The 115,343-nt window shown below is 51.3% G+C and carries 92 protein-coding genes, 5 pseudogenes and 1 riboswitch (1 of these 98 running past the window's edge); of the genes and pseudogenes, 52 read left to right on the top strand and 45 right to left on the bottom strand.

Annotated features, from left to right (window positions below; genetic code table 11):
- Together AC5JO6_RS01945 and AC5JO6_RS01940 are read left to right on the top strand one after the other, a co-directional pair.
- Window positions 1-11, top strand: the end of a protein-coding gene (locus AC5JO6_RS01945; protein WP_496079349.1) for an MBL fold metallo-hydrolase. The gene continues 712 nt to the left of window position 1, outside the view; the window shows 11 of its 723 coding nt (coding positions 713-723); its start codon lies off the left edge, out of view; the stop codon is at window positions 9-11.
- A 251-nt stretch (window positions 12-262) separates the two neighbouring features.
- Window positions 263-703 (top strand): hypothetical protein, encoded by a 441-nt coding sequence (locus AC5JO6_RS01940; RefSeq protein ID WP_496079348.1) that lies wholly within the window; start codon window positions 263-265, stop codon window positions 701-703.
- A gap of 139 nt (window positions 704-842) precedes the next feature.
- Here AC5JO6_RS01940 and AC5JO6_RS01935 read toward each other — a convergent pair whose 3' ends face one another.
- Window positions 843-1,673 carry a sulfurtransferase gene (locus AC5JO6_RS01935; protein WP_496079347.1) on the bottom strand — a complete coding sequence of 277 codons (831 nt, stop codon included), beginning with the start codon at window positions 1,671-1,673 and terminating at the stop codon, window positions 843-845.
- Between the two features lie 134 nt (window positions 1,674-1,807).
- On the opposite strand from AC5JO6_RS01935, the gene AC5JO6_RS01930 reads away from it, so the two are divergent.
- The 4 genes from AC5JO6_RS01930 to AC5JO6_RS01915 all read left to right on the top strand — a co-directional run bounded on the left by AC5JO6_RS01930 (window position 1,808) and on the right by AC5JO6_RS01915 (window position 5,712).
- On the top strand, window positions 1,808-2,650 hold the full coding sequence (locus tag AC5JO6_RS01930; protein WP_496079346.1) for a M48 family metalloprotease: 843 nt from the start codon (window positions 1,808-1,810) through the stop codon (window positions 2,648-2,650).
- Window positions 2,651-2,836: 186 nt separating this feature from the next.
- The gene (locus AC5JO6_RS01925) at window positions 2,837-3,202 is read left to right on the top strand and encodes a hypothetical protein (RefSeq protein ID WP_496079345.1); all 366 of its coding nucleotides are present in this window, start codon (window positions 2,837-2,839) and stop codon (window positions 3,200-3,202) included.
- A 63-nt stretch (window positions 3,203-3,265) separates the two neighbouring features.
- On the top strand, window positions 3,266-5,104 hold the full coding sequence (locus tag AC5JO6_RS01920) for an ABC transporter ATP-binding protein (RefSeq protein ID WP_496079344.1): 1,839 nt from the start codon (window positions 3,266-3,268) through the stop codon (window positions 5,102-5,104).
- Between the two features lie 197 nt (window positions 5,105-5,301).
- Window positions 5,302-5,712: a GFA family protein gene (locus AC5JO6_RS01915; RefSeq protein WP_496079343.1), complete on the top strand. Its 411-nt coding sequence runs from the start codon at window positions 5,302-5,304 to the stop codon at window positions 5,710-5,712.
- Window positions 5,713-5,775: 63 nt separating this feature from the next.
- Here the strand turns inward: AC5JO6_RS01915 and AC5JO6_RS01910 are convergent, their stop codons facing one another.
- Complete coding sequence (locus AC5JO6_RS01910) at window positions 5,776-6,633, bottom strand: EamA family transporter (protein ID WP_496079342.1); 858 nt, start codon at window positions 6,631-6,633, stop codon at window positions 5,776-5,778.
- Window positions 6,634-6,731: 98 nt separating this feature from the next.
- Here AC5JO6_RS01910 and AC5JO6_RS01905 point away from each other — a divergent pair, with 98 nt between their 5' ends.
- Entirely contained in the window at window positions 6,732-7,223 is a 492-nt protein-coding gene (locus AC5JO6_RS01905; protein WP_496079341.1) for a MarR family winged helix-turn-helix transcriptional regulator, read from the top strand.
- A gap of 10 nt (window positions 7,224-7,233) precedes the next feature.
- On the opposite strand, the gene AC5JO6_RS01900 is transcribed toward AC5JO6_RS01905, so the two are convergent.
- On the bottom strand, window positions 7,234-7,479 hold the full coding sequence (locus tag AC5JO6_RS01900; RefSeq protein WP_496079340.1) for a hypothetical protein: 246 nt from the start codon (window positions 7,477-7,479) through the stop codon (window positions 7,234-7,236).
- A 28-nt stretch (window positions 7,480-7,507) separates the two neighbouring features.
- Window positions 7,508-7,981: a globin family protein gene (locus tag AC5JO6_RS01895; protein ID WP_496079339.1), complete on the bottom strand. Its 474-nt coding sequence runs from the start codon at window positions 7,979-7,981 to the stop codon at window positions 7,508-7,510.
- Between the two features lie 198 nt (window positions 7,982-8,179).
- Here AC5JO6_RS01895 and AC5JO6_RS01890 point away from each other — a divergent pair, with 198 nt between their 5' ends.
- Entirely contained in the window at window positions 8,180-9,571 is a 1,392-nt protein-coding gene (locus tag AC5JO6_RS01890) for a M23 family metallopeptidase (RefSeq protein ID WP_496079338.1), read from the top strand.
- A gap of 209 nt (window positions 9,572-9,780) precedes the next feature.
- Here AC5JO6_RS01890 and AC5JO6_RS01885 read toward each other — a convergent pair whose 3' ends face one another.
- From AC5JO6_RS01885 to zds, 5 genes are all read right to left on the bottom strand, one after another.
- Window positions 9,781-11,367, bottom strand: a complete 1,587-nt coding sequence (locus AC5JO6_RS01885) for an alkaline phosphatase D family protein (protein ID WP_496079337.1) — start codon at window positions 11,365-11,367, stop codon at window positions 9,781-9,783.
- A 306-nt stretch (window positions 11,368-11,673) separates the two neighbouring features.
- Window positions 11,674-12,570: a DUF6414 family protein gene (locus tag AC5JO6_RS01880; RefSeq protein ID WP_496079336.1), complete on the bottom strand. Its 897-nt coding sequence runs from the start codon at window positions 12,568-12,570 to the stop codon at window positions 11,674-11,676.
- Between the two features lie 36 nt (window positions 12,571-12,606).
- Window positions 12,607-13,056, bottom strand: coding sequence for an SRPBCC family protein (locus AC5JO6_RS01875; RefSeq protein ID WP_496079335.1), 450 nt, complete (start codon window positions 13,054-13,056; stop codon window positions 12,607-12,609).
- A gap of 103 nt (window positions 13,057-13,159) precedes the next feature.
- Entirely contained in the window at window positions 13,160-13,540 is a 381-nt protein-coding gene (locus tag AC5JO6_RS01870; protein ID WP_496079334.1) for a hypothetical protein, read from the bottom strand.
- 94 nt (window positions 13,541-13,634) lie between these two features.
- Window positions 13,635-15,104, bottom strand: coding sequence for a 9,9'-di-cis-zeta-carotene desaturase (gene zds / locus AC5JO6_RS01865; RefSeq protein ID WP_496079333.1), 1,470 nt, complete (start codon window positions 15,102-15,104; stop codon window positions 13,635-13,637).
- 366 nt (window positions 15,105-15,470) lie between these two features.
- On the opposite strand from zds, the gene AC5JO6_RS01860 reads away from it, so the two are divergent.
- The 3 genes from AC5JO6_RS01860 (at window position 15,471) to AC5JO6_RS01850 (ending at window position 20,815) form a co-directional block, all read left to right on the top strand.
- Complete coding sequence (locus AC5JO6_RS01860) at window positions 15,471-15,758, top strand: hypothetical protein (RefSeq protein WP_496079332.1); 288 nt, start codon at window positions 15,471-15,473, stop codon at window positions 15,756-15,758.
- Between the two features lie 96 nt (window positions 15,759-15,854).
- Window positions 15,855-16,148 (top strand): hypothetical protein, encoded by a 294-nt coding sequence (locus AC5JO6_RS01855; RefSeq protein ID WP_496079331.1) that lies wholly within the window; start codon window positions 15,855-15,857, stop codon window positions 16,146-16,148.
- Window positions 16,149-16,606: 458 nt separating this feature from the next.
- On the top strand, window positions 16,607-20,815 hold the full coding sequence (locus AC5JO6_RS01850; RefSeq protein WP_496079330.1) for a DEAD/DEAH box helicase: 4,209 nt from the start codon (window positions 16,607-16,609) through the stop codon (window positions 20,813-20,815).
- A gap of 11 nt (window positions 20,816-20,826) precedes the next feature.
- On the opposite strand, the gene AC5JO6_RS01845 is transcribed toward AC5JO6_RS01850, so the two are convergent.
- Together AC5JO6_RS01845 and AC5JO6_RS01840 are read right to left on the bottom strand one after the other, a co-directional pair.
- The gene (locus AC5JO6_RS01845) at window positions 20,827-22,308 is read right to left on the bottom strand and encodes an alpha-amylase (RefSeq protein WP_496079329.1); all 1,482 of its coding nucleotides are present in this window, start codon (window positions 22,306-22,308) and stop codon (window positions 20,827-20,829) included.
- 208 nt (window positions 22,309-22,516) lie between these two features.
- Complete coding sequence (locus AC5JO6_RS01840; RefSeq protein ID WP_496079328.1) at window positions 22,517-23,188, bottom strand: DUF1003 domain-containing protein; 672 nt, start codon at window positions 23,186-23,188, stop codon at window positions 22,517-22,519.
- A gap of 110 nt (window positions 23,189-23,298) precedes the next feature.
- Here AC5JO6_RS01840 and AC5JO6_RS01835 point away from each other — a divergent pair, with 110 nt between their 5' ends.
- A complete protein-coding gene (locus AC5JO6_RS01835; protein ID WP_496079327.1) occupies window positions 23,299-23,781 on the top strand; it encodes a hypothetical protein in 483 nt (160 codons plus the stop codon).
- Entirely contained in the window at window positions 23,769-25,127 is a 1,359-nt protein-coding gene (gene trmFO / locus AC5JO6_RS01830; RefSeq protein ID WP_496079326.1) for an FADH(2)-oxidizing methylenetetrahydrofolate--tRNA-(uracil(54)-C(5))-methyltransferase TrmFO, read from the top strand. The genes AC5JO6_RS01835 and trmFO overlap by 13 nt, the downstream gene beginning before the upstream one ends.
- A 16-nt stretch (window positions 25,128-25,143) precedes the next feature.
- Here the strand turns inward: trmFO and AC5JO6_RS01825 are convergent.
- A pseudogene (locus AC5JO6_RS01825) lies at window positions 25,144-25,227 on the bottom strand (IS1 family transposase); the annotation flags it as partial.
- A 283-nt stretch (window positions 25,228-25,510) separates the two neighbouring features.
- Window positions 25,511-26,626, bottom strand: a complete 1,116-nt coding sequence (gene aroB, locus AC5JO6_RS01820; RefSeq protein ID WP_496079325.1) for a 3-dehydroquinate synthase — start codon at window positions 26,624-26,626, stop codon at window positions 25,511-25,513.
- Between the two features lie 374 nt (window positions 26,627-27,000).
- Here aroB and petL point away from each other — a divergent pair, with 374 nt between their 5' ends.
- Window positions 27,001-27,093: a cytochrome b6-f complex subunit PetL gene (gene petL, locus AC5JO6_RS01815; protein WP_496079324.1), complete on the top strand. Its 93-nt coding sequence runs from the start codon at window positions 27,001-27,003 to the stop codon at window positions 27,091-27,093.
- A 126-nt stretch (window positions 27,094-27,219) separates the two neighbouring features.
- On the opposite strand, the gene AC5JO6_RS01810 is transcribed toward petL, so the two are convergent.
- The gene (locus tag AC5JO6_RS01810; RefSeq protein ID WP_496079323.1) at window positions 27,220-28,815 is read right to left on the bottom strand and encodes a B12-binding domain-containing radical SAM protein; all 1,596 of its coding nucleotides are present in this window, start codon (window positions 28,813-28,815) and stop codon (window positions 27,220-27,222) included.
- 249 nt (window positions 28,816-29,064) lie between these two features.
- Between AC5JO6_RS01810 and AC5JO6_RS01805 the strand changes: the two genes are divergently transcribed.
- From AC5JO6_RS01805 to AC5JO6_RS01790, 4 genes and pseudogenes are all read left to right on the top strand, one after another.
- Complete coding sequence (locus tag AC5JO6_RS01805) at window positions 29,065-29,232, top strand: hypothetical protein (RefSeq protein ID WP_496079322.1); 168 nt, start codon at window positions 29,065-29,067, stop codon at window positions 29,230-29,232.
- Window positions 29,204-29,554: a histidine triad nucleotide-binding protein gene (locus AC5JO6_RS01800; RefSeq protein ID WP_496079321.1), complete on the top strand. Its 351-nt coding sequence runs from the start codon at window positions 29,204-29,206 to the stop codon at window positions 29,552-29,554. The genes AC5JO6_RS01805 and AC5JO6_RS01800 overlap by 29 nt, the downstream gene beginning before the upstream one ends.
- 178 nt (window positions 29,555-29,732) lie before the next feature.
- Window positions 29,733-30,329 (top strand): annotated as a pseudogene (gene recR, locus AC5JO6_RS01795) (recombination mediator RecR); the annotation flags it as partial.
- A gap of 191 nt (window positions 30,330-30,520) precedes the next feature.
- Window positions 30,521-31,450, top strand: a complete 930-nt coding sequence (locus AC5JO6_RS01790; protein ID WP_496079320.1) for a lysylphosphatidylglycerol synthase domain-containing protein — start codon at window positions 30,521-30,523, stop codon at window positions 31,448-31,450.
- Window positions 31,451-31,489: 39 nt separating this feature from the next.
- Here the strand turns inward: AC5JO6_RS01790 and AC5JO6_RS01785 are convergent, their stop codons facing one another.
- Both AC5JO6_RS01785 and recQ read right to left on the bottom strand, forming a co-directional pair.
- Window positions 31,490-32,839 carry a Sll1247 family protein gene (locus tag AC5JO6_RS01785; RefSeq protein ID WP_496079319.1) on the bottom strand — a complete coding sequence of 450 codons (1,350 nt, stop codon included), beginning with the start codon at window positions 32,837-32,839 and terminating at the stop codon, window positions 31,490-31,492.
- A gap of 739 nt (window positions 32,840-33,578) precedes the next feature.
- Window positions 33,579-35,831 (bottom strand): DNA helicase RecQ, encoded by a 2,253-nt coding sequence (recQ, locus tag AC5JO6_RS01780; RefSeq protein ID WP_496079318.1) that lies wholly within the window; start codon window positions 35,829-35,831, stop codon window positions 33,579-33,581.
- A 411-nt stretch (window positions 35,832-36,242) separates the two neighbouring features.
- Here recQ and AC5JO6_RS01775 point away from each other — a divergent pair, with 411 nt between their 5' ends.
- Window positions 36,243-38,300 (top strand): ABC1 kinase family protein, encoded by a 2,058-nt coding sequence (locus tag AC5JO6_RS01775; protein ID WP_496079317.1) that lies wholly within the window; start codon window positions 36,243-36,245, stop codon window positions 38,298-38,300.
- An 8-nt stretch (window positions 38,301-38,308) separates the two neighbouring features.
- Here AC5JO6_RS01775 and lexA read toward each other — a convergent pair whose 3' ends face one another.
- Together lexA and AC5JO6_RS01765 are read right to left on the bottom strand one after the other, a co-directional pair.
- Window positions 38,309-38,944 carry a transcriptional repressor LexA gene (gene lexA, locus AC5JO6_RS01770; RefSeq protein ID WP_496079316.1) on the bottom strand — a complete coding sequence of 212 codons (636 nt, stop codon included), beginning with the start codon at window positions 38,942-38,944 and terminating at the stop codon, window positions 38,309-38,311.
- Window positions 38,945-39,231: 287 nt separating this feature from the next.
- Window positions 39,232-39,867 (bottom strand): Vat family streptogramin A O-acetyltransferase, encoded by a 636-nt coding sequence (locus AC5JO6_RS01765; protein WP_496079382.1) that lies wholly within the window; start codon window positions 39,865-39,867, stop codon window positions 39,232-39,234.
- 188 nt (window positions 39,868-40,055) lie between these two features.
- On the opposite strand from AC5JO6_RS01765, the gene lpdA reads away from it, so the two are divergent.
- The 5 genes from lpdA to AC5JO6_RS01740 all read left to right on the top strand — a co-directional run bounded on the left by lpdA (window position 40,056) and on the right by AC5JO6_RS01740 (window position 46,253).
- Window positions 40,056-41,483: a dihydrolipoyl dehydrogenase gene (gene lpdA / locus AC5JO6_RS01760; RefSeq protein ID WP_496079315.1), complete on the top strand. Its 1,428-nt coding sequence runs from the start codon at window positions 40,056-40,058 to the stop codon at window positions 41,481-41,483.
- Window positions 41,484-41,788: 305 nt separating this feature from the next.
- Window positions 41,789-42,697 (top strand): indole-3-glycerol phosphate synthase TrpC, encoded by a 909-nt coding sequence (gene trpC / locus AC5JO6_RS01755; RefSeq protein WP_496079314.1) that lies wholly within the window; start codon window positions 41,789-41,791, stop codon window positions 42,695-42,697.
- A gap of 149 nt (window positions 42,698-42,846) precedes the next feature.
- On the top strand, window positions 42,847-43,119 hold the full coding sequence (locus tag AC5JO6_RS01750) for a DUF5340 domain-containing protein (RefSeq protein WP_496079313.1): 273 nt from the start codon (window positions 42,847-42,849) through the stop codon (window positions 43,117-43,119).
- A 308-nt stretch (window positions 43,120-43,427) separates the two neighbouring features.
- Window positions 43,428-44,912 carry a hypothetical protein gene (locus tag AC5JO6_RS01745; protein WP_496079312.1) on the top strand — a complete coding sequence of 495 codons (1,485 nt, stop codon included), beginning with the start codon at window positions 43,428-43,430 and terminating at the stop codon, window positions 44,910-44,912.
- A gap of 186 nt (window positions 44,913-45,098) precedes the next feature.
- The gene (locus AC5JO6_RS01740; protein ID WP_496079311.1) at window positions 45,099-46,253 is read left to right on the top strand and encodes a pyridoxal-phosphate-dependent aminotransferase family protein; all 1,155 of its coding nucleotides are present in this window, start codon (window positions 45,099-45,101) and stop codon (window positions 46,251-46,253) included.
- A 332-nt stretch (window positions 46,254-46,585) separates the two neighbouring features.
- Here the strand turns inward: AC5JO6_RS01740 and AC5JO6_RS01735 are convergent, their stop codons facing one another.
- Window positions 46,586-46,759, bottom strand: a complete 174-nt coding sequence (locus tag AC5JO6_RS01735; protein WP_496079310.1) for a hypothetical protein — start codon at window positions 46,757-46,759, stop codon at window positions 46,586-46,588.
- A 610-nt stretch (window positions 46,760-47,369) separates the two neighbouring features.
- Between AC5JO6_RS01735 and AC5JO6_RS01730 the strand changes: the two genes are divergently transcribed.
- From AC5JO6_RS01730 to AC5JO6_RS01710, 5 genes are all read left to right on the top strand, one after another.
- Window positions 47,370-49,769: a beta strand repeat-containing protein gene (locus AC5JO6_RS01730; protein ID WP_496079309.1), complete on the top strand. Its 2,400-nt coding sequence runs from the start codon at window positions 47,370-47,372 to the stop codon at window positions 49,767-49,769.
- Between the two features lie 134 nt (window positions 49,770-49,903).
- A complete protein-coding gene (locus AC5JO6_RS01725; RefSeq protein ID WP_496079308.1) occupies window positions 49,904-50,470 on the top strand; it encodes a hypothetical protein in 567 nt (188 codons plus the stop codon).
- Window positions 50,471-50,707: 237 nt separating this feature from the next.
- Entirely contained in the window at window positions 50,708-52,288 is a 1,581-nt protein-coding gene (locus AC5JO6_RS01720) for a hypothetical protein (protein ID WP_496079307.1), read from the top strand.
- Window positions 52,285-56,127 (top strand): TonB-dependent receptor, encoded by a 3,843-nt coding sequence (locus AC5JO6_RS01715; protein WP_496079306.1) that lies wholly within the window; start codon window positions 52,285-52,287, stop codon window positions 56,125-56,127. Before AC5JO6_RS01720 ends, AC5JO6_RS01715 begins: the two co-directional genes overlap by 4 nt.
- Window positions 56,128-56,133: 6 nt before the next feature.
- The gene (locus tag AC5JO6_RS01710) at window positions 56,134-58,791 is read left to right on the top strand and encodes a DUF11 domain-containing protein (RefSeq protein ID WP_496079305.1); all 2,658 of its coding nucleotides are present in this window, start codon (window positions 56,134-56,136) and stop codon (window positions 58,789-58,791) included.
- Window positions 58,792-58,928: 137 nt separating this feature from the next.
- Here AC5JO6_RS01710 and AC5JO6_RS01705 read toward each other — a convergent pair whose 3' ends face one another.
- The 3 genes from AC5JO6_RS01705 to AC5JO6_RS01695 all read right to left on the bottom strand — a co-directional run bounded on the left by AC5JO6_RS01705 (window position 58,929) and on the right by AC5JO6_RS01695 (window position 60,698).
- Window positions 58,929-59,381 (bottom strand): PPC domain-containing protein, encoded by a 453-nt coding sequence (locus AC5JO6_RS01705; RefSeq protein ID WP_496079304.1) that lies wholly within the window; start codon window positions 59,379-59,381, stop codon window positions 58,929-58,931.
- 80 nt (window positions 59,382-59,461) lie between these two features.
- A complete protein-coding gene (locus AC5JO6_RS01700; RefSeq protein WP_496079303.1) occupies window positions 59,462-60,238 on the bottom strand; it encodes a DsbA family protein in 777 nt (258 codons plus the stop codon).
- A gap of 322 nt (window positions 60,239-60,560) precedes the next feature.
- Window positions 60,561-60,698 carry a hypothetical protein gene (locus tag AC5JO6_RS01695; protein WP_496079302.1) on the bottom strand — a complete coding sequence of 46 codons (138 nt, stop codon included), beginning with the start codon at window positions 60,696-60,698 and terminating at the stop codon, window positions 60,561-60,563.
- Between AC5JO6_RS01695 and gatA the strand changes: the two genes are divergently transcribed.
- Window positions 60,697-62,148, top strand: coding sequence for an Asp-tRNA(Asn)/Glu-tRNA(Gln) amidotransferase subunit GatA (gatA, locus tag AC5JO6_RS01690; RefSeq protein WP_496079301.1), 1,452 nt, complete (start codon window positions 60,697-60,699; stop codon window positions 62,146-62,148). The genes AC5JO6_RS01695 and gatA overlap by 2 nt on opposite strands.
- Before the next feature lie 509 nt (window positions 62,149-62,657).
- Here gatA and AC5JO6_RS01685 read toward each other — a convergent pair.
- From AC5JO6_RS01685 to AC5JO6_RS01675, 3 genes are all read right to left on the bottom strand, one after another.
- Complete coding sequence (locus AC5JO6_RS01685) at window positions 62,658-63,416, bottom strand: hypothetical protein (protein WP_496079300.1); 759 nt, start codon at window positions 63,414-63,416, stop codon at window positions 62,658-62,660.
- 118 nt (window positions 63,417-63,534) lie between these two features.
- On the bottom strand, window positions 63,535-64,170 hold the full coding sequence (locus tag AC5JO6_RS01680) for an urea amidolyase associated protein UAAP2 (protein WP_496079299.1): 636 nt from the start codon (window positions 64,168-64,170) through the stop codon (window positions 63,535-63,537).
- 369 nt (window positions 64,171-64,539) lie between these two features.
- Complete coding sequence (locus AC5JO6_RS01675) at window positions 64,540-65,259, bottom strand: urea amidolyase associated protein UAAP1 (RefSeq protein ID WP_496079298.1); 720 nt, start codon at window positions 65,257-65,259, stop codon at window positions 64,540-64,542.
- A gap of 69 nt (window positions 65,260-65,328) precedes the next feature.
- Window positions 65,329-65,452, bottom strand: a riboswitch (guanidine-I (ykkC/yxkD leader).
- Window positions 65,453-65,666: 214 nt separating this feature from the next.
- On the opposite strand from AC5JO6_RS01675, the gene AC5JO6_RS01670 reads away from it, so the two are divergent.
- Together AC5JO6_RS01670 and AC5JO6_RS01665 are read left to right on the top strand one after the other, a co-directional pair.
- Window positions 65,667-66,260 carry a DUF2808 domain-containing protein gene (locus AC5JO6_RS01670; protein ID WP_496079297.1) on the top strand — a complete coding sequence of 198 codons (594 nt, stop codon included), beginning with the start codon at window positions 65,667-65,669 and terminating at the stop codon, window positions 66,258-66,260.
- Window positions 66,261-66,344: 84 nt separating this feature from the next.
- Window positions 66,345-66,884 (top strand): DUF2808 domain-containing protein, encoded by a 540-nt coding sequence (locus tag AC5JO6_RS01665; protein WP_496079296.1) that lies wholly within the window; start codon window positions 66,345-66,347, stop codon window positions 66,882-66,884.
- Window positions 66,885-66,938: 54 nt separating this feature from the next.
- Here AC5JO6_RS01665 and AC5JO6_RS01660 read toward each other — a convergent pair whose 3' ends face one another.
- Entirely contained in the window at window positions 66,939-67,274 is a 336-nt protein-coding gene (locus AC5JO6_RS01660; RefSeq protein WP_496079295.1) for a DUF4870 domain-containing protein, read from the bottom strand.
- 275 nt (window positions 67,275-67,549) lie between these two features.
- Between AC5JO6_RS01660 and prfC the strand changes: the two genes are divergently transcribed.
- Both prfC and AC5JO6_RS01650 read left to right on the top strand, forming a co-directional pair.
- Entirely contained in the window at window positions 67,550-69,178 is a 1,629-nt protein-coding gene (gene prfC / locus AC5JO6_RS01655) for a peptide chain release factor 3 (protein ID WP_496079294.1), read from the top strand.
- A gap of 66 nt (window positions 69,179-69,244) precedes the next feature.
- Window positions 69,245-71,782 carry a M48 family metalloprotease gene (locus AC5JO6_RS01650; RefSeq protein WP_496079293.1) on the top strand — a complete coding sequence of 846 codons (2,538 nt, stop codon included), beginning with the start codon at window positions 69,245-69,247 and terminating at the stop codon, window positions 71,780-71,782.
- Window positions 71,783-72,139: 357 nt separating this feature from the next.
- Here the strand turns inward: AC5JO6_RS01650 and AC5JO6_RS01645 are convergent.
- Both AC5JO6_RS01645 and AC5JO6_RS01640 read right to left on the bottom strand, forming a co-directional pair.
- Window positions 72,140-72,500, bottom strand: a pseudogene (locus tag AC5JO6_RS01645) (HepT-like ribonuclease domain-containing protein).
- Window positions 72,497-72,715: pseudogene (locus AC5JO6_RS01640) on the bottom strand (nucleotidyltransferase family protein); the annotation flags it as partial. The pseudogenes AC5JO6_RS01645 and AC5JO6_RS01640, both read right to left, overlap by 4 nt.
- Before the next feature lie 215 nt (window positions 72,716-72,930).
- Between AC5JO6_RS01640 and AC5JO6_RS01635 the strand changes: the two are divergent.
- Window positions 72,931-74,592: a B12-binding domain-containing radical SAM protein gene (locus AC5JO6_RS01635; RefSeq protein WP_496079292.1), complete on the top strand. Its 1,662-nt coding sequence runs from the start codon at window positions 72,931-72,933 to the stop codon at window positions 74,590-74,592.
- 86 nt (window positions 74,593-74,678) lie between these two features.
- On the opposite strand, the gene AC5JO6_RS01630 is transcribed toward AC5JO6_RS01635, so the two are convergent.
- The 3 genes from AC5JO6_RS01630 to AC5JO6_RS01620 form a co-directional block, all read right to left on the bottom strand.
- Entirely contained in the window at window positions 74,679-75,257 is a 579-nt protein-coding gene (locus tag AC5JO6_RS01630; RefSeq protein ID WP_496079291.1) for a Uma2 family endonuclease, read from the bottom strand.
- Between the two features lie 507 nt (window positions 75,258-75,764).
- A complete protein-coding gene (gene brnA, locus AC5JO6_RS01625) occupies window positions 75,765-75,992 on the bottom strand; it encodes a type II toxin-antitoxin system BrnA family antitoxin (RefSeq protein WP_496079290.1) in 228 nt (75 codons plus the stop codon).
- Window positions 75,989-76,258: a BrnT family toxin gene (locus tag AC5JO6_RS01620; protein WP_496079289.1), complete on the bottom strand. Its 270-nt coding sequence runs from the start codon at window positions 76,256-76,258 to the stop codon at window positions 75,989-75,991. Before AC5JO6_RS01620 ends, brnA begins: the two co-directional genes overlap by 4 nt.
- A 462-nt stretch (window positions 76,259-76,720) precedes the next feature.
- Here AC5JO6_RS01620 and AC5JO6_RS01615 point away from each other — a divergent pair, with 462 nt between their 5' ends.
- Window positions 76,721-78,094, top strand: coding sequence for a caspase family protein (locus AC5JO6_RS01615; RefSeq protein WP_496079288.1), 1,374 nt, complete (start codon window positions 76,721-76,723; stop codon window positions 78,092-78,094).
- Between the two features lie 111 nt (window positions 78,095-78,205).
- Window positions 78,206-78,526 (top strand): hypothetical protein, encoded by a 321-nt coding sequence (locus tag AC5JO6_RS01610; protein ID WP_496079287.1) that lies wholly within the window; start codon window positions 78,206-78,208, stop codon window positions 78,524-78,526.
- A 6-nt stretch (window positions 78,527-78,532) separates the two neighbouring features.
- Here the strand turns inward: AC5JO6_RS01610 and AC5JO6_RS01605 are convergent.
- The 6 genes and pseudogenes from AC5JO6_RS01605 to AC5JO6_RS01580 all read right to left on the bottom strand — a co-directional run.
- Window positions 78,533-78,715: pseudogene (locus AC5JO6_RS01605) on the bottom strand (hypothetical protein); the annotation flags it as partial.
- Window positions 78,716-78,787: 72 nt separating this feature from the next.
- Complete coding sequence (locus AC5JO6_RS01600) at window positions 78,788-82,156, bottom strand: efflux RND transporter permease subunit (protein ID WP_496079286.1); 3,369 nt, start codon at window positions 82,154-82,156, stop codon at window positions 78,788-78,790.
- A gap of 178 nt (window positions 82,157-82,334) precedes the next feature.
- A complete protein-coding gene (locus tag AC5JO6_RS01595; RefSeq protein ID WP_496079285.1) occupies window positions 82,335-83,714 on the bottom strand; it encodes an efflux RND transporter periplasmic adaptor subunit in 1,380 nt (459 codons plus the stop codon).
- A gap of 552 nt (window positions 83,715-84,266) precedes the next feature.
- Window positions 84,267-86,882, bottom strand: a complete 2,616-nt coding sequence (locus AC5JO6_RS01590; protein ID WP_496079284.1) for a PAS domain S-box protein — start codon at window positions 86,880-86,882, stop codon at window positions 84,267-84,269.
- 125 nt (window positions 86,883-87,007) lie between these two features.
- Window positions 87,008-89,773 carry a GAF domain-containing protein gene (locus tag AC5JO6_RS01585; protein WP_496079283.1) on the bottom strand — a complete coding sequence of 922 codons (2,766 nt, stop codon included), beginning with the start codon at window positions 89,771-89,773 and terminating at the stop codon, window positions 87,008-87,010.
- Window positions 89,774-90,179: 406 nt separating this feature from the next.
- Window positions 90,180-90,332, bottom strand: a complete 153-nt coding sequence (locus tag AC5JO6_RS01580) for a hypothetical protein (protein WP_496079383.1) — start codon at window positions 90,330-90,332, stop codon at window positions 90,180-90,182.
- Between AC5JO6_RS01580 and AC5JO6_RS01575 the strand changes: the two genes are divergently transcribed.
- Entirely contained in the window at window positions 90,273-90,620 is a 348-nt protein-coding gene (locus AC5JO6_RS01575; RefSeq protein WP_496079282.1) for a DUF4870 domain-containing protein, read from the top strand. The two genes, AC5JO6_RS01580 and AC5JO6_RS01575, sit on opposite strands and share 60 nt — an antisense overlap.
- A 613-nt stretch (window positions 90,621-91,233) precedes the next feature.
- Here AC5JO6_RS01575 and AC5JO6_RS01570 read toward each other — a convergent pair.
- Window positions 91,234-91,773: a hypothetical protein gene (locus AC5JO6_RS01570; protein WP_496079281.1), complete on the bottom strand. Its 540-nt coding sequence runs from the start codon at window positions 91,771-91,773 to the stop codon at window positions 91,234-91,236.
- Between the two features lie 356 nt (window positions 91,774-92,129).
- On the opposite strand from AC5JO6_RS01570, the gene AC5JO6_RS01565 reads away from it, so the two are divergent.
- The 5 genes from AC5JO6_RS01565 to AC5JO6_RS01545 all read left to right on the top strand — a co-directional run bounded on the left by AC5JO6_RS01565 (window position 92,130) and on the right by AC5JO6_RS01545 (window position 95,674).
- Window positions 92,130-92,684: a hypothetical protein gene (locus AC5JO6_RS01565; RefSeq protein ID WP_496079280.1), complete on the top strand. Its 555-nt coding sequence runs from the start codon at window positions 92,130-92,132 to the stop codon at window positions 92,682-92,684.
- Between the two features lie 125 nt (window positions 92,685-92,809).
- On the top strand, window positions 92,810-93,784 hold the full coding sequence (locus AC5JO6_RS01560; protein ID WP_496079279.1) for a helix-hairpin-helix domain-containing protein: 975 nt from the start codon (window positions 92,810-92,812) through the stop codon (window positions 93,782-93,784).
- Between the two features lie 11 nt (window positions 93,785-93,795).
- Window positions 93,796-94,851: a M4 family metallopeptidase gene (locus tag AC5JO6_RS01555; protein WP_496079278.1), complete on the top strand. Its 1,056-nt coding sequence runs from the start codon at window positions 93,796-93,798 to the stop codon at window positions 94,849-94,851.
- Between the two features lie 7 nt (window positions 94,852-94,858).
- Complete coding sequence (locus AC5JO6_RS01550) at window positions 94,859-95,272, top strand: protealysin inhibitor emfourin (RefSeq protein WP_496079277.1); 414 nt, start codon at window positions 94,859-94,861, stop codon at window positions 95,270-95,272.
- Between the two features lie 96 nt (window positions 95,273-95,368).
- The gene (locus tag AC5JO6_RS01545) at window positions 95,369-95,674 is read left to right on the top strand and encodes a Rho GTPase-activating protein (protein ID WP_496079276.1); all 306 of its coding nucleotides are present in this window, start codon (window positions 95,369-95,371) and stop codon (window positions 95,672-95,674) included.
- A 180-nt stretch (window positions 95,675-95,854) separates the two neighbouring features.
- On the opposite strand, the gene AC5JO6_RS01540 is transcribed toward AC5JO6_RS01545, so the two are convergent.
- A complete protein-coding gene (locus AC5JO6_RS01540) occupies window positions 95,855-96,049 on the bottom strand; it encodes a hypothetical protein (protein WP_496079275.1) in 195 nt (64 codons plus the stop codon).
- A 15-nt stretch (window positions 96,050-96,064) separates the two neighbouring features.
- On the bottom strand, window positions 96,065-96,154 hold the full coding sequence (gene petN / locus AC5JO6_RS01535; RefSeq protein WP_496079381.1) for a cytochrome b6-f complex subunit PetN: 90 nt from the start codon (window positions 96,152-96,154) through the stop codon (window positions 96,065-96,067).
- 149 nt (window positions 96,155-96,303) lie between these two features.
- Between petN and AC5JO6_RS01530 the strand changes: the two genes are divergently transcribed.
- Window positions 96,304-96,843 carry a hypothetical protein gene (locus AC5JO6_RS01530; RefSeq protein ID WP_496079274.1) on the top strand — a complete coding sequence of 180 codons (540 nt, stop codon included), beginning with the start codon at window positions 96,304-96,306 and terminating at the stop codon, window positions 96,841-96,843.
- 24 nt (window positions 96,844-96,867) lie between these two features.
- On the opposite strand, the gene AC5JO6_RS01525 is transcribed toward AC5JO6_RS01530, so the two are convergent.
- The 3 genes from AC5JO6_RS01525 to AC5JO6_RS01515 all read right to left on the bottom strand — a co-directional run bounded on the left by AC5JO6_RS01525 (window position 96,868) and on the right by AC5JO6_RS01515 (window position 98,422).
- Window positions 96,868-97,530, bottom strand: coding sequence for an SDR family oxidoreductase (locus AC5JO6_RS01525; protein WP_496079273.1), 663 nt, complete (start codon window positions 97,528-97,530; stop codon window positions 96,868-96,870).
- 104 nt (window positions 97,531-97,634) lie between these two features.
- On the bottom strand, window positions 97,635-98,054 hold the full coding sequence (locus AC5JO6_RS01520) for a hypothetical protein (RefSeq protein WP_496079272.1): 420 nt from the start codon (window positions 98,052-98,054) through the stop codon (window positions 97,635-97,637).
- A complete protein-coding gene (locus AC5JO6_RS01515; RefSeq protein ID WP_496079271.1) occupies window positions 98,051-98,422 on the bottom strand; it encodes a hypothetical protein in 372 nt (123 codons plus the stop codon). Before AC5JO6_RS01515 ends, AC5JO6_RS01520 begins: the two co-directional genes overlap by 4 nt.
- 620 nt (window positions 98,423-99,042) lie before the next feature.
- Between AC5JO6_RS01515 and AC5JO6_RS01510 the strand changes: the two genes are divergently transcribed.
- The 3 genes from AC5JO6_RS01510 (at window position 99,043) to frp (ending at window position 104,408) form a co-directional block, all read left to right on the top strand.
- Window positions 99,043-102,717, top strand: coding sequence for a WD40 domain-containing protein (locus tag AC5JO6_RS01510; protein ID WP_496079270.1), 3,675 nt, complete (start codon window positions 99,043-99,045; stop codon window positions 102,715-102,717).
- Between the two features lie 273 nt (window positions 102,718-102,990).
- On the top strand, window positions 102,991-103,950 hold the full coding sequence (locus AC5JO6_RS01505; protein ID WP_496079269.1) for an orange carotenoid-binding protein: 960 nt from the start codon (window positions 102,991-102,993) through the stop codon (window positions 103,948-103,950).
- A 131-nt stretch (window positions 103,951-104,081) separates the two neighbouring features.
- Entirely contained in the window at window positions 104,082-104,408 is a 327-nt protein-coding gene (gene frp / locus AC5JO6_RS01500) for a fluorescence recovery protein (protein ID WP_496079268.1), read from the top strand.
- Window positions 104,409-104,483: 75 nt separating this feature from the next.
- On the opposite strand, the gene AC5JO6_RS01495 is transcribed toward frp, so the two are convergent.
- Both AC5JO6_RS01495 and AC5JO6_RS01490 read right to left on the bottom strand, forming a co-directional pair.
- On the bottom strand, window positions 104,484-105,155 hold the full coding sequence (locus AC5JO6_RS01495) for a helix-turn-helix transcriptional regulator (protein WP_496079267.1): 672 nt from the start codon (window positions 105,153-105,155) through the stop codon (window positions 104,484-104,486).
- A gap of 90 nt (window positions 105,156-105,245) precedes the next feature.
- Entirely contained in the window at window positions 105,246-105,452 is a 207-nt protein-coding gene (locus tag AC5JO6_RS01490) for a hypothetical protein (protein ID WP_496079266.1), read from the bottom strand.
- A gap of 371 nt (window positions 105,453-105,823) precedes the next feature.
- Here AC5JO6_RS01490 and AC5JO6_RS01485 point away from each other — a divergent pair, with 371 nt between their 5' ends.
- The 5 genes from AC5JO6_RS01485 (at window position 105,824) to AC5JO6_RS01465 (ending at window position 115,187) form a co-directional block, all read left to right on the top strand.
- Complete coding sequence (locus tag AC5JO6_RS01485; RefSeq protein ID WP_496079265.1) at window positions 105,824-107,644, top strand: AAA-like domain-containing protein; 1,821 nt, start codon at window positions 105,824-105,826, stop codon at window positions 107,642-107,644.
- 702 nt (window positions 107,645-108,346) lie between these two features.
- Complete coding sequence (locus tag AC5JO6_RS01480; RefSeq protein WP_496079264.1) at window positions 108,347-110,032, top strand: filamentous hemagglutinin N-terminal domain-containing protein; 1,686 nt, start codon at window positions 108,347-108,349, stop codon at window positions 110,030-110,032.
- Window positions 110,033-110,190: 158 nt separating this feature from the next.
- Window positions 110,191-114,000, top strand: a complete 3,810-nt coding sequence (locus AC5JO6_RS01475; protein ID WP_496079263.1) for a WD40 domain-containing protein — start codon at window positions 110,191-110,193, stop codon at window positions 113,998-114,000.
- A gap of 250 nt (window positions 114,001-114,250) precedes the next feature.
- Window positions 114,251-114,811, top strand: coding sequence for a hypothetical protein (locus AC5JO6_RS01470; RefSeq protein ID WP_496079262.1), 561 nt, complete (start codon window positions 114,251-114,253; stop codon window positions 114,809-114,811).
- Window position 114,812: 1 nt separating this feature from the next.
- Window positions 114,813-115,187, top strand: a complete 375-nt coding sequence (locus tag AC5JO6_RS01465; RefSeq protein ID WP_496079261.1) for a cupin domain-containing protein — start codon at window positions 114,813-114,815, stop codon at window positions 115,185-115,187.
- The last annotated feature ends 156 nt before the right edge of the window (window positions 115,188-115,343 follow it).

Here is a 115,343-nt window from a genome sequence, read left to right as displayed (position 1 = left end):
GTGGGGAGTAGGGAGTAGGGAGTAGGGAGTGGCAGGGGGGAGAACTTAACTCAGCACTTAAAGCTTCAACTTCAAAACGTCTTCTGCTCCCCTTGCTTCCCCTGCTCCCCCTGCTTCCCCTGCTTCCCCTTGCTTCCCCTGCTCCCCCTGCTTCCCCTGCTTCCCCTTGCTCCCCCTGCTCCCCCTGCTTCCTCACCACCTCTCTAGAAATTCTCCCTCCAGTCCGTTAAACTCACTACCATCGCATAAGGAGTCGTTGCTGATGACCCACGACGTAAGCCAGTGGTTGACTGAGATTAAAACGTTGCGGCAGCAGTTAGCCGATGCCCAGCAGGAACGGGAGCAGGCGTATGCTAGTGCTGCTAATTGGCAGCGGCTTTACGAAACAGAAGCACAACAACGACGGAGTGAAGCAGCCTTGACGCGTCAGACGATCGCTGAGCTGAAGCAAGACATCCAGCAGCTTAAAGGGTCTGTACCGACTGAAGGGAACGCACCTATCGATGTGGCAATCATTCGAGCCGAAGTCGAAAAGCTCCAAACGATCGCCGAACTGCAAGAAACGCTCATTGCAGCATTCGCTGAGCGCGATCGTCTTGCTCAGGCACTCAAAGCGGAGCAAACGAACCATGCCCAAACGCGTAAAGGCTTAACGACAGCTCTGGGAGATGCGATCGATATGCTCTCGAAGGAGAAAGGCTAAAGACAAACTGGCTATCAGCTATCAGCTATCAGCTATCAGCTATCAGCTATCAGCTATCAGCTCTTCGACATATGCTGACCGCTGAGCGCTGACTGCTGACCGCTAACCCAACGCGTAAATTTACTCTTTAACGAGTCTTTCATTCTTTCTCATACGAGCACCAATCGCTCCAACTGCCAGCGTAAAGCTTGCCTGTTTGAATGCCAGCCAGTTCTAACGACAGCAAATTGACGCAAGCAGTGACACCCGAACCGCAGTACACAAAAATCTCTTGAGCCGATCGCAGCGTTTCCCATCGTTCGCCTTGCGCCTCAATTGAACGAACGTAGCCGTCTGCACCTGTGACTGTTTGCCAGGGGTAATTGACCGCTCCGGGAATGTGTCCTGCGATCGGGTCAATGGGTTCACGTTCGCCTCGGTAGCGTTCTGCTTCACGTGAATCGACTAAAACGACTCCAGGCAGATCTTTTTGTGCTTTCACCTGTTCCATAGTCACAACCTGATCAGGACGCGATCGCGGCACAAAGGCTCCAGTTTTGGGTACAGGAACCGTTTGTGTCACGGCATAACCAGCCGCGTTCCAACCTGCAAAGCCGCCATCTAACACGGCAACGCGATCGTGCCCCAGATAGCGCAGAAGCCACCAAAGCCGCGATGCAAACGCTAGACGCGAGTCATCATAGGCAACGACTAGCGTTGGCTCATCCAGCGTTGAATCAACTCCCATCGCTGTGAGGCGGCTCGACAGTTGAGCCATATCTGGTAGCGGATGCCGCCCGCCATGCTCACCAACAGGGCTAGAAAGATCCTGGTTCAAGTCCAGATAAAAGGCTCCTGGAATGTGACCTGCCTGATATTGCTCACGCCCTAATGTTGGTTGCATCAGTGAGAAACGGCAGTCGGCGATCGCCACCTGTGGATCGTCAAGATGATCATGAAGCCATGCTGCTGACACTACTGGAGGAAGCATGAGTATCGTTTGAAGTTTAGACCTAAACTCTAAACCCTGGAGGTGAGGCGATTCAAGTCTAGTGCTCATGCAACCATCAGGCTCCGCTATTCTTTAGACAGATGGTTCCGTTTGCGTCACTAGAGGCTACGACTGTGAGGTCACTCATTCGGCTGAGTATTGCCCTTCTCGTCATCCTGTTGGGGTTGGTAACCTACTGTGGCAATACAGTAGAAAACCCTGTTACGGGTGAACAACAGCAAGTGCAGCTTTCACCGCAACAGGAGATTAGTTTAGGGCTACAGGCACGGCAGCAGATGGTGACCCAGTATGGTGGCTTTTACCCAGACAAGCTGTTGCAGCAGTACATTGACCGCGTTGGGAAGCAAGTAGTGGCGCGATCGATCGCGTCTAAATCCCCCTATCCCTTTGAATTTTACCTGCTGCGGGATGATCGGACAGTGAATGCCTTCGCCCTCCCAGGTGGGCAAGTTTTTGTGACGATCGCTTTACTAAAACGTCTCACCTCAGAAGCGCAATTAGCCGCAGTTTTAAGTCATGAAGTGGGGCATGTGGTAGCACGTCATGGTGCCGAACATTTAACCAAACAGCCATTCAGTCAGCAATTACTGACTGCTGTTAGCACCACTTCTAATAGTGGTTTCAGTGCTGATCCGGCAAATGTGCTGACACAGGCAGTCAAGCAACTCATTGGTCTGCGCTATGGACGTGACGATGAATTAGAGAGCGATCGGCTGGGTTTGCGCTTCATGACCGAAGCTGGCTACGATCCACAGGGCATTATCCAACTGATGCAACGACTCAACGCCTCTCGTCAGAGTGGGCAACCGCTAGCCTTCTTCAGCACTCACCCCAGCCCAGACAATCGCGTCAAACGACTGCAAACACTGATCACTCAGACATATCCGCAAGGCATTCCCCGCAGTTTGAAGGACAACCGTGAGACCTTCGCTCAGATTGTGCAAACACGACTTTGAGAAGGGGACGTAAGGAGCGCGCCCTGTGTGTTAAAGAGTTTGGCGTGGGATGCTTTGAGTGGAGTGCTTCGAGTTTATTAGGGTTAGTGGCTAGGGTTAAAACGTCACGTTTTCTACTGAAAGGTTAGTCGTGCATCTTCAGAGGTTCACGGTTCAAGCTCAGAGATGAGTCGTGCAGGCTTAGAGGTGAGTCATTCATATGCAGAGATGAGTCGTGCAGGTTCGGAGATGAGTCGTGCAGGCTCGGAGATGAGTCGTGCAAGTTTAGAGGTGGGTTATCCGTATGTAGAGATGAGTCGTGCAGGTTCGGAGATGAGTCGTGCAGGTTTAGAGATGAGTCGTGCAGGTTCGGAGATGAGTCGTGCAGGTTTAGAGATGAGTCGTGCAGGTTTAGAGATGAGTCGTGCAGGTTTAGAGATGGGTCGTGCAGGTTTAGAGATGGGTCATTCATATGCAGAGGTGGGTCATGCAGGCTTAGAAATGAGTCATGCAGGTTTAGAGATGAGTCATGTAGGCTCTGGGGTGGATTTGAGTCACCAAAGTAACGTCTGACCTCTCACTACCAACAGCTTCCTGCACCGCACAACTCCGATCGCCGAAAGCTATCGTAGAAGGATGAGGAATTTTCGACAAAATCGACTGAGGCAGCGCTGGCAGGGTTTGCGGCAGTCGTTGTCCATGTATCAATACTGCGGACGGGCGATCGCGTTAGTGTGGGCAACTAATCGTCCGCTAACCATTGCTTTGATGGTGCTGACCTTGATTGCTGGCTTGCTTCCTGGCGCGATCGCCTACGTCGGTAAGCTGATTGTGGATGGGGTTGTGCTGGCGGCGCGATCGGGTTCAGTGAACGATCGCTGGCAGACGCTGACTTACTTAGGCGTAGAAGCCGGATTAATCGCACTGCAAGCAGGCTGCAAACAAGGTTTAGCGCTTTGTCAGTCACTGCTACGAGCGTTGTTAGGGCATAAGGTTAACGTGCTGATTTTAGAGAAAGCACTGACGCTTGATATTTCCCACTTTGAGGACTCGGAATTCTACGACAAGATGGCACGGGCGCGGCGAGAAGCATCCAGCCGTCCACTGAGTTTGGTCGGGCGCACCTTCGGACTGGTACAAGACACTCTCTCGCTGATGACATATGGCGGTTTGCTGCTGCGTTTTTCTCCCTGGGCTGTGCTGGTGTTGATGCTGGCTGCTGTTCCCGCGTTTATTGCTGAGACGCGCTTTGCTGGCGAAGCCTTCCGCTTGTTTCGCTGGCGTGCCCCAGAGACCCGGCAACAAAACTACCTGGAATGGCTACTCTCTAACGACACTGCCGCAATGGAAGTCAAGCTGTATCAGCTCGGTCCCATGCTGTTGCGCCGCTATCGTGATATTTTTCGTCACCTCTACAGCGAAGATCGGGATCTGACCATCCGACGTGGGTTGTGGAGTTATTTTCTGGGACTGCTGAGCACCATTGCTTTTTATGCCGCCTATGTGTGGATTGTGTGGGAGGCGATCGCAGGCAGCATTTCCCTTGGCGACTTGACAATGTATCTCGTGGTCTTTCGGCAAGGACAGGCAACCTTTGCTTCCGTGCTGAGCGCGATCGGCGGCATGTACGAAGACAGCTTGTACTTATCAAATCTCTATGAGTATCTGGAACAACCCATTGCCAAAGCGATCGGACAAGCAACACGAGGACTCTTACCAGGTGATGGGCTACGTTTTGAGCATGTCAGCTTTTGCTATCCAGGCAGCCTTGAGCCAGCGCTGAAAGACGTTTCGCTGCATTTAAAACCAGGCAAAAAGCTGGCGATCGTCGGTGAAAACGGCTCTGGCAAAACGACCCTGATCAAACTGCTGACCCGCCTGTATACGCCAGACAGTGGACGCGTTCTGCTGGATGGCTTAGACCTACGGGAATGGGATCGGGACGCACTTCAGCAGCGGATTGGCGTAATTTTTCAAAACTTTGTGCGCTATCAATTTACCGTTGGCGAAAATATTGGCGCAGGCGATGTTGCCTTCCTTGAAGATGAAGCCCGTTGGCACGATGCCGCCGCAAAAGGCACCGCGCAGCCATTCATTGAGGCACTCCCCGACGGCTATCACACTCAACTTGGACGATGGTTTAAGAGCGGTCGAGAGCTATCGGGTGGGCAGTGGCAAAAGATTGCGCTTTCTCGCGCCTTCATGCGATCGCAAGCCGATATTCTGGTGCTGGATGAGCCTACCTCAGCCATGGATGCCGAAGCCGAAGTCCGCATTTTTGACCACTTTCGCGCCATGACGCAGCAGCAGATGGCAATTCTCATTTCCCACCGTTTCTCGACTGTGCGGATGGCAGACCAGATTATGGTGCTACAGGCTGGCAAAGTAGTTGAACAGGGTACACATGAAGAACTGGTGCGATCGGGCGGACGCTACGCCCAGCTCTTTGCACTGCAAGCCGCCGGGTATCGGTAGTTACAGCAGAAGGCAGAGGGCAGAGGGCAGAAGGCAGGAGCTAATACACCTCACACCTTACACCTCACTTCCGCGAAAGGCAGAAGGAAAAAAAGCGGTAGCTAAGGCTCTCAGACTCAGATGTGTACTTCATTTAGCTGCAAACTGCTGTGTGTGCCAAAATCAGACAGTAATCACTGGAGATGGAGGAAACCAAAATGGATGGTAAGTGCCTTTGCAGTGCAATCACGGTCAGAACGCCAGACAAAAAGAGCATCGATGCCTGTCATTGTGGTATGTGTCGGCGATGGGGAGGTAGTCCAGCATTAGGTGTATCTTGCGGCTCAGATGTGGAGATAGACGGCATTGACACACTCAAAGTGTATCAGTCCTCAGAATGGGCTGAAAGAGCCTTCTGTGCTGAATGTGGTACGCATATTTTCTACAGGTTATTGCAGACCAATGAATACTTTCTCTCAGCAGGTCTTTTTCAGAATGGCATTGAGTTTGAGTTCAAGGAGCAAATTTTTATCGATCGGAAACCTGGTTACTATGAATTTGCCAATCAAACCTTGAATTTGACAGAAGCAGAAGTATTTGCCAAATTTGCGCCAGGTGAGCCTGGTTAAGGCACACAACAGGCTGCTGTACCGGAACACGATCATCTGCATCCGCTGATTAGAGCCGATCGGCTAATGATTGCTTTGTTGTCCAATCAGAACACTGATCAAAACAATAGCCATGCCAACGAGTTGAATGGGTGTCAAGGTTTGATGGAGTAAGACGAAGCCAATCAGAGTGGCGACTACAGGACTCATCAACCCCAGAGAGGAAGCAGCCGATGCTTTGAGCTTATCAATGCCTCGAAACCAAAGCGCATACGCCAGTCCAGTACCGATTAAGCCCAGGTAGACAAAGCCCAACAGGTTGGTTGTGGAAAGCTGAGTGATGGGTGCCTCAAATACCAGGGCAATGGGCAGCAGCACCAGTCCACCCACGGCTAACTGCCATGCGGTAAAGACCAGTAGCGAAGCTGGACGTTTCCACCGTTTGCCTAGCACCGTGCCCAGACCCATTGTGACAGCCCCAGCGATCGCGGCTGCAATGCCAACACCATCAAGGCGCGCCGTCGGTCCAAGCACCAGTAATCCAACACCCACAAAGCCAGCGATCGCCGCTACGATCGTCAGCTTAGACAGTTTTTCATGCAAGATGACCCAGGAAAACCAGACGACTAATAATGGCTGGATTGCGCCTGCGGTTGCCGCAACACCACCCGGAAGGCGATAAGCTGCCACAAATAAGAGTGCTTGAAAGAGTCCGATATTGAGGCTACCTAAGAGCAAAATCCGCCACCACCAAATTCCTTTTGGCAGTTGTCCCAGCCATGCGGTGAGCAGCAGACCAATAGGCAGCGATCGCAAAGAAGCCACCAGGAGCGGATGGTTCGGCGGCAGGAGTTCCGTTGCGACAACATAAGTCGTGCCCCAGATCATCGGCGCTAGAGCCGTGAGCAGAATATCGGACAGGCGAACAGTAGGCGGTTTCATAACTTTATCTTAATATCGAGATACTTAACATCAAGATACTAGCATTTATCTCGATGTTAAGATAATCGACATTGAGATTTCTAAGTGAGTAGCATTCTATGAAAGCCGATCCAGTCGATGCGATTTTGGCGCAATGGCAGAAAGAGCGTCCTGATTTAGACGTGTCACCGATGGGTATCATTGGCAGGATGACGCGTCTGGCGAAACACCTGGAACGAGGGCTTCAAGAGACTTTTGCAAACTTTGACCTGAACTTTGGTGAATTTGATGTGTTGGCGACCTTGCGCCGTACTGGTCAGCCATATCAGCTTTCGCCGACTGAGCTATTCAACACGATGATGGTTTCATCTGGCACGATGACGCATCGGATTGATCGCTTAGAACAGGCTGACCTTGTAAAGCGCACTCCTGATCCCACCGATCGGCGCGGGACACTCATTCAGTTGACCGATAAAGGGTTCAACGTGATCGAAAAAGCAGTTGAAGCTCATGTTGCCAATGAGCATCGTCTCCTTAGCGGTTTAGAGGAGGCGGAACGTCAGGCGCTCGATCAACTGCTGCATCAGCTTTTAATGTCGTTTGAGGAGTAGGAATTAGGTCTCATGCAAGCGCGAAGGGCTGACCAAAACGCTTATGGTGTTGCAGCCGCTTATGGTGTTGCAGCCGCTTGTAATGTTGCAGCCGCTTGTAATGTTGCAACAGTGTCGGCAACCGCTGGCTAATACCAATTCTACAAAATCGCCCTACAGATTCGTTTTTGCTGCTGACCGCTGACCGCTGACCGCTGACCGCTGACCGCTGACCGCTGACCGCTGACCGCCAGCCGAAGCTTGCCTGTGTAGCCACAGTTTAGTGAAATGGTATAAAAACGTTATCAGTCTTGTCCCAATACCTGCCGATTAATTTCCAGAATCGGGCAAAACAAACTGGCTTGAACGGGCGTTAAGTGCTGTTTGACCACTTCTTGCATGACTACATAGGTCGCGTTGCAGCTTTTCTGTGCACTGAAGGCTTTCATGATGGTTTTAAACCACAAGAGAAAGCGTTCGCGTAAGGTGTCCGGATCATTCATGAGCATGGCGACGGCAGAATAGCGCAGGACTCGCACGGTATCGCGTTTCCACTTAGCACTCATATCTTCGTTGCCGCTGCGGAAAAGATCGGGATCGATCGCTCGCATTTTTGCCTCTACCTGCTGCACGATAGCGGCTTCGACCAACTGAAGGGTTTGATACGTTTGCACTCGCGTACCAAATGACTGAACATACGTACTCACAAACGCCAGTTCTTCATCAGTAGCATAGCGACCATCGGTATCCAGGCTTAATTTTTCTAACTGGCTCAACATGTGCAAAACCCTTTGTAGTCTAGGTTGGCTCAGTGTACCCAGAGACCTATACTTAATTGCTCTTAAGCTACCTGCAGATGCATTCAAGCGAAGCCTCAGCTTCCCTGCGATCAGGAAAGGTTCATGAAAACTACATAATTCCATCCCTGTGTTAACGCTGCGGTTGAAGAAAGCTAGGAGGACGCTGAACCGTCCTGATTGCCTGTTGACAGCCCAGAAAGAAATGGGCAGACCATTAGTCAGGAACCTTTCAAAATGCTGGACGCGATCGCCCAGACATTAGCAGAACAAGCTACCAAGCCTGCTGTACCTGCCAATGTCAATACGCCTCAGGCTGCGCTAGTCGTGCCACAGCAAACAGCAGCTCCCGTACTCAAACCCATTGCCAGCGCTCCTGAGTCGCTTCCCCCCTCTTTTGCTCAACCACCACGCAGCATCAGTACTGCTCAAACAACAACCGAAACCAGCAACAGCACTGACATTGTAAATGACGTGCCCGTGGCTGCTCCTAATGTGCAAAGTATTCAACCGCCGCCCAAAAATGACCAGGTTGCTGATGTCGCTACGGCTAAGGCAACTGAGCAAGCCACGATCGCCCAGCGGTTGGTATTGAAGCAACGTTTAGCAGATATTGTTGCCAAAGATAAGTTACTGAAAGAGGCAAAACTACGGGCAAATCTCGAAGCAACGGCGATCGCGACGGCTCAGGAAGGACAATTCGCCCAAGCGCGTCAAATGGCTCACGACACGATGCTTTCTCCCGACAGTCAGGCAACGCTACTGGCTCAAATTGACGCGATCGAAGCCAAACAACGACCCGTAAAACCTGTATTAGCGCGTCAACAACCATTGCCAAAAGCATCCAAGCCACTGGCAGAGAAGGTGAAAGCCTGGGTGCCGACAACAGTTCCAGGTCGATCGCTCCCATCAACACTGCAATTCACGCCGCCACAGTCTAGCCCACCGTATAGCTATGTAACGCCCGTCGAACCGCAGTACGTTAGCTACTCACTCAAAGGGTTTGGGCGATCGCTGGGTGGCGTTGGTGTGGTTGTGGACGATAGCACACCTGACTTCAACGGGCAAAACTGGACGGCAGCCTATGAAACGGGCAGTGGTTTCAATCCCGCCGAATTATGGAAAGGGTTGAGCTTCATTTTTCCCTTAGCCGTACCAGCGCCGATTACATCCAGCTTTGGCTGGCGAGTGCATCCGATCAGGGGCGATCGACGCTTTCACAAAGGTACTGACATTGGCGCACCAATGGGTACACCCGTTTTAGCCGCAGCCGATGGTAAGGTAGCGCTTGCTGATCAACTGAATGGTTATGGACTCACAGTCATTCTGTCTCACCAAAACGACACGCGAGAAACCCTCTACGCACACCTTTCAGCAATGTTGGTCAAACCAGGGCAATGGGTCGAAAAAGGCACTGTGATTGGACGAGTAGGCAGTACTGGCTTATCGACCGGTCCCCATCTGCATTTTGAGCTGCGGCAGAAGACATCAAGTGGCTGGCAGGCGATCGACCCAGGCGTACAGTTAAAATCGGCTCTGGCGCGATTGGTCAAGGCAATGCGGGAAGGTTGAAAACTGAACGAAGCGACGGTTATGGTCTTTGCGGCTAAGCAGGCAACCGATACTTCAGACTGCTTCAAGGATGGATTCTACCTGCTCATACAAACCTCAAGGCGATCGCGGGCATTCAAATCACTGATACCAAAGTTGACAAAGCCAAGGGAGCAAGATGAGGGCTAGACGTTACTGCTTTCACCTTGCTCCATGACGTTCTCGCCGTGTTAAGCGGGTTGAGCGCCCGGTTTACCATCCTCTACGACAAACGAAGCAAGCGTGCTAATCGTCGCTTCGGGTTCAGTAATGGTCGAGACGACGCGGTAGTCACTTTGCCAGCGTTTGCGATTTAGATCACAGCGCACATAGCCCCGCAGCGCACCGTTGAAGAACTTGGTATGCGGGTTATTGGAAAGTGCCAGGGTGACTGGGGCAATAAACTGTGCGGGAAAGTCTGAGGTGATGGAGGTTGCCACAAACTCAGTGCCCAGCGTTGGCGACTCTGGCTTGTTGAAATCGCGCTTGATGTCGTGTACCCAACTGGAATGAATATCACCTGCCAGCACGATCGGGTTGGAAACCTTCTGCTGTTCGAGAAACGTCAGGATACGATCGCGGGCTGCGACATAGCCATCCCATTGATCCACATTGAAGACCTGCACCTCTGGACGCGCATCGAAATCAAATTGCGAGAACATAACTTGTTGGGCAAGGATATTCCAGCGGGCGGGCGATCGTTGCAAACCTTGAAACAACCAGCGCTCTTGTGCCTTGCCTGTCAGTGTAGCGCTGGGGTCAACGGCTGCATCGCAAAGAGGCTTGAGACCGTCATCACAGGGTTGATCCGATCGGTACTGGCGCGTGTCCAACACATTGAACTGAGCCAGATCGCCATACGTAAATCGCCGATAGAGCCTTAAATCAGCCCCCTTTGGTAAAGACGATTCGCGCAACGGCATGTGTTCGTAGTATGCCTGATACGCCGCCGCACGTCGCAGCAAGAACACAGTTGGATCTTGATCAGGTTCAGCATCAACTTCTGAAATACCGCTGGCGTAATTATTTTCTGTTTCATGGTCATCCCACGTCACCACCCAGGGGAACGCTGCATGAGCCGCTTGAAGATTGGCATCGGTCTTGTACAGCGCGTGGCGGTTACGGTAATCTTCAAGGCTCACAATCTCAGAGCTGTTGTGCTGACGAGGACCACCAGGCTCCGGTCCATATTCATAAATGTAGTCGCCTACATGCACGACCAGATCGAGATCTTCTTCGGCGACGTGCTTGTAAGCGGTGTAATAGCCGTTTTGCCAGTCCTGACAGTTGACCAGCGCAAAGCGGAGGCGATCGAGTGGTTGATTACGGGCGGGTGCGGTACGAGTGCGACCGATCGGGCTGACTTCATTACCTGCCTTAAACTGATACCAATAGTGCCGTCCTGGTTGCAGTCCACGCACGTCTACATGCACTGAATGTGCGAATTCTGGCAAAGCAAACTCAGTACCAGACTTGACAATTCGTTTCATGTTTTCATCAGCCGCAATTTGCCATTGCACGGGCACGTTGTATCCCGGCATTCCGCCGCCATTCAGCGGATCAGGAGCCAGCCGAGTCCACAGTACGACACCGTTAGGTAGTGGATCACCAGAGGCAACCCCCAGCGAGAAGGGATAGCCTGAAAACGCGGGTTGAGCAATGACACGGCGCGGCAACTGGCTGGCGATCGCCAAACCCGTCAAAACACCAGCACCACGGAGAACATCGCGTCGTTTGAACCCTGCCGAGAGCAAATGCGAGGAGTTGTACCAATTCATGACTGTAGGGAGATTTATACAGGTAATGAAAAGAACACTACCAAGCAGTTATTAATCAGCCACGAAGGTTTTGTTAAGGTTTAGTTTGGTGTTGGTAGAATTAGTGCCCACAGCGTCGCTCTGATTGCATGAGTAGAACCGTCTGCAATGCCAAGACGAGCTCTCACGGTCGATCGCATAGAGCCTCGTCGACGGCGAATGTACTCATAGCATAATGTTCCTAGTCAGCAGATGCTATCAACCCTTGCATCCGCACCAAGATCCCTAGGCTGTCCGCTGCACTAAAGTTGTGACATACCATCCTAACTACACAAAGATCATCAATGGAAGGATTTGAAAGGCTGGACCTTTAACCTGAACATCGGTAAATTCAGCCACAAGACCTTCAGTGTTAGTAATTTGCAAGAACACCTCGTTAAGCATCTGCGGAGGTAATAACGACATGCCATAGTTCTCGAATGAACTCATTGCCTCATCTTTACCAATTACACGAGTAATTTTTCCAACGATACGAACACTATTTCGGTGAAGTTCACTCAGCGTTAAATCGCGCAAGTTTTCTGTGCGTAGCGTGACTACAACATTCAAATTTGCTGGCTCAGAACATCGGACTACAACGTTGGAAAGTGGAGTTCGCTTTCGGTCTTTATCAAGAGCTTCACGCATCCTTGCAATTTCCGATTGGGGAGTTTTATCTTGGCTTACGCCTTTGCCCTTTGATTGAACCTGCGGTTCAGGCGTTGCTACCTTACTAAGGATATCTACGGCATCAAGGTAATCAATAACTGCATCAACAGCATTTTTCTCAACTGTTCCAGCTACTTCTACAAGCATACCAGGAGAATACATATGGAGATCTTTGATACTTTGTGGCTTCACAATATAACCACCATTCTGTTGAAGTTGATGATAAAGAATGATTGCTATCGATGCTTCTGTATAAGCTTTAGACTCTTTACGAATCTCGTGTGATTCACTAGAACGACTGCCAGCAGCTTCGACTGAAGCGCTCGTATCGACAAGTGTATGAAATAATCTGCTGAGTCCAAATTTTCCAGAGGCGTTTACTGATGTTGAGCCGCCTTCTTTTTTCTCAGCAGTTACTTCTGCTTCTAAGGCAAGACCACCTTGTATTGCTGCCGCAAACGATACCAACATCGGTATGTCAAGATAGATAGGATGTATTAATGGGATTCTTTTCATTGATAACTGTTATTTAGACACTTACCACATATGTATTCATTGGTTCGCTTTCGCCTTGAGTGCATATTGCCGAAAGCGCTCTAAATCTGCATGTAGGGTTGACTCCACCACGCGCCCAATGAAGAGGTTGTCGAGGAGTTGACCGAGGAAGCCAGGAATCGCATAGCCTACCGACATTTTGACGATGCTGCCTTTTTCACCCCGATCGTAAAAGCGAATGGCACCCCGATTGGGCAACCCATCTACCGATTCCCATTGAATAATTTGATGTTCTACGATCTTGAGAATCCGTGAGAGCCACGTAAACTCAAAACCCCCAGTTGCCAACTTCCAGCGCGACAGTTCGGGCTTGTCTTCCAAAACCGTCACAGAATCAATCCACTTCATCCAGCGGGGCATTTGCTCTAGATCAGACCAAAGGCTCCAGACCAGATCGATCGGGGCATCAACTTCTACTTGGACACTATGTTCGAGCCAGTTGGACATGGGGGAAGAAGGGGGAGTAGGGAGTGGGGAGTAGGGAGTGGGGAGTAAGAAATAAATGGAAGAAGATGGAGCAATACTGACTTTAAAGGAAGCGTTGAGCGGTTTATCGATGTTTCGTAAATACTTTCCAGTATCCTACGACGACCCCTACGATCGCTCCTAAAGGCGGTGCAACGATGATTGCTTGAGACGAAAGTCTCAATACTCTATCCCAAGAAGAACCGCACATATGAGAAATATTGGCGCAATGAAGCAGTGCAATCTCAAACGGCAACGTTAGTAGTAATCCGGTGACTGCACCACCCATTGATAGAGAAAAAATCAGGTAGTTTTTTGCATAGCTTTTGTGACGTATAAAGTGAATGGTGACAAAAGACGCGATGATTGCAACAATTAGCCCTAGCCCTAACCCATAAAACGCAAGTACAGCTAGACCCGTCCAAACGAGGTGCGTAAAGTCTGCATCGTTCATAGCCTCTTGCATCGTTAGGTTCTAACTCACTACAAAACAAACGAAGAGTACTCTAGCTCTAGACTTGGTTCAGAAATTTGTGGACTAGCTTATTAACAAGCATCAACTAGTAATTGAACAACCCCACACCTTTAACCTTGTACCCCGTCGGCTCTAGAATCGCTTGAGCAGCTTGCCTGCCGGAGATGGTGGCTCCTTCCATGCTATCAATATAGTCTTGCTGGGTGTAGCTGCCTGCGAGGAAGAAGTTGGTAATGGGCGTTTTCTGTGAGGGACGATAAAGATCCATGCCGGGGGATTCGCGGTAGAGGGACTGGGCGAGTTTGACGACACTGTACCACGTCATCTTGAGGTCGCGGGAGGAGGGGAAGAGATCGTGGACTTGCTTGAGGACATGTTGGGCGATCGCCTCATTGCTCTGCTTAATAAACGGATCGCCGGGAGTGAGCACCAGTTGCATTAAAGACCCTTCGCCCTCACGGTAGTAGTTGCTGGGGCTGGTCAGCGCCATATCTGCAAAACACGAGAAGTCCGCATCAGGTGTGTAAAGCAGATTATCGATGCCAGTCGCGTGATCTAACTGCTGACGTGCGTCTGCGTTCTGTAGCTCTGTCACCCAACCGTCAAAGCGCAACTGTACAGTGGCAACGGGAACGGCATCCAGCTTATAGATCTTGTCAAATTCTTCCCAAGTACGCCATTCGGCAGGCAGTAGACGTTGAATACCAGGAATATCGCAGGCAGCGAGGTAGGCATCAGCGGTGATGGTTTCTTCGGTATCGTCTTTAGCGACAACTAAGCCTGTGATATGAGTTTGGTCATCCTTCTTGTCAAACAGCACTTGACGGATGCGACGACGGGTATGGATTTTAGTACCGCGTGCTTCCAGGTAGTCCACGATCGGCTTGTGCAGATATTCATGAGGCGATCCTTCGAGCATTCGTAGCACTGACGCTTCCGTTCTGGCGGCGAAGAACTGAAAAATAGTAAGCATACAGCGGGCGGAAATATTTTCGGTGTCGATAAAACCCAGAGCATAGGCGATCGGGTTCCACATGCGCTTCAGGCTACCGTTTGAGCCACCCTGCTTGCGAAACCAATCGGCAAAGCTGATGCCATCCAGGTTGCGAATGCTTTTCATCGCGCCATCAAAATCGACCAAGCCGCGCACAATGGGACTGGTGCCAAGGGCGATCGCGTTCTGCACTTTATCCTGCACCGAAAGCTGAGATGTAGTGAAAAACGCCTTCAACCCATTAAACGGTGCGCCTGTAAGAAAGCGAAAGTCCAGCATTCCCACTTGCCCGCCGCGATTGATGAAGGTATGGGTATGCTCTTTCAGTAACAGACTTTCAAACGCTCCGACCTTTTTCATCAGGTCAAACAGGTTGTAGTAGCAACCGAAAAATACATGCAGACCCATTTCCAGATGGTTGCCATCTGCATCAACCCAACTGCCTACTTTGCCACCCACAAACGGACGGGACTCAAAGATTTCCACCTCATGTCCGGCATCGGCTAACTCAACGGCTGCTGCCAAACCCGCCAGTCCCGCACCTACGATCGCAACTCGCATTCTGTCCTTCTCGCTTAGATTGCTTTACACGCTTTAGATTTATAATTGTAAAGGAATGTGCGAGTAGATGAGCGGCAGACGCTTAGGATAACTGCGTTCTCACCCACTGACGGAACTGGCGTACCAGGCTGGTCTCACCCATTGTTTACCCAAAAGCTTTTTAGGCGTTTCATGCGGCGCTAACGGTTTCCTGATTTCTAACAAGCCGCGATCGTATAAAGGTCATGCTACTCGCCGCCGTGCCCGTTGCCAAAGTGCTGCTCTAGGCGCTATTCAACCCCTGAGTGATTACGGCAGCGAATGCGATCGCGTAGAATGATAGGTCAAATGGGATGATTGTGAAGGATACAAAGCGAGAGACTTAACATGGTTTGGAATGTGCAGGTTCTAGAGATTACGGATGAACATGGTCACGGTATTGACAAATATCGAAGGGTCGCTAATTCATCGGATGAAGGTGGGATGCATCCGCTTTGCGAGCATCAGCATGACTCCATCGACGAGGCTGATCACTGTCCTGAAGCGTTAGCGAAAACGGTAGAAATTACGGGCATCCCAGACGGTAGCAACGCCAATCGTGCTGCCCAGCTAGAGGCAGAAGCAGAACAACTGTTAGCTGAAGCGGCTCAATTGAAAGAACAAGATAAAGCTTAACTGTGACTCCCCATATAGGACTTTACGGGAGCGATCAGCGCTGGCAGTGACCTTGCTAGGTTGATCAGCAATACACCCTTGACTTGAGGTATGACGATGCAGCTAAAAGAAGTGGATGGACAGCTTAAAGCCTATAAGACATCCATTGATGTGATTAACGGATTGGATGATGTTAGCGAGTTTCAGGTTTCTGCACGGGTCGCTTATGAGTTGCAGCAGTCCTCAAGTTTTTTGGCTGAAAACTACTGGTACTTAGCGGTGGGGAGCACTGATCAAACCGCTTCTCTACTTGTTGAGTGGGAAATTACCGTTACTGATGGTTCTACTCCTGTTCAAGCTCCCATTAAGGGAGTCATTGATGTTGAGAACGGGCTTGCAGTGCTTGTGTAAGCGCTTAACACTGAGAGTTGAAGAGCTATGATCGCCCAATCCAATGTAGCAAAAGAGGTTCTATGAGCTTCATTCAAGTTGGCGACCTACTAATTCATCTAGACGCGATCGCGCGTACATCACCTTGTTTAGCAAGTTCTAGAAGATTGGGTTAAGAGGCTGCCATAGCAGTGATTTTGGGGAGAGAAAGCAGGCACGTCTTCTCCTAAAGTTCCCCGCTATGTCTTATCGGTAACGGTAGTGGCAAATGGTTTGTCAGGAGGCGATCGCCCCGTCAGGAGAAATGGATTGCAAGCTTGAGTATGCTGTCTCGATCGACATGACCAAACTGCGTAGCCAACGTAGCGCAATCATTAGAGAATTTATTACCATCAGAACACTGGCTAACGCCTCACTTTGGTCGTATATTGATTTATTCTCACTTTGATGGTAGCGATCGCTCGTTCTGAAGGTGCATTATGATTTCCCCTCCTCCTGATCTCGAGCAGAGCCGTCATCAGTTGGTGACGATCTATCGCAAGTTGCCGCCGCTGGAACAGGTGATGGTGCAGTTGTTTTCAGTCATTTACGAACCGATCAGCCGATCGTTATTGCTTAGCTGTTGGAATCACCTTACAGCACCCGATCGAGGCAGCAAAATGTTGACTGCCCCAACCATCAAGCCCTATGTCGATCGCCTGCTTGCATTGGATGTGTTAGTGCAACAAAGTGGTGCAGGACCACAATGTCATCCATTATTAACCGAAATTGCGACCCGTGATGCGGTGCAGGCAAATCGGTTTGAGCGGTTGGTGCAGGCAGTGCAAAAAGGGTTTCCGGTACCGAGACGCTGGAAAGACGGACCCATTTCGTTTGGCACCGATCGACAGCTTATCCGTGAGATTCGGATTGGTCTTTATCGCAAAGATATTCAATTCATCAACAAGCAATTAGAGGATTACTACAAGTACACCTACCAAAAAGACAAGCTGTCGCTGGACGATGTCTATCAGCAAATTTGCAATAATCCCTTCGATGCAACCTGGTTTCGCACACTGCCCACCGATCTTTATAACAGTGCGCTCATTAGCATTTTGAACTTTTCGATGCTGGATCTAACGCCTGCCAGTGCGCCCCTATCTCTGTTGGAAGAAGATGTCGCTAAAGCGGGTAAGCAAAGTTCTGTTCTGCAATGCGTCGTTTTAGCCGAACATTTGCTTTTGCGGGGACGCTTGCAAGAGGCTCAGCACATTCTTGATCAGGCTCCTGAGTATCAACCTCAGATTGCGGCGTTGCAGGGACAGATCAGCGTTTTACAAGGCGATGATGCCACAGCGATCGCCCAATACACGATGGCGCTACAGGCACTCAAGAAAGGCACTGGCAAGCGGAAAATCTATTTCCAATCCATGAGTGGTTTGTTTTTCATCCTGGCATTGTTGAAAGATGGGTCTGCCGATCGCTTAGCCGAAGCAGCCGAATATGCCAGCATTGCACGTCAGTCGAGGCATTGGTTGAGCGTTACCTATGCAGCACTGGAGAATGTAATCAAAGTTCAGCAGGGAGATCTGGCGAAGAAAGCGTGGATCAGCAACATGCCGATCGCCTCCCACAAAGCGGGAAACAGCCTGGAAACGTTGTTCTGTTCCCTCTGTCTTTACTGGGTTGATATTGAGCAAGCGAAAAAACATCTGCCGAGGCTTTTAGAACCGTTTTACAACGATGCTGGCACGTCGGGCTATCTCTGGTTGGCAAAAACCGTTGGCGAACTAATCGCTAAACTGAAGCCGCGCAGCCCTTATGTGAAGCAGGTGCCCACCTTACTGCCTGATGTCAACCTGCGATCGCTGGCAGACTTGATCCAACCGCAAGAGGCATGGGAACTGTGCCTGAATGCTCTCAGCCATTTGCGGAAAGACGAACCTCCAGTCGCAACTAAAACTGAAACCACCCAACGCCTTGCCTGGTTCGTCACGTTCTACCCGACGACTGGCTGTGTACTGCAACCACGAGAGCAATCGCTCAATGCGAGAGGAGAGTGGAGCAAAGGTCGCCCGATCACCTTGAAACGCCTCAAAAACGATGCCAGTGAGCTGGGCTACCTTACGCCTCAAGATCTGAAGGTGTGCGCTCAAATTAAAACCTATGCCTATGGCTGGGGCAACAAAACGGACTATACCTTTACCGACAAGGCGATCGCGCTGCTGGTCGGTCATCCTTACGTTTTTTGGGAAGATGCGCCCACCACGCGCATAGACGTAGTGAAAGGTGAGCCAGAACTGCTGGTGAAAAAAAGTAAAGACGAGCACCTCACGCTGCAATTTTCACCAGAGATTAAAGACAACAAAGAAACGCTGACCGTGAAGGAAAGCCCCACCCGGCTCAAAGTCATTGACATCACGCCAGAGCATCGCCGCATTGCCGACATTCTAGGGCAAAAAAATCGCCTGGAAGTGCCTGCTGCCGCAAAAGAGCGCGTTTTATCTGCCATCAATGCCGTTTCTAGCATTGTGACGGTACATTCCGATATTGGTGGCGGCGTGACCACTGAAGAAGTACCTGCCGACCCGAAACCACACATCCATCTGCTGCCTGCCAGTGCGGGCTTAAAAGTCGCGGTCTTGGCACGTCCCTTTGCTCAGGCGGGACCCTATTATCGTCCGGGGACAGGTGGCGAAACGGTGATTGCTGAAGTAGACGGCAAGCGCTTGCAGACCACCCGAAATTTGCGCGAAGAGAAGACGCTGGCAAATGCGGCGATCGCCGCCTGCCCTACCTTTCTAGAGCAGGAAAAACAGGACAATGAATGGCTCATAGACGATCCGGAAGCCTGCCTGGAACTACTGCTAGAACTGCAAGCGTTGGGCGATGCGGTGGTCATTGAGCATCCTGAAGGCGAAAAATTCCGTGTGTCGCATCAGTCCACTCTCAAAGATTTCAAGCTCAACATTAAACGGCAGAACGATTGGTTTGCGACCGACGGTGAGCTGACAGTGAGTCCTGACCTCGTGCTCGATATGCAACAACTGATGCAACTGCTGGAGAAAACGTCCAGTCGCTTTATCCCCCTCGGTGACGGGCAATTTCTGGCGCTGACTCAAGAATTTCGCAAGCGACTAGATGAACTCCGCACCTTTTCAGAGCGATCGGGCAACAGTCTACGCCTCCACCCACTCGCTGCGGTTGCGGTAGAAGACTGGATGGAAGAAGTTGGCGATCTCAAAGCAGATAAACACTGGAAGGCGCATATTCAGCGGCTGAAGGAGATTCAGAACTTTGAACCTCAATTGCCATCAACGCTACAAGCCGATTTGCGCGATTATCAGATCGATGGCTTTCGCTGGCTGGCACGGTTGGCACACTGGGGCGTGGGAGCGTGTCTCGCCGATGATATGGGCTTGGGCAAAACCCTGCAAGGGCTGGCAGTCATTCTCACCCGTGCGCCTGACGGTCCTACACTTATCGTTGCACCCACCTCCGTGTGCATGAACTGGATGGGCGAGGCACAGCGGTTTGCACCCACGCTCAACGCGATTCAATTTGGCAGTGGCGATCGCCAAAAAGTGCTGGACAATCTGCAACCGTTTGATCTGCTGGTTTGCAGCTACGGATTGTTGCAACAAGAAGAGGTGGCAGACAAATTAGCAAAGGTGCAATGGCAGACGATCGTGCTGGATGAGGCTCAATCCATCAAAAACTTTGCGACCAAGCGATCGCAAGCCGCGATGAATCTTCAGGGTAGTTTCAAACTATTGACCACTGGAACGCCGATCGAAAACCATTTGGGTGAACTCTGGAATCTCTTTCGCTTCATCAATCCAGGCTTACTCGGTTCGCTGGAAAGCTTTAACCAACGCTATGCCACACCGATCGAACGCTATAGCGATCGGGATGCCCGCAATCGCTTGAAGAAACTCATTCAACCCTTTATTCTGCGCCGCACCAAGAATCAAGTGCTAGAGGAATTGCCTTCCAGAACCGAGATTCTGCTGCAAGTCGAGCTGAGTCGAGAAGAACTTGCCTTTTATGAGGCACTACGGCGAGAGGCGATCGCCAAACTATCAGACAGTGATGCCAAAGCGGGTGCCAAGCATCTGCAAGTGCTGGCAGAAATTATGCGCCTGCGGCGTGCCTGCTGCAATCCCAGCCTGGTGAAACCCGAACTCGCGCTGCCCAGTTCTAAACTGCAACTGTTTGGTGAAGTGCTGGCAGAACTATTGGAAAACAAGCACAAAGCACTTGTGTTTAGCCAATTTGTGGATCATTTGCACATCATTCAAGAGTATTTAGACACGCAAAAAATTACCTATCAATATTTGGATGGCAGCACGCCGATGGCAACGCGCAAAAAGCGTGTGAATGCGTTTCAGGCAGGCGAAGGTGATGTCTTTCTCATTAGCCTCAAAGCGGGTGGCACCGGATTGAATCTCACTGCGGCAGATTACGTGATTCACATGGATCCGTGGTGGAATCCCGCTGTGGAAGATCAGGCGAGCGATCGCGCTCATCGCATTGGACAAAAACGCCCCGTCACCATCTATCGCTTGGTGGCAAAAGACACGATCGAAGAAAAGATCGTTGATTTGCATCAACACAAGCGTGATTTAGCCGATAGCCTGTTGGAAGGAACGGAGATGAGCGGCAAAGTATCCACCGACGAATTGCTGCGACTCATCTCTGAGAGTTGAAATGGTTTAGCCTACTTAACTTTGGGCACCCATACCGAAACAGAACCACCGTTACAGCGGAAGTCACCCCATCCATCATCATTAGTCGTGATGGGTTCATCCACATGTCCAGTGCTATCCACATACGTCGTGTTTGGCTGACCCACTTCCATCAGCTTCGTGCCTTCACTCCCGTTACTAAGCAACACTGCCATACCGCCGGGATGATCGTCATCGCCCAAGCGCGTCCAGCCGATCGTGTTGGCGTGGTCGAAGTAATCGTATTGCTCACCATACGCGTAGGTTTGACGAGCCTCAAGCATCTGGTCAAGAATCTCTTTATGGCTGTCTAACCAGATTTCATGTTCTTCACCGTCCTTGCCGTTGTCCTTGTAATGCGCGCCATAGTAATCCGCATAAAAAATGCAGGGATAGCCTTCTCGACGCAGCAAGATCAACGCATAAGCAAGCGGCTTGAACCAGGATTCAACCACCGATTCTAGAGATTGCAAGGGCTGTGAGTCATGGTTTTCTACCAGCGTCACGGCAAGGGTAGGCTGTTGCTGTACGAGGGTGTCATCAAAAATTTGTCGCATGTCGTAGCTATTGCCTGCTTTGCTGGCGACGTGGAAATTGTAGTGAAGCGGTGCGTCAAACAATGTCACTCGACCGTTCGTGGTTTCCACAAAGCTGTGTAACGCTTCAACATCGTAAGACCAGTACTCGCCGACTCCAAAAAGGTCACGCTTGGTCTCGTGGCTCACATGGTCTAACCACTCTCGGAAAAACTCGGCTGAGACGTGCTTGACGGCATCAAAGCGAAAGCCATCAACTCCAGTGGTATCGACATACCATTCGCCCCAATACTTCAGTTCGCCTTGCACTTCAGGGTGGTTCATATCGAGGTCGCAGCCCATGAGATAGTCAAAGTTACCTTTCTCCAGGTCTACGTTGCGATCGAACTCTTTGCCTTTGAGTAAGTAAATCGCGTCTTCAGCCTCGTTATAGGCGTTGTAGTCGATCGCGTCAAAGTGCCACCAATGCCATTTCATGCTGGAGTACTTATCACCACGACCGGGAAAGGTGAAGCCTGTCCAGGCTTTGACGGTTTGATACTCACCGACAACTTCATTGCGATTTTCCATGTCGAAGGGAGTTGCCTCCACTTCTTCCTCTTCATCTGCGCCCAGCTTGTGATTAAAAACAGCGTCGGCGTAAATGCGAATGCCCGCCTTTTGCGCTACTTTAATTGCCTGTAGGTACTCTTCTTTCGTGCCGTACTTCGTGCGCACGGAGCCTTTTTGATCAAACTCGCCTAAATCAAACAAGTCGTAAACGCCATAGCCAACGTCATAGCCGCCGCCTGTGCCTTTGTAGGCGGGTGGTAACCAGAGTGACGTTACCCCAACCTTTGCTAACGCTTCAGCCGATTCAGCGAGTTGCTTCCAGAGATTCCCATCCGGTGGAATGTACCAATGGAAGTACTGCATCATTACACCGTTTGTTTCGGACATTGCTGCGACTCCAATAAGTAAGAACTGTTTTTATTCCCCTAATAAAATAGGTGGAATTTAACTGCTGGACAATCTGTCAACCGAGGTATCTGCCGCTACTTTCAACATTAGGGAAACATCCGTAAGCAAAAGGATGTCCTCTTAGCCGTCTTCCTCTTCAGACGATCGTCTATCAGAGCGCTTTGCTTGGTTCAGTTATTCTACCGATTTAGGTGACAAGAGCGTCACGTTGCACTCCGTTCTCAGGCTTCAACGAATTAGACAACGCATCTGATGCTAATTCTTGCGCTAAATTTTCTTGAAGTGCTTCTAAAACTTCAATGGGATCAGCCGCTTCTTGCATTGCCTGTGCTTCTAGATCCTTGCGATCGAGCACGTCTGGCAAATCGGTACGAAGCTCTTCTAAAAGAGCAATCACTTTGGCAATCTTTTGGTCTGAAAGCAGATTGAGTTGTAATGTGAGTTGCGATCGCTGCTCAGCAAAGTTTTCTTGACGGGTTTGACGCACCAGTACGCCAGTAGAAATTAGCAAGGCAGCCGCATCTAAACCCTGCTGCGACCAGCTAAAGTGCGGTACCGATGTGGGCAAGATTTCTGCTTGACTCAGTAGGCTGCTAAAAAACCAGCCCAACACTCCGACCAGCAGACTATACAAGAAGGCTGGTCGCCCAAAAAACGTAGTAATCGTCTCCAACACCTTTTCGTGTGCCGGAGTGTTTTGCGCTGCCTGTCGATGCAGCGACGTGATGGCTTCAATACTTTGAGCAATGGGGTCTGGTAGGGGTGCAGTCAAGATGCGCTTCTGATGCACAGCAAGGTCAGAGTCAGCGTTCTCTGGAGTGGAAGGCTTGGCACTGTTGCGATCGGCGTTTGTCAGCATGTGAATGCTCTCATATGGCACATCTCATCACTATAGTCGGTCAGGCAAAGGTCTCGTGACGGTTTCCGTGAGCTGACTGCAACCAACCATCCTAAAGGGCTTGGCTGGGTGTGATCGCGGCAACGACGATCGCCGGGTCTAACCATTCGTCTCGTTCAGTAGGCATTGCTCAAGCGATCGTTACGTCTGCCGAAGCTGTGGTTAGCAACGGCGAAGCGGTCGTTAGTAATCATGAAGCTGTGGTTACCAACGTTGAAGCTGTGATTACTTACGTTGAAGCTGTGATTACTTACGTTGAAGTTGTGGTTACTTACGTTGAAGCTGTGGTTAGCAACGGCGAAACTGTCGTTAGTAATCATGAAGCTGTGGTTACTTACGTTGAAGCTATGGTTACTTACGTTGAAGCGTTTGTGAAGTGTGATCGCCGACAGCTTGTGGATCAATATGCGATCGTGCTAGGGCAGAACATCAAGCTTAGAGGACGTGCAGACGAAAAGTCTTCCAGAGCTTTAGCACTCAACCAAACACCATCTTCCCTTAACCTCGTATCCTGGTTAAAGACGCACAACTTGAGAGCGCAATGGCAGAGATGAAACCCATTCATGTGATTGGTGGCGGTTTAGCAGGCACCGAGGCGGCTTGGCAGATTGCCCAGGCAGGCATCCCAGTCATCCTGTACGAAATGCGACCGCTGCGATCGAGTCCCGCGCACCATTCAGAGCATCTGGCAGAGCTGGTATGCAGCAATTCGTTTGGCGCACAGTCGAGCGATCGCGCCTCTGGTTTGCTGCACGAAGAATTGCGTCGTCTGGATTCCATTGTGATTGCCAAAGCCGATGAACACGCGGTTCCGGCAGGTGGAGCGCTGGCAGTCGATCGCGCCATCTTTAGCCGCAACCTGACAGAAACACTCTCTCAACATCCTTTGATCGAACTCCGCCGTGAGGAAGTTACCGCTATTCCAACCGATGGAATCAGCGTACTGACTACGGGACCGTTGACCAGTCCTGCATTAGCCGAGGATCTCCATCGGTTTACGGGCATGGAGTACATGAGCTTTTTTGATGCTGCCAGCCCGATCGTCGTGGGTGAGTCGATCGATTTTGATGTGGCGTTTCTTGCGTCTCGCTACGATCGGGGTGAAGCGGCATACCTTAACTGCCCCATGAACCGCGATCAGTATCTCCACTTTCGGCAAGAGTTGTGTCAGGCAGAACAGGCAGAACTGAAGGATTTTGAGCAAGAAACCGCCAAGTTTTTTGAAGGCTGTCTACCGATCGAAGAAATGGCACGACGCGGCGAAGATACGATGCGCTACGGTCCGTTAAAACCAGTGGGTTTGTTTGATGCCCGTTTGGGCGATTTTCGTGAACCTGAGAATAAAGCCAAGCGTCCCTATGCGATCGTGCAACTGCGACAGGAAGATCGAGCAGGGCAACTGTGGAACATGGTCGGCTTTCAAACCAATTTGCGCTGGGGTGAACAAAAGCGCGTGTTCCACCTGATTCCTGGCTTGGAGAATGCCGAATTTGTCCGCATGGGCGTGATGCACCGCAATACATTTGTTAATGCGCCAGAATTACTCCATGCCACTCTGCAATTCAAGCAACGTGAGACGCTTCTCGCCGCAGGGCAACTGGTGGGCACCGAAGGCTATACCGCAGCAACGGCTGGCGGTTGGTTAGCTGGCACCAATGCCGTACGGGTCGCACGAGGACAACCACCGATCGCCCTTCCCGTCACAACCATGATGGGTGCCTTGTTCGACTTCATCAGCGCTGCCTCGCCCAAACACTTTCAGCCCATGCCACCCAACTTCGGCATTTTGCCAGAACTGCTCAAACGCATTCGCAACAAGCAAGAACGGTATGGCATGTACCGCGATCGTGCCTTCGCTGATCTATCAGCCTGGATGAATCAGGTTCGGGTAGCAGCATAGAGTTGTTAGGGTAGTCCTAGACAGGTAAGGATGCCTTGTAGTGGTGAATGAAGTACCAAATGGCACCAATGTGATTGTCCAATGACTTTGAAAATGACAAGACATTGTGATTGCAATACCGGAAAACTTAAACATCAACATCAACCATCACTCTATCCTTACTTGTTTAGGACTACCGCTTACCCGTTTCGGTGTTTTCTGCAAGCAAAATGCCTTTTTGCTTATCTGTTTTGCCTTTTCGCTTACTCATTTCGGTCAATCGCGCACTCATGACAACTATTGCTGTGTTGCTACGAGCCGTTTAGGACGGTGCGATGCTTCTAGAGCTAACCGACTGCTGATGAAACGCGTGTCGGAGACGGTCAGTCGATCGCATTCCAACTCTAAGCCGTCTGCATCTGCTGCAACACTTGCTTAATCACTGCTGTGGGTACCTGATCGGTGACGATCGCCGCCCCAATTTGAGTCGGCAATACAAAGCGCACCTGTCCTGCTTCTACCTTCTTGTCGGCTTGAAGGGATGTAAGAATGGCATCAAGGTCGATTCCGGCAGGGAGACGCGTGGGCAAGTGTGCCTTTTGCAGGAGCGTGAGTTGACGCTGGGCATCTGCGTCTTGCCAGAGTTGGAGTGCAACTGCGATCTGGGCTGCTGCGACCATGCCGATCGCCACTGCTTCACCATGATTGACAACCTGATAGCCTGTGAGACTTTCAACTGCGTGACCGATCGTGTGCCCGTAGTTCAAAATTGCCCGTAGTCCAGCTTCTTTTTCGTCCTTACTAACGACAAGCGCTTTTGCCTGACACGAATGGGTGAGCATTGCTTGCAACAGTTCTGCACTCAGATGAGAAAGCTGATCAAGCTGGGGCGCAGCTTCCAACTGGGTGAACAGTGCCGCATCCCAAATCACGCCGTATTTGATGACTTCGGCGATCGCGGCTCGAAATTCTCGCACAGGCAATGTTTGCAAGACTTGCGGATCAATCAATACCAAACGCGGCTGATGAAAGGCTCCAATCAGATTTTTGCCGTTGGGATGGTTGACACCTGTTTTGCCGCCGATCGCTGCGTCTACCATTGCCAGTAATGAGGTTGGCACTTGCACCACATTCACACCTCGCAGCCAGGTTGCCGCTGCAAAGCCTGTCATATCACCAATCACTCCACCACCGAGCGCGACAAAGGTGGACGATCGCTCCAGCCGATTGCTTAACGCCGCATCATAAATTTGACTGAGCGTTTCCAGGGTTTTGTGCTGCTCACCATCGGGTAAAAGACAGGTTGCTACAGTAAAGCCTGCTTGTTCCAGAGAAGCCGTTGCCCGATCGCCGTAGTGTTCAAACACTGCTGGATTGGACACCAGCAGAACCTTTTTGCCCAACTTCAGCGGTGCGTCCTCTTTGCCCTGCATCCAGTTGCCGAGCTGATTGAGAGTACCTGGAGCGATCGCAATGCTGTAAGCATGTTGCGGTAAATTGACGGGAATAACAGACTGCATGGGAGGAGGGGGTTGAGTTATAAGTTGTAAAGATGAGTTGAACTGCTGGCAGAAGGCAGAGGGCAGAGGGCAGAGGGCTAAAAAGCTGACCGCTGACCGCTGACCGCTGATTGCTGACTGCTACGTAGAGGGCAGAGGGCTAAAAAGCTGACCGCTGACCGCTGACTGCTGACCGCTGACCGCTGACCGCTGATTGCTGACTGCTACGTAGAGGGCAGAGGGCTAAAAAGCTGACCGCTGACCGCTGACCGCTGACCGCTAACCGCTGATTACTGACTGCTCTATTCTGCCTCCTCCTAAGTTTATTTGCCCCTGGTCACCTTGTGCGACCCGTTGTTTTGTATAGTTTGTCTAGACCTGTGGAGCGATAACAAATGTCATTTCTGCTTTTTCCTTTGCTGTTGGGTGGAGTTTTTACGTTGGCGATCGGTCTGTTCTTTACGCTACGGGCAGTCAAGCTGATTTAGTGGTTGGTTGTTAGTGGTTGGTTGTTAGCGCCCGATGGAATGACCTGGCGAGTCTTGTTAGTGAGTATCGGCAAAATGAGCGGATGCTCACTAGCAACTGACAACCAACCACTAACAACGTTCCTACTAGCGAGCGATCGCGCCAACCGTTACTTCTGCCTCTACTTTCTGATGCGCTGTTTCTTGCGCCAAATAGTCTGCTAACTGCGCCTCAACCTGGCTACGCACAAGCTGACGGTAGTGCAGAAAATGCTCCAATAAGCCGCAGTTGCTCATATAGGGCACAAACACCTCCGGATTGCGCCGTAGGATTGAGACAAGCTGCTGCCAGAACTGACCACGTGTACTGCGTTTGATGCCTTGTCGCCAGAAAATCGTCAGCACTGCTCGCAGTTCCACCCACTCCAGTCGCTTAAAGGGGCGTTTGTGTGGTGCTGGCTGCATCGTCATAAAGTGGCGGTAGACGCGTGCAAGATAGCGACTGGGTTCATACAGTTCCCAAAAGCAGTTGACATACTCTCTGGCTAAAGCGGCGATCGGGCGAGTGGGAATAAAATTCATTAACCCCATCTGTTGCCCACTTAAGTTTTGGCTCGACTCAAAGAGCCGACCTTCCTTCTCTAGCCGATGCCACAGTGCTGTATTAGGCAGTGCGTGGAGCATTCCAAACATCGCTTTAGGAATGGCAGTGGCTTCGACAAACTCAATAATGCGATCGCCCGCTCCTGGTTTCTCGCCATCAAAGCCCAGGATAAAACCTGCCATCACGGACAGCCCCTTGCGGTTGATGATTTGCACCGACTCAACGAGAGAATTGCGCGTATTCTGAAACTTCTGGGTCATCGCCAGACTTTCGGTATCCGGCGTTTCGATGCCTAAGAAGACGGCTGTGAAATTTGCCCGCACCATCAGATCCAGCAGTTCTTCATCTTGAGCCAGATCGACAGACGCTTCAGTACTCAGCCGGAAGGGATAATTGTGTGCTGCCATCCACGGCACTAATTCACGTAGCAAGAGTTTGACGTTGCGCTTGTTGCCAATGAAGTTGTCATCGACCATAAACACCGATCGCCGCCAGCCCAAATCATACAAAGCCTGTAGTTCTGCCAGTAATTGCGCAGGCGTTTTGGTGCGTGGCTTGCGTCCATACAGCACAATAATGTCGCAAAACTCGCACTGAAAGGGGCAGCCCCGCGAAAACTGCACCGACATTTCGATGTAAGCGCTGAGATCCAGCAGATCAAAACGCGGAACGGGTGTACCTGAAACGTCTGGCTTTTCACCCTCAGGGGCACGCAAAATGCCCGATCGCTCGCCTCTATTGAGCGCGTCTACTAGCAGTGGCAGGGTAATTTCCCCTTCATCTAAAACTAAAAAGTCGGCTCCTGCTGCTTGAGCGGCATCGGGTACGGATGTGACGTAAGGACCACCCACAGCGACCAGTTTGCCTCGTTGCTTTGCCTCACGAATGAGGTGGAGTAAATCCGGCTTTTGAACAATCATGCCCGATAAAATGACCAGATCTGCCCAGTTCCAATCAGCTTCGGTCTGCGATCGGACGTTGCGGTCAACTAAGCGAAACTCCCAGGTTTGCGGCAAGATTGCAGCAACGGTGATCATGCCCAATGGTGGTAGCGACGCTTTGCGATCAATCAGTTCAAGTGCTTTATCAAACGACCAAAATGATTCTGGAAAAAGTGGGTAAAGAAGTAAAACTTTCATTAAATTGGTAAACCCTTACAGCAAAAAACGTTGGCTTAAAGAATGTCTGAAAAGGTCAGTGTTAGCAACTCAACATCGCGGTTGCAGAAACATAGTGTAGCTACGCCCGAAGAGCATACTCTGTCGTTGCCAGTGACAGAACCGCCATTTCTTCTGAGTCTGTGTAGTCAAACTTTGTTCCTATAGCGGCACATTGCATTTGCCCAGCACTTCTGAGACAGTCCCTTAGCGAAGACACTCAAGCTTACCGTGTCTGATTCGCATTCGCCGATCGCCTTTGTACGGGCAAACTCTCTGGCGACGATTATTGCAGCCGCAAAACAGTCACTAACAGCCTCTAACCCCTTAGAATTTCAACTAGCACCCCATCGGCACACTGAGGGACAGCATGAACGAACCGACCGAGACGATTTTTAGCAAGATTATCCGCAGAGAAATTCCCGCTGAGATTATCTATGAAGACAACTTGGCACTTGCCTTTAAGGACGTAAACCCACAAGCACCAGTGCATATTTTGGTGATTCCCAAACAACCGATCGCAAAACTATCCGATGCGGAGTCCAACGACCACGCCCTCATGGGTCATCTCTTGCTGACCGCCAAGCGCGTTGCTGACCAGGCAGGCTTAACCAATGGCTATCGCCTGGTAATTAACACTGGCGTAGATGGTGGGCAGACAGTGGATCATCTTCATCTGCATATTTTGGGTGGGCGAGCAATGGGATGGCCGCCAGGGTGAAGGGAGTGGGGAGTGGGGAGTAGGGAGTGGGGAGTAGGGAGTAGGGAGACCAGAGACGTTCTAAGTTAACTTTGACCGCTGATTCCCTTTCCTCACTCCTCACTCCTCTCCCCTCACTCCTCACTCCTCACTCCTCTCCCCTACACGCTAAAATTGATCTAGATTCGGAGGATGTCCAACGGTTTACACACGCCCCCTTGCCCGTTTAATTGAGCAACTGCAACATCTCCCTGGTGTTGGTCCCAAAACAGCACAGCGTTTGGCACTACATATCCTCAAGCGATCGGAGGATGAGGTGAAAGCGCTGGCGAATGCGCTGATGGAAGCAAAGCAACAGGTCGGCTATTGCTCGGTCTGCTTTCACTTATCAGCAGAACCTGTCTGCGAAATTTGTCGTACGCCCAGCCGCGACAGCCAAACCATCTGTGTTGTCGCTGACTCTAGAGATGTGATTGCGCTAGAAAAAACCCGTGAGTATCGAGGTAAGTATCATGTGCTAGGTGGGCTGATTTCTCCAATGGATGGCATTGGACCAGAACAACTACACATTCAACCGCTGGTGCGTCGGGTCAAGCAACAAAGTATCGCCGAAGTCATTATGGCGATCAGCCCTAGCGTTGAAGGCGAAACTACGACCCTTTACGTGGGGCATTTGCTCAAGCATTTTACGAAAGTCACGCGCATCGCCTTTGGGTTGCCGATGGGAGGCGATTTAGAGTATGCCGATGAAGTAACATTGGCAAGAGCACTGGAAGGTCGGCGCGAGTTGGATTAGAGCAGAAGCGGTTAGCGTGTAGCGGTCAGCGGTCAGCCATCGAGCGAACGATCGCAATGGAGCGGCTTGTGAGTGACTCTATTAGGACTGATGCAATCTGCGTCAGTCCTATCTACATAAAATTGGGTGTGTCAGATTGGCTAGCAGCATCCAATTACCGCCTCTTAACCCCTGACCACTGACTGGAAGCAATGAGAGTGATCAGACGCTTGAAGCCATTGATCCGCTGGGGCATTCTCGGTGGAACGCTTTTCTTTTTAAGTACAGTTCTCCATCAGCACTGGCAGAAGGTTGTTGCCATCCGTCTGGAGAGCACAGGTCTGGCATGTCTGGCGATCGCCCTCGGAGTCACTCTCCTGGCTCACATCTGCGCGGGGGGAGTCTGGAGTCGCCTCTTACAAGATCTACGACAGCCTGTAAACGGCGTTTGGCTGGTGCAAGCGTACTTGAAAACGACGATCGCCAAATACCTTCCGGGCAATGTCTGGCATTATTACGGTCGTATTACGGCTGCGACCAAAGCGGGTGCAACGCTAGAAATGGCAACTGTGAGCGTGTTGCTGGAACCGCTTTTGATGGCAGCCGCTGCCTTGGTCATAACGTTGGTCTGTAGTCAGCCGATCGTGGCACGGTATGGGCTGCCAATCATCGCGCTGCAATGGTTCACTCTGGTCATTGTTCTTGCGTCTATGCATCCCCGCGTGATCAATCTGCTGGTTCACTATGTAGGAAAACTAAAGCACAAAGCGACTAGAACAGACACTGGTTCTCCTTCGTTTAAGCTGGAGCACTATCCACTCTTACCGCTGGTTGGAGAAATCGGCTTCCTGCTCCTACGCAGCATTGGGTTTTTGCTGACTTTTCTAGCCATCAGCCCTATTACGCTTGGGCAACTGCCACTGTTGCTGAGTGCTTTCAGTCTGGCGTGGCTATTGGGCTTGGTCGTGCCAGGTGCGCCAGGAGGCATTGGAGTGTTTGAGGCAATGGCGATCGCGCTGCTCGGTCAAACGTTCTCTCCAGCCGTGCTTCTTAGCGTTGTGGCGCTTTATCGGCTCGTCAGTATTCTCGCAGAAACTGCTGGTGCTGGATTGGCGTGGCTCGATGAGCAGCGCCTACTTTGAACGAAGCTCACGGCACAAGCCACGATAGAAGGGTTAAAATCAGTCGTTACCTTGCAAGGCTTCCTCTGCATCGTCATGTTCAACGTCGATCGTATCTGTTTCAGGAGTGGGCAATGCTGGAAGTAACTCTGCTTGAGCCTCACGTTTGAGCTGAGAAAAGATGCGATATTTGTCTGGATCAAAAATATTGGGTATAGGCTGTGTTTCATCAACCTGCATCTTAATCAAATTGTATTGAACGTTTTCGGCGTGAATCGCAAACGTTACAGTAAAAACTTCCAAAAAGTTCACTACCCAGGCACATTCGTCTTCAGGATAGTTTTGGTAATACTTGATCAGCTCAGCGATCCGTGCCTCCAAGTGTGTGCGTGAGTGCTTACAAATTAGAATAATTTTGAGCAGTGCGACCACTAACGTAATGGGGTTTCCCTGCGAAAGAAGCAGCACAAAAAGTTGCGACGGTTCTGCTTGATTCTCGGTGGTTAAATAATCAATCACTCGATTGCAGGTTCGCAACGTCAGAGCATTAGTGACAACTTCATCATCATGGCTTTCGTAAAGAGCATCTAATTTCTCTGTCAGTTTTGCACGTAAGGTTTCGACAAATTCCTGATTTTCAACAGAGAAGATTAAATATTGTTGTATGCCTTGCTTGAACTGTCTGTAGGGAAGATTCTGCGTTTGGTTGACAAAAATATTCGCCAAATTAGCATAGCTGAACGGTCCTCGTCTAGCCACGATCGCCTTGATTAGCCGCAGCACTTCTTCACCCAACGCAGTTGGATTCTTAGGGATACGCTTGCTGGGGGCATTACTCTGCGATCGCGCAATATACATTGCTAAATCAAACTTGAAGCGATCTTTTAGCTGCTTTGATAAGGCTCTTGCTGCCTCTCGCTGTTCGATCGGATTTTTTAGATCGATGTATTGAGGCACTAGTAAATATGACGTGTACCGCGAGACCCAAGGACCCCGTTCTTTCTCGTCATAGCGCGATGCAAAGAGCTTTAGCTCTTCATAATCACTACTTTTGACAAACTCATCAAGCCAGTGACGGAGCCGCTTTAAGGTAGGAGAGGCTGTATTGCGACTGATTGACGCATCCGTAAAGACAATGACCAACTCCTGGATTGGCTTATAGTTGCGAGTCGCATCCCAGTTATTGACTAAAATGTAGCAACATCGCTTCAGCGTATTTCTAAACTCTTCCTCATTGTTAGAAAAAACAATGTCATAAATTGCCTGCATTGCATCAGTGCTGATCGAGTCAACGTGATAGATGAATAGGCGTTTGAACTCCAGCAAAACTTCTTCAGGGGGCCATTTCTTGACAATTTCCAAAAGAAAATTGTAGACCGCGTCCTGGGCTTGCTGAATGTTCCGACTCAACCTGTTTAATTTAATTGGCGTCTCATTCTTGTGAGCATCGTCGAGAGCATCCCTGATTATCATATGCACTCAGGATTAGTCAATAGATTCGACAAACTAAGGAGATAGAAGGCTGATTTTATGCAAGAGCTGCTGCACTGGTTAAGCTTGGAGCTTGCCCAATGGGATAGCTAAGGGTCTCACGATAATGTAATGCTTGTCCACAGTATTTTGTGACGAGGCACCATTTAAAGTTGTGATCATGACTCAGCAAACCAATGATCGTTGTCACAAGCTGCTGCATCTGCATACACGATGTCGGTACGTGCTCAATGTGAAAACTTGCCTTGATAGACCGCATTCAGAACGATACACAACTCAGTCGTGAAATTTCGTTAAAAAGCTGTAAGCGTCTATCAAAAGTCTTCCCTAACCTCTGCTATGAGCGTTGAGCTTTTGTCCACCACCATCGACCCATTCAAACGAAACCAGCCAACCCTTTTAAGGAGAGATAGGTTTGAATCGCTTCCATCTAAAGGTGACTTTAGAGTCTTGCTAAACCTCAAGTAAACTGTGACCGACAACACCCTTCATTAGAAACACAGAGACCAGCAGCAATCTAAAATCAGATTATACTCAGTACCGAACATGAGAGCCAGCTATCAGCAAGATTGTCTGAAGCTACAGCCTTACTAATACAGAATACGGATATAGTCTTCTTCTTTCAACCTTGCTATAGAAGACTCAAAGTTGACAACGCTTACTCGGTTTCGCGTCGCCAGCGCGATCGCACCAACCTAATCTCGTCGTAGCCATACATTTCACCCAAATGCTCACGAATGCTACCGAGCGCATCGGGACCGACTGTATTAATGGCGTACATGATTTTATTCTGGCGATCGAGGGGTACCAAATCATCCAAATCAATGGGATAGCCCATCTCTAACAGTTCAGCCAAATGACTCATGATTGTACTCCGGCGAACGTGGCGCTGCTCGGCAATAGCGCCAGGCTCCATCCCTTGCTGATAGAGTTCCAGCGTTTGGAGTTGGGTAAACGAGGCAAGATTAGGCTGTGCGATCGGTGGCGTTAGCTGAGGCTCTATGCCCGTTTCGGCTTGTAGGGGCAAACCGCGTTGCTCTCGAAACCACCGAATTTCTGCAATGAATATCTTGCTGTACTGCGTTAATTTTCGGCTACCAACTCCTGGAATGGTGGCAAATTGGGCAAGCGTTTGGGGTTGGATGTTTGCCATCGATCGCAAGCTGGAGTTGGGAAAAACCACATATGGCGGCACCGATTGCTCGTCTGCCAGTCGCTTCCGGAGCTTCTGGAGGCGATCGTAAAGCGCTTCTACTTCAGCCGCATCGACGTTGCTGGAACCATTGACAGCCTCTGGTTTGGCTGGAGTAAAGGCAACCATGACGGAACGCTGCTTTTTTAGCACTTCCCAACTCAGAGCGTTTAGTTCCAGCATCGAATAGCCGTCGGACGTTTCATCTAGCAGACGTTGGTGGATGAGCGATCGACCGAGCAATCGCCATTGCTCTGCGCTGCGGTCTTTGCCAATGCCGTAGGTGGATAGTTTATCGTGTTCATTTTTCAATACGCGATCGTTTTTGGAGCCGCGTAAGACATCGATCGTGTGGTTGATGCCAAACCGCTGACCTTTCTGGGCAAAGCGAGCAACACACGACAGAAACTTCTGTGCTTCTAGCGTCCAGTCTTCGATCGGCTTGGGGTGGCAGCAGTTGTCGCAAGTGTCACAGTTGCCAGGAAAGTCCTCGCCAAAGTAGCCAAGCTGAATAGTACGACGGCATTCCATCGCCTCGGCGTAGTTGATCACGCGTCGAAGTTGCTGCGAGGCAATGCGCTGTTCATCTTCCAACGGTTCGCCCGTCGCCGGATCGACTTTTTGAGCAATGAGAAACTCAACGGTTCTGATGTCACCCGCGCCGTAAAAGAGCGTACAACGTGACGGTTCACCATCGCGTCCGGCTCGACCCGATTCCTGGTAATAACCTTCGATGTTGCGGGGCAAATCGTAGTGGATAACAAAACGCACGTCTGGTTTATTGATGCCCATGCCAAAAGCAACCGTGGCTACCATAACCCGCGCGTCATCTCGAATGAATTTGTCCTGGTTGTCTTTTCGCACCGCATCGCTCAGTCCTGCATGGTACGGTAGTGCTGAAATGCCGTCGTGCTGAAGTTTAGCGGTAATCTCATCCACACGCTTGCGACTCAGGCAGTAGATGATACCCGCTCCTTCCGTGCGCTGCACCTGCTGAAACAGTTCTGTGTATGCCTGTCGCGTACTACCTTTAGGTCGGACTTCGTAATACAGATTGGGACGGTTGAAGCTGGCTATATGAACGTGCGGCTTGTCTAGCTCTAGCTGACCAAGAATATCGTGCCGCACTCGCTCAGTTGCCGTTGCAGTCAGCGCAAGAATGGGGATGATGCGATCGTCATTTTGATAACGATGCCGCAAGCGCCGTAGCTGACGATATTCGGGGCGAAAGTCATGCCCCCATTCAGAGACGCAGTGTGCTTCGTCGATCGCAAAGGCTGAAATGCCCACTCGCGCCTTGACCTGATCCAGAAAACCCAAAAACGATTCGCTCAGCAATCGTTCGGGAGCGACGTAGACAAGCTTGATTTTGCGATCGAGAATGGCAGCTTGACGAGACTGCGACTCGACTGGACTGATACTGCTGTTGAGCAATGTCGCAGGAATACCGTTGTTTTGCAGTGCCTGCACCTGATCTTGCATCAGCGCAATGAGGGGTGATACGACAATCATCACGCCTTCCTTCAGCAACGCAGGCAGTTGGAAGCAAAGTGATTTGCCTCCCCCTGTCGGCATGATGACGAGGAGGTCGCGATCGTGCAGGGCATATTCCACCATCTGCCGCTGCCCTGGACGAAAGCTATCGTAGCCAAAGTAATGCTTGAGCGCTTGTTCTAACGAGGCAAATTGGGTTGTAGCGTAAGGAATGCTGACTGTCATTGACGGTTACTGATGCACTTGAAACCAGGGTGCCCACGCAGTTTAAACCACTAACCAGGGCTTTGTGGAGAAATTACGGCGATTTGTGTAGAGCATTCGGCAGCACACGATCGAGTTTCCGTTTTCAGTGCCAGAAGCGACTTTTGTGGTTAGACCATTGAAGCACTTGCATCAAGCGTATCAAGACAAGTGGTTTACCCAACCGCGTGGGATGATGGCTAGTTCGGAAAGCTCATCTTGCATTTGTCCCTCTGGACAGAGCAAAGTAGAAAGGTACGATGCTTAGCTTGTAGAGGGATCGCAGATGAGGAAGCCTCTCATTCACGCATTTCTCATTCACGCATTCAGTACAGGCTACCCAGAATTGTTGTTACGATACTTTACATACCGTTTTCACCCGGCTGCAAATTCATGAATGTCAAGACTGCTCAGCCTCAACCAGTTTCATTCGACTCGGAGCGTGTGCCTCTCGGCTCGGCAGAAGGGCTTCATGAGGTAGTACCAGAGCGTGTAACTCCGACGTTAGTAGTAGACGACGAAATTACCGTCGAGTTGGAAGAACGCTTGCTGCTGGCAGACATTTTGCCTGATGAGGAAGACAGCTCGTTGCGCTACGATGCAGACGCGATCGCGGCACACTACCAGCAGTATCCCCTCCAGGTTTGGGGCAGAGTGTTCAAAATTTTCTTTCCGTTTATTACGTTTGGGTTGACCTGGTGGTGGCATACCCGTGTTGGCTTTAGCGAACGTAAGCACAAGCAACAAGCCGTCCGCCTGCGCGAACTGTTGACACGACTCGGTCCTGCCTTCATCAAAGTTGGGCAAGCGCTGTCTACCCGTCCCGATTTGGTGCCGCCTGAGTATTTAGAAGAGCTGACTCGGCTGCAAGATCAGTTACCGCCGTTCGACAATGCGATCGCTTATCGGTTTATCGAAGAAGAATTGGGTGAACCGCCCAGCCTGATCTACGCGGAACTCACCGAAAATCCGATCGCGGCAGCGTCTCTCGGTCAGGTTTACCGGGGCAGGCTCAAAACGGGCGAAGAAGTGGCAGTGAAAGTGCAGCGTCCTGGGCTGGCACAGAGTATTGCGCTGGATACTTACATTCTGCGTGGATTGGCAGCGCTGGCAATGCGGCTCTTCAAGCAGATTCGTAGTGATCTGGTAGGCATTATGGACGAGTTTGCCGCCCGCATTTTTGAGGAGATGGATTACAACCATGAAGGGCGCAACGCCGAGCGCTTTGCCAAACTCTATGGGCACATGAAGGATGTCTACGTACCCAAAATCTACTGGGAATACACTGGACGGCGTGTTCTAACAATGGAGTGGATTACGGGTATTAAGCTGACCCAGCCAGAAGCCATTCGGGCACAGGGAACCGATGCCAGCTACTTAATTGAAGTCGGTGTGCAATGTTCTCTCCGTCAGCTTTTAGAATATGGGTTCTTCCATGCCGATCCCCATCCCGGCAACCTGTTAGCAACGCCCGATGGCAAGCTAGCGTATCTGGACTTTGGCATGATGAGCGAAGTAAAACCAGCTCAGCGCTACGGCTTGATTGAGGCGATCGTCCACCTCGTCAACCGAGACTTTGAGGGCTTAGCCAGAGATTATGTGAATCTAGAGTTTCTCACCCCCGATACGGATCTAACTCCTATCATTCCTGCCTTTGCGACCGTTTTTAATGACGCTTTGGGCACGAGCGTTGCCGAAATCAACATCAAGAGTATTACCGATCAACTATCTGCCTTGATGTATGAGTTTCCCTTCCGAGTGCCTGCCTACTATGCGCTGATCATTCGATCGCTCGTTACCCTCGAAGGCATTGCCATTAATGTCGATCCCGACTTCAAAGTGCTCAGCAAGGCATACCCCTACGTCGCTAAGCGTCTGCTGACCGATCCAGCGCCACAACTACGGGCATCGTTGAAAGATCTGCTGTTTAAAGACAACAGCTTTCGTTGGAACCGTCTGGAAAATTTGCTAAAAAACGCGCGTGGCAGCAGCGATTACGATTTGAGCCAGGTGGTTGATCAAACGCTGGATTACCTTTTTTCTGAGCGGGGTGAACTCATTCGGCACCAAATCGTGGAAGAAGCGGTCAAAGGACTGGATCTGTTTGGCAATACGACGCTCAACAACATTCGCTACGGCTTTGCTGAACGGTTGGGTCTGACCGTTAACCGTGCGACCGTTCCGGCTGAAGGTCAGCAAACTCTGGAGCACCTGAAGCGGATTTTGGGGATTTTACAGGAGACGCAGGGCTTTGACCCCGCTAAGCTACTGCCAGTGATTCCCAAGCTGCTGTTCAAGCCAGAGGCGCAGCAGATGGGACAGCAAATTGCGGGAGGATTGGCTCAGCGAGCGATCGCCCGCTTCATCCGTGAATTTCTCCTCACAAATGAATCAGAACGTTCTAGCCCGTTACCCAGCAATCAGCCGCGCCTGCCAGCCGCTCGTCCTTGAAACGCAGATTAAACTAATCCTCGAAGCAGCCCAACGTAAACGCCCTGAATGTCTAACTCTTCTGTAGTGGTATCGATGACAGTCGGTTCGTAAGCTGGGTTGGCGGGCTGGAGAGTAAGGTGTTGCCCTCGACGATAGAGATACTTAAGTGTGGTAGCACCATTCTTTCGGGCAGCGACGATCGTGCCATTACGAATGGAGCGGGGATTGGTTTCTTTCCGCATAATCACCACATCATCGTGATCGATCATTGCCCCTGTCATGCTGTCGCCCCGCACCTGTAGCGCGAAATGCTGCGAACGTTCGTGTTGTGAAAGGTGCGCTAGCTTTGGTAGGCAGGAAAGTTCAAGGTGCTGCATCTCCTGGTCAGGAAACGTTTCGACCAAACTGTGCGCGGCGATCGCCCCAATCAGCGGAATGCCATCGCTAGGACGCAAAATTTTGAGGGAACGAGATTTGCGAGGAGCGTGACTGAGCAACCGCTTCGTCGTTAGCGTATCAATGTGAAGCTGTACCGATGCCAGCGATCGATAACTCAACCCTTTTTGAATCTCGCGGTAGGTCGGTGCCATACCGTGTTGAGCAATAAAATCCTCAATCCAGGTAAAAACCCGTTGCTGAGACGGTGTTAGTGGAGATAGCATAAAGCGACAAAGAGCGTTTGTACTACTTTACAGCGTCTCTCCACCAATTGCACTTATTTTCTAGCAACTCATGTCTTAAGATTGCCTTTTCAGCGCTTTTGCCAACCATCACTCAGCGTCGAGATTTTAAGTTGGGGTTTGCAAGAGCCGATCGTCATCACTCTTGACCCCGTGAACTGATCGGAGAATGCGAAGCATTGGTGGCATAGTGATCGATCGGAGCAGCAACTACTGAAAACGTGACTAGCTGTATCAGTCCGCTCCAACGCAACAGTCTTGCTGTGCTTCTACTCACAGTTTTTTAGAGCTTCAAGATCTGCCGCCATAATCTTCTCCAAATTGCGTGTAATCTTGCTGATCTCCCAATTCCACCAGGCGATTTCAAGTAGCGATCGGATCACCTCGTCATCAAAGCGTTGACGAATACGTTTGGCTGGGTTGCCTCCAAAAATTGTGTAAGGCGGCACATCACTCACTACCACTGATTTTGCTGCAACAATCGCGCCATCGCCCACTTGCACTCCTGGCATAATCACTGCTTCATAGCCAATCCAGACATCGTTTCCAATGACTGTATTGCCTTTGTATGGTAGCTCTTCAAGCTGAGGGATGACTCTTTCCCAACCGTTGCCAAAGATCTGAAACGGATAGGTCGAAAACCCATCTAACTTATGATTGGCACCATTCATGATGAACGTTACGCCTCTCGCCAACGCGCAAAACTTCCCAATAATGAGCCGATCGCCAATAAAGGGAAAGTGGTACAGAACATTCCGCTCAAAGTCTTCCGAATCTTCTGGATCGTCGTAATACGTATAATCGCCAATGATGATATTGGGGTTTGACACCGTGTTCTGAATGAAGCAGATTTGCGGAAATCCCTTCATCGGATGCTTATCTTTCGGATCGGCTCCGTACAAAATAGTCTCCCGCTTTTTAGAACTGCCTTATTTCTGCATCCTAACCAAAAATTCAAACCGATTGCCTCCTGACCTAAGCAGTAGAACTTGTGTTTTATCTTTCATCCTTCATCCCTCATCCTTCATCTCTCCCACCTTGTCGATCGCTCCCGTCCAACCGACAATAGAAGGTAATGCACCAGGAGAGAGAAGTGAGTCAGTCATTCGATTACGATTTAGTCATCATTGGAGCTGGGGTTGGTGGGCACGGGGCGGCAATCCACGCGGTCAGTTGCGGGCTGAAAACAGCGGTTGTGGAAGCTGCCGAGATGGGTGGCACTTGCGTCAATCGGGGATGCATTCCTTCAAAAGCGCTGCTGGCAGCATCGGGGCGTGTGCGCGAGTTCCAGGATGCGCCTCACCTGAAAGCGTTGGGCATTCAATTAGGCGATGTGGCGTTCGATCGTCAGGCGATCGCCGACCACGCCAACAGCATTGTCACCAAACAGCGAGAGGCGCTCATCGGTAGTCTGAAGCGGTTAGGAGTAGACACCATTCACGGCTGGGGCAAAATTGCTGGAGTGCAAAAAGTCTCAGTGACAACAAAGGATGGTGAGAAAACCATCACGGCGAAAGATATTATGCTTGCGCCCGGTTCTGTACCCTTTGTGCCGCCGGGAATTGAATTGGATGGCAAAACCGTTTTTACCAGTGATGATGCGGTGCGGTTGGAGTCGTTGCCACCCTGGATTGCGATCGTCGGCAGTGGCTACATCGGCTTGGAGTTTGCCGACGTTTACTCCGCGCTGGGCTGCGAAATTACCTTAATCGAAGCGCTCGACCAACTTATGCCGGGGTTCGACCCCGATATCGCCAAGCTTGCCCAACGCGTACTCATCACGCCCCGCGATATCGAAACTAAAGTTGGCGTATTAGCAAAACGCATTACTCCCGGTTCGCCTGTCGTGATTGAACTGGCAGATGCCAAAACAAAGGAAATTGTGGAAGTCCTGGAAGTCGATGCCTGTCTGGTTGCAACGGGACGGGTGCCACTGACCAAAGACTTAGGGCTAGATTCAGTCGGCGTAGAAACTGTGCGACCCGGCTTTATCCCCATCAACGATCACATGGCAGTGCTTGCAGGTGGCGAACCCGTACCCCATCTCTGGGCGATCGGTGACGCAACGGGCAAACTGATGCTGGCTCATGCGGCAGCGGCTCAGGGCGTAGCGGCGATCGAGAACATCTGCGATCGCCCCCGTACCGTTGACTACCACAGCATTCCTGCTGCCGCCTTCACCCATCCCGAAATTGGCTTCGTTGGCTTGACTGAGCCTGCTGCGAAGGAAAAAGGCAAAGCAGAGGGCTTTGAAGCTGCCGCTGTTCGGACCTATTTTAAGGGGAATGCAAAGGCGATCGCGGAAGGTGAAACTGAAGGCGTAGCAAAGGTTATCTACCGTCCAGACACGGGCGAAGTGCTGGGCGTTCATATCTTTGGTCTACATGCCTCCGACCTGATTCAAGAAGCGGCAAACGCGATCGCACAGCGGCAAACCGTCCAAGATCTTGCCTTCCTTGTTCATGCTCATCCCACTCTCTCAGAAGTGCTGGATGAGGCGTATAAGCGGGCAGTGCATTGAAAGGGGAGAGGGAGTAGGGAGTAGGGAGTAGGGAGTAAGCAAAACGCAACCCTCTTGCCGATACTGGATACCCGACACCTGGGTTCACAACTCAAAACTTCCCCACCCTCTTACCCCCTCACTCCTCACTCCTCTCCCCTCACTTCCTCAAAAAATCGAGTCAATTTTGTTCGGCTCGACACATTTCTTCCCCGTGCCTTTTCATAGTTAGGTTACGCTATCAAAAGCATTCATCACGCATCAGTTTGAGCAGTGGTCAAACACGGCTCGATCGTACATTTTTTCCCTTTACGCTTTAGTCACCGATGCAGATCCGTCGTCGTCCACCCAATCCTGCGGTTTCTGTAGAGTCATTGCGCTACCAGGCAAAGGTGCCTGATGCCGCTCCTCGCCATATTTTGGAGGAAATCGTCTGGCAGAAAGAGACTGAGGTTGCCCAACTGCGCGATCGCGTTCCTCTGCTGGAACTGCAAAAGCAGGTACGAAACTTACCGTCGCCGCGCAATTTCTTGCAGGCACTCCAGCATGGCAAGACTCGTCCTGCTGTGATCGCGGAAGTGAAAAAAGCATCTCCCAGCAAGGGAATCATTCGGGAAGACTTTGATCCTGTTGCGATCGCCCGTGCTTACGAACAGGGCGGTGCGACCTGTCTTTCAGTCTTGACCGACCAGAAATTCTTTCAGGGCAGCTTCGATAACCTGGCTCGTATTCGCGCTGTGACCGAGTTACCACTGCTGTGCAAAGAGTTCATCATCTACCCGTATCAGATGTATCTGGCGCGGGTCAATGGCGCTGATGCGCTTCTGCTGATTGCCGCCATTCTGTCTGATAAAGACCTTCAGTATTTCCTCAAGATTGTGGCAACGCTGGGTATGACGGCGCTGGTTGAGGTGCATACCTTAGAGGAACTCGATCGCGTCCTGGCGTTGGATAGCGTCAACCTGATTGGTATCAATAATCGCAACTTGCAGGATTTCTCAGTCGATTTACAGACGACGTGCCGACTACTGGACGATCGCCAGGAGCAACTGCGATCGCGCAACATACTCATCGTCAGTGAATCCGGTCTTTATACCCCTGACGATTTGCAATTAGTGGCAACTGCAGGTGCCAGCGCTGTGCTGGTGGGTGAAGCGCTCATGCGGCAACCCGACCCAGGAGTAGCGCTGGCAAGCCTCGTCGGGCAGGTAGCCGCTCAGAATCCCACTCTCTGATACGGCTATCCCGAAGGAGCCTTTCTCTACCTATCCTTTCTCTAGATCCTATCCTTTCTCTAGATATAGACGAGATACGGCTTTGCCGAACACGCTACTTCACCAAGCCTGTTGTCCCAGTTGATTAACGCTATAAGGTAGTCCGCTTCATGGAATCCATTCCCCTTCCGTCTCATATTCATTACGAGCTGCTGCTCCAACTGCTCGAACGACAAACAATGGTCGCAGTTGGTCAACGGGCTTCATCACAAGCACAGGTGCATCAACTGATCATCACTCTTCGCAAGGCACTCGCACTACAGAAACAGCTAGAAGACGATTGTCAGCGCAACCATTTGCCGATCGAGTATCGTTGGTCACTCAACAGCCTTACCGCTGAGCAAGAAACGGTTGCTACCCTTCTGAGTCTACAAAAAGAGTAGAATCCCCTTGTTTTCTAGGGCTACAGAACCACAGGTATCAGGAGCAGCCGTGCATCACTTGGCGGAAGAATGATTTGCAAACATCCATCACTTACGGTGGCGATTACTCTTTTGATCAACTAATTTAGATTCAATCTTGCGGCGAGAAGGACGGAGTTGAGATGATAGACGTTAAACGCTAGACTTTAGAGCTTCTGAAGCAGCTTCATTGATTACCCAAGGCGCTGCGAGTCCGGAGTCTGAATTGTCATCCTAGAAGGTTAGAAAGTGACCAGAAGGGCTGGCTCATCGTTTTCGAGGAATCCTGTGTGTCTGAACCGAACCCAGCTTCTAGTTCTGTGACGGCAGAGGTCAAACACTCTGACGGTGACGCTACGCTGGATAGGGTCGCGTTGAGCGCTGTGACGACGATCCCGATCGCTGAAACCGCCTCCCCTCAATCTACAGAGCCGCTTCAACAGTATTTAGACAGATGGGCGGTAGAACACCACGAAATCAATGCGATCGATCCGGGTTTTATCGCTGACCTCACCCAACGAGCGACAGCGCTAGAATCTCAGCGACAGCGGTGGGAGCAAGAGCAAGAAACACTCAGAGCTGAATTAAGGCAAGCACGATCGCTCTCGCACCAGCAGATTGAGCGCATTCGTCACCTGGAGCAAGCGCTGGATCAATCGCTGACATCCTTGCGTGAAATGCAGCTACAGGTGGTCGATCAGCATCTTTTAGAGGCACAACTGGCATCAACCGAAGACATTTCTAACGTGCAGCAGCAGGCGATCGCACGCTTAAAGCTCCAGTTAGCGCAGCAGCAGCAGGCACTGGATGCCCAATTGACCGAAACTCAAGCGCGCGATCGCTCCTTGCAAACCCTCCTCAACACAATGGAGGCGCTCACACAGGCGCAGCAGCAAGAACTCACGCAGCTTCAGGCTCAGATCGCTCACGATCGCGTTGATGTTCAGGCATATCAACAGCGCTTGGAAGCACAGCTAGAGAATCTACAGGCAGACCTGAACGCACAGCAGGAGCGGACTTTAGCGCTAGAGACTCAATCACTGGATGCTCGCACTCTGGCAGCTCACCTGACGGCACGATTGGAGCAAGCTCAGGCTCAAGTCAGCGAACTCTCACAAATCCTGAGCGATCGCCAGGTTGCCTTAAAGCAACTTGAAGCCGAACTACAGCAAGCTCACCGTACCCTGCAAGAGCAGCAGGCATTACTGGACAGTTTGCAGCAGTCTCGACTGTCTAACGCTTCAACTCATGGGGCTGTGCTTGCAGCGACTGGAACGCCGGGGACGGCAGCTTCAGCGATCGCCCCCGACTTGGCAGCAGCTCATGCCAAAATTGCCGCGCTGGAAGCACGGGCAGCAAAACAAACCACCACTCAGGCAATGCTCAGACATGCCTGCCAGGAACTTGAGGAAGAGCGCGATCGCCAGCAAACACGCATAGCGGAAGTGGAAAGCCAGACAACCGATATGCAGGAACAGATCCTGCGTCAGGCACAGCAAGCCAGCGAATATGAAACCGCGATTCAACATTGGAAAGACCGCTGCTTCAGCAACCAAAGCGATGTCCTTAAACTCAAAGCATTCTTAGAACACGTTTTGCCGAATCCTCCAGCGGAACTGTCCGATTTACTAGCAGCACTGTTAGCTGCCGCTGATGAAACAACAGAACCTAGCAGCCCAGCACGGCTAAGCAACACTGCTTTCAACCGCGAACCTAAAGTTGATTTGCCAGATTTCTTGCTTCGTCGTCGTAACCACAAAACGCGGCGATCGTAAAAGAGTGAGGAGTAAGAAGTAAGGGGTGAGGAGTGAAAGTTTTGAGTTCTGCTGACTGCTGTAGGGTCGCTTTTGCCGCTGCCTTGCTTTTAGAAGCCCCTCTGAGAATTGTTTAAACGTTAGAAATTGTGTCATCCTGGAAGATGCCGCCATTGTGCGCGCTAGTCTCGATTCTCAGGGCAGATTATGGACGACAAGTTAATGCTGATGATTCCGGGTCCAACCCCGGTACCGGAACAGGTTCTACTCGCAATGGCGAAGCACCCGATCGGGCATCGCAGTGGCGACTTCTCCAAAATCATGGCAGAGGTGACTGAGAATCTGAAGTGGCTGCATCAAACCAAAAATGATGTACTGAGTTTGACGGTCAGCGGTACGGGTGCGATGGAAGCCGCCATCATCAACTTTTTGAGTCCAGGCGATCGTGTTCTTGTTGGCAGCAACGGCAAGTTTGGTGAGCGCTGGGTTGAGTTGGCAAAGGCATACGGGCTAACTGTAGAAACGATCGCTGCTGAATGGGGGCAGGTACTCGATCCAGAGCAGTTCCGCGAGTCCTTAGAACAAGACACGAACAAGACGATCAAAGCGGTCATCATCACTCATAGCGAGACCTCAACCGGAGTACTCAACGACCTCGAAACCATCAATCGACACGTCAAGACACACGGCGAAGCGCTCATTATTGTAGATACCGTCACCAGTTTAGGCGCGTACCATGTGCCTGTTGATGACTGGAATCTAGATGTCGTGGCATCGGGTTCGCAGAAGGGCTACATGGTGCCACCCGGATTGGGCTTTGTAGCAGTGAATGCTAGAGCCTGGGAGGCGTATACGACCGCTAAACTCCCTCGCTACTACCTCGATTTGGGTAAGTATCGTAAAGATGCCGCGAAAAATACAACACCCTTTACGCCTCCTGTAAATATGTTCTTTGCTCTGCAAGCAGCATTGCGAATGATGCAGGCAGAAGGGTTGGAAAACATCTTTGCTCGTCATCAGCGCTTGGCTGCTGCCACTCGCGCTGCTGTAACCGCCCTGGGGATGCCACTACTGGCACCCGCTACTGCTGCCAGTCCTGCCATTACGTCTGTCATACCCGATCGCGTCGATGCTGAGCAAATTCGCACCGTGATGAAAAAACGGTTTGACATCATCCTCGCTGGCGGGCAAGATCACCTCAAAGGCAAAATTTTCCGTATTGGTCACTTAGGGTTTGTGAGCGATCGTGACATTTTGACCGCTATTGGTGCCCTGGAAGCAACCTTGCAAGAACTCAGCTACGAAGGCTTTACCCCCGGAGCAGGTGTAGCAGCAGCAGCGAAGGTTTTTGCCACGGCTTAGGGCGCGTCATTAATTCAGCTCCAAAACCTTGGTATCAGCATGATCGCGCCCGCCCCAACACACGAGGCTGGGGGCTGGCACCCTTGTTGCAAGTCATGTGTAGTCGTAATTGATGACAGCCCCTAGTCTTTGCCACGTCTCGGCAACCTGGTTAGCTGATCGATCGTTCTGCAAGCGCCCTCACCCGCCCTGCAAGTTCTAGGCAAAGACGGTGCGCTGATTCACGTCAGCTTGATCGATATGCCGATCTGAGTGTGGCGCTAAGCATGGCAGCCGATCGAGGAAGGTCGTCGATCGGTATCGCCTTTTGATACCCACACAGCTTTTTGGCATCAGTAGAGCTTACGCAAACCTCGGAGGTTTAACCAGGCATCGAACATTGCCACCAAAGTATAGCGCTCCTCTTCGCATGGTGAGAATGCCGCTGGTATGAGCGATCGGCAGTCAACGAAAAAGCTGATTGTCATCTCCGTTTGGGTGCGATCGCCACGTCTTTGCACAAACACCCGAATGTCTTCCAGTCTGTATAAAACTGATCATAAATTTAGCTCAGCATCCCAAACTCTACTCCACCGTGCTTTGCATAAAGCGTCATAAAGCACTCTAAGCAGTCTTACGTAAGCAAAATAGCCAGTCAAGTAATGCATCAGTATTTTCACTGGTACAGTTTGAACCTGGTAGCAACTAACCAGCTCTTTCTCAGTCTGAAATGACTACGGAGAAAGAGTTCCCAAACTATTAGCGATTGATTACTAGATGACATTGATTCTTGTATGAACGTTTGCTCGTAGCAATTCTTTCGAAAATATTCACAGAATACTTAGGTTTTGTTAGTTCAACCCTAAAAGCGGGAACGATGTAATTGAACTAAGTTGCCACTGCAAAATTTTGCTTGATGGAATCGCTGCTTTCTTATCATTCAGCGGCATCAACAGGAAAGCCCAAATAGATTTCTTACGACTACTTTGCCTCTTCACGACAGTCATTGCAAGAATGCCTCTTCTTGCGATCGATGGTTTTTGCGCTGCAAATTTAAGCGCTCCCTACGCTCCTTTTCTCAGTGCGTCTGGTCTTGATCGGCGCTGATTCACTCAATTCACTATTGCTCATATGCTCATGAAAAGACGAACCCGTTGTACCTATCGCCGACTACTGGCAACCACTCTTTTAGTTGGCGGTGCGCTATCAATGTCTACGTCTGCCTTTGCAGATGGGACAGCCGCCGGAACCACGATCAGCAACACGGCTACGGCGACCTATGAAGATCCCAATGCGCCGGGCACGACCATCAACGCCACGTCTAACACCGTGGTAGTTACCGTGGCAGAAGTGGCAGGCGTAACGGCAACCCCGCTCGCAATCACCGATACAACTGGTGGTACGGTGCTGCCAAACGATCTCATCAACTACGACTACCGGATCACTAACGTTGGTAATGACCCCACCCAGTTCTTTATTCCGGGCACCGCGACGGTGACAGGTCCCGGTGCGGCTGGAACGCTGCAATACAGCACTGACGGCGGCATAACCTTTATTAATATTCCAGCAGGTGGTGTGACAACAGCCTCCATTCTGGCGGGCGGCTCGGTGATTGTGCGCGTACCCGTTACCGTTTCGGGGCTGGCTTCTTCGGGTGCCGCTATTGCAGTGCGCCTGGGTGATACCGGAGCGAATGATAACAGTGCGGGGACTCAAAACCAACCGGATGCCATTGATGGTGCTACCGCTGGCGAAATTCGCACCGTTGACAATGCGGATGGCGCTGCGGGTGAAGCGGCAGGTGTACCGACCAATGGCGAACGAGAAGCCAGTGTGACGCAACAGGTATTGGTTGGTGCTCAATCCCAGGCGTTTGCTGCCATCCTCAAAACCCGCACTGCCTACACTGATTCCACCACCCCGGCGCTTAACGATGACGTATTGACTTATGGCTTGTCGCTGCGAGTGGATGCCACCGCGCCAGCAGGAACCAGTGGTCTCAGCGCTGCGAACCTGGTAGGCACCACGATTAATGTGGATGGTGCTCCAGTAACGCAGGTTTTGGTGTCGGATGCTGTGCCAGCTAACACAACCCTGACCGGAACGCCTGTTGCTCCGACAGGTTGGACTGTGGTTTACACCAATAGTCCAGTCGGTACGAATGCGAATACGGCAAACTGGGTCACAAACGTAGCGGCGATCGGCACGATCGGTAACGCCACTCGAATTGGCTTCATTAACAATGGTCCCATTCCGGCTGGTACAACGGTCACAGGGTTCACCTTCCAGGTTGTGACGACAGGCGTAACAGGGACAACGACGATCGCCAACCTGGCTCAGGTCTTTGGTCAAACCGCAGGCGGCGGCGGCACACTGGTTTACGACGAATCGGGTGACCAGGCTCCCAGCAACTTCAATGATGACGGCACAACAGGTTCTATCACACCTACCGATGGCGTTGCCAACCCTACCGCAGACGGAGTAGACAGCAACAACAACAACACAGGTACGGGACCAGGTGGAGAAGACAACGTGTTTACCGTTGCCGCTGCGGGCACCATTCTCAACGGTCCCAACGGTCAGCCTGCGGCAGTTGGTCCCACGAATAACAACGATGACTTCACCAATAAGTCCTCTACCATTCCAGCAAACACTGCACCTGGTTCCACGATCGATCCAAATTCGGTCACCTTCCTGAATACGATCAACAACCCCACCACGGGCAGTTTGAGCAATATTCTGCTGGTGCCTGACTCTGCTAACTTCACTCCTGCTACGGGCGAGGTTCTGCCACCGACGGGTACGACTGTCACGCTGACCTATGGCGCTCAAACGGCAGTTTACACCTACAACGGCACTAACTTTATCTTCACCTCTGGCAGTGCCATCACCATTCCCACCCTCACTGCTGGAACATCGGTGAACTATAGCGTCTCAGTGGACCTGCCAGGGACTCCTGGTACGGCTCTCTCTACTGATACTGGCAATGGTTTCTCAATTCCCATTTACGCCTTCCAGGATGTGAATGGCAACGGCAGACCTGATCTGGCAGCCGCCGAACCCACGCAGAACCGGACGATCGATCGCGTTTACACCGGGTTTCTGAAAATGGTGAAAGATGCCCGCATTCTCGATACCGACGGTACGACGGTGGTTGAGAACTATACACAAACGCCAACGGCGGCAAACCTACGGGTGGGTCGGTTCCTTGAGTATCGGATTACCTACACCAACGTTTCCATTGCTCCGGTTGGTGCAGGCAACGTCACCCTGAATGCAGGCAACGTGGTCATCACTGAGGATGGCACGGTTGGCACCAACACCTGGGCAAGAGATAACGACACCAACGGCGCGATCGACACCAGCAACGTAGTCGGTGCGACAACGGCTCAGTTCGGCACCATTACCTACGCTCCCAGTGGTGATCAAACCGGAACAACGCCAGCGACAGATGTCACCCGCTACACCAACACGCTGGGTATTTCCATCCAACCCGGAGCCAGCGGTACGTTTATCTTCCGTCGTCGGATCAACTAAGGAGTGGAGAGTCGGGGCGCTTTGACTTTTGACTTTTGACTTTTGACTTTTGAATGCAGTCAAATGCCTCGCGTCCCCGCGTCTCCCTTACCTGTCACCTATTACCTACCACCCAATTTGAAGAGGTTGAAAGCATGAAACGTCAATTCGCGATCGGTCTGGGAGTTGCTGCGGTGATCCTGACCATTCCCTTTGCTAGTAAATTGCCCGTTGTAGCGGGTTTATTCCACTCCGATGTGGCGATCGCTAAAGCGATGCAGCATCCCAAAGTGCAGTTAAAGCTGCTGGGCGAAAAGCAAGTCATCAGCAAGGATGCTCAGGGCAAAGAAGTCATTTCCTGGAACGGTGCAAACCAGTTAGCGGTGCAAACGGGCGATGTGCTGCGGTATCGCTTGATGGGCAAAAACGAGGGCGATCGTCCCGTCAAAAATCTGACCCTGAATCAGCCGATCCCCAAAGGCACCGTGTTTGTGCTGAAGTCGGCGAAAGTGGCTTCTAGCCAACCCACTCAGATTACTTACAGCATTAATGGCGGACGCAGCTTTGTCGAAGCGCCCACAGTGCAGGTCGCATTAGCCAGTGGCAAGGTCGAAACCCGTCCCGCCCCGGCTGAGGCATACACCAATATCCGCTGGAATTTGCCGAATACGCTGGCGGCAAAAGCACCTGTAAACGCCGAATACCAGGTTAAAGTGCGTTAGTTGTAACGCCTTGATGCTTGCTGGGGCAGGCGATCGAGCGTTTTAACGGCTGCGTTACCTGCCCCAATTCTTTCAACGAATTCTTTCAACGTTGGCTTACGGAAAACCCTCCAGGGTCTTCCGGTAGAGCTTTTGTGCCTTTTTAGGCTCGTTTAGAAGGGCAGGTGACGCAGCTTCACACGTCTTCCCCACTCCCTCCGCCCCCCAACTCTCCTCCCTTTAGTGATAGCCGCACCGATGTCACACCCGCCTTTTCCCAACTATTTAAAACACCTGGTGGTGGCTGTTTTAGCTAGCAGCACGCTTCCCATGGCAACGGCTCAGGCACAAACTCCGCCAGCACCAGCCGCGATCGCGGCACCCAGTGTTCGGTTGCAAAATACAGCGTCCTATCAATACGACGCGGTTAGCTTGCCGCTGTGCGATCCGCAGACGGGCAGCAGCCAGAACTGTGGTCTAGCGCCGACGGTTCAAATTTTGAACATGACCAACCAGATTGGGGGGACGTTCACACCGGGACTGGTTGACCCGCTGGGGCGCATTGTGGGCTGTGCGGGAGAGATGTTAAGTGACTACAGCGGCTTCAGCATTGCGCTGTATGAATCGGATGCCGCTGATCCAACGGGAATCAATCTGGGGCGACTCATTTCGCTTACGCCAACAGAAGTACCCGATCAGCCAGGAAATGGGATTGCCGAAGGTCGATCGCCCAACACCGAAAATAGCAATCCCTTCTCGCTCACCAATGGCGATCGCGGTGTGTATAACTTCTTGCTGGACGTGCGGAAAGGGCAGCTAGACCAGGGACGCTCCTACATTCTGGTGATCAATCCGCCTCGCAACTCCATCTATGCTCAACGACGGTTCCGCTTAACGATCGGGGCACGTAACGGCAATCAGGTGTCTTATACGGCAACGGCGATCGACGGCAAACCGATTAGCAGCGGCAGCAATGATACCGCTGTCACTGATACCATCACGATTCAAGATGCGGAACAAACCAGCCTGGTGATTGCCGCACTCAGTTTTGGTGCAGGCATCTGTCAGGCGCAAGAGATTCAAATCATCAAAACGGGCGATCGTGCCACGGCAGAACCGGGCGATACCGTCATCTACCGCCTGTTGGTCAGAAATCTATCCAGCGCCGCCATCAACAATCTGACGATTACCGATACCCTCCCGCTGGGTTTCCAATTCCTGCCAAAAGCGGTACGAGGGGACTTTCGCGGCACCGCTGTACCGATTACGACGACTCAGAACGGCTCCACAGTTACTTTCAGCGTGGGCGCATCCCTACCGCAAGGCGCAACTGACCCCAGTGCCGTGTTGAACATTGCTTACGCAGCAGTGGTGACACCCGATGCAGTGCGGGGCAAGGGACGCAATAGCGCGATCGTCTTTGGGCAACGGGCAGATAACGGCTTTGGGGTGAAGGATGGTCCAGCGGTACACCAACTCCGCATTCGCGCTGGCATCATCACCGACTGCGGCACCATTCTCGGTCGTGTCTTCATCGACAAAAACTTCGATGGCGAGCAGCAGCCCGGAGAACCGGGAGTGCCCAACGCGGTTGTGTTTATGGAAGACGGCAACCGTATCACTACCGACGCAGACGGGTTGTACTCGGTTGCCAATGTGCTGCCGGGATACCGCACGGGTGTCCTCGACCTGAGCAGCATTCCGGGCTATACCCTGGCTCCCAATCTCTATTTCAGCGAACGCAACAGCCAGTCCCGTCTGGTGCATTTAGAACCCAATGGCATGGTGCGGATGAACTTTGCTGTCACTCCTTCATTCCAGGAAGGGGCTAAACCATGAAACCGCAGAAACGTCATCTGACTGCTTCTTTGCTTTGGCTCTCGCTCACGACCGAATTGCTGCTGCTGTGCTGTCTTCAGCCTCCAGCCAAAGCAACGACTCCTGCCCCAGAAAGACCACTCGCCAAAACCGCTGAAGTTGTTGCAGATGGCAAGTCAGGAAGTAACCCCGTGACCACTGTACCAGCGGCGGTGTTCGATTCGATCGCGCAATTAACGCCAATCGCTCCCCCCGAAACGATTCCATCAACTTCAATTGTTCAATTAGCCCCGATCGCCCCCCCCGAAACCATTCCATCTACTCCTACTCCTACTCCTACTCCCCCTGCCCCCCCTGCTCCCCCTGCTCCCCCTACTCCCCCTACTCCCCCTGCCCCCCCTGCCCCCTCTCCCCTTACTCCCGGCGAAGTCCGCATCCTCACCCCAACTGCCCAGGCGCTTCTGGATGTTCCCGCTGTTACTGTAGTTTTGCAGTATGCCCAGGGCAGCCAGATTACCTTGAACGTGAATGGTGTGGGGGTATCTGACAGTTTGATAGGACGTACAGAGACAGACAAAACGACTGGCATTGTGACACAAAGCTGGTACGGGGTGGCGTTAAAAGAAGGAGAGAACACTCTGACCGCTCAGGCGACGACAAATGGAGTTGCGGGTGGGCTGGTTTCGACGCAGGTGCAGGTGCGCGGCGACGTAAGGCAGATGACGATCGCCACCGTTGAGGCAAGAATTCCTGCTGATGGTCGATCGACCGCTACGCTTCAGGGGCAACTGCTGGACGACAAAGGCAACCGCTCTAGCCGGGAGGCGATCGTCACGCTGATTGCCTCCGAAGGTGAGTTTGTGGATGCTGATGCCGATCGCGATCAGCCCGGATTTCAAGTCAAAGCAGTGCAGGGACAGTTTACTGCGTCGTTGCGCTCCAGCCTGAATGCCAGAACGGTGAACATTCGAGCGGTCGCAGGCAGCCTGGAGGCGTTTACCCAACTGCTGTTTGAAACCAATCTGCGCCCGTCGATCGCCACTGGAGTCATTGATATTCGCTTTGGCAAACGGGGCACCAATTTTTATGACAGCTTTCGAGATTTTCTGCCCGCCGATCGCAACAACCGCTATGAGTTAGACGTGCGGGGAGCCGTGTTTGCCACCGGGAAAATTGGCGAATGGCTGTTCACCGGGGCATACAACAGCAACCGTAATCTAAACCAGACCTGTGACGGCACCACGCGCCTGTTCCGCGATACTCAGTCCTGTGATCAGGTGTATCCCACCTATGGCGACAGTTCCCAATCCACGATTCTTGCTCCGTCTACCGATAGCCTGTACCTCCGGCTAGAGCGAACTTCGCCCGTACTCGGTGCAGGTATTGACTATGCCATGTGGGGCGACTACAACACCGAGGAGTTTGCGCGGCGATCGCAGGAGTTCACCGCCATTACCCGCTCACTGCACGGCTTAAAAGTCAACTACAACTTCGGCAATCTGCAACTAACGGGCTTCTACGGCAACAACGTGCAGGGCTTTCAGCGCGACACGATCGCCCCTGATGGCACCAGCGGCTACTACTTTGTGTCTCGCCGTTTGCTGGTCGAAGGCAGCGAGAATGTGTTCCTGGAACTGGAAGAGCTGAATCGCCCCGGTACAGTGATTGAGCGCCGATCACTGAGTCGTGGTCCCGATTACGAAATTGACTACGATCGTGGTACGCTCCTATTCCGTCAGCCTGTGCTGCGAACGGATATCGGCACCGATGGCGAAACTCTGGTGCGCCGAATTGTCATCACTTACCAGTACGATACACCCGGCTCCGACAACAGCATTTACGCGGGACGAGCCGTTTACCACCTTGCGCGCGAGCAAAACCAGGAAAGCTGGATTGGTGCCACCTATTTAAAAGAAGATCAGGGCAACCGTAATTTCGAGCTGTACGGTGCCGATGCCTATATTTCTCTAGGTTCCAGCGCCCGCCTGATTGCCGAATATGCCCACTCCAGCAATCTCTCTGACACGCTGGGTCAGGTGAGCGGCGCGGCATACCGGGCAGAACTGGAAGGCGAGATTGCCAACGGTATCCGTGGACGTGCCTACTTCCGTTCGGCAGAAACCGGGTTTGCCAACAATGCCACGGTGAGCTTTGTGCCCGGTCAAACCCGCTATGGTGCTCAGGTAGCCGCCAAACTCTCTCCCATCACAGCACTCCGCTTTCAGTACGACCACGAAGACAACAAAGGGATTGCACCCCGTGAGCTGAATACCCTGGAAGACCTGCTGACACTCCGGTTAGCAGCGGTGGCTGGTTCCAGAGTAGACAACTCGCTCACCACTATTTCGGCGGGCGTGGTGCAGAAGTTTGGAGCATCGGAACTGGCGATCGACTGGTTCCACCGCGATCGGAGCGATCGCCTGAATCCAGTGTTCAACACTACTTCTGACCAGTTGCGATCGCGCCTCACCGTTCCCCTCAACCCTCGTCTCACGTTCCTGGCGCAAAACGAAACCACCCTTTCGGCGCAGGCTGACGCGGTTTACAACGATCGCACCTTGCTGGCGCTGAACTGGCAGGCGATGCCCGGTATCAACGTTCAACTGGCGCAGCAGTTCTATACGCGAGGACAGTTTGCTGGACAATCCATCACCAGTCTGGGCGTTGCTGGAGACTACAAGCTCGGTGCCAATACCACCGTGAGCGGACGGCTCTCGATGCTCAAAAGCTCTGATGCCATGACCATGTACGGGACAGCGGGCATCAGTCACCAGATCATCCTGGCACCCGGTCTGAAGATGGATCTGGCATATGAACACGTGTTTGGCAACTTTTTGGGTAGAACGGCTGCCGGAACCCAGTTTGCTCAACCCTTTGCCGCTGGTCAATCGGGTGCATCTGTTGGACTACAGTCTGGCGACACTTACAGCGTGGGCATCGCCTACACCGATAATCCTGCCTTCCAGGCAAGCGCCCGGTTTGAGCACCGCACGTCCTCTGAAGGCAGCAACACGGTTATTTCTGCGGCTGCAACGGGCAAAATTTCTTCAGCTCTGACCGCACTGGTGCGCTATCAGCAAGCCAGCGCTGCCAACCAGAAGCTTACCGGGTTGGGCGACACTGCGACGTTGAAAGTGGGCTTGGCATACCGCGATCCCAACGATGACAAGTTCAATGCCCTGCTGCGCTATGAGTACCGCAAAAATCCGTCTACGATCCCCGACACGATTTTGTTTGGTACGGGCACCGGAGCGATCGATCACGTTCTGGCAGCAGAGGCAATCTACGCACCGAACTGGCGCTGGGAATTTTACGGCAAATTTGCTCTCCGAAGCAGCACGTCCTATCTAGCAGATGATTTCGTGAATTCGGGGCTGGTCACGATCGCTCAGGCACGAGCAACCTATCGTCTCGGCTACAAGTGGGATCTCGTCGGTGAAGCCCGCTGGATCAATCAACCAGGCGTGGGCTACAGCGAAACGGGCTTGGTTGCCGAAGTGGGCTATTACCTGACCCCAAATTTGCGACTTGCCGCAGGCTATATGTTTGGCAGAGTGGGCGATCGCGACTTCGACGGCAACTCTCGCTCTGCGGGCGGTCCCTACCTCGGTGTCACCATCAAACTCAACGAACTCTTTAACGGCTTCGGTCAACAACGCCTTCCCCCACCTCAGGAGCCACCTTCCACACCGATCGCCACGGCTGCTTCCCCTGCTTCCCCTGCTTCCCCTGCTTCCCCTGCTTCCCCTGCTTCCCCGACTCCCGACTCCCGACTCCCGACTCCCGCTTCCCCACCTCCCGCTCCCCAAATTCCCCTCCCCGGCACCGTCCCCACTTCAGCCGTTTTCCTCAATCCATAAGCCGTAATGACTATGAGCCGCTTGTTTACACATCTACCCTTTAGAGGCAAACTGCTCAGCAGTGCTGTCCTGCTTTGCGCGATCGGCAGTTGGTCTAGCCCAGTACAGGCAGAAGGGAGCCGCAACCTCTACCCTAGCAGTGCCACAGGGTTTAGAGCCAGTCTGGAGTGGGTAGCAGGCACTCGGTACGGACCGACAGCCCCGGTGGATAACTCCCTGCTGCGCCGCACCTTGTTGCAAGTCTATGTCAACGCAGGTGAGTACATCCTGGTGGGTTCAACAGCCGTAGGGGTTGCGAATGGCGCTACGTCTGGTGATGTAGTCATTTTCAACCCTGGTACGGTGTCAGGACGTATCGGTAATGAGACGATTCCAACGCCCAACTATCAATGTTCTACCCAAAGAGCCACAACCTTAAACACCAATCAGGGCAAGATCATCAGCCGCGCCCAAGAGTTGGCAGGACCCGACACCATCACGAATCCATTAACTGCTACACCGGGCGGTCAGGTCGCATCGGGCTATGTTCCCTGCTTTTATCAAGCTCCCACCAGCGGCATTTATAACGTTGCGTTTTACGGTCCTTCTGGCGGCAACAGTACCGCAGGTGGAGGTCCAACGGCAGAGATCGCCATGACCAGCGCCAACAACTTCAATGCCAGCCAGACAACCAGTACCTCTGCCTGGGATGTGACGGTTCGCAGCAGCCTGACCTCAACGACGGATATCAACGGACGACTGTTTGCCAACTACCTGGCACTCTTTACGGGAGGGAACAGTAGACCTGTTGAGTCCGATGTCTACATGGTGACAAAAGATGGCTATCGCTATACCACTGACCTGAATGGACTGGATGCAAATGGGTGGGTGATGTATGGCAACGACGTTGGTTTTTATGATAGTGATGGGCAAACGCCTCTCTATCACGACGTTTTAGGAAATAGTGCTCAACTTACAGTGCTTCAGGGCGGAACCAACCTGGCGCTGCCAAATCACGTCATTTTCTTCAATAATCCGATGAGCAGTGCTGGTGCAACGGAGTCGATCGCCGCCCTTGGCATTCCACTCATCCCCACTACTCCAATGGTCAGCGCTGCCAGTTTCACGGGCACTGTGACTGGCAACACCTCTGCTCAAAATACGGGTGGTACCTTTCGCTTTAACAGCAACGTGCCAGGTAGTTATGAAATCATCATCAGCCGCGATGGGGTTAACTTTGACCCGACCAATATCCAAAACCGCAGATTGGTTGGATTAATCACCACGGCTGGCATCCAAACGATCGCCTGGGATGGCAAAGACAACAGTGGTACCTTTTTTCCCGTTGGTTCTAACTATCCTGTTCGGATTACAGTGCGGAATGGTGAATACCACTTTCCCTTACTGGACGCTGAAAGTAGTATCCGTGGTGGACCCAGCTTTACCCTGCTGAATGCGTCCAACCCTTTGGGTAACACCACTGGTTTTTATGACGATCGCGGGTACAAGACGATCGGCGGAGTCACAGTCGGTACAGTTGGCAGCGTCCTCTGTGGCATCGCTCCACCGTCCATTCCCAACAGCAACCCGATTACGGGCTTCAATACCACCTCAACGCAACGGGGCTTCGGTTCGAGCGGAACCAATACCAACGCCTCCTGTACGGGCGCATTCGGCGATGCGAAAGGACTGGACATCTGGACGTATGTTCCCAGTTCTGCTGCTTCTACGACCGTGAATATTATCCCCAACACACCCGACGAAACGATCGCCAAAGCTCACACGGGCAACTTTACCCAGGGCAGCACCGGGACTTACACCATCACCGTCACCAATAGCGGCGGCATTGCCAGCAGTGGCACCGTCACCGTCACTGATACCCTACCTGCTGGTCTCACTCCCACCGCTGCCAGCGGCACAGGTTGGACCTGTTCGATCGCTGGACAAACCGCTACTTGCACCCGTTCCGATGCTCTGGCTGCCCTTGCCAGCTATCCTGTGGTCACGCTGACCGTCAGTGTGGCAGCAAACGCCCCTGCCAGCGTCACCAACACCGCTACGGTTTCCGGTGGCAGCGACGGCAACACGGGTAACAACAGCAGCAGTGATCCAACGACGATCGTGACAGCAGGTGCAACGCCTCAGATTCTTCTGGTCAAACGTATTACAGCATTGAACGGAGTCAACATCACGACTACAGTAGATGACCCTGGTTCTACCAACGACAATGCAGCCAACTGGTCCACTCCTATTGATGGAACTAGCGGTATCAGTACCTATTTGCGGGGCGCAATCAATGGCGGCGCAATTAAGCCAGGAGATTTGTTGGAGTATACAATTTACTTTCTCTCAGATGGCGGAGCGGCGGCAACTAATATTAATCTCTGTGATTTAGTGCCAAGCAACAGCACCTTTGTACCGACCTCGTTTAGTAGCGCACCAGAGTCGGGGATTAATCTGACGATCGGTGCCACATCGACCAACTTGACCAACGTCCCCGATGCTGACGGAGGGCAGTTTTTCAACCCTGGTGCGACTCCCTCGGTTTCCTGCTCTGCTACCAATAGCAATGGAGCCGTGGTGGTGAATGTCGTCAAGAGTCCGGCAAGCTTGCCTAATGCCACTGCACCCGGTACGCCAAACAATGCTTACGGCTTCATTCGCTTTCGTGCCAGGGTGAACTGAATAGCTTTAGCGATCGGCTGACATGAGGCTTGACCACGCAACTCTTCAAGACGTTGAAACATGGAGATGGCTTGCGCCTGCATCCGATCGAACAGTTTGGTGGCTACGCTCAACGATCATGCAGAAAAACGATTCACCTACAGCGGTTTCAGCAGTGTGACCTTGAGTTTGAAGTTCCCGCCAGCCAGTTCACCGAAGGCACGAACGCGAATAAAATAGGTGCCAGCTTTGGTAATGCGGGTGAATAAGAGCGAACTGGTACTGCCATCAGGTCCGTCATCATTCTCAGCAATGGTAGAACCGTCGCTCCCGATCAGGGCGACGATCGTGTCGAAGTTTTCGGAAGTGAGATCGATCGACAGTTGATCGCCCTCTTTCAGCGACAGCACATAGTCTCGTGCAAACCCACCCTGCCCAGTGGGGATATCCTTATCGGTTAGTTTATCTGTTATCGTTTTCCCAGACGTGATTGAAATAGGCTTGTAGAGTGCGCTTTGGGCATTCCCTCTCAACGCACTTGTGCCAACTGTAACCAGCGCAAACGGAATAATGAGCGCAAGACGAAATCCGACAGTCAAACAATGATTCATGAACGCAGTTGGTTGAGAGTTGGGGGGATTCAAGCCCGTGAACATTATGGCTCAGTGATGCCTGAACAAGACGTGGTTTCTTAGCGCACCTTGCTAACGCGCTCTAACACGTCCTCCAGTTCCTCTACAGAGCTAACCCCGGTCAATGTTTCCCCATTCATGATGAAGAAGGGAGTGCCGGAAAGCCCCAGCTTTTTGCCAAGCTCAATATCTTTCTGAATCTCAGTTTCGGCGATCGCACGATCGCGATCGAAGCGCGCCAAATCCAGCTTCAGCGACTTTGCTGTTGCCTGATAGAGTGCCTCGCCAAGCTGTTCTTGCTGCGTAAAAAGAGCATCGTGATACGCCCAAAACTTGCCTTGCTGACCCGCTGCCCAAGACGCTTTCGCAGCAGGCATCGCTTCGGCATGAATGCTCGTCAGTGGAAAGTGCTTGTAAACCAGCGTCACGACATCGCTATGCTTTGCCATAAACGGCTTTAGAATGGCGCTTGCCTTGCTGCAATAGGGACATTGGAAGTCGGAAAACTCCACCAGCAAAACCTTGCCTGCTTTTGCGCCTGTCGTGGGAGATGACCCAATGACCGCTTTGGGATTGGTCTTCGTCTGCTGTAAGAACGCTTGCTGCTCTTGCTGTTGGGCGGCTTGTTGCTTGCGCTGGTACGCCTGCACCGAATCGAGAATGGCTTCTGGGTTCTCTCGAATGATCTGCAAGACTTGCTCTTTGAGCTGCGGACTAATCTGGCTATCGGCTTTCATCGGCGTGGAGCAGCCAAACAGAGTGAAGCAAACTACTAGAAGCCCAGCTAGCCAACCAGACCAGCGAATCGGAAACAGACATTTTGAGACGATCGCCATACATTTTCAACCGCAAACTAATCACTACAACTCAGGCAGCCCTGGCACCTCAGCGTCTCTCTATTTTAGGCTGCTAGCGATCGTCCGAATGAATCGGTACTCATGAGGACTGACGTAAACCTCGAAGAGTTTAACCAAGCATCGTCCCAATCTAGTCGCTTAAACCTCCAAGGTTTTGGTTAAAAGGCGTAAGTTCTGACTGAAAGCTTTAGACCGTCAGAATCCCAGCTATCAGCTATCAGCTATCAGCTATCAGCTATCAGCCATTAGCTATCAGCCATTAGCTATCAGCCATTAGCTATCAGCCATTAGCTATCAGCTATCAGCTATCAGCTTTTCTCTGACCGCTGACCGCTGACCGCTGACCGCTGACCGCTTTTCTCTGCCCGCTAAACCAGCGATCGCCGTTGCGCTGAACCGTATACTGTAGTTTGCACGTTGAGTCAGGAGATTGTGGCATGGCATCCATCCGTGAACTGCACCAGCAGCTCATTAGTAAAGAGCGATCGGCGGTTGAAATTACGCAACAGGCGCTCGATCGGATTCATTCCTTGGAGCCAACGCTGCATAGCTTTTTGCACGTCACAGCGAATCATGCTCTAGAACAAGCGCAACGGGTGGATGCCAGGATTGCAGCGGGTGAAGACATTGGGCTGCTGGCGGGAGTGCCGATCGGCATTAAAGATAACCTGTGTACCAAAGGTATTCCCACCACCTGTGCGTCTCGTATTCTCGAAAATTTTGTGCCGCCCTATGAATCGACCGTGACGCTAAAGCTTGCGGATGCTGGAGCCGTCACCGTTGGGAAGACGAATCTGGATGAATTTGCGATGGGCGGTTCAACGGAAACCTCGGCGTTTCAACTCACGGCGAACCCGTGGGACACCTCACGAGTGCCCGGTGGCTCATCGGGTGGCTCAGCCGCGGCTGTGGCTGCGGGAGAATGTACCGTGTCGCTGGGTTCTGATACAGGCGGCTCGATTCGTCAGCCTGCTTCGTTCTGCGGCATTGTGGGCATGAAGCCGACCTATGGCTTAGTGTCGCGGTATGGCTTAGTGGCATTCGCGTCTTCGCTGGATCAAATCGGACCCTTTGGGCGATCGGTGGAAGATGCCGCCATTTTGCTGAGCGCGATCGCAGGCTACGATCCCCAGGACTCGACCAGCCTCAAGGTTGACGTGCCCGACTACACGCAATACCTCACACCTGACCTCAAAGGCAAAAAAGTCGGTGTCATTAAGGAAACCTTTGAAGAAGGGCTAGATCCAGCGGTGGAGAAAGCGGTGCAAGGGGCGATCGACCAGCTAAAGGTACTGGGAGCCGAAATTCAGGAAATCTCCTGCCCCCGGTTTCGGTACGGCATTGCGGCGTATTACATCATCGCGCCCTCCGAAGCATCAGCAAATCTCGCCCGCTATGACGGCGTAAAGTACGGTGCCCGCATTCCTGATGCCGAAAACCTGATGGATATGTATACCCGCACTCGTGCTGAAGGCTTTGGTGCCGAGGTCAAACGCCGGATTATGATTGGCACCTACGCGCTCTCGGCTGGCTACTACGATGCGTACTACCTCAAAGCGCAAAAAGTGCGGACGCTGATCAAACAGGACTTTGAAGCCGCCTTTGGGCAGGTGGATGTGCTGGTGAGTCCGACTGCACCCTCCACCGCGTTCAAAGCAGGCGACAAAACCACCGATCCCCTCAGTATGTATCTCATTGACCTGATGACGATTCCCGTGAACCTGGCGGGACTTCCCGGCATTAGCGTTCCCTGTGGCTTTGACGGTCAAGGTTTGCCGATCGGTCTCCAAATTATCGGCAACGTTCTGCGCGAAGATCAGGTCTTGCAGGTCGCTTATGCGTATGAGCAGTCAACCGAATGGCACAAGCAAGCGCCGATCCTGGAGTGAGCGATCGCAAGCAGCAAACATGAGGCAAAAACATCAAGTTCTCTTATCTGAAACGACACCATTCTCACTGGACGGCGAAAGTCTATAAGAAAAACTTAGAGCGCTTTGGTTTGAAGTCGCAATGTTCTGATTTGAAACGCGATCGTTGCGACTTTCGATGAGACAATTCCTGTTTTGAGCGAGAACGTTCCTATTGAGAGATAAGTTTTTCTCATCTCAAACAGAAATCATCCAACTTAAAACAGGAGTGTTTCTGTTTCAAATAGGAACGGTCTGATTTCAGATAGGAATGTTCCTATTTCGGGCAAGAGTTGTCTCACTCAGAACAGGAGTGTTCTGGCTTCAAGCAGGAATATCCTGCCCCAAAACAGGAATTGTCCGTCATTAGACGAGAACATACTGTGTTTAAATAAAAACGTTCCGATCGCAAGCAAAGAGCCTCTCACTTTTAAGGGGAACGTTGAAACTTCAAACAGAAAGACTCTTATTCTTGAGTAACAGAAGCCAAATTACTTGCGCGGTGTAGCACGACGAAACAGTTCATCTAAGGCTTTATCTTTAGCTTCCTGCACCAGAAAAGTTGTCTCCTCAACGAACCGATGAAGGTCTGGGGGTAAACCGTCAACATAATCACGGCGCTCAATGACTCCATGTTGCTGAATGAGAATTACCGTGTGTCGCTTTCCATTCATCTTTTTAGGACGTTTAGCTTGGGGTGTAAGCGTCAGTTGGTTGATCCGCTGCTCAAACTGCACCAGTTGTTCAGTATTAATCCTTCCAGACCCGCAACCCCTACACGCTCCCCAACGCGCACTAGTTTCTACACGTCCCTTACTAACCCATCCATCGGCATCTACGACAACGTAATTATAGAGTCCGTCATAGAGATTCTCATAGCTAATTAAAGTGAAAAGTGCTTTCCGAGCGGGGGGAGGAGGGGTTCTAGAGCGCCTGGACCTACGATTAGAGTCTCTACGAATCTCGTTTTCCAACCACTGACGGCTCTCGATAAACTGGTTACAGATGACTGCTGTACCCTCTGCATTTGGGTAGCCATCAAAGCAAACCATCGAATCTGTCTTCGGTGTGGTCGCTGTACAAATGAAGGTGCCACCATCTGAGTTGTAGTGCCCATTGATGCAAACCATAGCACCTAACTTTGGCTCGATCGCGCCACCAGAAGGACTGGCTTGAGCGATGGATGAAAGCAGAGTTGCGGCAAGAGTAACGAGCGCGATCGAACTGAGACGTGTGCCCATAGTTGACATTGGAGAACGCAGAACTCTTGATTCAGCATACGGTGCAGCGACTAGAAACCGGGTTTCTTTACAAATATGTCGTTTGAGTACTCAAACCATCTCCAGAAACCCGGTTTCTTACAAACCCTTACACTGCATCCCAAATGATTAACTGAATGGGAGTTGGGTTGTAGCCATTACAGGGGTTGTTCATCTGCGGACAGTTAGAAATCGCCACCAGTGTGTTCATCTCCGATCGCAAATCCACAATGCTACCCGGATCAGAAATACCATCCACAATTTCAAGCGTGCCGTCTTCACTCACAGGCACATTCATAAAAAAGTTGATGTTGCTGGTCATATCCCGTTTGCCCAAGCCGTAATCCTTAATGGCATAGAGAAAATTTTCCACACAAGCGTGCTGCCATTTTTTATCCAACCCAAAGCGCACCGAATTACTCTCACAGCTACACGCGCCGCCCGACGTATCATGCCGTCCGCAGGTGTCTTTCAGCACCGTCATCAGCACATTCCCATCGTTGGAATACAGCTTTGTGCCTGTGGTGATAAAAATATTGCCCTGAGCGCGAATCGTATCCGGCGCACTGTAGCGTTCACTCGGATCATCCGCGTTATAAACGAGAAAATCCACCGCCTGATTGCCACCCAAATCCACAATTCGCAGCACTTGTCCTTTCGTCAGCACCTTTGCCCACGGTTTTCGCGCAGGCAATACTTCATCGTAAATCGCCGTTGTGGGGTCAAGTTCAACTGCCGCTACCATTGTTTCAATCCTCTAAATGAATCACTACTAGATAAGGAGCGTGGCTTAAATAACTCCGTCAATGGAAAGGGTGTCTCGCCCTCACCCCAGCCCTCTCCCAAGCTGGGAGAGGGAGCAAGAGTCCGGTTCCCCTTCTCCCAAATTGGGAGAAGGGGTTAGGGGATGAGGGCGAAGATCTCGGCATTAATAAATCCACAATCCTAAGGGTGAGGAGTGAGGAGGAAAGGATAAAGTATAAAAATTTAGCCTTTAAGCGGTCAGCTATAAGCTTTTTAGCCTTTATCTTTTATCCCTTAGCCTTCTGCCCTCTGCCTTCTGCCCTCTGCCTTCTGCCCTCCGCCTTCTGCCCTCTGCCCTCCGCCTTCTCCCTCAAACCAACTGCCCCAAATACGCATCGGTATTCTGAAAACCGCGTACCGCTTCTGGATTGCCTGTCCGAATGGGATCATCGGCAGTGGATGCGGGAGCGTTCCAGACGATCGCCCGAATCGGCTTGGCATCGTAAGTTGAACTGGGATCAAGCGGATGAGGACAGTTCGACAACACCGCTAACACGTTCATTTCTGCCCGCAGGTCAATAAAATCTCCCGGTTGTGCCGTTTTTTCTGCCCAGGATAGATTGCCGTCTGGATCAACTGCAATCCGCGTAAACAAATTGAGATTCGGCATGATATCTTTCTTACCAAGATTGCGTTTGATCAGCGCCAGCAGGAAGTTATCCCGCGAATTTTTGTAATCGCCATCGCCGTACTTCGCATTCGTTGTGAGATTGCTACAGCCGCCCAGCGTATCATTCAAGCCAGCCGTATCTTCCGTGATGGAAAACAAAACGCGTCCCATATCGGAGTAAAGCAACATCCCTTTTTTGAGGAACGCGTTGAACTGAATCTTGGCAGTATCGGCAGCATTGTAGCGCTCGATCGCGTTATCAGCGTTATGGCAGAGCAGCGCTACCCCTCTAGAACCTTCGGGCGCAATAAGGCGAAGCGTGGTGCCGTGCTTGATCACGCGAGACCAATAGGCACCTCCTGGAATCACTTCATCCCAGGCAACTAACGCTGGATTGATCGAGTGTGGTTCGGTAGACATGATGTACTCCTTATGAAAACGACTGAAACGACAAAGCCCAGGAAGCCGACAACAGTTACTGCTGCTTGGCTCTCCCGGGCTTTTTTCCCGCCGTGTGACCGCTTCGCCTGAGTGATTGCAGGTTTCAAAGCGGCTGCTTCTCTCGGACCAGACATCTCACTCGCGCAAGACCGGAACCCTAGAAGCGAATAGTTGCTTTAGGCGATCGTGCTAGACACAATCGTCTGAATCTTAGCACCTCCACGCGATGTGCTTGCACTCAAGTTATAGAATCCAGATAACGGACACAATAACAATTTGCGCTCATCTCTTCAGGAATTGTAGCGGCAGGACATCCAGCCCATTAGCAGAGCGAATTAGCGCTTGAACCTGCTAGAACAGAAGCATAAATGAAGAGGACGCAGGCTATGAATCATCGATCGCGCTTGGCAACCGCACTCATGCTTTCTGTTAGCTTAGTGGGGTTTATTGGCAGTTCGGCTCAGTCGGTGCAGTTAGCAGATGGCAAAACGCACTTTGTCCAGCCACCCCGCTTTGAAGGAGCAATTGCAACGCAAAAAACGGCTCGTTTTTTTGGCTCAACGTATTACTTTACGCTGACGGTGCCTGAAAATGCGGGCGAGTCGTTGCAAACGGTGATCATTACTCCAGAACCTGCACCCGATCGGGTAGAGTTTGTGCTTAAACAAACAGAAGCATTTGAAGGCACTAGCGATCGAGAGGGCGCAAAGCTACCCTTGCAGACGGTTACGCAAGATGCCAAAACGCAAGCGATCGCTGTTACGTTCAATCCCGCCGTAGCAGCAGGTAAAACAGTGACAATAGGGCTTTATGCAACCCGCAACCCAGACGTTGGTGGCACCTACCTTTATGGCGTGACGGCGTTCCCAACAGGAGCGCAGGCATCCGGACAGTTTTTGGGCTACGGACGTATTCAAATCTATGATGGCGGTCAGAACTCGTCGCTTCTTCCTCAGCGAGTGCCTAACAACGCTTCGTAGGGTGCAGCAAGATCGGTTTGTCAAGGTGAGTCAGTTGCTAGCACGTCATGAGGCGATATGAAAATCAGCAAATTATGGTCAACGATGGCACTCCTTGTTGCGACAAGCTGCTTCAGCATTGGCTCGGTTGCTCAAGCAGTGCAGTTGGCAGACGGCAAAACGTATTTTGTACAGCCGCCTCGCTTTGAAGGGGCAACGGCAACGCAGAAAACAGCGTATTTTTTTGGATCAACGTACTATTTCACGCTAACGATACCTGCAAACGCAGGCGAGTCGCTGCAAGCGGTGATGATTGCTCCAGAAGATGGTCCCGATCGCGCCCGCTTTGATGTCAGGCAAACGGAGGCAGTAGCAAAAACGAGCGATCGCGAGGCTAAAGTCGCACTCAAAGCAGTCACTCAAGATCCTAAGACACACGCGATTACCGTCACGTTTGACTCACCTGTAGCACCCGGCAGTGTCGTTAGAATCGGGCTTTACGCAGAGCGGAACCCAGATGTGGGCGGTGTTTACCTCTATGGCATTACAGCCTATCCGACTGGAGAGCAGCCGTATGGTCAGTTTTTAGGCTACGGGCGCATCCAGATCACCGATCGCGACTTTTTTCGACGCGGTTTCTTTTAGGCGAAGCGGCTACCCCCTTCGTTAGCGATCGCTGAAGTCGCTTCTCTATTGCCTTTAAAGCAGGCGCAAAATGAACGGATAGCGATAGGGCGTTTGCGGTTCTGTAGCAACGCGGACGATCGCAATAATGGGCAGGAGAATGCTGGCAATGCCCAGCAAAATGAGTAAGGGAATGCCGATCGCGACGAAAATCAGAATGATGAAAACGATCGCGTAAAGAAATAGATTGATGTGAAAGTTAATGGATTCTTTAGCGTTTTCCTTCACCACCGGATCGTTGGAGACGAGAAGAATGGCGATCGGGATGCCGACTGAAATCACGGTCGAACTGAAGAAAATCGCACCGTGACAGGCAGCAGATAAAAGCTTGCGCTGACTAAAATCGTCCATATCTCTGTCTCTAAACGTGAGTGAATGAGTTGCGGGTGTGCTGAAAAGTCGCCTCGCTCATTTTACTCTCTACACTCTGGCGATTGCCGCTATCGTTAAGGTATTGCTAAGCTCGAAACTCTCGCATGAGCAGCAAACTTTGACCCTAAACTAAGATCAGCACTCTGTTTATCAAGCGCGATCGTCTTTCTAGTCCTACATAGTGACATCATGCATCAGTGACAGTCAGCCTCTTTTGACACCCCTCGCTCCTCTCCCCTTACCCCTCTCCACAAATGTCCACAGAACTTCAGGCTGAGCTGCAAACAGCAGTCGATCGGCGACGCAATTTTGCCATTATTTCCCATCCAGATGCGGGAAAGACGACGCTGACTGAAAAACTGCTGCTGTACGGAGGTGCCATTCACCAGGCAGGCAGCGTGAAGGCGCGACGAGCACAGCGACACGCCACCTCCGACTGGATGGAAATGGAGCAACAGCGGGGGATTTCCATCACCTCTACGGTATTGCAGTTTGCCTACCAGAACTGTCAGATCAATTTGCTGGATACACCCGGACACCAGGACTTTAGTGAAGATACCTATCGCACGTTAGCCGCTGCTGATAACGCCGTCATGCTGATCGATGCGGCAAAAGGTTTAGAGCCACAGACTCGCAAGCTGTTTGAAGTATGCCGCATGAGGGGTTTGCCGATTTTCACGTTCATCAACAAGCTCGATCGCCCCGGACGTGAGCCGCTCGATCTACTGGACGAACTTGAGCAGGAGTTGGGCTTGCAGACTTACGCAGTGAACTGGCCCATTGGCATGGGCGATCGCTTCAAAGGTGTGTATGACCGTCGCAGCACCCAGGTGCATTTATTTGAGCGGAGTGCCCACGGTCAGCGAGAGGCGATCGATACGGCGATTGATCTCGGTGATCCGCGCATTGAAGATCTGCTGGAACAGTCCCTTTACTATCAGTTCAAAGACGACCTGGAATTGCTGGAAGGCTTAGGACCAGAACTCGATCTGGATCTGGTGCATCGCGGCAAAATGACACCCGTCTTTTTTGGCAGTGCCATGACCAACTTTGGCGTAGAGCTTTTTCTCAATGCCTTTCTGGACTACGCTCTCAAACCGGGTCCTCATGCCAGCAGCAAGGGCGAAATTCCGCCGACCTATCCCGAATTTTCGGGCTTTGTCTTCAAGCTACAGGCAAACATGGATCCAAAACACCGCGATCGCATCGCCTTTGTGCGCGTGTGCTCTGGCAGATTTGAGAAAGATATGACCGTGAGCCATGCCCGCTCCGGTAAAACGGTACGACTCTCTCGCCCCCAAAAGCTGTTTGCTCAAGACCGAGAAGTAATTGAAGAGGCATATCCCGGTGATGTCATTGGGTTAAACAATCCCGGCGTATTTGCGATCGGCGACACCATCTACGTCGGAGCCAAGCTGGAGTATGAAGGCATTCCCTGCTTCTCCCCCGAACTGTTTGCCTATCTGAAAAACCCTAATCCGTCCAAGTTCAAGCAATTCCGCAAAGGCGTTTCAGAACTACAGGAAGAAGGCGCAGTGCAAATCATGTATTCTGCCGATGAAGCGAAGCGCGATCCGATCCTTGCAGCGGTAGGGCAACTCCAGTTTGAAGTCGTGCAGTTTCGGATGCAGAATGAGTATGGCGTTGAAACGCAGCTTGAACTGCTGCCCTATAGCGTGGCGCGCTGGGTTGATGGCGGCTGGGAGGCGTTAGAAAAAGTTGGTCGCCTCTTTAACACCGTGACCGCCAAAGATGGCTGGAACCGCCCTGTGCTGCTGTTTCGTAACGAATGGAATGTAAATCAGGTACAAGCAGACCATCCGGAGTTACAACTAAACGCGATCGCCCCCGTAGTTTCTGGGAGAGAACCAGACGCTTTATGAAGCTATCTTGGAAGGGCTACAAAACGTCACGCAGTCTACCATCCTCTTTCGAGTAGGAGAAGCACTATGCCTCCGGTTCCTGATTCGTCATCGCTTGCCAACGATTTTCCAGCACTGGAAGCCGGACTCTCGGCTCTGAGAGAGGGTGATTACAAGACCGCGATCGTGAAGCTAGAGTCTCTCTCACTGCCGCCGGATCATGCCTTTACGTCAAAAGCGCAGATGGGGTTGGTTACTGCCTATGCCCGCACGAGACAACCTTTACGTGCAGCCGCCCTTTGCCAGACGCTTCGTCAAAGCAATAATGCTCAGATCAGCGATTGGGCAACGCGATCGCTGTTAAGTCTCACTGAACGCAACCCACAGCTTTTCGACCAGTTTGAGGCATTGAGTACAGAAGCCGACGCGCCCAACCCTGATGCATCCTCACCTCACCTTGCCTCTTTGGATAAACTCACTGGGGATGACCTCACTGGCTTTACGCCATTCGATCCTGCGGCTCCACCCAACCTCAAGACCGTCGGCGATCGCGGTAGTTTTCTCGACGCACCACCTCTGCCAGAAGCTGACCAGAACGGTGAACCGACTACAGCCATTCAGCCTCCTGACGCATCAGACCATGTAAATGACGGCACAACAGCCAATCGGCAACCGTATAGCAAGGACGAAACCGCCATCTTAGCTGAAGGGATGACCGGGAGAATCAGAACGCCCAAGCCTGTTGCTGCTCCAAGACACGCACGATCGTCCACGCAGGCGGCACCCAGCGGTAAAACAGTAAATATGCCTTTGGAGGATCAACCACCGTTTTATCCAACATGGCGACAGGCGGGACGGCTGAAGCAGGGGAAATCGCTGGGCAAGGTGAAATTTTTGCGGTTACTGCTGTTGCAAGCTGGTACAGCAGTGGCATTGTTCTGGATGGTGCAGGCGATCGCCTACAACACGACGCTTTATTACAGCATTGCCCTCACTAAAATTCCCTTTCTGGGCTTGTCGCGCCAACTTTTCCATCCACCCGTTGTGCCTATTCTCATCTTTCTGGGAATTCTCTTTGTCGCTTCGCGCTGGTTGCTGGATGGGCTGCTCACTATCGGCTACGGGCTGCAACCCCTGTCATTAAGTAAACTGGCGACCTACAGCCCCGAAACGGCTCAATCGCTCCAGCGCTTCTGCCGCCAACAGCGCATTCCGATGCCAGCATTGGGCGTGTTGCCAACGACAGCACCGATCGCCTTTAGCTACGGTTGCCTGCCGCATGTGACGCGCACAGTGGTAAGCCAAGGTTTGCTGGAGCAACTGGCTGACGACGAAATTGCGACGGTGTATGCCAGCGAAGTAGGGCATATTTCCCGCTTTGATGTGCCGTTGATGTCGTTAGTCACGGTGTTGATTCAGATTCCCTACACCATTTACCGATCGGTGAGCGATTGGGGTAGTCGCCAGCAAGCAGCAATCTCACGGGTTTCGGCAAGTATACTTGCAGCGATTAGCTATGGCATGTATGCCTTGCTGCGGTGGGTCGCACTCTGGCTGTCTCGTCAGCGGGTCTACTATAGCGATCGCGTCTCCGCTGAACTAACGGGCAACCCCAACGGCTTGACTCGCGCTTTGCTGAAAATTGCGATCGGCACCGCTAAGGATGTCCAAACCCAGAAGCAGACGAGCTATCTGCTCGAAGGCTTTGATCTATTGACACCGCTGGGGCAACGCATGGCGACGACCGTGGGCAGTGTTTATCCTCACGTGCCGATCGAGTCTGTATTGGAATGGGAGCGGACGAATCCCTACCGCAACTGGTTGGCAATTAACAACTCGCATCCACTCACGGGCGATCGGCTCAACCTGTTGTCGATGTATGCCCGTCACTGGAAACTAGATACAGAACTGGAGTGGGGAGAGCGGTCAGCGGTCAGCGGTCAGCGGTCAGATCGTTTCACATCCCGTCAGTGGCGATCGCTATTGCTGCAGGGCGCACCGTTTTTCGGGCTGGCATTGGGCTTTGCGATGGCGTATCTCTTTGCGGCACTAGGCTGGATTGGCTGGCGTACAAACATCAACCAACTATCGTGGATGTATGGCGACCATGCTTTGCGGCAAGGATTACCACTGGTCGGCTTCAGCATCGGCACCTTCATTCGTATCAATCCACTTTTCCCGGATGTGCCCTTCTCGAATGCTAAAGCGGCTGGTTCGTCTGACTCGCTGGTGGCTTTGCTCAAGCCTGCCGATCGCATTCCTATTGATAGGCAACCAGTACAGTTAGAAGGCAAATTTATCGGACGTGCTGAGGTTGGCAACCTGCTCAGTCAAGATCTGTTGCTGCAAACCCCAACGGGCATTGTCCGATTGCATTGCTTGTCCAATTGGGGACCGATCGGCAACCTGTTTCCCCAGGCAATTCGCGCAACGGCGCTGCTGAATCAAGATGTGGTCGTTATAGGCTGGTTTCGACATGGTGCAACGCCCTGGATTGATGTCGATACGATTCGTACACTAGGCGGACGTGTAAGCCGTAGTGGGCATCCTGTTTGGTCTACGGTTTTGGGCGCGATCGCCGCCACCTGGGGCATCTACACCCTCTTCCGTGGCAGCATTTTCTGATGAGGGTAGAACAACTCTTATAATCCTACAAACTAAAAATGACCTTTCAAAGCACCTAAGACCCTAGAGATCACGCGATGTGCGACTTTCCTGCAATGCCTGCCAGAATTGCCCTCACCCTAGCCCTCTCACGATGGAAAAGGGAACCGGAACGGTCTAGAAGCCCTTCTCCCTGGGGAGAAGGGTGGGGATGAGGGCGAATTAGTTGCACATCGCGCTAGAGATCATTATTTTTAACTGTGGAGAGATCATTATTTTTAGCTGTGGAACATCTTCCATAACGGCTTTCCAGATAATTTCTACGTTTGTATTGAAATAGCCCTTCTCCCCAGGGAGAAGGGTGGGGATGAGGGCGAATTAGTTGCACATCGCGCTAGAGATCATTATTTTTAACTGTGGAGAGATCATTATTTTTAGCTGTGGAACATCTTCCATAACGGCTTTCCAGATAATTTCTACGTTTGTATTGAAATAGTCATGAATTAGCTTATCTCGCATTCCAGCAATCTCTCCAGGAGATATCGGGATATTGGCTTCTTACTGAATCTGGGATGCGCTTCACGGCTTCGCCAATAATTTCGATCGCCCCTGAAACTGCAAATACTTTCTCTAAGTTTTGTGAGAACGCTCTAAACTCAATGTCTGCTGTAAATCGCTCGATCGCCGCAACAGCATCCAAAATATCCTGCAAACAGTCCTGAATCTGTCGCCTGGTCATAGGTAAACGACCTCTGCCAAAATTCGTTCTCCAATACGGGGCTTCAAGCCAGCCTTATGCACCAAATCGACTTGAACCCCTAGATTGTCACTAAGATAATTCTCTAAATTGACAAACTTCAACAGACTCGGTGTCTCAGAAAACTCTACCAGTACATCGATATCGCTGTTTTTAGTTTGCTCTTGCCGAATGTAAGAGCCGAAAATACCTAACTCTTAGGACTTACGCAAAGATCCCCGACTTCTATGCTTGAGTTGGCTTTTAAGACAGAACTTTAATCAGAAGTCGGGGATCTAAACACCTTATGCGTAAGTCCTACTCACTTCTCGTCTTCATTCGTCCCACTATAAGCAGTTCTTCCCGTAGCCCTTGAAAGATCCCAGCATGGTCTTCTACAGTGTCATCAAGGTGAAAACGTTGAGGAAGCCTGATGACTGCTGTATTGAAGGATTTTGAGCAACTCGTTCCTGAAAGTGAGCCTGGAAAGCCTCGCTATAAACCCCAGAACCAACGCCGCATTCTTTGCGTGTTCCCAAAGTACAGTCCGTCGTTTGGCACGTTTAACAATGCGTATCCATTGCTGGGCAGCGTGAAAGCGTTTATGCCGCCGCAGGGCATTCTGGTCGTTGCTGCTTACTTGCCTCAAGAGTGGGAAGTCCGGTTTGTTGACGAAAACATCAAGTCTGCTAAACCTGCTGATTATCGTTGGGCAGATGCGGTGATCGTGAGCGGGATGCACATTCAACGATCGCAGATCAATCACATCAACGAGATGGCGCATCGTTACGGCAAGCTGACGGCGATCGGCGGTCCGTCCGTCTCAGGCTGTCCAGAGTATTATCCCGATTTTGACCTGCTGCATCTGGGTGAATTGGGCGATGCCACCGATCGCATGATTGAGTATATGGACTTGCACACCGATCGACCGTCTCAGCAAATGCGCTTTGAGACCACCGAACGACTGCCGCTCAACGAGTTTCCCATTCCTGCCTATCACCTGATTAATCTCGACAAGTATTTCATTAGCAACGTGCAGTACTCTAGCGGTTGCCCTTACCGCTGCGAGTTTTGCGATATTCCCGAACTCTACGGACGTAACCCGCGCTTGAAGTCGCCCGAACAGATTGTGGCGGAACTGGATGCCATGCTGGCATCGGGTGAGCTAAGAGCCGTCTATTTTGTGGACGACAACTTTGTGGGCGATCGTCGTGCCGCTCTGCAACTGTTGCCACATCTCATCGATTGGCAAAAGCGCAACGGCTATCCCATTCAGTTTGCTTGTGAAGCCACGCTCAACCTGGCACAGAATAAAGAACTGCTGGCAATGATGCGTGAAGCATACTTCTGCACGGTGTTTTGCGGCATCGAAACGCCCGAAACAGACGCGCTCAAATCCATCTCAAAGCAGCAAAACTTGATGGGTGGGATGTCCATTTTGGAGGCGATCAAAACCCTCAACAGCTATGGGATGGAAGTCGTATCGGGCATCATCATTGGGCTGGACACCGATACACCAGATACGGGCGATCGCATCCTCGAATTCATCCGCCTGTCGAACATTCCCATGCTGACCATTAACCTGCTCCACGCGTTGCCGCGCACTCCCCTGTGGCGCAGACTTGAAACCGAAGGACGGCTTAACTTTGATGAAAACCGCGAATCAAACGTAGAGTTTCTCATGCCGTATGACGAGGTGGTGGAGATGTGGCGACGCTGCATTACCGCTGCCTACGACCCAGATTTTCTCTACCAGCGGTTTGCGTACAACGTCGAGCATACTTTTAAGAACCGCATCAAGCCACCGTTAAGTCCTGCCCGCTTGTCCAAAAAGAATATCCGCAAAGGCTTGTGGATTATGGCGAACATCATTCTGAGGGTCGGTGTGCTCAGCAACTACCGCAAAACGTTTTGGCGCATGGCAGGACCGAAACTCAAAACAGGCAATATTGAGAACCTGATCCACATTGGGCTAGTAGCGCATCACCTGATCACGTTTGCTCAGGAATGTAGCCGGGGTGAACAGGCGGCTTCGTTCTATGCCCAAAAGGTAAAAGCAGCCCAAAGACTCCGCGTTGGCAGCTTTGCCCGTTGATCAATGGAGACGATCGGTTTCGTTGCTTCCATCCGTTCAATTGTGATGGCGATCGCCCCTGCATCGTTGGCTCAAGGGCGATCGCGCTATAGCTCTCGTCGAAATGCTCTGATCGCTTCGCCTGTATCAGTCTCAGCCATTAAGATACAGCGTTGCAATAAATCCAGGTTGAGGTTACTGAGTCCGGCTAGCTGGCTGCGATCGATCAACTCATAGTGATCGTTTTGCAGATGATAGAGCTTCAGCACCCCGTCTTCCCAAAACCAGACTTCAGGCACCCCTAACGCTTTATAGCGCTCTAGCTTACTCATACCACCGCTAGTAAAGACAACCTCGATCGCTAAATCTGGGATTACCTTAACGCTCTCAATGCAGTACGATTCGCCTGCTTGAGCCGAGACAACTCCTTCTTTTTCTTGAGTCATCGACCCGGTTGACTGAAAAAAGATGCCCTTTTCAGCCAGGAAGGTTGTCACTAAATAACCAATGAGCCGCGAAAAGATTTCGTGTTCACGTCCCGGCATGAGAATCTCGATCGTCTCGTCATAGTAAAACAACCGCACACCACGAGACTCACCAAAGCCCTTTTGAATGAGCTTGAACTGTTCCCAAGTGCCATGATGGACGATGCGTTGGTCAGTCGTTTGGTTAAGTAGTGAAGGCATTGCATCCACCGCCAGTTATTCCTGTCTGCATTGTGGCATATCGCTTGCTAACCGGACGATCGCCCCTTCGCTTTACCACAATGATCTTCCCTGCACGAACTGCTTAAGTTGAGATCCAGTCATACCTGCTTGAAAATTAAGCATAACTTGTGCAAAATCAAGCATTGCTGATGCAATATCGAAGAACGCTCATACAAATTAAGTACAACTTATGCAAACTCAATGAAGCTGTACCTAGAGTCAAGAAATGCTTATGCAAAATCAACAAATGCGTGTCTGAAATCGACAAATGCGTGTCTGAAATCAAAGAACACTTACCAAAATTGAGAATTTTAGTGGATTGCATTGCCTCAACGCGACTAATACTGGTTCTTCGTGAGATGGAAGAAGCAAGCATTTCTCGTTTGGTTCAAGCGCGATCGTCTCTGCATGATGGCGATCAGTTCTTGTAAAAATGCTGATTCATACCCAGTGATTCCCAGACTTATAAAGCTGAGAAGCTCACTACTAATGAGAAAGGTTAGCAAGGCGATCAGCGATCCAGACTTTGATGATGGCTTGACGTGTAACTCCAAGTCGTTTGGCTTCCTGGTCTAAGGCTTCAAGCATCCAAATGGGAAAATCAACATCAATGCTCGTCTGTTTGTAGCCCGGATGAGTTACCTGAGAGAGGTCTAGAAGATTGGTAATATCCTCTCCATTGTCGAATCTGGTATCAAATTCATTTGCTTTCATATTTGTCTGCCCTTATAAATAGCCACCTCTTCTGCGCGAGAGCGCCGAACCGAAATAATGCGTATTTTGTCGTTTCGATAGGTGATAACGGCTGACCAGTACTTCTGATCGATCGTGCCAATTACCAGAAATCTTGGCTCGTCCTCTGTTCTGGCTGGAATCTCAATTCTGCCATGATCCGCCCAGAGTTGTTGTGCAACGACAAAGTCTATGCCGTGTTTATCGTGATTAGACTGACTTTTTGCCTCATCAAACTCGAATTTCATAGGGTATTTAAGCCATACCTTCGATTTCTTCTGAACACAGCAAAGCGATCGCCCTTGTCAACAATACCTACGTTCGTGAAACGTCTGCAAAGCATAATCGCCCCTTCACTTCACAACAGTGCGCGCACTTGTACGGGTTGCTTAAAGGCGATCGCCTAGCTAAAAATGCTGCATCGCTTACTACTCAAGATGATGGGTTTTAATCTCTAGCTCACACTGCTGAAAGATAACCAATTTTTCTGAAACTTACACCACCAAGAGAGAATGAGGGGTTAGACCCTACACCCCTCATTCAAGAATAGTCTCTTACTGTAGAGTTTTAAGCTGCATTTTTAGGAAGTCGTTAGTTGGAAACTACGGCAAGTAGAGCGTCTAAGATCACCAAAAGGCTTGCACTGTAGCGCTAGAACGATCATTAAGGCGAGACAGTAACTGGTAGCATTTGCCCTCAAGCTTTAGCGTATGACCAGAAAAATCGCACTACTGATTGGTGTCAGTGATTATGCATCTGGCTTAAGCCCGCTTCCTGGAGCTGTCAGGGACGTAGAAGCCGTGCGACGGATTTTGCTGGATGCAGAAATGGGCAATTTTGATGAAGCAGTAGCCCTAGTTAACCCAGACCGCCAAACGATGGAACAGTCCATCGAAAAACTATTTGCAGAGTTAGAGCGGGATGACTTAGCGTTGCTGTTTTTTTCAGGTCATGGTGTTAAAGATAATAGCGGTAACCTTTACTTAGCAACCCGCATCACCGAAAAAAATGCACGAGGGCAACTGACCAAATCAACAGCCGTGCCAGCAAGCTTTGTCCACGACATTATGGATAGCTCTCGGTCAAAACGGCAAGTCATCATTCTAGACTGCTGTTTCAGTGGTGCGTTTGCTGAAGGAATGAAAGCAAAGGATGATGGCTTTATCGATGTGAGAAGACAGTTTGGTGGAGAAGGTCGGGCAGTGTTGACCTCTTCTACTTCAACTCAATATTCCTTCGAGCAGGATGGCTCCGACCTCTCCATCTACACTCACCACTTAATCGAAGGCATTGAAACAGGTGCAGCCGATTTAGATAAGGATGATTGGATTTCAGTAAATGAACTGCATGAATATGCCGGAAGCAAAGTACGGGAAACAGTCCCTACAATGAAGCCGGAGATCTATGCCGTTAAGGAAGGTTATAACATTCACCTTGCAAAAGCCCCAGCGAACAGCCCCAAGCTGAAATATCGTAGAGAATTAGAGCAATGGATTAGCGATGGCGAGATTGCTGGTATTGGGCGAACAGTCTTAGAGAATCTACGCAATAGCTTAAATCTAACCCTTGAAGATGCGGCTGCCATTGAAGCCAGATCTCTCTATCCCCACCGTGATTACCAAAGAAAACTCCGACAATACGAGGTGGAGTTGCTTGGGGAATTGAGAACGAGCGGCTATCCCTTCAGAGAGGACACCCAGAAAGCCTTAAAGCAACTGCAAAAGTCACTTCAACTGAAAGATGAAGATGTAGCGATTGTTGAGACGCTAGTAGTTGGACAAGGAAATACACAGAGAGATTCTTATTTCTCAATCTCTCGGAAGGGTTTAGCTATTCTAAGTATAGTGATTGCCATTACGGCATTAGGTTTTTTGTACTATTTTATGTCAAGGCAGAAGAGCATTGGGATAGAGTCTTATACACCGTTGAAGATCTCACCTAACCGTCTCACAGGACGAGAATGCAACTGGCTTTTAACTCAATACGACCAAAGTAATCAGGAGGTTAAGAAGCAAGTTGGGCTAACCGAGAGTCCAATCAGAACAAAATGTAAAGAATTAGGAGTCTCTATCACCGTAAATTAGGAAAATAACCATGTTTTGGGGCAACGATAAACTTAAAGATTTTGTTTATCGTCCTGATCACTAAACTTGAACTAGAAGTACTCAGTATTAACGCATACTGGAGGCTTCGGTATGAGTGGTCAAATGCTTCGGCTTGTGAAAGCTGTGAGTACTTTAGTCGGTTTATTTTTAGTCATAGGCTTAGCAATTTGGATGCTGTCTAGTAGCAAGATAACTTCCTTCTCAGGAGCTGATCAGTCTGCTGTTTTAGCACAAAGTAATTGTAGAGAGGGGAATATCAAAATAGATGAATCACGGAGCATTTATCTTAGACGAGATACCACAAGCAAATCAATTGCTAAAACAGCACCAGGTATAACGCTTTGGGGTCAGAACTGCTCAGATGGCTGGTCTAGAACAGAAATCAAGGGATGGTTGAAGTTGAAACGTTAATCAGCTTCTCTGCAATGACTGAAGCGCACCGTTTATGAGCGCAGAAAACATGAAGGGCTGATAACCAGAAAACTCAGGCAACGGTGCTACTCGCTTTAGATCGCTAATCACATCTTCGGGCATCCGAATCGTGATGCTTGTCATGGGACGATCGCGATCGAACCGCTTTTTCAATGCCTCAATACTCATAGTTTTTACGAATAATGCTCTAGCCTCCAGCACTTGACCAAAATGCTGGAGGACAAGCCACAGATAACGGCGTTATTTGCGGGTGGAAAGGACGAGCGATCGTGTCTTCGTCACCAACTGTCCAATGCCCATATCCCGCTTGAAGATGTCGTGCAGCAGGACATAGAAGCAGGGGATGATAAACAGCGTGAGCATGGTTGCCAGAGTTAAACCGGAGAAGACAACCACACCCAACGGCTGCAAGAACTCTGATCCTTCGCCAATGCCCAGTGCCAGGGGAAAAAGTCCCAGGACTGTGGTAATCGTGGTCATGAGGATGGGGCGCAGACGTTGAGGTGCGGCTTTCATAATAGCGGTAGCACGGTCAAGCCTCTCTTCCTCACGAATTTGGTTTGCCGTTTCTACCATGATGATGGCGTTGTTAACCACAATCCCAATCAGTAGGACTGCACCGACGACAACGGTAATGCCGATCGCGGTTTGTGTCACAAACAAGCCCAAAATGCCGCCAGCCAGTGCCAACGGCACCGTCAGAATAATGACCAGCGGATCGATGAGAGAGTTGTACTGCACTGCCATGACCACAAAGACCAGAAAGGCAGCGAGTCCGCCTAGAACCACCAGCGCACCCTGAAGTTCTTTGTTGGTTTGTCCGGCGTAGCTTGGCAGCACCGTCACGCCATCGGGCAAGTCCAGCTTGGAGACAATTTGCTGCACTTCTTCTAATGCCGCACCCAGACTCGCGCCTTTGTTCAGGTTGCCTGCAATGAGAAAAACGCCCCGCTGATTAATGCGCTGAATCTCACCGGGAGCCTGCCCTTCTTCGATTTTGGCAACGTCGCTTAACCGTACCAGAGCGTTGTTATCCACAAATAAGGGGAGTTGCGCCAACTGGGAAGGCTGCTTCAGTAAGTCCTGGTTCAACTGCACCCGCACATCCACCAGGCGTTCGCTGCGTTGCAATTGCGTGGGGATAGAACCTTCGATCGCCGTTTGAATGGTGCTGCCAATCTCCTGGGTGGTTAAACCAAGACCATTCGCGCGTTCCCAATCGGGGCGAATTTGCACTTCGGGCTGGCGATCGTCCGCATCGGGGCGAAACGCAGATAATTTTACCTGCTCATCTAATGCCGACAGCACTTGCCGACCCGCCTGCCGCAGCACCTCGGCATCTTCGCCCTGAAGCACCACATCCACTTCCGCACCTCGCAACGGTGAATTGTTCAACGTCAAGCCGCGCACAGAACCCGCCGAAACTCGTACCCGGATGCCTGCCAGGTTGAGCTTGTTCATTTCTCGCGTCACCCGTTCGGTAAACTCCACCACGTCGCTACCGTCTTTGAGCGTCACGTTACCTGTACTGCGCGATGGGTTTGCCGAGACGGTGTTGCCAAACAGCGACCCGCCTGCGGTGGTGAAGACATAATCTGTCTCTGGTTGTTTCAGCAGCACATCGTCTACTGCTGCCATCACGCGCCGATTGGTTTCTAGCGAGGTTCCAGGCGGAAACTGAACGTTGACATTTGCCTGCCCGGTACTGATACGCGGCAAAATTTCTTGCGGAATCTGACCTGCCATCACCACACCGCTGCCACCCAACACGACGAATGCCGTTACAAGGACGATCGCTCGACGACGAATCACCTTTGCCAGCGTGTTGCTATAGGATCGCGTGGCACCATCCAGCCGTTGGTTAAAGGCACGTAGCAGCCACAGCCGATTCAAGCCGCTCGACCATTCAATGGCAAAGAGACGGGCAGACAACATTGGCACAACGGTAAGGGCGACCACCAGTGAGGCGATTACCGCAAAGCAAATCGTGAGAATGAGTTCGTTAAACAGCAGCGAGACGAATCCGCCTACAAGGATAAAAGGCAAGACCGAGACCAGGTTGGCAGCCGTCGAAGCCACCAGCGACGATTCCACCTCGCGGCTACTTTCTTCTACGGCGGTAATCAGGGTACGAGCACGATCGCTCTTGCCATTCCCATTACCGTTGTGATGTCCGTTGCCGTTAAGATTGCCGTCCAGCTTAATCGCTTCCACCCGTTTGCTGACGTTTTCGAGAATCACAACCGAGGTGTCGATCGCCTGCCCCACGCTGATTGCCAGACCACCCAAACTAAAAATGTTGAGCGAGAAGCCGCAGAACTTCATGACAATCGCTGCCGCCAATGTACAGAGGGGAATCGTCAGCGCAATGATAAAGGTCTGTCGGAGTGATCCTAAGAAAATGAACACGGCGATCGCAGCCAGTAGCGCCCCCGACAAACCTGAATTGATCACATCTGCCAGCGAGTTGCGGATAAACCTCGACTCATCCAGTGTGGGCGTAATGATCATGTCTGCCGGAACCAGTCCCGACTGCCGCAACTCCTCCAGCCGTTGCTTCACCGCATCCACCACCGATACCGTATTCGCATCCGGCTGCTTCTGCACACTGATTTTGACCGCTTTTTGCCGATTGAGATTGACCAGCACCCGCTCTTCTTCCGTGCCATCAATCACTTCTGCAAAGTCACGCAAATACACCCGTTGAGCAGAAGCGTTTTGCGTTGTGGCTGTCGAGTTTTGCGTTGAAGTCGTTTGCTGACCACTGACCGCTGACGGCTGACCGCTTCCCGACTGCTGACTGCCTCCTGATGGCTGACCGCTGACCGCTGACGGCTGACCGCCAACTGCAAACGATAAATCCTGAATCTCCCTTGCATTCTGAAACCGTCCCACTGCCCGCGTTAAGGGTTCCGAGTTTTCGCCCAAAATGCGTCCACCAGAAACATCCTGGTTGCGCTGCTCCAGTTCGTCCAGCACATCCGTCAGTCCGATGTTTAGCGCTTGCAGGCGATTCAGGTCGATGTTGACGCGCACTTCTTCCACTACGCCACCCGAAACATCCGCTGACGCAACGCCTGACACAACACTCAGTTCACGCGACAGTTCTTCATCGGCAAACACGCGCAAGTCTACATCCTTTAAGGACGGCGACGTGAGCGCCATTTCGTAGACTGGTAGCTGTGATGGATCGGCTTTAAACAGACGGGGTTCTTCGATCGTATCCGGTAGCTGATTCCGGTTCCGGTTAAACGCCGCCGTCGTGTCGTTGAGCGCCTGATCGATATTGCTGCCAGGGTTGAAGTACAAGTCCAGGTTGACCTGCCCTTCGCGCGTTTGCGAATAAATTTGCACCACTCCATCGGTGGTTGATAGCGCCTCTTCCAGCGGTCGGGTGATTTCGTCGATCGCCACCTCTGGCGAGATGCCCGGTGCTTCCAGTCGCACCCCAATGCGAGGATAGGTAATGGACGGCAGCAGATCGACGGGCAGTTGCGTGATAAAAAAGATGCCTACCACAATGACGGTCAGCGTCAGCATTAAGGTGCCAATATGCTGTCGAATCGAGAGCGTACTCAGGCTGAAGCCGGATGAGGGAGGGGTTTGCATGGGGGGAGTGGGGAGTGGGGAGTGGGGAGTGGGAAGCAGATCCCCGACTTCTGTCTCGGTACAAGCAACAAGCAAAACCGAACAAAAAAGTCGGGGATGGAGGGCTATGTTAGATCCCCGACTTCTGTCTCGGTGCAAGCAAAGCAAAACTGCATAAAGAAGTCGGGGATCTGGGGATCTATTTGGCTGACAGGATACTTAAGCGCACGGAGTCGCCATCTTTGAGTGGTTTGCCAGTGCGCGAGACAAAGCGATCGCCCGGATTCAAACCCGACAGAATTTGGACGTTGCCATCTAACTGTTCGCCCAACGTGACCGATCGGGCGGCAACTTTTGCGTCCTTCCCATCACCCGTCACCACAAAGAGCGTGCCTTTGGTCTGCTTGGGCTTGGCTCCACCGTTCGCTTGCCCGTTAGCATTGGTGCCTCCCGTGTTTGCGCCTGGTTGATTCGATTGCTGCTTGGATTGCTGGTTGGACGGCTGATTGGGTTTCTGGTTTGGCTGTTGCCCTTTGGCGCGATCGTCCTGCAAGGCAGTCAGCGGCACCACCACGCGATCGGTTTGCGTCTGGGTAAAGCTCACCCGTGCCAGCAAGCCGCTGCCCACTTTGCCAGTCGAGTTGGGAATCGTCACTTCGACAGGCACCAGGCGAGAGGTGGCATTCGCAGCAGGCGAAACCCGCGTCACTCTGCCCGTAAACTGCTCACTCGGAAACGCATCCAACCGTACCGTTGCCGCTCCGCCCAGACGAACCTTTGCCAGATCAAGTTCTGAAACTTGCACCGTTACTTTTGCTTGACTGAAATCGCCGACCCGCAGCAACTCATTGCCCACCTGCACTAAATTACCAACTTCGGTCGATCGCGTGAGCACGGCACCATTAATCGGCGAGGTCAGCACAGCATACGATCGCCGCTCTTGTTGCTGTGCCACCACTGCCTGTTGCGCCACAATCCGACCATTAGCGGCGACGATCGCCTGCTGTTGGTTCCGCACCTTTTCTTGCGACGATCGCAACACCTGTGCGGCTGTTCTCGCCTGGGTGCGGGACTGTTCTGCCTGCTGCTGCGTCACCGCGCCATCTCTAGCAAGACTGTTATAGCGAGCCGCATCCGACTCGGCTTGCTGAAGCTGCAAGCGAGACTGTTCTACCTGCGTTCTGGCATCGCTGACTTGCGTTTGAAGCTGGCTAATTTCGCTACGTCGGGATGCCAACTCAGCCTCAGCCTCAGCGGTGGCTGCATTCAAAATGGAGTCATCGATTTGCGCCAGCGTTTGCCCCTGCTGGATGCGATCGCCCACATCCACAGTTAACTGGCGCAGTTGACCCTCTGCCTGAGCGCGAATCGCCACTTCTTGTAGGGGTTGCGTTGTGCCTGTGTATTCTCTCGCCGCTTGTAAAGGAGCCGTGGCAGCGATCGCCACATCGACAGCAGCCCCTTGACCTTGACCTTGAGCAGATCCAGAGGGTCGAGTCTGGGCATCAGCAGCACCTTTGGGTAGATTACAGCCTGAGAGCGCGACTGCAACGGCAGTAAGAATGCTCCAGCGAACCATCCAGGCTAGCTTCGTTCGGTTAGTTATTTGGAATGACCTGGATTGTAAAGCCGTGAGTGAATGAACAGAAGAAGTCATGAGAATGTACTGCCATATGCATCAGGTGAACAAGAGCAAAGCGAGGCGGCTTACACAACTCACAAAATGTTAACAATTCTTTGCAATTCGAGAATCTACAGATCGAAAGATTTTCTCCAAAGTTAAGTAAAACGATCGCCGCCTTGAACTGATGACGCTCCTTAAAAAGGTAGCCCTCACAGTCAGACTGGCTGCATCAGGATTTGGTTCAAATAAGTTTAAATTAACGGAGAGGAAAGAGGTGAGGAGAAACTGAAGGCTCAAGACTCAAGATTGTTTCAATTTTCTTGAAGGCTGTTTGGTGTCCAACAGGATACTTTAAAAGTAGCTTTGGCGACTGAAGTCGTGGCTACACGGACTAAACCTGCCGCCGCAGGTTTCAAAATCCTTTCGTTTCGGTAGTCCGCGTCGGCAAGCTTTGTTTACGTCGTTGCGGTTTTGACCGCCAGACTTTTCAAACAGCCTCTCATGCTATCAGTTGGTCGATCGCTCGACGGGAATCTCAATGCAAAACTCAGTGCCTTTGCCCTGTGCCGAAAAGCAGGTGAGTGCGCCGCCATGCTTATCAACCACAATCTGATAGCTGATTGAAAGCCCTAACCCGGTGCCTTTGCCAACCGCTTTGGTCGTGAAAAAAGGATCAAAGAGCCGCTGTTGCTGTGCTTGAGTCATGCCGCAGCCATTGTCCGAGATTTTGATCACGATCGCTGCCTGATGGGTTGATTGTTCCGTCTGGATATGGATCGTGGGTTGGCGATCGCTCAGGTCGAAGCTGGACTCCTCCAATGCATCGATCGCGTTGACCAACAAATTCATAAACACCTGGTTCAACTGTCCCGGATAGCACTCGACTTGCGGCAGTTGCCCGTAATGTTTGACGATCGCGATGCCCGACTCTCCAGCTTTGCCCTTCAGCCGACTTTGCAAAATCATTAAGGTGCTGTCGATCCCTTCATGGATGTCAACTTGTTTGACATCCGCTTCATCCATGCGAGAGAAGTTGCGAAGCGACAGGACGATTTTTTGGATGCGATCGGCACCCACTTTCATGGAACTTAAGAGTTTGGGGAGATCGTCGAGCAAAAAGTCGAGGTCGATCGCATCTGCCTCTGCCTGAATGGTGGGTACAGGATTGGGATAGTGCTGCTGATAGAGTTTGATCAGGTGCAGCAAATCTTGGGTGTAGCTGCTGGCATGGGTAAGATTACCGTAGATAAAGTTGACTGGGTTGTTAATCTCGTGGGCAACACCCGCCACCAGTTGACCCAAACTGGACATTTTTTCGCTCTGCACCATCTGGGTTTGCGTCTTTTGCAGTTCCCGTAGCGCTTGTTCCAGTGCCTGTGCTTTGGTGCGGCTTTGATTGTAGAGATCTGCCTGCGTGATGGCGATCGCCAACTGTGACATTACCGCTTGAATTAATTCGATCTCGCTATCAGACCACGATCGCGTTTCTGTACTGTGGCAGCAGAAAATTGTTCCCAATAGCCCCGGTCTTACCTGGATAGGAATCGCCAGCATCGCTCTGTAGCCGAATTTGTTAACGAACCGCAACAGGCTTGATTCCGCTAACGTCTCGGCATCTTCAACGCGCAGAATTTGCAGTTCCTGGAGTTTTACCAGTAGAGGTGATGTGGGCGAGACGGGATAGCGATCGACCAGACTGGGCAACCCGCCGCAGCGAGCTTCTTTGATGACTTCCCAGTAACTTTCGTCATTGTTAGCGTCATACCAGGAAAACTGACAGCGATCGGCGTTAGTAAAGTTCTGCACTTCCTGGAGTGTCGTTTCCAGAATGATGTCAAAATCGAGTGAATCACGGACACGGCTTAGCAGACGGTTCAGCAACCGTTCACGCTGTGCCTGTTCGCGCATTTGTTGTTCCGACTCGCGCAGAGCGGCTTCGGTTTGTTTGCGCTCAGTGATGTTCCGCGCAATGGCACAGTTGAGTTCTTTGCCGTTCAATTCGATATAGTTAACCGTGACCTCAACTGGGTAAATGGTGCCACGGCTGTTTTGATTACGCGTTTCAAACGTAAAGGAACCGCGTTCTTTCAATTCTTGCCAGTGAGCCGCCCAGCCATCGATCGGCAAATCTGGATTAAAATCAAAGACCCGCTTACCCAAAATTGCTTCACGCGCATAGCCTAAATCACGACAAGCGGCATCGTTCACATAAAAGAGTGTGCCATCTAGTTCTACCCACCAGATAGGATCGGCAGCACGATCGACCGAGAATTGCGTCAGCTTGAGCGCGTCTTCTGCCTGCTTGCGTTCAGCTTCGCTGCGCTTGCGTTCGGCAATGTTGCGAACAAAAGCGCACTGATATTCCTTGCCGTTGAGTTCAATGTAGTTAATCGCCACTTCAACGGGATAAGATGTGCCGTCGCGATGTCGGTTGTGGGTCTCAAAGGTATACGAACCAAGCGTTTTGATCATCTGCCACTGGTCTGCCCACGTCGCCTCTAAGATATCTGGATTAAAGTCCCAAACTTTCCTACCCAGGATTTCGTCACGCGCGTACCCTAAATCACGACAGCCAGCGTCGTTGATGTAGGCGATCGTGCTGTCAATTTCGACCCACCAAATGGCATCGGCAGCATGATCAACAGCAAATTGTGTAAGTTGCAGCGACTCTTCAACTTGCTTGTGATCGGTGGCTGCTTCGATGACGGTTAGAATGCCTGCAACATCACTGCGCTCATCGTAAAGCGGTATGCAGCTCACATCCAGGGAAAGTGGCTGCTCTGCGTGAGGCAACACTTCCATCTGGTGGTATGTTGCTTGCTGCTGCTCTATTAGAGAGCGATCGTGCTGATACAAAAAGTCGGACTGGTGGTCTTGCCACTGCACGTCAATCGCCGCTTTGCCCACAATTTCATCGGGATGCGTTAGCCCAACCGCCTGAGCAAATGCCTGATTACAGCCTAGAAAAACAGCGTCTTTGTCCTTCCATCCGATCGCTTGCGGTAAGTGATCAACGATCTGCTGAAGCAGTGCTAAGGATGTTTTCAATGTTTCTTCAGTTGAAGAAGGGGAAACAGCCTGTACTTTTGCATTCTGCGATAGGTTTGCAGTGGCGGGTTGCATATCTTCAGGTGGTTAATGGTCGTGGGGAGAGCAGCGCGATCGCGGGTGGATCGTGCGCTTATTGTTCCCTGAGCCACCTCAGAATTAGCGGTTACAAAAAGGGAGTGAATGGTGCATTCCTGCTTCTATTTTTCCGTCATGATCCACGAGCCGTCCCAATCGTCAGCAGGTGGGTTTTTGAGCCAGTATTGGCAGCGATCGAGGTGCAAAGTGGCAGACTTATCCTCTTTATCGATCTCCAGCACCATGCCAAATTCGCCCATTGCTAATGGGAATTTGCGATCGCGGTAGTGCTGCAAGCCTTTGCCGTAATGGTCAATAATGCGCTTTTTGGCATCGGGAACGGTCTCTGATTGCAAGCCGACCAACTCGTAAACGGCGACAGGGCGATTCTTGCCTTTGACTTTGATGAAGTCTAGTTCGCGTGTCCAGATGCGATCGGCACAGGGTTTGAAGGTGTTTTCGCTAATGACAATATCGGTGCCGTACTGTTTGCTGGCACTTTCCAGTCGTGCGCCCAGGTTGACACCATCACCGATCGCCGTGAACTCCATCCGCTTGCTGGAGCCAATGTTGCCGCTGATCACGCTATCGGAGTTGATCCCGATGCCGATTTTGATGGGTGGCTGGTTGTCAGCGACGCGATCGGCGTTGAAGAGTGTCAAGCGACGGCGCATTTCGATCGCGGTTTGCACTGCCATCCAGGCGTGATCATCCAGCGGCAGCGGCGAACCGAAGACTGCCATGATCGCATCGCCGATGTACTTGTCGAGCGTACCTTTGTGCTGGAAGACCGCATCCACCATCGACTCGAAGTACTTGTTGAGCATTTCGACGACAGCTTCAGCCTCCAGGCTTTCAGTGAGCGTGGTGTAGCTGCGAATGTCGGAAAAGAGAACGGTGACATCTTTGCGATCGCCACCCATTTTGGCAGCATCGGGGTTTTCCAGCAACTGCTCGGCTAACTCCTGAGTCATGTAGCGATACATCGTGCTTTTCAGCCGTTTTTCATCGCTAATGTCTTCCATCACCACGAGCGCACCCGATACCATCGTGTCGTCTTTGGCATCGGCGATCGTGTTGATCGAGATGTTGATGCTGTGTTGCTCCTCGCCCTGATAGGGATGCAAAAGCTGATCGGGGTAGTACTGCTGGCGGCTCTTTTCGTCTTTTGCTGCTAAGCCTAGATCAAACCACTTGGTGAAGTCACCTTTGTCGATTTTAATCAGATCGCTGACAGCTTTGCCTTCAAGCGAGTCGCTCTCCTTCAGACCCAGCAATTTTTTGGCGCTTTCGTTGGCAGCAATGATGTTACCTTTTTTGTCAGTCGAGATGACCCCATTACTGAGCGATCGGAGAATGTCTCGCTGCATCTGCTCTTGCTGCTTCACCGTTTCAAACAATTTGGCGTTTTGCAGCGCTACACCTGCCTGAATGTTGAACGCCTGCATGAACTCCTGGTCGTTGCGGTTGAAGCTGGCTCGCCAACAGTCCGGCGCTTCTGGGTAATGGATGGGATCATAGGCAGGATAGTCGCCCTGCTTTTTCTTGTTGATAAGCTGCGTTACGCCAATCAGTTCGCTGTCGGCATTAAAGACGGGCATACAGAGAATGCTGCACGTCCGGTAGCCCGTTCGTTTGTCGGTGTCTTTCGACGTTTGTGAGTTGGGGTCGTCGTACAGGTCGAACGGGATGATCACGGGTTCGCCTGTGGTTGCAACCTGTCCAGCAAAACCTGCGCCCATTGGAATGCGGAGTTCCTGGAGTACGCCATTAATGGGAATCTTCGTCCAAAGCTGGTCACGATCGCGATCGACGAGCCATAAGGTACTGCGGTCTGCCTGCATCAACTCTTGCGCCTCATCCATCACCTTGTTTAAGGTTTCCTGAAGATCAAGACTGCTCTGGCTCAAGGATTTCGTCGCCTTCATCAAGGCTGAAGCGGCGCGTTGCTGCTGTGTGGCTTTGTAAAACGATCGCGACGATTCAATAATCAAGCGAATCGACGGCGCAAATTCTTCAAAAACGGTCTCATCTTTATGGGTGAACCCGTTGCGATCGATTTTTTCGTCCAGCGATGCCTGGGGATCAAGGTCTTGCTTGAGTTTATTAATTAATTGCACGACAGCGACCAGCTTGCCCGACTCATCCAGGAGCGGCATCGCCAGCATGGTGTAGGTGCGGTAATGATTTTTTTCATCGAACTTACGCGCTGCTTCAGAGCGATGATCGTCATAAAAATCGTAGGGAATATTGACGACTTCAAGCTTGGTGGCAACCTCACCCGCGATTCCTACTGTGGCAGGTAGCCGCAGCTCTAAATTGTTTCCTTTTTCGTCTTTGGCAACGATCGCCCACAGCTCATTTTTATCTTCGTCAAGTAAATAAATGGTGGCGCGATCGGCGTTCAGCAGTTCGCTCGTCTTCAGCGTAATGGAGCGCAGCATCTCTTCTAAGATCGCGTCAAACCCCTGCGCATCAAGCAAATTGTCCAGCATAGACAGGGTTTGATGCACCACCTGAAGCTTCTGCTCAACATCGGTGACCACTTCTTTGAATCGATCCTTAGTCAGGGGAGCCAGGAATGCGCCAAAGCTGCCCTTGCTGGTAACAAGCGATCCCCCTGGTGGGTGATTTTGCCCCGTTTCTAAAAGCTCCAGGGAATGGTTGCCCCGATGCGGCACGATTTCGACATGAATCGTTTTGGTCTGAATCGTTTCGGTGTGAATGGACACCTTGGCGATGTCACGATCGCTGCCTGCGTCCTTATTGGTGGCGACCTCCCCAACGACCTCCTGCGTCGTCGAGACGATTTCCACCTCTCGGTGAACCGCAACATCAATGATGTCGCCATGACTGGGATCGGGCAGATGCGGCGATGTAGCGTTCATAAGCACCAACTAGGGATTGAGAGTTGAAGCGTTTATTCAGCGGTCGTGTGAATCCCTAAACGATCCGTTCGCTGATGTCGCAGTGAAAGGGACGGCAATTAGCGTTAGCGCCTCCAGTGGCTGCGATTGCCATCGTGATCCGTACTCTAAATCTAGGATGATTCTGGCACTATGACATAAGAATGGGTGTACTGATGCTTACCATCACGGACTCTGCTTCCTGCCTCTCGCTTAGAATGCCCACACTCAGTTCCCTCTGCTCGGTGGGCTGCAAACACAACGACATCTGTCCTCTATTCTGGCAGAAAGGGCGATCGGCTTCCTCACACATAATCGTTAAGAGAGTTAAGGGCGCGTGACGGTTTGGATGCCTCTGCGTGTACACTCTACCTTCGGTAATCCCCTCTTAGAGAGTCGTGTTCTTACCACCGCTGGCAGACCACGATCGCTGTATATTGGCAGTTGTAAGCAAAACGCCTTCTAGCGGGAGACTGTGAAGATGCAAAGCCCCGGAGTATTTGACACTGATAAACGTAAGCTGCTGTCGGCTTTGAGTCATGGGTCAATTTTTTTTAGTGGTTTGATTATTTCTGTGGTGATTCCGATCGCCATCTTGCTAGTGTCCGACGACCCCGTTGTTAAAGACAACGCCAAGGAAGCCATCAACTTTCATTTCAATGTTTGGCTGTATGGTCTGATTTTAATCCCGCTTTCATTTATTACTCTTGGCTTAGCGGGTGGAGTCTGGTGGTTAGTACATTGGGGTTTAACCATCTGGGCAGTGTCTCACAGCCTTAGCAAACCCGATCAGCCGTTTCGTTATCCCTTTATTTTTCGCCTGATTTAACGTACGTAGCGGGCATATTTGCTTTGTGAAAGTACGCCGGGTTGCTTTCAGATCTTGGCTTGCAGCCCTCAGCGCTCACATCTCAGCGAATGGCTAACCGCTGAGTGCTAAACCACTACATACTCTTCATGAATGATTTAGGACTGTTATAGACTGCAATCCACGTGAAGCAGCTTGCAGCAACAGACCCCAACGTAATAAATTGCCCCCCAAGTGAAGTACTGAGGGGCAATGGAGACAGTTAAACGCTTGCTCACAGTCTCACTGGCTGGCACTGCGATTTATCTTTAGAGTGTGACGGTTTTTGCAGTGTCCCTCCTTAAGAGGCTGTTTGAAAAGTATCTGGCGGTTAAAACCGCGACTACATCAACAAAGTCCGCCTGCGCGGACTACCTCAGCACGAGGGTTTTGGAACCTGCGTAGGCAGGTTTTGTGCGTGTAGCCGCGACTTCAGTCGCCAGAGCTACACGCATCTGGACTTTTAAAACATCCTCTAAGGTGTAGCAAAAACGGTAACCGCAGCACGTTCAAGGCTTGACCGTTTTACGATCGCACCATCCTCATGCACTTGACCGAGCAGCCAACAGGCTGCTTTTTTGTTGATGGCGTACTGCTAGAGCCATAACCGCACGACCCAGCCGATCGCTAAGCCTGTCGATGAAAGTAAAACTAAAATCCAGAACGCTTGCAACTGACTAAAGCCAAGTGTTTGGATGTCAATTCTTGCCAGCGCTTCACTTGCTAAGATTGTCGAAATGTGAAGAGCAAGCTGAAGCCAGAGCAGGATGAATGCAACCATTCCAGCAATGATGCACAGTGCTAAGAAGGCAACCGTATCTGATTTAAACCAGCGATTGATGAAGCGGTTGAAGCTGGTTAAAGGAGACATGAACGCGATCGAAGCAATCACGATCCAGCTCAGTGCTAGTGCTGCGTTGAAAAGATTTCCCCTTAAGATGACACCGCAAACATTTTGCGATTGATCAGCAGGCAGTACTTGCCTGAAAAGATCAAACGTTCTATGGCAGGTTGGCAAGATCCATACAGGGTCGGTCAGTGTAGGGGTCGCTAGCAACCAGCCAAGGCAGGCATAGGCAATGAGCAGCAAACTAAACGAAACCCAGGGAAATCTTCTTGCGGATTCAGCGTTCATTTGGATAGAGAAACAGGTTAGAGAAAAACAAAGTTAGCTAGAGAGTCTTGTGATCAAAGCTTAGCTTTTCGTCAAATAAATAGAGGCGTTTGAAAAATTCGTTTCGCAATACAAATTTCAAGAAACATCGCTTTTGGGTAGTTAAGCTACTACCCAATTTACGGTTAAGCTCAACACAGCGAACGGGAAGAAAGAGTACCCAACCTGGGTACTACCCAGTGGCTTGTGGTGTTGCCATGATGGATTCAGTTGACAAGCCAAGTGCGGTTGAACTGAAGGGTAGAGACCCAAAAGCTAGATCAAGCAAAGGCTTTTAACCAAATTCAAGAACCTGCAACACACGAGGATACTAGATTATGTCTAACGAAATGGATGCAATGGCAGCGATCGCTCAATTTAAGGGACCCAATGTTCCTGAAGGTCAAACTCCCGAAGTTGGTACAACCGAAACTCGCTCCCGGACGATCGTTGGTCCTGTCACGTTCAAACTGGAAAACTTACGCGTTCGTGGTCTTGGCATTAAGCCTGCTGATCCGTCTAACTCTCCGTTCATCATCGCAGAAGATGAGCAGTATGAAGTCGCTGTTGATGTTGTCTTTAACAGAACTCCCCTGACTGAACTTCTGATGTGCTTGGGCACCCGAATCATCATCGATTTCGGGCTTGAGGGTTATGGCAAAAACGCACCGGAAGTTGACGTGCAAGCAACTCTTGTGACCAGCAAGGATGTCTATACCTACTCCCTGATTCACAGAGGTGTGGCTCAGCGCGATGGTTTGAAGCCCGGACTCTATGAGATCGGTGCAGTGGCTACAGTCGGTCCTGTTGAGAACCGCTGTACAACCAAGATCTGGGGACATGGCTATATCAAGGAAGTCTTGCTGGAAGTGTATGCTTCCGGTCAAGAGTAACTAGCCGCTCCAACTTTGGTGTAGCGCTGATGTGAGCGTAACGATACTCCTGGCATCGTTCAGGAGTTGAGCCAACCTGGTAGGATATGCCTCCTACCAGGTTCCTACTTAGAAGAGGAACGAGGATGATGGAATCACCAACACATGAAGCCAACGGTAACTCTAAGGATCGTAACGATCTGACGCAGATTCGGGGGATTGGCGCAGTCAGAAAGCGTTGGCTCAATTCATTCGGTATTGACACGATCGCTGATCTGGCTCAAGCATCAGCCGATGCCATCGAAGCTCAGGCGAAAAGTGATGGACGCACGCTCTCCCGCGAGGAGCTTGAAGCATGGCTGGCTCAAGCCCAAGTTCACCATGTCAAAGCGTCCTTAGAGCAAGCAGACTCGTTTGAGGCGATCGCAGAAACAGTACAAGCAAACTCTATTGAAGATCACACAGAAATAGCGTGTGAACAACCGTTGCCTGACTGGAACTCGATCGCGTCGTTCAAAGTGGACTACCAGTCCCGATGGGTGAATGGGAAAGCGGAGCAACGCATCACCGCTCATCATCTCGAAACTGATGCGATCGAGTCTTGGAGTACGTTTGAGACTGACTGGATACAGCAATGGCTACACGATCGTGTGGAGATGGCTTTGCCTCTCTTGCAGACAGAGAATTCGATCGTGGCAGAGTCGACTGTAGCAGAGTCGATCGTGGCAGAAATCACTCAGCTACGAGTGATGCAGCCTTATTACATGAAGGTACCAATGGTTGCTGACAGAAACAGCCCCATCTTCTCAAACGCGATTCAAACCGATCAACCGTTTGCGCTCGAAGTATCCATACAGTTTGCTGGGCTAACGCAGGCTAACCAGCACAAACAGATTGCCTACCGCGTGCAATGCTTTGCCCGCAATCTGGCTACAGGCGTTACTGACAGTCTGGAAGACGTGACGGCACATTCCCTATCAGACGACTCAGCGTACACAATTCTGCTGCCATCACTGCGGTTGCGACAGTCAGGTACTTATCGTCTGAAAGTCTTGGTCACGCTGCCACAGGCACCAGCAGCGTTAGGACAGTTCAAAGTGCCCATGCTTCAAGTTGTGTAAAGGAAATGATTATGCATCTATGCCATCATCCTCTTTGCTGCTTTGTGCCGCCCTACATGGCTGAAACGTTACAAGGTTCTGACGATCCAGCAGTGCGACAGATCGCACTTGCATCACTGGGGAACGAATATCGTACGGCGCGGCGACTGCTCAGTACGCAACCAATGGCAACCTCTTTGATGGGGCAGCTTGATGGGAAGGAGCGGTATGTTTTTGATATGAGTGGAGCAAGCGATCCCCTACCGGGCAAGTTGGTGCGGAAGGAGGGCGATCGCCCAGTCGCAGATGACGCTGCCAATGAAGCCTATGATTATTCTGGTGATGTCTATGATTTTTATAAGCAAGTCTTCGATCGCGACTCGTTGGACGATGCTGGCTTACCGCTCCGTTCAAGCATTCACGTTGGCGACACCTTTGGAGCACCGATGTCTAACGCGTTTTTTAACGGTCAGCAGATGGCATATGGCGATGGTGACGGCAATTTGTTTACCCGCTTTACCCGATCGCTGGATGTGGTTGGACATGAACTCACTCACGGCATCGTCAGTTTCACCAGCAAGCTAGACTATTTTGCTGAGTCCGGCGCACTCAACGAAAGTTTCGCCGACATCATGGGTAGCTTAGTCAGCCAGTGGAAGTACAGTCAGACCGTCACACAGGCAGACTGGTATATCGGTAAAGAGGTACTCGGTCCGGGCGCACGCATTCAGGGTATTCGCACGCTGATGGGAGAGAAAGCCTACGCAAACGACCCAGACTTCGGTACCGATCCCCAACCAAAGCACTATCAAGATCGATATGTCGGAGGGCGCGATCGCGGCGGCGTTCACATCAATTCGGGTATTCCCAATCATGCGTTTTACCTGGCAGCAATGACCATTGGTGGCTATGCATGGGAAAAAACTGGAAAAATTTGGTACGTGACGCTGAAGAGTGCGCTGGGTAGTAGAGCAACGTTTTGGGACGCAGCTAACGCTACGATCGCGATCGCCGAACAACTCTACGGAACCGATAGCAGCGAGCAGAATGCCGTTCGCAACGCTTGGCAACAAGTAGGAGTCATTTAGACAACCAATGCAACCAGTATGGGTCACACGGCGACAATTTTCAGTACACCTTTGGGTGGCGCTGGTGGTACCGCTTCTAAGTGGTGGACTTTATGCTGAAGGAAACGCAAGCGAGCAGAACACGATGCAGATTTCACTAGAACGCAGCGGTGGTTTCACAGGTATGCCGCTGACCATCACAGTGGATACAGCCACTCTGAACCCCGATCGCGCCACACAGTTGCGTCAATTATTGGAAGCGGCAGACTTTTTTCGCTTGCCATCAACGCCGTCAGCGCCTGCACAACCAGACCGTTTTGAGTATGCGGTGACCGTTCGGGAGGGCGATCGCAGCCATACCGTTACCGTTAGTGAAGCAGCCATACCAGCGCCATTGAAACCCCTTTTGGATTGGTTAATGGCAACTGCTCGATCGCACTAAGGCTCAACCACGTTGCCAGAATGTGACTTTGGTAAGGTGAAACAAGGTCAATGTACTGGGTATACTGCAAAACATCGTTATGCAGCATACATCGTCATGGCACTTGTTAACTATTACCGTCCACATCGGGCAGTCGTTCGCTGTAAAGCAAAGATGCACTTACTGGAGACTGTTGATGACAACTTTGATTGGGATGAGTCATCAATTGACTCTCTGCTCAAAGAACTAGCCACCAGCCTCTTTCGGTCAAGACAGTATCAGGTCTTTTTTGAAAAAGCTTACTCCAAGCAAGAAGCGAAAGTTGTAGAAGATCGGCTTGCTGAGGAGTTGGCAAATACCTATCGAAACATCTTAAAGCGCCATCAAGATCCGGTTGTCCAGAGCCTTAACGCATTACTGTAAAAACCAACGTTGGCGATCGCTCCTCTCTAGCACGCTTTATAGAGCAAACCGACTCGATCTGAGCAATATTCGGAATCTGTCAGAGCTAAGACTTTTAGGCGGATTCCGTACTGTGTCAGTTGACCTCAGCCGCTTACAAGCGTGAGCAGCCTTGTGTTCTTGCTGCTCACGCTTGCGATGTTATTTCTTCACTTTGCCAGTCTTGCGGGAGGCTTTGTTGTTACTGATGGGGATTGGGCGATCGCCACGGCTTTCTTGATCACGCCGTCGCCGATCGCGCCACTCGACGATCGTTAAATAAACGATCCCGCCGCTAACGACCACCATCAGCCCAAAGGCAACCAGAACTAGAACATTAAAAACAGAAGTTTCCACGATGCTTCAACCAGACTAAAAACCGTTGCGCCCCCAAACGACCAATGAAATAGAGAACGTAAAAATTACTAACAGCGAAACCCAACCCAACGTCACAATATCCATGACCGCAGCGCTATGAAACAACGTCAATGCCGATCATAGTGCAAAGTTGTACCGCAGGTACGACGTAGCAGAGATTATTGAGTGAAACAGGGCTAAGAGTGATCGTTTCACTCTAAGATCGAGTATCTGAAATCTGCAAACCTGTCGCCATGACTGTACTGACAGAACACAATGAACCCACTGATGCAGCGATCGCGCCGTCAAGTGTCGTTACGCCAATGTCAATCGAAATGACTCTAGCTGAACGGATTGAATCGCTCAAAGCTGGACTGTTGGGGGCACTTACGGCTAGTCTGATGTTTGGTGCGCTGATGCTGATGAATGGCTGGCTGTCACTCCGTTTTACCCAGTTAACGGCGTTGTTGATCGATGCCGAGAGCCTACGGGTGCTAGTTTGTGGGGCGATCGCGGCTTTCTCTGGCTTTCTGTTTGGCATCACCTATCGCTATATCGTTCGGCAAGACCCCAACCCGCACCTCAAGGATGGCGCTGTGCTGGCGTTCGGGTTGGTGCGCGGGCTAACGCAAGCAGAAGGCAAGCTAGATGAGACGATCGCGCTATTGCCCTTGACCATCCTGGGCATAGAAAGTGTGTTGCTGTTTGCAGGTGCCCGCATTGTGCTGGACTGGACGCTCGCTAACGGGTGGATCAAACCGTTCGGCATGATGATAGCTCATCCTCACCAATGAGACTGGTTTCAACGCGCTAGATCCTTACAGCACAAAGGCTTCAAACACTGGTTGACCAAAAAGCATAGTGGGATCAACCGCTGACAGAATTTTATTCTTGGCACGATCGGATGTGAGACTCCGAACGACCAAAGTCGCAACATCGGCACGATGAATCGAGCCAGCAATGTTGGGATTTTCGGTCAAGATAGCACTGCCTTTAGGCGGTTCCGATTTCAGCCCACCGGGACGAATAATCGTGTAGGTCAAGCCGCTGGCAGTCAGGTGATTTTCTGCCTGTTCTTTTTCTGCCAGAACCGGACCTAATGTTTCGAGCGCTTGCGGTGGTAGCGCTGCGGCACTCTCGCCCGTACCGATCGACGACACTAGAGCAAATCGCTGCACGCCAGCCTTGACAGCCGCATCGATCAGGTTTCGGTTGCCCTTAAAATCAGCGCGATCGCCATCGGTCGGTTTGCCGCCTAGCGTGCTGATCACCGCATCAAAGGGCTGCTGGGCAATCAGTGCCGCGATCGCGTCAGCGTCTAGCGCATCACCCATCACAACGGTAGCGCCCATTGCTTCTAAATCTGGACGGGCAGAGTCCGATCGCAGCAGTGCGACCACGTTCATTCCATGTGCTGTCAAGCTTTTGGCAATTTCTCGCCCCACACCGCGACTTGCCCCTGCCAAAAAGATTCTGGTCATGGCTGGCTTCTATCCTCTCAATCCGCATCACCAAAGTCTAGCCGATTAACGCGATCCCGGCTTCTTGAGCAGCCGGGATCGTAAGAGTCAGGGCTTGACGCAACTTAGACCTCAATGATCAACGTCAACGTGTCCTCTACACCAATGATCGTCACCGTCTGACCAGGGGTCAACTGTATGACCTGCCCAACCGAAACAAGGAGCTTGAAGCGCCAGGACGTACCACCATAGACAACTCGCAGCCGCCCGATATCGCAGGCTTCCAATTTAGCGGCAACTCGTTGTGGCAAATGCCGAATGGGCTTGGGTCGAAACGGATCGAGATTCATGACGGTTGCTCTCCTAATAAATGTTGTTAAACCAAAAAAAAGCCAGCAAGTGATCGTCACTTCGCTGACTGTGGACTTCAAGCCTCTTAGAGCCAGACGCAATGGTTGCGTTAGATGGAGTGTGGTGAGTTCTCGACGCGCACGGGTTCTACCTTGTGCGATCGCGCCAGAAAAGGTTGTCAGGTGAGCACTCAAGGATGCGGGTGCGATCGCCAGTGAGCAAGCTGCGTTTCAATCTGTTGATACAGTCGCTGCACTGCGTACAGTTCCGCGTCGCTGAGACATTGACGCTGACAGATGTGCCCACCTACTTCTACAAAGGTTTGAAACTTGCCCTTCCGGCTACTCGTCAAAAATTCACCATGCTGAGTGACAGACATCATTTCGATCAGGCGGAAGGTCGTGTGTGAGAACACGACTGGTAAGGCAATCAACGTTGAGTGAGGTGTCGAGTTGGTTGGTGGGCGATCGCTTTGTCTCGTTGTCGCAACTTGCGCCGTAAGGCTGACAAAGAGTTGAATTGCATCCGCACCAGTTAGAAATTTCGCAATGGTTGAGGGCATAGTAGAGTCCTTGAGCGCGTTAGAGTGCAGCATTGAGTGAACCGAAGCAACATCCACAGCGATCGGTAGTCGCTCCTGATCTCACATTGACTTAGAACGGTATCGTCACTCTCACACAACGTTAACAGAGCTATAATAAAGAGATAGAGTCCAGGCGTTTCAGGCAGAAAAAATAATTTTCTAGGCTGAATTGATTCAAATTGCTGACTCGTTTATCTTGCTATAACTTTAATCTCACAAACATATAAATCATTGTTGTAGCAAAGACTACAAAATGCCCCTCAAGTCAACTTATACGGTAGTGCGCGATCGCTTTTTCCTCACATGAGTGAGATAGGCGGCTCTTTTGTGTGACCTTTGTGTGCGATCGTCTCTGGAATCATTTGTTTTTGTAGGCATCTATGCAGAACAGTCACCTCATGCAGCCTATAAAGAAGCTTAATTCAAGCTCGTCCGTGTCTCTTTTGTGAAGTCTTTTGTAAAGATCGCTGAGTCAACTTAAGAGAATGATGAAGTCTCGCACCTCTACTTCAGCACTGTCGAGCACTCATGCTATAAACAGGCAACTCACATAGTGATAGCTAACATATAATGCGTGTGAACTAGGAGTGTACGATTTCATGCCCAGTCTCCCTGATAGCTTTATTGCCGAAATGGCGACCCGGCAAGGAGTCACCCATACAGAGCTAGAAGCGCTTTTGCTGGCACTCGCCGATCGCCCCGGTGCTGAGATTGCAAAGACGCTCGAAATCAGCGAAGCAGCAGTCCGTAAGCGCCTCGGAGAAAGCTATAAAAAGTTTCGTATTGAGGTGGGTGGTAATAAAAAGCTGAACTATCTCAAGCAAAAGCTACTGGACGAGTACGAAGCACGCCAACCGGAACAGGCAAAGGCACAGCAAGACTGGGGCGAAGCGGTTGCTGTCGAGGATTTTTGTGGACGCGAGGCACAACTCATCGAGCTAGAAGAGTGGATTGTGGGAGATGCCCTTGGGAGCAATCGTGCTGCAAACCGCTGTCGGTTGGTAGCAGTGCTCGGCATTGGCGGCATTGGCAAAACGACCCTTGCTGCCCGTATTGCTCAACGAGTGCAGTATGATTTCAAATTTCTGATTTGGCGATCGCTTCGCAACGCACCCCCTCTAAATGACATTTTGGTAGAACTGCTAAAGTTTCTACCCGGCGGCTCTGACGATCTGCCTGATGACGAAAACAGCCGTATTTTGCGTCTACTGCAAGTATTACGGGAGCATCGCTGTCTCATCATTCTCGATAACGTAGAGTCCATTTTGCGAAGCGGCGAAGGCAAAGATTACGATCGCGCAGGTGAATACAAAGATGGCTATGAAATGTATGGCTACCTATTCAAAAAACTGGGTGAAGCCGCACATCAAAGCTGCCTTCTGCTTACCAGTCGTGAAAAGCCCAAAGATGCCGCTGCTCTGGAAGGCAAAAACCTTCCAGTAAAGGTGCTGCAACTGGATGGACTGAACCAGGAGGAAGCACGGTTGATCCTCAAAGATAAAGGGCTGGGTGGCTCTGATGCCGAACTGAGTGAGTTAGTTGATCGCTACTCTGGCAACCCTTTGGCGCTCAAAATTGTTGCGACCACAATTTATAACTTATTTAATAATACGATCGCCGAATTTCTTGCCCAGATCAAACAAAAAACGGCTGTTTATGGCGATATTCGCACCCTTTTAGAGCAACAGTTTGAGCGGTTATCTAATTTAGAAAAACGAGTGATGTATTGGCTTGCCATCAATCGTGACCCTGTTTCATTAGCAGATTTGAGGAACGATATTCCCATCCCTGAATCATCCATGCGCTTGTTAGAAGCAGTGGAGTCACTATCACGTCGATCGCTCATTGTGGGTATGCCAGATTCAGGCAAACTGAGTCAACTGCCTGTCATCATGGAATACATCACTGAACAGTTGGTCGAGCAGGTCACTACCGAAATTGAGCAACTGCTTGAGCAACCGGATGAGACAGTTCTAAGCTGGAGAAAACTATGGTTTCTTAATAGCTACTCACTCGTTAAAGCAGCATCTCTAGACCATATTCGTAAAGCACAAGAGAAAGAAATTCTGGAGCCAATCAAGACAACACTCCTTGATTTATATGAAACGGATCTTGAAGCACAGATCCGCCGTAGTTTCGATCGCCTGCGCAAACAGCCGCTACCTAGAAAAGGGTACGCGATTGGCAATCTGATCAATCTGCTCTGCCAGCTTCAAAGCAGTTACCCCCAGGCGGATCTCAGCGGGCGCGATTTTTCTGCACTGACCATCTGGCGCGCCTATTTGAAAAACGTCAAGTTACAGGACACCTATTTTACCAACGCCGATCTGACTGGCTCTGTGTTTGCCGAAATACTAGGACTAGCCAGCTTGGTTTCTGTACAGTACAGCCCCGATGGCAAAGTCTTTGCAACTGGGATGGGCGATGGCGAAATCCGTCTCTGGCAAGCGGCTGACAACCAGCAAATCCAGCTCTATAAAGGACACACTATATGGGTGTGGGCACTTGCCTTCAGCCCCGATAGCAGGCTGCTGGTCAGCGGCAGCGCCGACTCCACTGTTCGCATCTGGGACGTGCAGACGGGTGCTTGTTTACATACCCTTAATCAGCACACCAGCAAAGTTTGTAGCGTGGCGTTTAGTCCCGATGGCACCACGATCGCCAGCGCCAGCGAAGACAAAACCATCAAACTCTGGAATGCAGGCAGCGGCGAATGTCTTGCAACGCTGAAAGAACATACTGATTGGGTCTGGTCAGTTGCCTTTAACCCGATGAACCCACGTCGCCTGGTGAGCAGCAGTGCGGATGGCACCATTAAACTCTGGGATAGTGAGGGACATTGCCTGCAAACACTGCTGGGTCACACCAACCAGGTCTACTCCGTCCGCTTCAGCCCTAATGGGCAAATTCTTGCCAGCAGCAGCGAAGACCAGACGGTTAAACTTTGGGATGTGCAAACTGGGCAGTGCTTTAAGACCCTCAGAGGACACAGCAAAAAAGTCTATGCAGTGCGCTTTAGCCCCGATGGTAAAACCCTTGCTAGCTGTGGCGAAGACCGCACGATTAAGCTTTGGAACATTCAATCTGGGATTAAAGCTAACGAATGCCTGAAGACGCTAACCGGACACATCAGCCAGGTCTGGTCCATTTCCTTTAGCCCCGATGGACGCACGCTTTTGAGCAGCAGCGATGACCAGGCAGTGCGGCTGTGGGATGCAACCAATGGGACGCTCCTCAACGTGTTACAGGGGTATTCGCGGGGTGTCTATGCAGTTGCCTTCAGCGCTGATGGGCAAACCGTTGCCAGTGGCGGCGACGATAATATTGTGCGACTTTGGGATGTTTATCAAGAGAAGCGTGACACTCTGCAAGATGCAAAAAGCAAAGGACGGTTGCGATCGATCGCCTTCAGTCCCCGTGAGCCAATCCTCGCTACTGGAGGTAGCGACTACACCATTCGTCTCTGGAATCTTCAAGACAGCCATCAGCACAACCGCTACAAAGCATTGGAAGGACATACGAACTGGGTGTGGACTGTCACGTTTAGCCCCGATGGTCGCTTACTTGCCAGCAGCAGCGAGGATCGCACGCTCCGAGTATGGGATGTGCATACAGGACAGTGCCTCCAAACATTGGAAGGGCATACTCACTGGGTTTGGGCAGCAGCATTTAGCCCCGATGGAAAAATCCTTGCCAGCGGCAGCGCTGACAGCCAGGTAAAGCTATGGGATGTCGCTTCGGGACAGTGTGTGAAAACGCTGGCAGACCACAAAGAAATTGTCTGGTCGATCGCCTTCAGTCCCGATGGACACTCTCTCGCCAGCGGGAGCGAAGATCAAACCATCAGGCTCTGGGATGTGCACACAGGTCAGTGTCTCAAAATCTTGAAGGGACATACCAAGCAGGTGTATGCGATCGCCTTCAGTCCCGATGGATGCACCCTCGCCAGCGGCAGCGGTGACACGACAGTAAAGCTCTGGAAGATCGGTACTGGAGCCTGTATGGATACGCTCTGCTGGGGGCACACAGATGCCATTCGCGCCCTTGCCTTTAGTCCCGATGGCACAATGTTGATCAGCGGTAGTGAAGATGGCTCGGTGCAACTGTGGGATGTACAAAAGTGCAGTCGGCTGCGACAACTCAAGTTCGATCGCCTCTACGAAGGCATGGATATGACAGGCGTAACCGGACTCACAGAAGCACAAAAATCCTCGCTGAAAGCCTTAGGCGCAGTGGAATCGGAAGTAGTGGGGCGATCGCAAGCAGGTGTATGAGCGGAGCGATCGTCCGATCGCTTTCGCTAGTTTGCTAAGCGATGTATCAAATATGAAAGAAAAATATTTGACTAAAAGACGACTGTTGCTGAGACTCTCACTTCTCAGGCATTACAGCTACCAACGCAGTCAAACTTTTGAGTTGAAGAGAAAGACAACTTAATTTTTGTAACATTTCGTGATAATTTAAGAACTGGGGAGCAGAAATGTATCACCAGAGACGTATTGCTTCGCCTTCAACCAGTTGCAAACTTAGCGAGGTAGACCTTATATATGGCAATTAATCTTGATTCCGCCCGTAGTATTTTCCCCGGAACATTATCGGCTGATGCAGTGCCTGCATTGACTGCACGGTTCAATCAATTGAGTGCTGAAGATCAACTGGCATGGACATGGTTCGCTTTCCTGGAGATGGGCAAAACTGTTACAGTCGCAGCTCCTGGTGCAGCCAGTATGCAGTTTGCGGAACTAACCCTGAACGAAATTAAGCGGATGACCTTTGAGGAGCAAACCCAGGTGATGTGTGATCTGGCAAATCGCGCTGATACACCCATCTGCCGCACTTATGCAACCTGGTCGCCTAACATTAAGCTCGGCTTCTGGAATCAGCTTGGCGAATGGATGGATCAAGGCGCTGTCGCACCCATTCCGGTCGGCTACAAGCTTTCAGCCAACGCCAGCGCTGTCTTAGAAACCCTTAAAACCCTGGATCAAGGGCAGCAGATCACTGTCTTGCGAAACTCTGTTGTAGACATGGGTTTTGATCCCAGTAAATTGGGCAGCTACACTAAAATTTCCGAACCTGTCGTTGTGCCAAAGGAAATTTCTCAACGGACTCAAGTCACTATTGAAGGTCTCAATAACCCAACCGTGTTGAGCTACATGAACAACTTGAATGCCAATGACTTTGAGCAACTCATTAAGCTGTTTGTAGAAGATGGAGCTTTGCAGCCACCGTTCCAAAGACCGATCGTGGGCAAAGATGCCATCATGCGGTTTTTCCGAGAAGAGTGCCAGAACCTCAACTTGGTGCCAGAGCGGGGAGTCGCTGAACCCGCAGCTGATGGTTACACGCAGGTGAAAGTCACAGGCAAGGTGCAGACCCCTTGGTTTGGCGCAGCCGTAGGCATGAATATGGCTTGGCGGTTCTTGCTCAACCCTGAAGGCAAGATCTTTTTCGTAGCCATTGACTTGTTAGCGTCTCCCAAGGAGCTTTTGAACCTGGTTCGCTAGGTGCACGATCGAGGAGAAGTAAGTCACGAACCATCGTAGGGAGCGCTCTTTTAACCAGGAGCGCTCAATTACATTGAGCAAATGCAGTAATTACAGCCAACCAAACCACCACGTAAATTTTAGATTGAGTCATGCAAGTAAGTGAAGCTGAGTGGACTGACACAGAGAAGACGATCGCCCGAACTGCTTTTGATCAAGCTTACAAGCGAGAAATTGAGGCGTTGCTGAAGCGAGTTCAAGACGAAGCTAGCGCACTCATAAAGCTAGACGACCTCTGGCGCTTACATGACTTCCTGAGTGCTAAAAGACACCAGATTGAGGGCAAGTATGACTATCAATACTCCGCTCTGCCGTTTGTCTTTGCTGGCTTGGTTAAGGAAGGCTGGCTTCAGCTAAACGAACTAGAAGGGTTAAGTCAAGATAAGCTTGCCAAGATCAATTCCTTGGCACGTATGTAGGCTTTGGCTGTTCCATAAACGAAAAGACCACGCAAACACTGAAGCTCAGGTAGCTGACGTGTAATGGGAGACATCTTAGGCTGGCAGCGCCAAATGGGGATGACGCTTAGCATGAATGTTGCGGATATGGGTTTTAACCGTGTTGAGGCTGATATGAAGCGTGGTAGCGATCGCCTGATAGCTGTATTCGCGCTTCAGCAGTAACCAAACTTCCGCTTCCCGATTGGTTAATTGGAACTTTTTCTGTTCCAACTGAATATCTTGTTGCAAGACTTCATCGCGGTCTTCGATCGTGATGAGAACATATGCCCGCTGGTTGAGCGCCCGGTTCGCCTCGTCATGCATGGCTTCCGTCAGCCAACAGGCAGTGAGACGAAACGAGCCGCCGTCAGTTGTTTGATAGTCCAACAGCATTGGTTCACAGACCGTTCTCGCATCTATAACTTGCCCACATAGCTCGGTGACGATCGTCGGTAGCATCGTCCAACAACGCTGGGTGCTCGATAACTTCTGGCAGAGTCGTCTAGCCGTCTGGTTCCAATAAACGATGGTGCGATCGACAGAAAGCACGATTAAGCCTTTTGGCAGCGCCTCGACTAGCGCAGTGAGCAGCGAAGAGGATTGCAAAGCACTGCTGAGATCAGGTGCTGGCACTACCGTGAAAAGTGACACTGGGCTGATATCTTTAGAGTGGTTGAGGCTGTAGTGGGGCGATCGATTGGGAGCTTCGTAATCACGGGTTAGCATGTCGTCTCCAGGCAAGTGATGGTTTACTCAATCGCATCGTGGTCAATGCTGCTCCAGTTCGTCGATCGTCCCTGCGGTCAGTGCAGCGCGTCACACTCCAGAGGGGCTTAGACATCTCAATTCACGCGATTCTTGCTTGACTCGTCCTGTCATGGCTGCCTGTTGCAAGCTCATAAAAGCACAGAAGTCTTCTCTACCATATTTTGTTGTCAGAAGTCGTCGCAGCTGATCCTCAGCACTAAGCGTGAGATAACCAGTTGTGAGAACCTGTTGAACGATTTCATGAATCGAATTCATGCTTAGCCTCTCCACGAAGAACGGTTGCACAAATAGTGAGGTGTAAAGTAACGTTGACGAACGGCTTAACCTGATGTTTCAGGTGTCGGGGGGTTGCATCGTTGTCATTGCTCTTCTAGATAGAAAGGTTAGTCGAGGTGTGACTAGACATTGAACTAACAGACGTTAGGAATGATTAGTCAGATCGTTAGGCATTACGTTAGAAGTTTCATCACCCCTCATGGCAACTGGTTTAAGTTCAGCCTGAAGACACATTTGTACGAGCTGAGGCGCTTTGGGATACGGGGCGGCTCTACGCCGATCTAGCCTCTGCCAAGCGAGGAAAGCTCACCCCGACAGAGAAAGAGCACCTGCGTGGCTTACTGCTGGGGATGGGTCCCAAAGAAATTGCCAAAGAATTGTGTAAGGGGGTAGGCGGCGTTCGCGTTGCTCTCTGTGACCTTTACCGTTACGTTGAGGCGCTCCTACAATTGCCCGAAGGCAGCGTTGATTCCCGAACCGTTATCTATACCCTGGAAGAAGCTGGATACAAGCGATCGACAGGGCACGCAACCCCTGCTGCCTTACCGCCATCTCCGTGGACGCAGCAGCCCTCTGGTTCTGGTAGCCAGGTAGTAGTGGTCAACCGCAACACGCTCAATGCGCCACCTCAACGCTCTAGCGTTGTCATTAGTCACGGCAATCAGGCGGTCAGTCTTGGTCTTGCTCAGCAGCTATACCAGTCTCTGAAAGCAGCAGGGCATCAACTAGCGATTTTAGAAGAGAGCGACCGATCGCCTACCGACTGGCTACGACACATTGATGCGGTGCTCGAACAGTGCGATTACTTTGTGCTGCTGCTGGCACCCCAATCCGCAGTGAGTGAGATGGTGACGGAAGAAGTGCGGCGAGCCAGAGAAGCGTATGATGCCCGCCCTAACCACAAACCCATTATTGTGCCAGTACGGGTTGGGTTTTCGCTGACTCTGCCACTCAATCACAATTTGCGTGGCTATCTACACGGGTTTCAGCAGTGGGAATGGCACTCGTCTACAGACACGTCACCGCTGCTGCAAGCGTTGCAAACCCTGTTTACAGAAACGCAACCACCGACAGCCGAATCAGCAACGCAGGCTTTACCCACGCCCTTTACAACACTGGAAGCCCCTGACGCACCACCGCTGCCTGTAGCAGAGCCAGAACTGCCGTGGGGACAGGTTAATTTGGTTTCGGCGTTTTATGTGGAACGATCGCCGATCGAAACACGTTGCTACGAAACCATCGTCAAACCGGGCGCGCTGATTCGGATCAAAGCGCCCCGACAAATGGGCAAAACCTCCCTCATGTCACGCATTCTTTACTACGGAGAGCAGCAAAACTACGTCACGCTGCCGCTGAGTTTTCAGCTTGCCGATCGCGCCATTTTTGCTGATCTAGACAAATTTTTACGCTGGTTTTGCGCCAGCGTTGGGCAGGGTTTACAGCTTCCACCCAAACTGAAGGATTATTGGGATGATATCTTTGGCAGCAAGGTAAACTGCAAAGCCTACTTTGAGCAGTATCTGCTGCGAGAAATTGATAGCCCACTGATCTTAGGGCTGGATGAAGTCGATCGCGTCTTTGAGCATCGTCACATCGCTGAAGATTTTTTTGGACTCCTGCGGGCATGGCACGAGGAAGCCAAGAACCGCGCTGTTTGGCAAAAGCTGCGTTTAGTCGTCGTTCACTCGACAGAAGTTTATGTACCGCTAGATAACAACCAATCGCCGTTTAATGTGGGCTTACCGATCGATTTACCAGAATTTAGCCCCGAACAGGTGCAGGATCTGGCGACGCGTCACGGTTTACACTGGCGATCGCAGCAAACTCAGCAGCTCATGACGTTGGTCGGTGGGCATCCCTACTTGGTGCGCGTTGCCTTTTACCATATTGCCAAACGGGATCTAACGCTAGAGCAACTGCTCCATCAGGCTCCGACTGAAGCAGGACCCTACAGCGACCATCTGAGGCGGCATTTATGGAACCTGGAACAATACCCTGATCTCACTGCGGCTCTCGCAAAAACGGTAGCAACGACGGAACCCGTGCGATTAGAAACTTCTCAAGCCTTCAAGCTTCACAGCATGGGGTTGGTGCATCTCAATGGCAATAACGTGACGCTACGCTACGAACTGTATCGTCAGTATTTTCGCGATCGGCTGCCTGGAGTATGAGTCAGCTAAGTTATACCAATTCTATAAAATCGCCCTACAGATTCGTTTTTGGTGCTGATCGCTGACCGCTGACCGCTGACCTCTAGCCGAAGCTCGCCTATATAGCCACAGTTTAGTGAAATTACGCGATGTGCGACTTTCCTAAAATACCTGCCAAAACTGCCCTCACCCTAGCCCTCTCCCGATGGGAGAGGGAACCGGAACGGTCTGGAAGCCCTTCTCCCCAGGGAGAAGGGTGGGGATGAGGGCGAATTAGTTGCACATCGCGTCAGATTATGAAGTTTGAACGGCAAGCCATTAGGTGTACCGTTAGTTTTATTTCAGCAGCAGTTAGGCAAAGATATGGAACTATTAGGCAATACGTAATTTCGCTGATTTTTATGTAAAGCAACCGAGTTTAAAGGGGCGATTTGCTACAGGTAGTTAAAGTTTGTGTAAACCTCTCTGGGTTGCAGCCAGTCCGTCTGCTGACATTGATAGCCTAGTAGTCTGCCGAGAGCCTAGTAGTCTGTCGAGAACTGTTTGAGAGGTTGCAAATCAATGGAAGGTAGCCCCTAAACGATTCTTTCCGATTGATTGGCAATTGGCAGACTACCTGGGCACCAGTTGCGCATCGGGCACGAGTTGAGCATCTACATCAACGTCATTTAGAGGCGATCGGTATCTAAAGCCTTGCTTCTAAGTTTTATCAGATGAGAGTCAATGAGATTAGCCACTAGCCAAATCAACGTACTGCTCACAGCCGCTGTGTTGAGTAGCGCGATCGGGGTTGAACAGCTACAGGCGCAAATTGTGCCCAACCTAGGAGACACAGGCACGATCGTAACGCCTGTCGGCAACCGTTTGGATATCAGCGGTGGCACGCTGTCTGGAGACAACTCCAACCTGTTCCATAGCCTGTCTCAGTTTGGTCTCACCCAGAGCCAGATCGCAAATTTTCTCTCCAACCCTAGCACTCGCAACATTTTAGTCCGGGTAACGGGTGGCGAAGCGTCACGGTTAGATGGGCTGATCCAGGTCAGCGGCAGCAACGCCAATCTGTTTTTGATGAATCCAGCAGGCGTTGTGTTTGGCTCCAGCGCCACTTTGAACGTATCAGGATCGTTTATTGCTACGACTGCGAACGGCATTGGCTTTGGTGCTAACTGGTTTAATGCCTCTGGCATCAATAACTACGAGGTGTTGAGCGGTAATCCCAGCAGTTATGCGTTTACGGTCGTGCAGCCCGGTGCCGTTATCAATGCTGGCAATCTGGCTGTCGGTTCGGGGCAACAACTGGCTTTATTGGGTGGCACCGTCGTCAGCAGTGGCGGCTTGTCAGCACCGGAAGGTCAGATCGTTGTGGCAGCAGTGCCGGGGCAGAGTATTGTGCGCCTGAGCCAGCCTGGAGCTTTATTGAGTTTGGAGATACTGCGCCCGACTCCCGCCGATCGCGTCGAAGCCTGGACGATGCCTATCCCCTCCTTACCTGAATTACTGACAGGCGGCAGCGGCAGTAATGCGACAGGGCTAACTGTCAACGCCAATGGGCAAGCGGAGTTAACGGGTTCTGGTGTGCAAGTTGTGCCCGGTGATGTGGCTATACGGCAGTCAACCGCCGCGATCGATGGCACCCTAGTCCGAGCGACTGGCACGTCCCTGGGTGCGGCAGCTTTTCTACAGGTGCCAAAGCCCGATCCTGGAAACGCTTCACGCACGCTCGTGCCTCCGCCTGATGAGGTTTTGCCGCCTTCATCCGTGCGTCAGTCTGCACCACCAGACGAAACGTTGCCGCGTCCTGCTTTACCGAGCCTGGTTGTCCCAGATTGTGGTCCTGCCTGTCCTACGACGAAGCCAGCGAATGTCATACCGCAGTCAACTCAACCAGCGCCGTCGGTTGGCAATACCACTGGCAACAGTGCGCCGATCGTCAATTTCCAAATCAACAACCAGGCTAATACGGTGGTGACCTTGCCAGAAGCGCTGCCACAATATTCAAGTCAAACGACCGCCAATCAACCAAGCCCTGTGCAGCCTGTCAACACTCTCTTGCCAATCGGCGATCCTGAACAGAATTTGTCGAGCGGCGCGATCGACGAGTTGAACCACGCATCTGCAATAGCACTCCGACTTGAGGAACTGAGAAACTATCTTCAGAAACGCTGGAACGCCTCATCACCCCTGGGTTCAAAATTGCAGTATCGGTTACTACTGGATGCTAAAGGTGCAATCCAGCAAGTTGTACCAATGGATCAAAACGCAACGATTTACCTCAAGCATCTTAGCTTAGCGCCAGCCAGCCAGTCGACTGAGCGAACGGTGCAGGGACTTGAAGTCATCATCACTCTCAACCCAGACGGTACGGTGGAAGTGATCCCAAACTCACTGACGTTAAGGTCGATGAGGTGAAAGGGGCGAGGTGAAAGGGGTAAAAAGGCGATCGCACTCTCTCGAATATCTAGTCAAGGCGAGTAAGTGGCTATCATTTAACTGAACATACTGAAAGCTGATAGCTGACTGCTCATAGCTTTTTAGATGTTTCTACTGACCACGATCAAGACGCAGCAATGGTAGCAACAGCAGAGTTGAGCTATGAATATCAGGTTGGCGGTAGCCTACCATTGGATGCGCCGAGCTATGTCAAACGGCAAGCCGATCGTGACCTGTATGAAGGCTTAAAAGCGGGTGAATTCTGCTACGTACTTAATTCGCGGCAATTGGGTAAATCGAGCCTGCGGATTCAAACGATGCAGCGGCTCCAGGCAGAAGGCGTGATTTGTGCCGCGATCGATGTCTCTGGCATTGGCAACCGCAACGTTAGCCCCGAACAATGGTACGCCGGGGTTGCCTACGCGCTCGAAAGTAGCCTCGACCTGGCTCACCCCATCAACTTGCGGCTCTGGTGGCGAGAACATGCCTTTCTGCCTCCCGTCCAGCGCCTGGGCAAGTTTTTGGAAGACGTGCTATTGGCTGACAGTGAACGCTCGATCGCCATCTTTATCGACGAAATCGATAGTGTGCTCAGCTTAGATTTTTTGATCGACGACTTTTTTGCGCTGATTCGCACCTGTTACAACAAGCGTGCCGATCGCCCGGAGTACCAGCGCCTCACCTTTGCGCTACTGGGCGTAGCAACACCATCCGATCTGATTCAAGATAAAAGCCGCACGCCATTCAACATTGGTAAAGCCATCCCCCTGAACGGGTTTCAACTGGACGAAGCACAGCCACTGCTTGAAGGGTTGCGATCGACCGCTGACGATCCTCCCACCATGCTCCAGGAGGTGCTGGCATGGACAGGCGGACAGCCGTTCTTAACCCAAAAATTGTGCAAGCTGGTTCACGCAACGTCTACTTCAATTCCTGCCGGGCAAGAAGCACAGTGGATTGAGCAACTGGTACACACCCATATCATTGACAACTGGGAAGCGCAGGATGAACCACCGCACTTAAAGACCATTCGCGATCGTCTGCTGCGAAACCCACAGCGCACCAATCGTATCCTGGGCTGTTATCAAAAGATTTTGCAGCGGCAAAAGCTATCGGCTGACGACGGTGCTGAACGCATGGAACTCAGGCTCTCTGGCATTGTGGTAGACCAGCATGGCAGCCTCACCATCTGTAACCGCATCTACGCCTCTATCTTCAACCAGAACTGGGTCACCGCCATTCTTGCCAGACATCGCCCTTATGCGGATGCACTGGATGCCTGGATGAGTTCCAATTGCCAGAATGCAACCCACCTGCTGCGGGGGGCAGCGCTACAAGACGCGCAGCGTTGGGCAGTAGACAAAAGCTTGAGCGATGCCGATTACCAATTCCTGGTGGCAAGTCAGGCATTAGACAAGCAAATCGCTTTAGAAGCAGAAAAACAGGTGACGCGGCTGTTAGCCGATGCTCAGCGGCAAGCCAGACGAACGATTCATAAAGGCTTTGTCATTCTTGCGGGTACATTGACGCTGGCGATCGCGGCAGGTATTCTGGCATCCAAAGCGAACCAAAGAATGCTGGCGACTCAAACGGAACTTCAGGGTGCCGAACAAAAGCTTCAGGTGACAACTGCCAACATGCGCTTTGCCGAGTCCAAAGTCAAAATTGCCGAGCAGTCCCAGCGGCAAACCCAGCAAACCATGGTTAACACACAGGCAGATCTGGCAATCTTGCAAAGCCATCTCCTGGAAGCCCGTAAACGGGTCGCCTTTGCCCAAAACGATGCCCAAACAGCCGAAGCAAAAGCCCTTAGCGCCGATCAAATTCGACAGCAGGCGCAACTGCAAGCGCTCCGTGCTCAAACCAGCCTGGGAAGCACGACAGCTAGCCTCAAAATCAAAAGCCTGGAAGCAACTGCGCTGGACACACTCCAACAATTTCAAGCCAATCAGATTAGCGAAATCGATGCCCTCATTGCCGCGATGCAAACAGGGCGAGAGCTGAGCGCGATCGCTAGCACTCATAACTCGCCAGGCTACCCGGTCACCAGTCCGCTGCTTGCCCTCCAAACAATTCTAGGCAGCATTCATGAACGTAACCAAATTAACCTCGGTCAAGGCTGGATCGCGGATGTCAACTTCAGCCCTGCTGGTGCATTAATTGCGGCAGCAGGTGAAGACGGTACCATCCGTCTTTCAGATTTAGCTGGCAAACAGCTTGCCCAATTCAGAGGACACAATGGACGCATTCTAGGCATTACCTTCAGCCCAGACGGTCGTGCGATCGCCACCGCTAGCGAAGATGGCACCGCTCGTCTTTGGGATCTCACGGGCAAACAGCTCCAGCAGTTTAAGGGGCATCGCGGTCGGGTGCTCGGCGTGACGTTTAGCCCCGACAGCCAGATGCTTGCCACCGCTGGCGAAGATAATACTGCCCGCCTTTGGAGCCTAACCGGAAAGCCTATCGCTCAGCTTAACGGTCACCAGGGGTGGATTTTCGGCATTAGCTTTAGCCCTCGCGGTCCTTACCTCGCAACCGTTGGGCTGGATGGCACCACTCGCCTTTGGGACTTTCAAGGAAAGCAACTTGCCCAGTTGAATGGGCATCAGGGGCGCGTTTTAAGCGTTAGCTTCAGCCATGATGGACAATACCTGGCAACATCAGGCTCTGATGATATGGTGCAGCTCTGGGACTTAACCGATCCGCAGCGGGTGCAGGGTAAAAGCCAGTGGAAGGCACATCAGGGAAGGGCGTTGGGCATTAGCTTCAGCCCCAATGGACAGCGCCTTGCGACGGCGGGTGCAGACGGGACCATTCGACTATGGACGCTCACCGGGCAACCGCTGACCGTCCTCAAGCGGCATCGCGGGCCAGTGGGCAATGTGAGTTTTAGCCCAAATGGAACCATGCTGGTAACTTCAGGCGATGACGGTTCTGTGCGGTTCTGGGACGTAGCGAGGCAACAATCGGCACAGACAAAAGCATTTGGCGAATCACCAGCGAGCGGCGTTTCAGCCGTAAGCAGCGTGGGCTTTAGTGCAGGCAGAGACAAAGTGGCGATCGCCAGCGAAAATGGCTCCATTCAGCTATGGCATTTGTCTGGACAGCCGTTAGCCCACTTTCAAAACCCGCAGCACGTTATCAGAGGCATCAGCTTTAGTCGAGACGCTCAACGATTTGCGACTGCTGCTGAGGATGGTACGGTTCAAATCTGGAATCTGTCTGGTCAAGCGATCGCCCAGTGGCAAAGCGCGCAAGGTCGCATTTTGAGTCTTGACTTCAGTCCCGACGGTAAACAGTTGATCACGGTTGGTGTAGATGGGTCATCCGGTACGGCTAAGCTGTGGGATGCGTCCGGCGCTTTGATCACTCAGCTAAATGGGCGGCATCGCTGGCTGGTCAGCACAAGCTTTAGTCCCGATGGTCAGATGATCGCAACAGCAGGCGAAGACGGCACTACTCGCCTGTGGGATCGTTCTGGCAAGCAATTGGCACAGTTGCAAGGGCATTCTAGCTGGATTTTACGCGTCCGCTTTAGCCCCGATGGCACAAAATTGGCAACGGCGGGCGAAGACGGCACCGCCCGTCTATGGGATCGTTCTGGCAAGCAATTAGCACAACTAAACGGTCATTGGGGAAGCGTTGTAGGCATTAGCTTTAGCCCCGATGGTCAACAGCTTGCTACGGCTGGCGAAGATAATACTGCCCGCCTTTGGGATTTATCTGGTCGACAACTGGCGCAGTTTAATGCCAGCCCAAACCAACTTCGGGGAATCGAGTTTAGTCAGGACGGCGGGTACCTTGTCACCGTAAACGAAACAGGTAAGACGCAGCTATGGCACCTTGCTAAGTTGGATGAACTACTAACTCAAGGCTGCAACTGGCTACAGGAGTACTTCGCCAGCCATCCCCAAACGATTCAGAATCAAGCGCTTTGCCGTGGTTGAGGGTAGCCTGACAATCCTATCATTGCGATCGCTCACAATCTTCTTGAAAGCTTTACACTCATTTGAGTCAACTTCTTGGTTTGAATGCATCAGACTGAGACAATCAAAAGTGAAGGGTAACTCTCACTTACTTCCTCTTCCGAAAGATGCCGTAGAGTCTATCTGATCGACTGGTGCAGAATGCAGTGCCATTTACACAGAGCGTATGTACAGGTAAGCAACAATGTCGCCACAACGATCGCGCAACGCTATGAAGACGACAACAACTCCGCTCAATTGGCTGGCGCTTAACTTTCTCTGGTATTTGCTTGTGGGCTTCTTACTAGCTTATACGCCGTTATGGGCACAGTTGATTGTGCTACCGCTTGCCTTTACCCTCACTCTCTCGAAGATCTTCATCTTGACACCAGTCGTTACCTGGACACTCAGCAGTGGATTAGCTGGCGGGCTGGCAGGTGCGTTTGCAGGCAGCGTCTTTGGCATTCCAGAGGGGCAATTGGCAACGGCATTCGCAATGGTCATTTTTTTGGGGTGGACAGTACCAGGCATTGCCAGCATGGCGATCGCAGGAGCCATCAGCCTAGCCGCCGCCTTGCTCTGGGCAAAAACCATGAGCGTCTTCAGCATCTTGAGCATGGCTGGCATTGGAGCGCTCGCGGGTATTTTTGCGGTCATACTGCCTGAAGCGGTCGCTGGTGCAAGAAATGATTTGTTCCGCCTTTTTGGGAAGTCCTACACGTTTCTCCTTCTCAGTAGCGTCTCTTTAGTAGGATGGGCTTTAGGAAACTGGGCGAATCAATTATTTTCTTAAGATGGCAAAATCTACTACTACCTACTGGAATCCACTCAGTACAGCCAATAGCGGACAATGGCAGCCGATCGAAGGGCTGGAAGCGATCGCGGAAGAATTGACCTTGAGCAAAGACGACAGCACTGGCGCATATACTCGTCTCACTCGGTTTTATCCCGGTGCAGATACGACGCACCTCGGCAGCAAATGGCACTCATACCCCGAAGAGATCTTTGTGGTGAGCGGTCGTCTTTACGACCAGGCGTTTGATCTGTGGCTAGAAACTGGACATTACGCCAGCAGACCACCTGGTGAGCTTCATGGACCATTCAAGACGGACAGTGGGTGTGTGGTGCTTGAAGTATCCTTTCCTCATCAAGCTAACGAACATCTTTAGGGACTAGAACGGCTCTTTTAGAAGAGCTTACTGAGCAACACTCTACTTAAAGCAGAAAGATTTAAAATAGTAGAACCCGCCACGAGAGCGGGTTCTACACGATCGGAGCGGCGAGATTCGAACTCACGACCCCTACTACCCCAAAGTAGGAACCTA

The organism is Tildeniella sp., assembly GCF_059505325.1.
The sequence above is the reverse complement of the archived record's forward strand: the minus strand, read 5'-3'. Positions and strand labels throughout refer to the sequence as shown.

Excerpts from the sequence above, each read along its gene's own strand:
- AC5JO6_RS01940 (WP_496079348.1), top strand. The coding sequence starts at position 263 with ATGACCCACGACGTAAGCCAGTGGTTGACTGAGATTAAAACGTTGCGG.
- AC5JO6_RS01935 (WP_496079347.1), bottom strand. The coding sequence starts at position 1,673 with ATGCTTCCTCCAGTAGTGTCAGCAGCATGGCTTCATGATCATCTTGAC.
- AC5JO6_RS01920 (WP_496079344.1), top strand. The coding sequence starts at position 3,266 with ATGAGGAATTTTCGACAAAATCGACTGAGGCAGCGCTGGCAGGGTTTG.
- AC5JO6_RS01915 (WP_496079343.1), top strand. The coding sequence starts at position 5,302 with ATGGATGGTAAGTGCCTTTGCAGTGCAATCACGGTCAGAACGCCAGAC.
- AC5JO6_RS01910 (WP_496079342.1), bottom strand. The coding sequence starts at position 6,633 with ATGAAACCGCCTACTGTTCGCCTGTCCGATATTCTGCTCACGGCTCTA.
- AC5JO6_RS01905 (WP_496079341.1), top strand. The coding sequence starts at position 6,732 with ATGAAAGCCGATCCAGTCGATGCGATTTTGGCGCAATGGCAGAAAGAG.
- AC5JO6_RS01895 (WP_496079339.1), bottom strand. The coding sequence starts at position 7,981 with ATGTTGAGCCAGTTAGAAAAATTAAGCCTGGATACCGATGGTCGCTAT.
- AC5JO6_RS01885 (WP_496079337.1), bottom strand. The coding sequence starts at position 11,367 with ATGAATTGGTACAACTCCTCGCATTTGCTCTCGGCAGGGTTCAAACGA.
- AC5JO6_RS01880 (WP_496079336.1), bottom strand. The coding sequence starts at position 12,570 with ATGAAAAGAATCCCATTAATACATCCTATCTATCTTGACATACCGATG.
- AC5JO6_RS01875 (WP_496079335.1), bottom strand. The coding sequence starts at position 13,056 with ATGTCCAACTGGCTCGAACATAGTGTCCAAGTAGAAGTTGATGCCCCG.
- AC5JO6_RS01870 (WP_496079334.1), bottom strand. The coding sequence starts at position 13,540 with ATGCAAGAGGCTATGAACGATGCAGACTTTACGCACCTCGTTTGGACG.
- zds (WP_496079333.1), bottom strand. The coding sequence starts at position 15,104 with ATGCGAGTTGCGATCGTAGGTGCGGGACTGGCGGGTTTGGCAGCAGCC.
- AC5JO6_RS01860 (WP_496079332.1), top strand. The coding sequence starts at position 15,471 with ATGGTTTGGAATGTGCAGGTTCTAGAGATTACGGATGAACATGGTCAC.
- AC5JO6_RS01855 (WP_496079331.1), top strand. The coding sequence starts at position 15,855 with ATGCAGCTAAAAGAAGTGGATGGACAGCTTAAAGCCTATAAGACATCC.
- AC5JO6_RS01850 (WP_496079330.1), top strand. The coding sequence starts at position 16,607 with ATGATTTCCCCTCCTCCTGATCTCGAGCAGAGCCGTCATCAGTTGGTG.
- AC5JO6_RS01845 (WP_496079329.1), bottom strand. The coding sequence starts at position 22,308 with ATGTCCGAAACAAACGGTGTAATGATGCAGTACTTCCATTGGTACATT.
- AC5JO6_RS01840 (WP_496079328.1), bottom strand. The coding sequence starts at position 23,188 with ATGCTGACAAACGCCGATCGCAACAGTGCCAAGCCTTCCACTCCAGAG.
- trmFO (WP_496079326.1), top strand. The coding sequence starts at position 23,769 with ATGGCAGAGATGAAACCCATTCATGTGATTGGTGGCGGTTTAGCAGGC.
- aroB (WP_496079325.1), bottom strand. The coding sequence starts at position 26,626 with ATGCAGTCTGTTATTCCCGTCAATTTACCGCAACATGCTTACAGCATT.
- petL (WP_496079324.1), top strand. The coding sequence starts at position 27,001 with ATGTCATTTCTGCTTTTTCCTTTGCTGTTGGGTGGAGTTTTTACGTTG.
- AC5JO6_RS01810 (WP_496079323.1), bottom strand. The coding sequence starts at position 28,815 with ATGAAAGTTTTACTTCTTTACCCACTTTTTCCAGAATCATTTTGGTCG.
- AC5JO6_RS01800 (WP_496079321.1), top strand. The coding sequence starts at position 29,204 with ATGAACGAACCGACCGAGACGATTTTTAGCAAGATTATCCGCAGAGAA.
- AC5JO6_RS01790 (WP_496079320.1), top strand. The coding sequence starts at position 30,521 with ATGAGAGTGATCAGACGCTTGAAGCCATTGATCCGCTGGGGCATTCTC.
- recQ (WP_496079318.1), bottom strand. The coding sequence starts at position 35,831 with ATGACAGTCAGCATTCCTTACGCTACAACCCAATTTGCCTCGTTAGAA.
- AC5JO6_RS01775 (WP_496079317.1), top strand. The coding sequence starts at position 36,243 with ATGAATGTCAAGACTGCTCAGCCTCAACCAGTTTCATTCGACTCGGAG.
- lexA (WP_496079316.1), bottom strand. The coding sequence starts at position 38,944 with ATGCTATCTCCACTAACACCGTCTCAGCAACGGGTTTTTACCTGGATT.
- trpC (WP_496079314.1), top strand. The coding sequence starts at position 41,789 with ATGCAGATCCGTCGTCGTCCACCCAATCCTGCGGTTTCTGTAGAGTCA.
- AC5JO6_RS01750 (WP_496079313.1), top strand. The coding sequence starts at position 42,847 with ATGGAATCCATTCCCCTTCCGTCTCATATTCATTACGAGCTGCTGCTC.
- AC5JO6_RS01740 (WP_496079311.1), top strand. The coding sequence starts at position 45,099 with ATGGACGACAAGTTAATGCTGATGATTCCGGGTCCAACCCCGGTACCG.
- AC5JO6_RS01730 (WP_496079309.1), top strand. The coding sequence starts at position 47,370 with ATGAAAAGACGAACCCGTTGTACCTATCGCCGACTACTGGCAACCACT.
- AC5JO6_RS01725 (WP_496079308.1), top strand. The coding sequence starts at position 49,904 with ATGAAACGTCAATTCGCGATCGGTCTGGGAGTTGCTGCGGTGATCCTG.
- AC5JO6_RS01720 (WP_496079307.1), top strand. The coding sequence starts at position 50,708 with ATGTCACACCCGCCTTTTCCCAACTATTTAAAACACCTGGTGGTGGCT.
- AC5JO6_RS01715 (WP_496079306.1), top strand. The coding sequence starts at position 52,285 with ATGAAACCGCAGAAACGTCATCTGACTGCTTCTTTGCTTTGGCTCTCG.
- AC5JO6_RS01710 (WP_496079305.1), top strand. The coding sequence starts at position 56,134 with ATGACTATGAGCCGCTTGTTTACACATCTACCCTTTAGAGGCAAACTG.
- AC5JO6_RS01705 (WP_496079304.1), bottom strand. The coding sequence starts at position 59,381 with ATGAATCATTGTTTGACTGTCGGATTTCGTCTTGCGCTCATTATTCCG.
- AC5JO6_RS01700 (WP_496079303.1), bottom strand. The coding sequence starts at position 60,238 with ATGGCGATCGTCTCAAAATGTCTGTTTCCGATTCGCTGGTCTGGTTGG.
- gatA (WP_496079301.1), top strand. The coding sequence starts at position 60,697 with ATGGCATCCATCCGTGAACTGCACCAGCAGCTCATTAGTAAAGAGCGA.
- AC5JO6_RS01695 (WP_496079302.1), bottom strand. The coding sequence starts at position 60,698 with ATGCCACAATCTCCTGACTCAACGTGCAAACTACAGTATACGGTTCAG.
- AC5JO6_RS01685 (WP_496079300.1), bottom strand. The coding sequence starts at position 63,416 with ATGTCAACTATGGGCACACGTCTCAGTTCGATCGCGCTCGTTACTCTT.
- AC5JO6_RS01680 (WP_496079299.1), bottom strand. The coding sequence starts at position 64,170 with ATGGTAGCGGCAGTTGAACTTGACCCCACAACGGCGATTTACGATGAA.
- AC5JO6_RS01675 (WP_496079298.1), bottom strand. The coding sequence starts at position 65,259 with ATGTCTACCGAACCACACTCGATCAATCCAGCGTTAGTTGCCTGGGAT.
- AC5JO6_RS01670 (WP_496079297.1), top strand. The coding sequence starts at position 65,667 with ATGAATCATCGATCGCGCTTGGCAACCGCACTCATGCTTTCTGTTAGC.
- AC5JO6_RS01665 (WP_496079296.1), top strand. The coding sequence starts at position 66,345 with ATGGCACTCCTTGTTGCGACAAGCTGCTTCAGCATTGGCTCGGTTGCT.
- AC5JO6_RS01660 (WP_496079295.1), bottom strand. The coding sequence starts at position 67,274 with ATGGACGATTTTAGTCAGCGCAAGCTTTTATCTGCTGCCTGTCACGGT.
- prfC (WP_496079294.1), top strand. The coding sequence starts at position 67,550 with ATGTCCACAGAACTTCAGGCTGAGCTGCAAACAGCAGTCGATCGGCGA.
- AC5JO6_RS01650 (WP_496079293.1), top strand. The coding sequence starts at position 69,245 with ATGCCTCCGGTTCCTGATTCGTCATCGCTTGCCAACGATTTTCCAGCA.
- AC5JO6_RS01635 (WP_496079292.1), top strand. The coding sequence starts at position 72,931 with ATGACTGCTGTATTGAAGGATTTTGAGCAACTCGTTCCTGAAAGTGAG.
- AC5JO6_RS01630 (WP_496079291.1), bottom strand. The coding sequence starts at position 75,257 with ATGCCTTCACTACTTAACCAAACGACTGACCAACGCATCGTCCATCAT.
- brnA (WP_496079290.1), bottom strand. The coding sequence starts at position 75,992 with ATGAAAGCAAATGAATTTGATACCAGATTCGACAATGGAGAGGATATT.
- AC5JO6_RS01620 (WP_496079289.1), bottom strand. The coding sequence starts at position 76,258 with ATGAAATTCGAGTTTGATGAGGCAAAAAGTCAGTCTAATCACGATAAA.
- AC5JO6_RS01615 (WP_496079288.1), top strand. The coding sequence starts at position 76,721 with ATGACCAGAAAAATCGCACTACTGATTGGTGTCAGTGATTATGCATCT.
- AC5JO6_RS01610 (WP_496079287.1), top strand. The coding sequence starts at position 78,206 with ATGAGTGGTCAAATGCTTCGGCTTGTGAAAGCTGTGAGTACTTTAGTC.
- AC5JO6_RS01600 (WP_496079286.1), bottom strand. The coding sequence starts at position 82,156 with ATGCAAACCCCTCCCTCATCCGGCTTCAGCCTGAGTACGCTCTCGATT.
- AC5JO6_RS01595 (WP_496079285.1), bottom strand. The coding sequence starts at position 83,714 with ATGGTTCGCTGGAGCATTCTTACTGCCGTTGCAGTCGCGCTCTCAGGC.
- AC5JO6_RS01590 (WP_496079284.1), bottom strand. The coding sequence starts at position 86,882 with ATGCAACCCGCCACTGCAAACCTATCGCAGAATGCAAAAGTACAGGCT.
- AC5JO6_RS01585 (WP_496079283.1), bottom strand. The coding sequence starts at position 89,773 with ATGAACGCTACATCGCCGCATCTGCCCGATCCCAGTCATGGCGACATC.
- AC5JO6_RS01575 (WP_496079282.1), top strand. The coding sequence starts at position 90,273 with ATGCAAAGCCCCGGAGTATTTGACACTGATAAACGTAAGCTGCTGTCG.
- AC5JO6_RS01580 (WP_496079383.1), bottom strand. The coding sequence starts at position 90,332 with ATGACTCAAAGCCGACAGCAGCTTACGTTTATCAGTGTCAAATACTCC.
- AC5JO6_RS01570 (WP_496079281.1), bottom strand. The coding sequence starts at position 91,773 with ATGAACGCTGAATCCGCAAGAAGATTTCCCTGGGTTTCGTTTAGTTTG.
- AC5JO6_RS01565 (WP_496079280.1), top strand. The coding sequence starts at position 92,130 with ATGTCTAACGAAATGGATGCAATGGCAGCGATCGCTCAATTTAAGGGA.
- AC5JO6_RS01560 (WP_496079279.1), top strand. The coding sequence starts at position 92,810 with ATGATGGAATCACCAACACATGAAGCCAACGGTAACTCTAAGGATCGT.
- AC5JO6_RS01555 (WP_496079278.1), top strand. The coding sequence starts at position 93,796 with ATGCATCTATGCCATCATCCTCTTTGCTGCTTTGTGCCGCCCTACATG.
- AC5JO6_RS01550 (WP_496079277.1), top strand. The coding sequence starts at position 94,859 with ATGCAACCAGTATGGGTCACACGGCGACAATTTTCAGTACACCTTTGG.
- AC5JO6_RS01545 (WP_496079276.1), top strand. The coding sequence starts at position 95,369 with ATGGCACTTGTTAACTATTACCGTCCACATCGGGCAGTCGTTCGCTGT.
- petN (WP_496079381.1), bottom strand. The coding sequence starts at position 96,154 with ATGGATATTGTGACGTTGGGTTGGGTTTCGCTGTTAGTAATTTTTACG.
- AC5JO6_RS01530 (WP_496079274.1), top strand. The coding sequence starts at position 96,304 with ATGACTGTACTGACAGAACACAATGAACCCACTGATGCAGCGATCGCG.
- AC5JO6_RS01525 (WP_496079273.1), bottom strand. The coding sequence starts at position 97,530 with ATGACCAGAATCTTTTTGGCAGGGGCAAGTCGCGGTGTGGGGCGAGAA.
- AC5JO6_RS01515 (WP_496079271.1), bottom strand. The coding sequence starts at position 98,422 with ATGCCCTCAACCATTGCGAAATTTCTAACTGGTGCGGATGCAATTCAA.
- AC5JO6_RS01510 (WP_496079270.1), top strand. The coding sequence starts at position 99,043 with ATGCCCAGTCTCCCTGATAGCTTTATTGCCGAAATGGCGACCCGGCAA.
- AC5JO6_RS01505 (WP_496079269.1), top strand. The coding sequence starts at position 102,991 with ATGGCAATTAATCTTGATTCCGCCCGTAGTATTTTCCCCGGAACATTA.
- frp (WP_496079268.1), top strand. The coding sequence starts at position 104,082 with ATGCAAGTAAGTGAAGCTGAGTGGACTGACACAGAGAAGACGATCGCC.
- AC5JO6_RS01495 (WP_496079267.1), bottom strand. The coding sequence starts at position 105,155 with ATGCTAACCCGTGATTACGAAGCTCCCAATCGATCGCCCCACTACAGC.
- AC5JO6_RS01490 (WP_496079266.1), bottom strand. The coding sequence starts at position 105,452 with ATGAATTCGATTCATGAAATCGTTCAACAGGTTCTCACAACTGGTTAT.
- AC5JO6_RS01485 (WP_496079265.1), top strand. The coding sequence starts at position 105,824 with ATGGGTCCCAAAGAAATTGCCAAAGAATTGTGTAAGGGGGTAGGCGGC.
- AC5JO6_RS01480 (WP_496079264.1), top strand. The coding sequence starts at position 108,347 with ATGAGATTAGCCACTAGCCAAATCAACGTACTGCTCACAGCCGCTGTG.
- AC5JO6_RS01475 (WP_496079263.1), top strand. The coding sequence starts at position 110,191 with ATGGTAGCAACAGCAGAGTTGAGCTATGAATATCAGGTTGGCGGTAGC.
- AC5JO6_RS01470 (WP_496079262.1), top strand. The coding sequence starts at position 114,251 with ATGAAGACGACAACAACTCCGCTCAATTGGCTGGCGCTTAACTTTCTC.
- AC5JO6_RS01465 (WP_496079261.1), top strand. The coding sequence starts at position 114,813 with ATGGCAAAATCTACTACTACCTACTGGAATCCACTCAGTACAGCCAAT.